Here is a 115343-nt window from a genome sequence, read left to right on the forward strand (position 1 = left end):
TGGCTTTAGATGAAAATGTCACAGCTCGTCTCATCAAACAAAAAGACCGTGACCCAAATCAGTGGTCGGTAAAGTCTTCACCGCTGTTAAAAGCTGACTTCCAAAAGATGCCAAAACTCTGGACTTTATTGGTTCAAGCCGTAGATCACTACTCTTTTGACTTAGCAGCACTGTGGAAAAAATTTCCTTTTATTCCGCAGTGGCGCCGTGATGACATCATGGTGTCTTATGCGCCTAAAGGTGGCTCTGTCGGAAAGCATTTTGACTTTTACGATGTCTTTTTAGTTCAAGGTTATGGTCATCGTCGTTGGCAGTTGGGTCAAATGTGCGATGCTGACTCTGAGATTGTTGCAGGCCAACCTTTAAAATTACTGCCTGAAATTGACGTACATTTTGACGAAGTATTAGCGCCAGGTGATCTACTTTATGTACCACCAGGTTTATCACATTTTGGTGTAGCCGAAGATGACTGCCTGACTTTCTCTTTTGGCTTCCGTATGCCAAACGTCACCGACATGGTAGACCGTGTAGGCGACAAACTGTCTGATAACGCTCTGCTACGTAATCCTTTACTCGATATTGTTCGTGACCAACAAAGTCCGATCGGCCAATTAACACAAAACGAATTGGATTATTTAAAAGCAGAAATTTTGGCTCAGCTACAAAACTCAACTTTGCTTGAAGATGCTATTATGACCTTGATGTCAGAGCCGAAATACCCTGAAAATATTCCTGAAGCTGAAGAAATTGGCACAGGAGATTTAGAAGGTATTTTAGACCAAGGCTATCAGCTGATCTTAGAACCCGCTTCTCGCCTACTTTATACTCACGATGAAGATGAATTCTTATTTTGGGCCAATGGTGAAGGGCTATGCATTTCGGAGCAATTTGCACCATTACTCAAGAATTTAGCAGATGGTGAAGCACTGTTACTTGATGAAAGCTTATATGATGCCGATATTCTAGAAGACATTGCAATGCTGATGAACGAATCCGTCTTAATGCTACTCCCACCTGACGAAGCTTAAGCAAACCAAGTGCTGAGGAATCTAATCTACTCAGCACTTTCTCCCTCACCAAACCTTAAACTCGCAATAATTTTGGTACAGCCTTTTTCAGATTCGATATTGAGCTCAGCACCAATTTTTTCTAAACGCATTTTCATACTGCGCATACCAATGCCCATCCCGTGGTTAAGCACACACTCCACATTAAAACCTACGCCATCATCCTGAATAATCATGACCAAGTGAGTTGTACTTGGATAATACATTTTTACATCAATATGCCGTGCTTGGCTGTGCTTCATAATATTGGTCAAACTTTCTTCAAGCACACGAATTAAAGTCAAACATTGTAGTGCTGTCGGTTGTATTTCCCATGCCTCTGGAATGCTCCAAGTCGCCTCAATGTCCAACTCATCCATGATCTGACTAAACCGATGCCGAACAGGAGCAATCCATAACACAGGATTATCTGGCGTTTTGTTATTGGTTAAAGACCCACTATCAATAATTTGTCTTAAATCATCTCGAAGCAATTTGAGGATGGATAAAAATTGTTGATTCGACATGGTGCTGGAGCTCTGATCCACCAAAATCATGGAACGAACCAAAGATGCCCCCAAACCATCGTGCAAATCATGTGCTAAATGAATACGCTCTTGTAAGCGGACATTTTCAAGCTCTAATTGGTGTCGAGCATATAAACTAGAGGACAGATTACTGGTCACAAAGCTCACTCGCTGCTCAAGCTCACTATTAAATCTTTGTATTTTCTTGATATTTTTATCTAACCGCGTTGCAAGAATAATCACAATGAAAAAAGTGATCACTGGTGAGGTATACGGCGACAAAGGCTGATGGTCATTAATATGCCCATCAAAAAGTATTAAAATATCGTAAAGCATGACGATAAGAATCACACTTAAACAAACCGCCAACAAAATAAAATCACGGCGCTTGGTCTTATAAGCACGATAAATCACAAAGCAGAATGATGCGATAAATAATGCAATACACAACAGGAAAATCACAGCAAATACGATATTGACCATCAAACTTGGGATAAACAAGATGGTGACAATACACACTGCAGCAACTAAAAATAAGGTTTTCTCTAATTCAGCAAACTTTGTTTTCACAAAACGTAGCAAGTAAATGCAAAAACAGACATTGTATAAAACAAAATAGGTCAGGTTAGTTTTCATGACCCATAAAGAGTTTGGATATGGAAACACTTCTCGGTTGATGACATTCCAAATAAACAATACCCAAAACAGGCAGCTGATAGAAAACCACAGAAAAGTGGTTTCATTGCGTCTAAAAAACCAAATGACAAAGCATACCAAACCTAATGTGGTGGAAATGACTAAGTTGACTTGAAAGAGTGCCCTTTTACTCCAAAGTCGTTTTTGTTGTTTATCATATGCTGTTGTGATATCAGAAAATTCTAGATTACCTAAACCCGGACTTTCATAACTATTACCAACCACATACACCCAAATGTCATTGTTTTTTTGTTTTAAGCTTTCGACAGGAAGGATCCAAAAACGCGGGGTATTCCAACTTTTGGATAGAGGCTCAACTAAATGCTTATCTTTCCAAAGTAAATTTCGATTAAAAAAAACAGCGCCTGCGCTACTCATGCCTTCCACAGAAAATGCTAAAGGCTGTTTTAACTCATCGCTATCCTTACAACTCCAATGCCAATTAAAATGGTACCAAACGCCACCATCGTAATGTGGCCAGCGTTCTGTCCACACATCAGGGTTTTTGACCTCTATCCATCCCGTCTTCGGAACAACATCGATAGAACTTGTTTTCACCGCAGAAATTCTATCCACATTCACTTTACAGGTTGGACTAACAGCAAAGTTCGTTTGTGCGGAACTGGCAAAACTAAGCACACACAAACACAGTGTGACAAAAATGCTCAGCCAGCCATTTCTCATAAAATACCTAAAGAACGCGCAGTGCTGACAGCTTTGGTTCTTTTTGAAACAGAAAGCTTTCGGTAAATATGCTTAATATGGCTTTCAACGGTATAGCGCGAAACAAATAATTGCTCAGCAATTTCGCGGTTACTCAAGCCTTGTGCCACCAAGTTGAGAATCTCAGTTTCTCGATTAGTGAGTTGGTCATAGTCCTGACCATCCAACTGCTCTACACGCTCAGTTTGGGGGGTATTTGAGGTTGAGATTTGATTTAAAATTTCGCGAGCAATAAAGGGGTCAATCGGTGCACCACCGCGCAAAATACTCCGTATGGACATCAGCACTTCGGCATCATCACGTTCTTTCAATACATAGCCATTCGCTCCCGCTTTAATCGAGGCAAATAAGCTTTGCTGTGTACTCCATGCCGAAATTACTAAAATTAATGCGCTTTCATCTATGTCTCTGAGTTTTTCAATTAAAGTGATGCCATTTCCATCAGGCAACCCTAAATCGACTAAGGCTAAAGAAATCGGTTGTGAGGCAATGATTTGCATGGCTTCAGCTAAATTTTTAGCAAAAATCAGCATATCTTGACTATAGCCCAGTTCCGACAGAATCAGATCTAGACGTGAGCGAATCATGGCTTCATCTTCCACGATTAAAACAGGTGCAGGCAAAACAGTTTCCTTATTTTTCACTGAAGCTTCCCCTTTTTCTTATCATTCTTGAACCACACTATACCGATGCAAGCTTGGCCTAACCTATCCCTAGAAGTAAGTAATTTATAATTTTTTCTTTTGAACAATAAGTGCTTATTCACATTCATTTTATATACTTTAAATTCTGAAAGATATCAATCTGTACAAAATTTATCCATAATTTTAATATTGGATTCCCACAGCAAATAATAACGGGCGTAACAACAATTTATTACTTGTAGATGAAACAGAGACTTGGCACATTAGGTTTAAACAATCTGGAAGGATGCCCAGCCATATGTCTAGCCCTGCTCAATCCATACGTCATAAATTACTCAATACTTTCTTTTCACGGCACTCCATTTGGCTATTGTGTATTTTTATTTTTTTGAGCATTTCATTTTTTCATTATAGCCATACTCCCATCTATATTAATTATTTTATTTCGGACACTTTACTGAACAGTATTTGGCTGATTACAGGTTTACTGAGTCTTGTTGGCTTGCATGATGTTGTACAAAATAAACATTCAATCTTAAAGAACTACCCGATCATGGGGCATTTTCGTTTTATTTTTGAAGATTTCCGCCCTGAAATTCGCCAGTATTTTATTGAGGCCGATCAAGACGCACTGCCTTTTTCACGTATGCAACGCAGTCTGGTCTATCAACGTGCAAAAAACCAAAATGCAGATAAACCATTCGGCTCTATTATCGATGTCTATGCAGATAATTACCGTTTCATGACTCATTCACTGAGCCCATGCACACCTGCTGACCCTAAAACCTTCCGTATTTTGGTGGGCAATTCGCAATGCTCACAACCTTATAGTGCTTCTATTTTCAATATTTCAGCCATGAGTTTTGGCAGCCTGAGTGCCAATGCCATTCGCGCTTTAAACAAAGGAGCGCAAATGGGTGGTTTTTACCATGATACTGGCGAAGGCAGTTTAAGTCCGTACCATCTTGAGTATGGAGGCGATATTGTTTGGGAGTTAGGCAGTGGTTATTTTGGCTGCCGTACCCTCGATGGTCAATTTGACCCTGAAAAATTTGCCGTTCAAGCCAAACGACCTCAAGTCAAAATGATCGAAATCAAGCTCTCTCAGGGAGCAAAACCCGGTCATGGCGGGATTCTACCGAAAGATAAAATATCAGAAGAGATTGCTGAAATACGAGGCGTCAGTCGTGATCATGACTGTGTTTCTCCCTCAAGTCACTCTGCCTTCAAAACCCCGATCCAGATGATGCATTTTATTCAAAAACTGCGTGAGTTATCTGAAGGCAAACCTGTCGGTTTCAAGCTGTGTATTGGTCAGCCTTGGCAATTTATGAGCATTGTCAAAGCCATGCTGCATACTCAAATTATTCCCGATTTTATTGTGGTAGATGGCTCCGAAGGCGGGACTGGTGCAGCACCTATCGAACTGATAGACAATATGGGCGTACCACTACGTGAAGGCTTACTTTTCGTACACAACACACTGGTCGGTGCGGGTTTACGTGATCAGATCAAAATTGGTGCCAGTGGCAAATTGGTTAGTGCCTTTGATATTGCTAGTACCATGGCAATTGGTGCAGATTGGGTGAACTCTGCACGAGGGTTTATGTTCGCGGTGGGCTGCATTCAAGCGCAAAGTTGTCATACCAACCAATGCCCTGTCGGTGTTGCGACACAAGACAAAGAGCGTCAAAAAGCAATACATGTGCCCACCAAAGCCGAACGTGTACTTCATTTTCATGACAACACATTAAAAGCACTTTCAGAAATGATTGCTTCAGCGGGCTTAAAACATCCAGCAGAAATTAAAGCACGCCATTTAGCGCAGCGCATTAATGACCGAGAAATTCGAAACTATGCGCAGCTACATTTTTGGTTAAAAGATGGTGAACTGCTGTCTTGTGAAAATAAAGATGAAGAGAACTTTTATTTCCGTATGTGGAATATGTCCAAATTAGAACATTTCTAAATAAAAAGGAGGCTCTATCAGCCTCCTTTTTATTTTCGATAAAAGAATCACAGAATGTTAGTAATATCCACTCGATGAACCCTGTGCATGTAAAAAAGCTGGAATTAGACCCGTTAAGGCCGCACGAATATCCGAACGCTCATTGATCAATTGATGCGAACCCTCTTCCAACATCAATAAGGTTTGTAAGCGGAACTTTTCACGAATAAACTCAATATTATAACGCCAGTCTACCGTCTGATCCAGTGCACCTTGAGCTAACCAAACTGGAATGCGACAGGCTGGGCGCTGCTCCATTTCCAACATCCATTTGGACATAGCCAAAATCCAATCCATACCCATCATACGAGGTTGTAGCGGATCTTTTAAACGGACAAAACGTAAGAACTCAGGGTTATGGTTATTCCGCCTAAAATGACGCGGCACTTGACGTTTAATTCGACGAATAATGCCTAATCCAACCGAGTTATGCCACCAAGCGGATTTAGCAGGTCGAATAAGTGGCGACAACAACAAGACACGTTGTACATAAGGGTTTTCACGGCGTTCGGCAAACTCAAGCAAATGATGCATCAAAATTGCACCACCCGTGCTCTGCCCTATGCCTAGCCATGGTTGTGGCAACTGCTCAGCATGTTTGACATAGCGCACCACAGCATGTAACACATCTTGATAATGATCAAAATTTTGGATATTCGCAGGTGATCCATCACTGAGTCCATGCCCCGGAAGATCATAGGTCAGTACACTAAAGCCTTGTTCAAGCAACTCTTTAATAATGGGTTGATAAATTCCGCTATGCTCTAAATAACCATGCAACAGACAGACTGAACCTTTGATTTTTTCAATTTTTGGTGCAAAAACTTGGACATGCAACTTAAATAATGGCATTTGAACATAACCTTGCCAGTGATCACAGTCCAACGCATCTAAACCATATAAACGACGATAAGACACCATCTCCACCGATGCTTCATACGGCTGGTTTATATTCAAAGGCATTAAAAGCTGTGGTGTTGTCTCACGGCTAGGGACAGGAAGTTCAAGCTGTTTGAGTACCGACGGATTTAAAAAAGGAAGTTCAGGCATTATGGAATCTCCCGACAGTCACTCGAACCCAACAGTACATCGCGTATCGTTGCGAGCATTTCATAATTGGCACGGCGACTATGATCATAATTTTGTTCACTTGGACGCCATTGGGTTAATTGAGTCGGCATAGGCGCCTCAATCGGCTGTGTTTCGATACCATTTAAAGCAAATAAACGGCGTGTACGTGGCATATGATATTGATCTGTAATTAAAATCACTCTAGGCGCACCACCTTTTTTCTGCAACAGCAAAGAGCTAAAGCGCGAGTTTTCGCAGGTATTCATACTACGATCTTCCAATAGTTTCGCATCGACTCCACGTGCCTTTAACCATTTTTGCATATACGGGGCTTCGACACCGCTAAGCACAATGGGCAGCTTGAACTGTTTTTCGACCTGCAATGTGGTTTCAAGACGTAGTCGCGTATATTCATTCACCACAATATCTTTACGGTTTTTATCTAAAGTTAATCCACCACCCAAAACGACTATGGCATTCGGCATGTTTAATGCCGCTTTTCTCTCTTCATTTTGTGCATGTATTTGTGCGATGTCCTGATAGATTTGTTCATCTATCGGCTCTTCCTCTACAGTCTCTACTTTATGCGTTTTTAAAAAGTCGAGATAATTTTCCATCAAGGCTTTATTTTCTTTGCTATTCAGCTCTAGCAGTTCTTTGACATTTTCAGTCGGGTCAACCTCAGAACTTGCTGTCTCAATCACCAAAGGAATTTGAGGCTTTTGCTCTTTTTCTTGCTCTTCACGCTGTTCAGAAATAATTAACTGTTGTAGTGCTTTATAACGTGCCTGAATCGTGGTTAGGTTTTGCGAATTATGTTCTTTGATTTGCTCTTCCATCAACTGTAAGTACGCTTGACGGGCAATCCACAAATCAGAACCCGGTTCTAAGCTTTCTTGCTCACTGAGTGCTGCCATTTTTTGACTTTGTGCTGCGACTTCATTGACGTCTACAGGAACAAAGGCATTCAATGTCGCCACAATCAGCTTAGAATAAAAAGGCGTATAAATAAAAATCATTAAACAGCCGAAAAATGCAAACAGCACCGAAGTGATTTGCATTAAACGTACCATTTTATGGGTTTTACTCATACTTTTAACGATCCTGATGAGATTGGATGAGACCCGCTGAATTAAATAGCACAGGCTCAGGTTCCAACAGAACTTTAAATTTATTATACACATCCTGCTGTACTGCACGATATGTGCTCTGTACATCGTTCAAATCTGCATTGGCATAATTCACTAAAACCAAGGCTTGTTTGGCAAACATCCCGACCACACCAAGCTGCTTACCTTTCCAGCCTGATTGATCAATCAACCAACCTGCTGCAATTTTAACATCACCATTCGGCTGCGGATAATGTGGCAATTTTTCAAATTGTTCGGCTAAAAGGTCATAAGTTTGCTGACTAATAATTGGATTTTTAAAAAAACTGCCTACGTTTGGAAATTCTTTCGGATCAGGCAGTTTACTTTGACGAATCTGAATCACTTGTTGTTGTAAATTAAAAGCTGTTAGCTCATCACCTACGGCTTGTTTTAAGTCACCATAGCTAATTTTCAAATCTTCTTTTTTCAACAACTTGAAGGTCACATGCGTAATCACATAGCGATTTGGATCATCTTTAAAAATACTATGACGATAACTAAATGCACAGTCTTCAGCTTGAATATCGCTAAATGTTTTCAACTGTCGGTCATAGACTTGCACGCTTTCGATAAACTCGCCGGCCTCTACACCATAAGCGCCAATATTTTGTACAGGAGATGCGCCCACGAGGCCTGGAATCAATGCCAAATTCTGTAAGCCAAATAAATGGTGTTCTGTCGTCCAAAGCACAAAGTCATGCCAAACTTGACCAGCACCGACCCGTATAGTTTTGGTATTCGCATCTTCAGACAGGTTTTCTACGCCTAAAATGTTCATATGCACAACCAGAGCATTAATTTGTGCAGGAAGCAGCATATTACTTCCACCAGATAAAATCATGACATTCAAAGCGTGTTGCTGTGCATAATCCAATGCTTCTACAAGCTCATCTGGACTGTGAATTTGAACATAATGAGAGGCTATCGCATTTAAGCTTAACGTATTAAAAGGTTTAAGCTGTTTTTGTGTTTCAATTTGCATGCACGAACCTTAATTACTGTTCAAATTGTTGTTTAAAAATACTGACCCACGCTTGGCTACTTGACTCACATTGGTCAAGAACACGTTCAAAACCATCAGAGCCACCATAGTAAGGATCAGGTAATGCTTGCTGCGGATACTGCGCGTCATGTTCAGACATCAGTGCAATTTTAGCGCGGAGAGGCTGAATACCAAATTCAGTTTGCGCTGTTTGATACAAGGCTTGAATATCGTCAAAATTACGATGGTCCATCGCCAGAATTAAATCGAAATGGACAAAATCACGGGTCTGTAACTGTCGTGCGCGTAAGCTGGATAAGTCATAGCCCCGCTTTAAAGCATGTTCTTGACTACGCAAGTCAGGTGCTTTGTTGGGATGGTAATTACTAGTTCCCGCCGAATCGACTTCGATATTGAGCTGATGTGCATCACAAAAATGTCTGAGAACCACTTCTGCCGTGGGAGAACGACAAATATTTCCTAAACAGACACATAACACCTTATAGGGCGCTGTGAATGACATAACCACCTCGAAACAGCTTTATTTTCAAGTGTCTTATGTTAAGTTATTTAGAGGATGAATCCTATAGAAGTACAAAACAATATTGTTGGATAAGATATAAAAAAGGATGCTGATATGAACCAATTTCAATTTCAAACTGTGCCGAATATTATTTCAGGCTTAGGCAGCATTCAACAGCTCAGAGACATTTTAACAGTACGTCCTTATCAGCATCTGTTATTGGTTACAGATGCAGGCATGTTAAAGCATCAGCTTCACCTTCCCATCTTAGAAATACTAGAAGATCTCTCGCTCACTTATAGTATTTACAGTGAGGTTGAAGCAGATCCGAGTGAGCAAATTGTTTTAAATGCGGCTAATTATGCCAAACAGCAAAAGGTAGATATCGTTTTAGGTTTTGGTGGCGGCAGCTCTATGGATGTTGCAAAAATTATTGCCATCCTCAGCCATCCTGCACAGCAGCAAAAGTTATCAGATCTTTATGGGGTGAATAATGCCCAAGCACCTCGTCTACCCTTAATTTTAGTCCCTACCACTGCAGGGACAGGCTCTGAGGTCACACCAATTTCGATCGTCACCACAGGTGAAACGACAAAGACTGGCATCGTAGCACCCGTTCTTTTTGCCGATGTCGCGATTTTGGATGCAACTTTTACTGAAAATCTGCCGCGTCATATTAGTGCTGCTACAGGCATTGATGCGATGGTACATGCGATTGAAGCCTATACTTCTAAAATCAAGAAAAACCCCTATGCTGACATGTTGGCGAAACAGGCTTTAAAACTGCTGAATCAAAACCTCAGTCTGGTGCTAGAAGATGGTCGAAATTTAGAAGCTCGACAAAATATGTTGGTCGGTTCAATGTTGGCAGGACAAGCCTTTGCCAATGCCCCTGTCGGTGCTGTTCATGCGCTTGCTTATCCATTGGGTGGGCATTTTCACATTTCTCATGGACACAGTAATGCCTTAGTGCTGACAGAGGTTTTAAAGTTTAATCTTCCGCTAGCTAAGCAACATTATGCGGAACTGATCTGCTGGCTCGACCCAAAAAGTACAGGCTGTACCGATGGTCTTTCTGATCTTTTTGTCGACCATATGCAAAACCATTTAGACCGTAGTGGTTTAACCTTAAAACTCAAAGAATTGAATATTTCTGAACATAGTCTAGACCAGCTTGCAACCGATGCCATGTTGCAAACACGCCTACTACAAAACAACCCAAGAGAACTAGAGTGGCAGCAGGCACGCGAAATTTATCAAGCCATTTACAGCTAAGCCATATAATTAACTTAGGCTATTTATAAGACGATTTTAAGGATAATAACGATGAGACAAGCTGCAAAGACACGTGACCAATTTCATTATTTTCTACCGATTCAAACACGTTGGTCGGACAATGACCTCTATGGCCATGTCAACAACGTAACCTACTATAGTTATTTTGATACTGCCGCAAATGCCTTACTGATTGAAAAAGCAAATTTTGATATCCACCAATCACCTATTATTGGTTTAGTGGTCGACTCAGCATGTAGTTTCTTGCATGAGTTGTCTTATCCTGAGATTATTGACGTTGGTGTGACTATTTCTAGAATAGGAAACTCTTCACTCACTTACGAACTTGCCATTTTCAAATTTGGTCAAGAAACTGCTTCAGCTCAAGGACATTTTGTTCATGTTTTTGTAGACCGTGAAACACGAAAAAGCACCCCGATTCCATCTGAAATGCGGAGTGCTTTGCGCCACTACTTAAGCCATGGCATTACTTAAGTTGGATATTCTGCAATTCACCATCAAAAGTTTGTACAAGACCTTTGACCGTGTCTTCATTTTGCAGTAACTCATGCGCACGTTGAAATGCTTTTTGCTTGCGCTGCGCCTGCATAGTGTACGGCGTAATCGTTTCAACTTCTGCATATTTCACATCAAAACGCGTCTGAGGCCATTCAGCTTTAAGCGCATCTTCTAAGACATGACGTAATTGGGTGAGGAGCTGCTCATAACGCTGCGGAATCATAAACACAGACTCGGCATTAATTTGCCCAGCCATTAAACCTTGCTGAGCCAACTCTTGTACCGCGGGTGATAAGCCACTGCTTCTGAACCAGTACTCCCACTTCTCCACCGTCCACTCACCGACTAACTGCTGCGGTTGTAGTTGTAAAATATCTTGCGGCATTAAATCGGCTGGTGCAGATGAAATCTGTTCAAGTTGAGCAGACTCTACAATAGTAGCAACAGTTTGTTGGCTTTCATTTTCTACAACTTGGGTGTCCTGTACGCTATCAGCAGAGAGCACTCCACTTGATAAATCAAACGACTCCGCTTGCACAGTAGGTTCAGCTATTACTGCGGCAGGTTCAACGGATGCGTCATTTTGAGTTTCTGTTTCTAGCGGAACAATTTCATCAAATAAGAAATCATCACTATTTGGCTCATCGTCATTGCTTTGCGCATTAAATTCGTCTGCTTCATCTAAATCAAACAACACTTCATCACTGGAAGGATCGAAAACGATTTGATCAGATTGCTGAGATGAGTCCACTGGTGGTTTATTATCTTCAACGCTTTCTGAAAGATCGACATCATCAAGTTCAGGCTTAAACTCAGGCTCTGCATCCTGAGTTATTGCAGCGTCTTCAAATGCCACATCAACAACTGTACCTTCAGCATCTTGCTGTAAAGCCGTTTCTGGATCAGAACTCAGTATTGCCGCTTGTTGTACAGATTCAACTACAGCGCTATTCGTCTGAGCCACCAGCACTTCATTTGGTTGTAATGGACGGAACGCCAACATGCGCAGCACCGACATTTCAAAGCCTTGCTCTTGCGTGACTGCCAGCTGTAATTCAGCACGCCCTTTACATGCAATTTGGTAATAAAGTTGTAAGTCTTGCGCAGCAATTTGCTGAGATAATTGCATGATCTTTTTATTAATTTCAGCACTATATTTGAGACTAAGTTCTGGCAAATATTGTAGTAATGCCAATTCATGTAAAGTCGAAATCAGCTGATCCAAAACTAAAGATACATCTAATGCTTGCTGGCGAAATTGCATCAGCAACTCACTTACCCGGTGTTTTTGGTTTTGATGTATCGCAAGGATCAGATCATAAATAATGGTACGGTCGATTAAACCCAACATCTCTTTGACATCTTGGTGCTGGATGGCGCCCTGACCGTAAGCAATCGCTTGGTCTGTCAAAGAAAGTGCATCACGTAATGAGCCTTGGGCAGACTCTGCAATTTGCCAAATCGCATCTTGTTCGGCTTGGATGCTTTCTTTATTTAAAATATTCCCTAGATGCTCGGTAATTTCATCTACAGCCAACGGGCGTAGTGTAAATTGCAAACAACGCGAAATCACTGTAACTGGGAGCTTTTGCGGATCTGTCGTTGCAAAAAGAAATTTCACATGTTCAGGTGGTTCTTCCAATGTTTTGAGTAAAGCATTAAAAGAATGCGTAGACAGCATATGCACTTCATCGATCAAATAGACCTTAAAACGACCTTGCGTCGGCGCATAAGGAACATTGTCTAAAAGCTCTCGCGTATCTTCAACTTTAGTCCGTGATGCCGCATCAATTTCAATCAAGTCAATAAAACGGCCTTCATTCACGGCGGTACAGGTTGGGCAAACTTCACATGGCGTCGAAGTCACACCTGTTTCACAGTTCAAGCACTTCGCCAAAATACGGGCAATGGTGGTTTTTCCGACCCCACGCGTTCCTGTAAATAAATAAGCATGGTGCAAACGCCCGCGCTCTAAAGCACTGGTTAGCGCTCGAGAAACATGGTTTTGACCCACTAGCTCATTAAAATTGCGAGGACGATATTTCCGTGCAAGTACTTGATACATGTATGCTCCTTTTTATAGGCCTAAGCATACTGTTTTTTTGCCAAAGAGTGAATGAGTTACTTCACTCCGTTCTCGCATTTCTAAGCTATAAAGCTGATTTAGATCAATAATTCAAAAACCATTAGCTCCATTTTTATCCCACTCTCTATCTCAAGCTATTTATGCATTTAGATTATAGATTTGAAATAAAGTGAGAGCTTTGGAAAAGCAAAAGATGTAAATATTAAAATGAATTTCTAAAATACAGCTATTTAGAAAATCAAGCTGGTTTCACCAAAACAAAATCACTCTGCATTTGGTATTTTTTTCCAGTCACATCTTCACGTATTTCTAAAACACCATCTTCTAAATCGATATAAAGTAAGTTTCGCGTTGTCACGTTCATCAACTCTACCTTGTGCTGATCTTGAGCATTAAAACGAAGTGCTCCAGTCAAATTTTCGATTTCGTTATGCCCACTCAAACTTTCTCGTTTTAGGGTATAGGTCTTGTTTTCATGCAACTCTAGTGCAACTGCCATACCCGGACAGTCTTCACAACGGGACAAACACCCCATACACGGCGTTGTCCCCTGATAACTCCCAACCCACGCAGGAATAATCTGCTTTTGTTCTGCCACTTGAAGTTTAGACTGATCATGTTGCGTTTGATTCGCCTCGGAACAACCTAACAATAATCCTGTAGCAACCAGCGGGATAAGAATGGGAGTCTTCATGTCACAAATATTCAAAACCTAAACCGCGACGAACATAACATATTTTAGACGATGACTAAATCTCAGACCTATCAAAACCAGCCTTTTTTGCCTTTTAAAACCGCATCTGCGCAACGTAAACTTTCTTGGCTCAAAGCCCAAAGTCGATAATCCCCAGTTAAAGAACCTGTAGCAAAGTTATGTGTATAAGCAAAACTTAAGCCTCGCTCACTATCGCCCCAAGCCCCTGAACCATTAAAGCCCATATGACCAAAACCTTGCTCTGCGGTTTTTCCTAAGGTTAATATACGGTGATACCCCAAGCGCCAATGCATAGGTATCGGCATCACCCGATCTCGATAGGTATATTGCACTCGACTCAACTCAGAAAACACATCTGGACGAATCAACTGCTGACCTTTCCAAATCCCTTTTTGAGATATCATCGCATACACTTTGGCTAAACTATTGGCTGTAAATACACCATTTGCTGCGGGAATGATCGCCTGAATCGCATCATCATGGTAAAAGCTGACCTTTTTCATGCCTTTGGGAATCATGCCATCCTGAAAATCTTGTGGATCTTGCCCTGACCACTGCATCGCTTTATCAAACAATGAAACTTTACGTACCTTCGTTGGACTTTTTTGATTTGGTTGGACAGATACAGGACGGACAATGGGTCGTGCGATACGTTTTAATTCAGCACTGGGTGCACCAAAGTAAGCCCCATCTAGCTCAAGTGGCTCAACGAAATAGGTTTGGAAGAGTTCAGTTAAAGGTTTGCCCGTTGCTTTTTCCAAAGCACCACCGACAATCCAACCAAATGACAAAGGTTGATAGGCAGCATCTTGACCAATTGCAAAACGTGGTTGCGCTTTTTCAAATACGTCTAACATATGCGTCCAGTCCAACATTTCTGTCGCATCAGCAATGTTATTACGGATATCAAATAATCCGCTTTGATGACTTAGCACATGTCTTAGCGTCATCTTTCCTTTACCATTTTGGGCAAATTCAGGCCAATAATCCGCAATCGGTTGGTCGTAGCTCAGCACACCTTGACTGACTAAAATATGCGCCAAGGTTGCAAGCACGCCTTTGCCCGTCGAATAACACACCGACATGGTATTGGCCTGCCAAGGAGAATCTACCGCTGCTAAACCAGTATAGATATCAACAACTTTTTCACCTTGAAAATATAAAACACAAGCTGCACCGCCATATGCTAAACGAGCATCCTGTAAGCGGCTAAAGAGATGGGCAACACTTTGAAAACGTGGGTCAACATAGCCTTGGTAATGGTTCGGATTCGCTTGTAAATATTGTTTTAAAATTTTCATTTACACGTCCTTGTATTTTTAAGCGGACATAAAAAAGCCCAGTGTAATCTAAACTGGGCTTTTTAAAATTATAGTGCTTTGACCTGTCCCGTCACATGCGGTTTTTGATTCTTACTATTTCGAATGAAGAAAGCGGTATTTACACCTTCTGTCGTGGTCATAAAATCGACCGTTGAAGGCAAATACATCGGCAGTTTAAACCAAACATCCGCTTCATAAGCATCAGGCAATGTGATCGAAGCCAACGCTCGCGCCTTACTCCACATGCCGTGCGCAATGGCTTGTTTGAAACCAAAGGCTTTTGCTGTCACCGCATGAATGTGGATGAGGTTGAAGTCGCCCGAGGTCATTGCATAACGACGACCTGTGTTTTCAGAGACTTCCCAGACTGCATTCGGCTGATAATCTGGAGTCGTTGCTTCAACTAATTTTGGTGCTGTTTTACCATCGGTCTTTTGACGTGCTAAATACGTGGTTAAGGCTTCAACCACCACTTCATTGCCAACTTTCACCGTGGTAATAAAATCGAACTGAACACCTTTATCATGTGGCTCAAGCGCGCCATATTTACATGATAAAGTGAGGGTTTCATTGACGCCAACTTTACGCATTTGTTTGACTTGATTGCGAATATGTACCAAACCTAGCACAGGAAATGGAAACGGCTCTTGCCCCATCATGTGCATTTGTAGGCTTTGCGATAATACGGCCAAATAAATCGCAGGAATATAACCATTATTTTTAAAGCCACATACTTGGTTATAGGCTTTCAAATGCTTTTGATCGACGTTAAAAGAATCCACCACATACTCAACCTGCGGTAAGACTTTTTCACCTTTTGGCTTTTTAAAGATCAAACCTTGAATGACTTTCGGATAAGCCATATATGGTTTTGGAAGTTGACTAAAATGGCGAGTCTTCATACTGAACCTTTGAGAAGTTTTTATTTCAATATTTTTGAAAGCTCCTTCTCCCGCAGGGAGAAGGTTGGGATGAGGGAAAACTCCCTCCCTTTTATAATATAAAGAATTTATCCCTCCCTAAAGGAGAGATAAATTCAAGCTTTTAAATTAAGCACCCAACAAACTTTGACCACAAACACGTACCACGTTGCCGTTTAAACCAGTCGATGCTGTCGCTGCAAATAAAGCAATGGTTTCAGCAACATCTACAGGTAAACCACCTTGGCTCATCGAGTTCATACGACGACCCGCTTCACGGATTGCAAATGGAATCGCAGCAGTCATTTGCGTTTCAATGAAACCTGGTGCAACCGCATTGATCGTAATGCCATTCGTCAAAGTTGGAGCAGTAAATTTAACCACACCAATGACACCTGCTTTCGACACAGCATAGTTGGTTTGACCTAGGTTACCCGCAATACCTGAAATCGATGATACACATACAATACGACCATTGGTATTTAAACCCTCTTTGGCAAGTAAATAATCATTTACACGTTCAATTGCAGACAAGTTAATGTTAATCACCAAGTCCCAAAGCTCAGGCTTCATATTTGCCAAAGTTTTGTCACGAGTAATACCTGCGTTATGCACGATGATGTCTAAACCACCTTGAGCAGCTGCCGCAGCTTTAATTTTCTCACCAGCATCATTTGCAGTGATATCAATTGCCAGTGTTGAACCACCGATCTCACCTGCAACACGGTCAAGATCTGCTTGCTGCTGTGGTACGTCTAAACAAATCACATGCGCGCCATCACGTGCCAAGACATGCGCAATCGCTTCACCAATACCACGGCTCGCACCTGTCACTACAGCAGTTTTACCTGCCAGTGGTTTAGCCCAGTCTACATCTACAACAGCAGCTTTAGAAACACGAATCACTTGACCAGAAACATAAGCAGAACGTGGAGATGCTGCAAAACGTAAAGTTGACTCAAGATTTGCTTCTGCACCTGCATCCACATAAATCAAATGTGCTGCAATCCCCTTTTTAAATTCTTTACCGACAGACTTCACGAAGCCTTCAAGCGCGCGTTGTGCAATCGCTTTTTTCACGCTACCCGCAGTTTCAGGTGTCGTACCTACTACAATTACACGACCAGAAGCAGCCACTTGACGTGCGATAGGATTAAAGAAGTTATATAACTCATTGAGTTGCTCTGATGACTCAATGCCAGATGCATCAAAAATAACAACTTTGAATTTAGACTCTTTGTCGCCTGCATTAAATGCACTTAAATTTAAGCCCACTTGAGCCGCAGCTTGCTGTAACTGTGCATTGTTACCTGCATAGCTATTGGCGTGAACATTGGCCAACACTTGCGCAATTGCACCAGATAATGAACTGTTTGCTGCTGCACCCAGTAAAACAGCACCTTTAATCACAGGTGTTGCTGACTCAAAACGGTCTAAAAAAGTTGGTGCAGGTAAACCCAAATTTTTAATGACAAATTTACCAATCGGAGATTTTGCAAAAGTTTGGTATTGATCAGTCATGTTTTTATCTCTCATACAAATGAATTGTTGATGGATTCAAAGATATCCTTTTAACTTCAAAGTGATGTCTAGAGTCTTATATTTCAATAGTTCCATCGGTTTCTATAGAATCATACTTGAGTTATAGATGATATGTCTTGACCTGAAAGCCTGTTGCAATGTCATTCTAGTCAATTCAGCCCTTTTTATAATATGCTAATGTACACCCTAAGAATAGATTAACATGCTTGGAAAAGCCTTATGAGCAAAACAACTCAAGAAAATCCAGCAGTGGAAAATTCTGCTACGGAAACTGTGTCAAATACATCAAAAAGTACACCGCGTAGAACTAAAAGTACTGGCACAACAACCCAATCAGTAAATAACACGACTAAGCCGACTCGCACCCGTGCTGCGTCAACTCGTAGTAAAAGCCCCGCTTCTTCTACAAATGCTTCAAAATCAAAAACTCAAACTGCTGTTCAACAGGATCAAACCATGAGTCAAAACACTGTTCGCCGCGTGGCTATTATCGGTGGTAACCGTATTCCTTTCGCTCGCTCAAATGGCGCATATTTCACCGCTTCGAATACAGATATGTTCACAGCAGCGCTAAACGGTCTTGTTGAACGTTTTAACCTTCAAGGTCAACGCCTTGGTGAAGTGGTTGCTGGTGCGGTACTTAAACACAGCCGTGACTTTAACATGACCCGTGAATGTGTACTAAACACTGCACTTGCACCAGAAACACCTGCTTACGATATTCAGCAAGCATGTGGCACTGGCTTACAAGCAGCTTTCTTAGTTGCCAACAAAATCGCACTGGGCCAAATTGAAGTGGGTGTTGCTGGTGGTGTAGATACGACTTCTGATGCACCAATTGCGTTTGGTGATGGTTTACGTAAAGCATTGCTTGAGCTCAACATTGCAAAAACAGGTAAAGACCGTTTAAAAGCTTTGACTAAAATCAATCTAAAAGACTTGATGGATGCGCCAAAAAATGGTGAGCCACGCACGGGTCTTTCTATGGGTGATCACCAAGCTATTACTGCACTTGAATGGGGTATTGCACGTGAAGCACAAGACGAACTTGCTGCATCTTCACACCAAAAAATGGCTGCGGCTTACGAAGAAGGTTTCTTCGATGACCTAATCACACCATTCTTAGGTTTAGAGCGTGACAACAACTTACGTGCTGACTCTACTGTTGAAAAACTTGCTAAGCTCAAACCAGCTTTTGGTAAAGGCGATGCGCGTACCATGACTGCGGGTAACTCAACCCCACTTACGGATGGTGCATCTTGTGTGCTTTTAGCGTCAGAAGAATGGGCCAAAGCAAACGGTCACGAAGTACTTGCTTACTTAACCTTCCAAGAAACAGCTGCTGTTGATTTCGTTGAGAAAAAAGAAGGCTTATTGATGGCGCCTGCTTATGCAGTTCCACGTATGCTTGAGCGTGCTGGCATTACACTTCAAGACTTCGACTACTACGAAATTCATGAAGCATTTGCATCGCAAGTTCTTTCAACGTTGAAAGCTTGGGAAGATCCAAAATTCTGTAAAGACCGTTTAGGTTTAGATGCTCCACTAGGTTCAATTGACCGCACTAAACTTAACGTAAAAGGTTCTTCACTTGCAGCAGGTCACCCATTTGCTGCAACGGGTGGTCGTATCATTGCTACTGCTGCGAAGTTGATTAACCAAAAAGGTTCAGGTCGCGTACTGGTTTCAATTTGTGCTGCTGGCGGCCAAGGTGTAACGGCAATTATTGAAAAATAATCTCGCCTTCGCCATGATAAAGCACCTCTTTTGAGGTGCTTTTTAACTGGTCAAAACAATCAATTTGCCCTATAGATAAAAATATAAAATAACCAAATACAAAACTATGCGAAATTCATTCCCATTATTGGCTTACCTCAATACACCCATTCGCTATTATTATTTTTACCTCGTTCCCTTAGGACTAGCCCTCCTTGTGGTCAGTTTTGATGTTCACTTTCAAGGCATGTTTCCAAGCACCATCGCATCCAACTTATCCAGTCCACATAAATTTCTCAATGACTTTTTTGGTATATGTACTTTCATATGTATTGTCATTATTTTTATCAATTATTTTCGCGTACAGCTCAACAGACAACAAATCCAGCACATTAAACAACACTACGCAAAACTGAATACACAGCAACGTTCAATGTTTAACCCCTTAGGCTTATTGTTTTTTATTTTTATGTTGCTCTTTTTCTGCTTAAGCTGGTTTTTGATCAGTGATGAAATCCCATACACAGATTCCAGTACAAAGAAAGGCGCAACCATGGTCTATCTAAAAGGCTTTGCTCATCCGTATATTAGCGCTGTAGTGAATAGCTTACACTATGCCCTCACGGTTCTTTTTGCCTTGATGATCCCTTATATTTTCAATGTTAGAAAATTCACATAAGAATCGCTGCACATTAAAAAAGCCACGACATTGCGTGGCTTTTTTTTAATTTGAATATTGCGCTTCAGGTTGAATACCCAATTTCGCCTCCAGCATGTCATAACACCACTGGAAAATAAAGGTATAAACCAAAATACACATGGTTAAACTGAAGTCGAGCACGATGGCTTGCCAAATACTCATTTGCATTGCATATGCGACCATTGGGATGGTTGCAAGCATCAAACCACCTTCAAAACCAATCGCGTGAAGAACACGCACGCCGATGGTTCTTTTTAGCTTTCTTTTCGCTTCAAACTTTTCAAAAAAATGGTTAAACACCATATTCCATATGACCGAAGTGACAGCCATGACAATACCAAGTACACCTGTGACTTCTAAAGGCATATGGAATATGAAACTTAAAGCTACAGCAATGATCACCAATAGGATGATTTCATAGCTGAGCGCATGAATAATCCTTCTTTTGGAAATCAACATTTTTAATTACTCTTTCATAATTGGATGTTGGCTAGTTTATTTTTATAATATTGATTAATCGAGTTAGGTTCTTTCAATAAAATTGAAAGATAGAAAATTATGAATATCAATCAAGAGCAACTGATCATTTTTAAAACCGTGATTGAGTCAGGCTCATTTTCAGCTGCCTCACGAAAATTGGGCAAAGTGCCATCGGCCGTGAGTATGTCAATTGCCAACTTGGAAATAGACTTAAACCTACAACTTTTCTTACGTGAAGGACGTGAGCCCACAGCAACAGCGCAAGCCCTAACCTTGTATGAAAAGACCGAGCAACTACTGACCGAAATGAACCAATGGAAACAGCATGCCCATGCCCTAAGCCACGGTTTGGAGTCCTCGCTCAACATTGTAGTGGTATCTGAACTGCTACATATGCAATGGATCGACTACATCGCAATATTAGAAGCCGAATTTCCCAGTCTACAAATTAATATTTTTTCTGCACCTCAAGAAGATGCGCAGAAAATGTTACTCAGCGGCACAGCACAACTGGCACTGATGTTTGAACGTGAACAACTTGAAAGTAGCGAACAGTTTGTAGAATTAAAACTCGAGACTTTAGTTCCCGTCGCCAATAAAGATTTTATTCTGGCGCAATTTCCACAAGTCAGCTTTGAACAAATCCAACACAGTCGTCAAATTGTGGTTGCTAGTCGCGATAAAAGCATTAAGCCAGAATTGCTCTATTCCAAACAGTATTGGCGGACAGACAACCATCACTCGGCTTGCGCCTTAATCATGCAAAATTTTGGCTGGGGTGTTTTACCCTTAGAAATGTTGAATGAAAATCCTCAGCTCAAAAAGCAGCTCAAAATATTAGATCTGCTGGATTTCACACCGAAGTTTGAATATTTTGTAGACTTGGTCTGGAGTCGTGAAAGTGAATTGGGTGCAGCTGCACGTTTTTTAATCCAATACATTAGAAATCAGCGTAAAAAAGTATAATAACTGCTGTTAAAACGTCCGAATCCACTTGGGTTAAAAGCAGTTTGTGTTATAAATAATTTACGGGTAATAACTTTAAGAACGAACGATCAATGACACAAACCGCATTAAACCAATTAAAAAGCTTAACCACCATTGTTGCCGACAGTAGCGATTTAGCGGCGATTAACCAATTTCGTCCGCTCGATGCAACCACTAATCCATCTCTAATTACAGCAGCTGCAAGTCAACCTGAAAATAAAGAGTTGATTGAAGACGCTTTCGCTCAAGCCAAAGCGGAAGGCTTCGAAGATGACTTACTTATTGAACGTACGATTGACATTCTTACCGTCAAATTTGGTGTTGAAATTCTCAAGTTGATTGAAGGTCGTGTTTCCACAGAAGTGGATGCCGCGCTGTCTTATGATACCAATGCCACCATCGAAAAAGCCAAAGAGCTGCTGGCGCTATATAAAAACTACGGCGTAGATCAAGATCGTATTTTAATTAAAATTGCTTCGACATGGGCAGGCATTCAAGCAGCGAAAGTGCTGGAAGCTGAAGGAATCCATACCAACTTAACGCTTTTGTTTGGTGTACATCAAGCACATGCTTGTGCGGAGGCGAATGTCACTTTAATTTCACCTTTTGTTGGACGTATTTTAGATTGGTACAAAAAGGCCGAAGGCGTGGACAGCTATCCCGTTGAAAAAGACCCTGGCGTACTGTCTGTGAAGCAAATTTACCAGTTCTATAAAGCACATGGGGTTAAAACAGAAATTATGGGCGCAAGCTTCCGGAGTATTGACCAAGTGTTGGGACTAGCCGGCTGTGACCTGCTGACTGTTGCACCTAATTTATTGGCTGCACTTGAACAAGACACGCGTGAAGTCAAAGCACAACTGTCAGCAAGTGATATTGCACCAGCGACAACTGCACTTAACGCACTCGGTGAAACTGAGTTTAGAGATCAAATTGAACATGACCTCATGGCAACGCAACTGCTACAAGGGGGGATTGATGGATTTATTAAAGCTCGTCAACAACTGAACACACTGTTACGTCAGTCTTTTGGTTTAGATGAAGAAATTTCGGCTTAACTTGATTTTTCTTCTTTTAAAAGCCGATTTTGTTATCATGCAACATCGGCTTTTTTATTGAGAATACGTTGTGTTTGGTATTATCGACATCGGTACTTATATCATCGGTACAATTCTAATTGTGATTTTGCCAGGCCCAAATTCTCTTTATGTGATGTCCATTGCCTCACGATTTGGTATTAAGACAGGTTACTGGGGTGCATTAGGTGTTTTCACTGGCGATTTGATCCTCATTCTATGTACCGTGCTGGGTGCAGCATCTCTTTTACATGCTTTTCCTTGGCTGTTTATTTTATTAAAAATTGTAGGTGCACTGTATCTATCATATTTAGGTATAAAACTCTTGATTGCAGGAGTCAAAACCTGGAAGTCCAGCCCACAACAGCTTGCTGCAAGTACAGGCCAGAGTACTTTACAAAGCTTGCATCCTTTTCGCTCAGCGCTGACCATTAGCCTTTTAAACCCAAAAGCCATTTTGTTTTATCTGTCTTTTTTTGTGCAGTTTGTCGACCCAAATTATGCTTATCCAGCACTAAGCTTTGCCTTACTTTCCATTATTCTGCAAATCATCAGTATGGCCTATCTTAGTATCCTGATTTTTTCAGGTATTAAGCTGGCGAGCTATTTCAACCGACAGTTTAAAGTTGCCGCCGTTGCGGTGGCGACCGTCGGTCTGCTGTTTTGTGGCTTCGGCTTAAAACTGGCACTTTCCACACTGTAATTCTCGTGAATAATCTCATTATTTTCGATAAAAAATCCATAGTGTGCTGTTTTCTTTTTCAAGAACCAGCGTATGATCCTTGAACAATAGTAATTTTCACTCATTCAAATTATGTTTTGATCTTCATGCAAAAATTATTTCAAGATTTCTCAGTTCCAGCAGTATTCGCAGGTTTTATTACCTTTCTCATTGGCATTAGTGTGTCTTCAGTCTTGGTCATTCAGTCCGCCCAAGTCTTAGGTGCAAATACCGCGCAAATCAACTCATGGTTCTGGGCTTTAGGTCTGGGTATTGGTTTGAGTGGCCTGCTTTTATCTTGGAAACTTAAATATCCTGTATCGACCTCATGGTCTACGGCAGCACTGGCCTTAATTATTGCGACAGGCAGTGGTTATAGTTTGCATGAAGCAATTGGTGCATTTTTGGTCTGTGGTTTAGTTACTGCCATTTTGGGCTTTTTCGGTATCTTTGAAAAAGTTCTGACGTATATCCCGCAAAGCCTAACCAGTGCCATGCTAGCTGGTGTGTTATTGAAGTTTGGTATTTCATTGTTCGCCAGTATGCAAGACCATTGGGGTTTTATTTTATCCATGCTGGCGGCTTATATTGTTTCTAAGCGACTTACTCCACGTTACTGCATTGTCATTACAGTGATTGCAGGCTTGTTACTCTGCCCGTTGTTCTTAGACTTCCATACGCCTCAAATCACATGGAGCCTAGCGCAACCTGTTTGGATGATGCCTGAATTTAGTATGTCTGCTATTTTAGGTTTAGCGCTACCTTTGTTTGTGATCAATATGGCATCGCAATACTTACCGGGTATTGCCATGATTAAAAGCTATGGCTATAACCCCCACGTCAATCAACTGATTGGATGGACGGGTACCGCTCAAGCCTTACTCGCACCCTTTGGCTGTTATAGTGTCAATACCGCAGCAATTAGTGCAGCTGTCAGTTTAGATGAACAAGTTCACCCTGATCCATCAAAACGTTATATTGCGGGCATGAGCTGCGGTTTCTTCTATATCTTAATGGGACTATTCGCAGCCACCCTGACCAGCCTTTTACTGTCTTTCCCTGCAATCTTTATTACCGCTTTGGCTGGTATTGCTTTGTTTGGCACGATTAGTCATAACATCGCGATTGCATTTGAAACGGTATCAGACCGCGAGGCAGCGCTTATGACGTTTTTATTTAGCGCATCTGGGGTACAGTTCTTTGGTATTGGCTCTGCCTTTTGGGGACTACTCTTTGGTTTTGCTGTTATGCTTATATTTAAGTTTAAAGCCAAAAAAGTTTAATCCCTCATATAAAAAAGCACCCTCGACGGGTGTTTTTTTATTTTTAAATATTGCCAACTTGAAAAATTAATGCTGATAACTTCGTTGAATCAATTCTTGCTTAAGCTGCATGGTCTCAGACAGATTTTCCACCTCAGTAAATGCTGTAAGCCAAATGCCATCTGCAGCATAGCGCAAAATTTTAAGCTCCAAATCATTATCTGTATCCTGATGTCGCGCTAAACGTTTTTCCAGCCACTCAATCCAATACTCATTAAAGGTACGATCCGTCAGCATAATCATCGAAATAGCTGACCAAGAATGCTCTAAACCTAGCACCTGCTTTTCTAGAGTAATTTCAATATAGGCTCGGGTAAAGCAACCAAAACGATCACGGTCTTGGCTAATCAACTCATCAACAACACGATCTAATTGTTCAAGCTGTTCCACAACCATCGCTTCAAGTAGCTTTTGTTTGTTTGGAAAATGATGGAAAACCCCGCCCTTACTCACACCAACCAAATCAGCCACAGCTTGTATGGAAACCCCAGTCACGCCTTTTTCAGCAGCCAAACAGATCGCATGTTGTAGAATACTTTGGCGAACCTGTTCCGGCGCCTTTTTACGTGGACTTGCTTGTTGCATCGAAGTTAATGCCCTGTTGAGTTTGAAAATAAGTTAATTACGACCACACCAGAAACAATCAGTGCAATACCGATCATTGCTGCGAAATCTAGACTTTGTCGGAAAACAAAGTAACCAATCAGAGCGGTTAAAACAATACCAACACCCGCCCAAATCGCATAAGCAATACCCAATGGAATCACTTTAATCACTTGAGACAGTAAATAAAATGCCAACGAAAATAAAACTACCACCGCCAGTGAAGGCAATAGCTTGGTAAAACCTTCCGACTTTACCAAAAAAGTTGAACCAATCACTTCAGAAATAATTGCCATCGCCAGCAAAGCATAAGCCATTAATATAGGATTCATCAGAAACTCAATAATAAACATACCAATCGGTCGGTATGTTAATAAAGTAGCAAAAATTAAACAAGGCTTTCTGCATACTTTTTTATTTTGTTTCAGTCGGCTTTAAGGTCTGTTTTATAAAATCAATGGTTCGATCAAAGGTGATCTGACTCGCTTGTTTACTCATCATAAACTGATATTCATGCACCAAAAACTCCTTAGAGTCTGGATAAAAAGCCTCCGTGACTGCAATCTGATGCTGCTTCAACACCGCAACAAAAGGTAATGACTGGCTCTTGGTTAAAAAGTCTTTATTTCCCCCACTGATAAAGACAGGTGGATACTGTGATGTAATATGTTCACTGGTTGAAATCGACTTTAAAAATGCTGCATCCTCTTTACGCTCCCCTGTATAAGCTTGTACCAAGTTATAAACGCCCCATTCAATGAGCCTGAGTTCCTCAGGAGCGGTGTTTACAAAGCGATATAAGTCATAAATACCACAATGCAAAATTAGTCCTTTAAGCTGTTTCGGCTGAATGCTCGGCTTAAAATTGGATGCTTGAGCAAATGCGGGATTCGTCAAAAGCGCAGCATAATGACTGGCAATATTGGCTCCAGCAGAGTCTCCTGCTAAATACAGTTGGTTCGGGTTAATATGATACTGAGCAGCATTCAATTGTAAGAAATTCAGTGCATGATCGACTTGCTGTAACTGAGTGGGATAAATAGCCTCAGGCGCAAACTGATACTCTACCGAGACCACGTTAAAGCCTTGATTAGCCAAAAGTTTGAAATAACCTCGCGCATGCTCTTTTGACCCCGAAACCCATCCGCCGCCATGAATCCAAACCACCGTGGGCACTGCGTTTAATTGTTCAATATTTTGGGGTTGATAGATGTCAACATTCAGCTCAGGACTAGCTTGATATGGAATATTATTATGTACGATGACATCGGGAGGAGCAAAGCGATCCAGCATTTTCATTTGAATATTAGTTGCTGTATTAAATGTACCCGCAATCAGTTTGGTGTTCTTTTCTACACTTTGACACGCGCTCAATAGCACAATCATGAAAACAGTACTAAGTACTTTTATTATTGATTGAAAAATCATACTGTTCGGCTCCACCCTTTTTTCAAATGATTCTAATACAATCTCTATCACACCGCATGATTAAACAGGTCTCATTTCAGCCCCATTTAAACACTAGAAGCAACTTTTAAAGAATATCGCTTTAAATTTAAAACTTGAGTTTTTCACTCAAGATTTTGGACAAGTAAATCGGCTTTTTTTTGAATTATTTTCTTTAAATTTCATGAATTTTCAATTTTTAGCCCGATCAAAATTGAACATTTAATGGCAGTGTGTTATCAATAAATCAAGAACTAAATCTTATACAAAAAGGAGTCCCTCTGATGGCTTACCAACATATTTTAGTCCCTGTTGACGGTTCACAAATTTCTTTTTCTGCGGTTAAGCAAGCGGCTGAAATTGCCAAAGTTTTTGGCAGTCAACTCACATTGATTAGCTTAGTTGCTGAAGACCCTCTCAAAGATGCTGATTTTTACTATACTTCTCCAATCATGAAAGACTATTTCATACAAGCCTACAACAATGCTGAGAAAGCCCTTCAGGATGCGGTTCAAATTGCACAAGAACAAGGTGTAACGGCACAGTCTAAAATCATCAAAGGTGAAGTCTCTGAAGATGCTGTGGTCGAAACGGCCGCTTCACTAAAAAATGACTTGATTGTGATGGGTTCACATGGCCGTAAAGGCTTTCAAAAATTCCTATTAGGCAGCTTTGCTCAAGATGTTCTCAAGTCTACTGAGCTCCCAGTTCTCATTGTTAAAGCTTAATCAACTATAACGCGTCTTTATATGAATTGATTTCGCATGTACTGCAAAATAATCCGCATAAAGATGCACCATTAAGGAGAAGATAATGAGCTACAAACACATTTTGGTTGCCGTCGATGAATCCCCGATGTCTTATGCTGCTGTTGAACAAGCACTTGAGTTAGCCAAAGATTTAAATAGTCGTGTGACACTCATGAGCGTGATTGCAGTCGATCCATTTGTCGGTGTCGACTTCTATAAAGTTGCACCAGCCATCACCGACTATTTCCTACATGCTGAAAAAGTCGCTCAAGACCGTTTAGCCGAAGTAAAGCTCTCATTTGACCGTGATGAAATTGAGGTAGATACCAAAGTGATCCGCGGCATCTCTCCTTCTGAAGGTATTATTCATGTGGCCGATGAAGTCGGTGCAGACCTGATTTTGATGGGCTCACATGGCCGTACAGGTTTTAAAAAGATGATGTTAGGTAGTGTGGCGCAGAATGTTCTGACACAATCTCCGATACCTGTGCTGATCGTAAAAGTTTAATGTCTATAAAAATCCCTCGAAACCGAGGGATTTTTATGTATCTATTCGGCAAAATGCAGAACTTACGTCATTAGTTTTTAATTTGAATCGCGCGTGCCATTACATCTTCAGGCACTTGATCTGTAAATACCACCGCTAAGGCTTTGTCATTTTTAGGCATTTTCTCTGTATTATTAGCTTCTAATACAGCGTTAATATCCTCTGGTGTGAAGCTGTACATTGCACCTGTCGCTGGATCTACCGCCAGTAAGCCAATCAGTCCGCCAAAAATAATATTACCAAAATACCAACCACTGATTGTCCCTTTGACTGTCACAGTTTTCGACATAAACCCATCTTTACTAAAAGTAATTTGGTATTCTTCTGGTTTGAAATAACCAGCACCTTTTTTCAAGCTTACTGTTGTAGGTGTTTGCCCAACATGTACACTTTGCCCTGCACGGTTTTTAATTTCAATTTTGGCTGAATCTGGAACACTGGTAAACGTTAGCGTTTGAGTCGACCCCTTAATAATACTCGCACAACCTGTCATCAGCATTGTTGCAGAAATCATAGAAGCTACTAATAATTTATTCATTTTTATTACTCTTTTAAAGAAATCTGGCGAAATGTAACAGAAAGTTAATAGATTATGAAGAAAATATGTAGAAGAAACAGTTAATTGATCATTTTTTGTGGCTAAGTTAGCCAAATTCCTCCTTAAATTGTTTTCCATCAGAAAAAATTCAAGTAAATAAATACTTTATCTCGCTACATTTATTCAGTGACTGTATTTTTAATTTTAATGAAATCAATAAAAAGGCTATTTCCCATTACTGAAAAATAGCCTGAAAATGCTTAAAATTTAGAAAGTTTTTTATCAAATACTCAGCATACTACTTAAAGTCTCACTGACATTTTTAGATTTCACTTGTGGTTTTAAAGCCTCAAGCTTCGCTTTCACTTCGCTACGCTGTGGCTCTGCCAATGTGTACCAACGTGACAAAACCTGAAGTAAACGAGAACCAACTATTGGGTTTTTCTCATCTAAATATTTTGCTAGTCCAATAAAATGATCCACACCAAAACTCCATGTATTCACTGGGTTTGCATTTAAGCCGCCACTCACTGAACGAATGCGGTTCGGTACGCCCAAATCATAATCGGCATGTGAAGTGAGGTATTGAATGGTGTCTTCTGTAGCACAAGGATGTGCCGCTTGAAGTGTGAACCACTGATCTAGTGACAAAGCCTCATCTTTAAAACGTTGATAAAAATCATATAAAGCAGCTTCTGCTTGCGGTGCATCATTCCACACCAAGACACGTAATGCGCCTAAACGTTCAGACATATTGCCTGTGGCTTCATATTGCTGATATGCCAGCTCAAAAGCACTTTCATCGCCTTGACGTGCCATCATACTGAGCATAATGTTTTTCAGCGCACGGACACCCATGGCTTGTGAGAACTCTTTTTGCAAATCTGGGTCTAAAGCTAAATAAGTGTCTTTACAGAACTCACCTAACTCACGTGCTAATTTTTCAATCAAAGCATTACGTTGTTCTTGAATTTTCGCTGGTTCGTAGTCAGTGTCGATGCGACTACCCAAATAACCTTCGCTTGGTACATCAAATAAACGTGATGCCAAGAGTGGATCTTGTTCAACGAGATCTGGTAGCGTGTTTTTAATGGCTTGAATATAAATATGCGCATCATGACCATTGAGTAAAATACGCTCAAGTAAGGTTTGCGTCGCTTGCCATTGGTTAAAACCATTGGTTTCGTATTGAATCAGGAACGCCAAATCTTCATCGGTATAGTTAAATTCTAAATTGACGGGCGCAGAAAAATTACGCAGTAATGACACGACAGGTTTCGCACTTAAACCGCTAAACACAATGCTGGCTTGGTCTTGATCAAAAAGATACACGCCGTCTTTGACTGCATTTTCAAATAAGCTATCAGATTTTAAAACCAATTGCTCACCTGTTGCAGCATCGAACAGTGCTAAAGCGACAGGAATTGGAACAGCTTTTAGATTCGGATACTTAGGATGTGCTTTTAAACTTTGCTTAAAGTTTAAGCTATAAGTTTGTGCAGCAGCATCATAATGACCTTCCGCTTCTAACTTGGGTGTACCCGGTTGGTTATACCATGTTAAGAAATTGGATAAATCTACGCCTGAACCTGCGGTTAAAGCGGCTACCCAGTCTTCAACTGTCACGGCCTGGCCATCATGGCGTTCAAAGTATTCATCAGTTCCTTTACGGAATTTTTCTTTGCCTAATAAGGTTGCCATCATGCGGTTAATTTCCGCACCTTTTTCGTAGACCGTTGCAGTATAAAAGTTATTGATTTCCACAAAATGGTCTGGACGCGGTGGATGAGACAATGGGCCTGAATCTTCTGGGAACTGATGCGCTTTGAGTACCGCAACGTCGTCAATACGTTGAACCGCAGCCGACTGTAAATCTTCTGAGAAAGATTGATCACGGAAAACCGTTAAGCCTTCTTTTAAACATAATTGGAACCAATCACGGCAAGTAATGCGGTTACCTGTCCAGTTATGGAAGTATTCATGTGCGATCACCGACTGTACACGCATGATCGCGGCATCTGTCGTGTATTCTTCATCCGCCAAAACACATGACGTATTAAAAATGTTGAGACCTTTATTTTCCATCGCCCCCATGTTGAAAGCACTGGTAGCCACAATCATATAGTTGTCTAAATCATAGGGACGACCATAGTGTTCTTCATCCCAACGCATTGAATGCTTTAAGGCTTCCATTGCAATATGACATTTCGGAATATCCTTTTCTTCGGCATAAATTTCTAAAGCCACATCACGGCCTTCCGAGGTCACATAACGGTCTTTTAAAACAGCCAAATCACCAATCACACAGGCAAACAAATACGCTGGTTTTTTGGTTGGATCTTGCCAAATGGTATAGTGACGACCTTCGCCTGCCTCGCCCGCTTCAATCAAGTTACCATTGGCAAGGAGCACTGGATATTTTTTATCGGCTTCTACACGTGTGGTGAAAACTGAAAGGACATCAGGACGGTCTGGGTAAAAGGTAATTTTACGGAATCCTTCAGGCTCATTTTGGGTAACAAACAAATCTGATGCGGCTTGGTATAAGCCTTCAAGTTGTGTATTTGACTCAGGATGAATGATCACCGATGTCTCAAGCTTGATCTGATTTGGTGCATTACGAATCACCAACTGCTCAGTATCAAGCACATATTGCTCTTGGCTGAGTTGCTGACCATTCAGCACCAAACTTTTCAGCTCTAAATCACGCCCAAGTAAAACCAAATCACCCTCAGTTTGGCGCATCAGCTCCAGTACAGCATCAACTTGGCTATGCTCATCATAGACTTGAATATCGAGGTGAATGCTGTCTACTAAAAAAGATGGTTTTTGATAGTCTTTTAAATAGACGGTTTGATCTGCTTCAATAATTGGATTTGCCGCAATATTCATGTCATGTCCTAATGCTATTGGTCTACAGCTTTATATTGTGTATGTTTTGATCATACGACAAGTTTGCCATGCTGTCTGTGTATGTTGAATGATATTTATATGGGCACGTTGAATAGGCTTTTCAATTCTATTTGTCTTATCCCTCTCATATGATTGCACCAAGTGAATAAGAAACAGTCAACGCCCTTATCGTGCCGTGCTTGTTTAGCAATATTTGCACCAGCCTTTACACTTACACAGTGCCATTAGCTCTCTACCATTCTAGCGCTGAGAAACTTAAAAACATCGATAAGATATAAAGCCAGCTCTTTTCAAATATCTAACTTAATTTTCAAATCGGCTACATTTTGTGCACAGTTTTTGCTTGTATCTAAATATGCATAGCGCATGATAAAACTTAAGCAAAACAAATAGAGGTGTGAGATGTACTTAAAAGACCATATCGTCCGCGTCGAAAATATAAAAATGCTGCAAGCAATGAATGCTGCAAAAATTGATCATAAAGTCATTGCCCTGTTCATGAGCTGTGAAGGGATGCCATTACAAGCACACGATGTCAGCAGCATTCTAAATCACTACGACACACTGGGGAGTAAAAAGTTGCCAAGCAAAAAAGTTCAAGCCATGATTGAAGCTAAAAAATTAGGTATGGAAGATGACTCTCTACCTTGCCCCGTTTAAATTCTACTTCTACAAAAAATACGGTGCATGCCGTATTTTTTTCGCCCTATATTCACCAATGCATTGCTTCACCCGTCTAGCGTTTACAAAGCACCTCTGCTTGTTCAATTACACTGCAATTTACAACGCCTTTATAAAATTTTAGCGTGTATAATTTGAGAAAATCCTGAGTTTCAAATTCATCTTATGTCGCTTCAAATTTTGCACAAACAACTTGATGAAAGCACGCCTTGTCCACTTTGTCAGGCGGCCATGTTTTGGGTGGATGCTGAACAATACGACAAAGAAATTAACTTTCATGAATGTAGCCACTGCCAACATCGTGTTTTTAGCAATTCAAATTTAAATTGCCACTGCGACAGTTGCTTAGCGCAGCGCAAAAAAATATTGAAAGAAACTCGTCAGCAAGAACAGCGTAAAACCAAAACCAAGGACATTTATGAGTTTGAACTGGGTCAACTCAGTTTTATGCATAAATTATTTTTATTGGCCCTGTTAGATGACTACGCACAAGAACATACACAGCATCAAGAGTTTATTGATTGGGAACAGATCAAATATTTTAGCATCACTCCCAATTATCTCTTTCAAAATAGCCTCGTCAAACAACTGGTAAAAGAACAGATACTCGTTGCCAAAGATTTTGCCAGTGAAGCCCACCAGTATTATATTAATGTGCGTTTGGACGGCTATTCTGAACCCAGCCTATTTAGTGTTACGCAGCAGTTACGTTATTGGTTTTATGAAAATCTTAGCCTTGGTGTGCCTTTTAAGACCGCGGATGAAGTCAAAAATGCCTTGTACCAATTGCTCTATCAAGAAATTATCCAATTTATGCAATTTTACTGCCGTACTTGGGGCATTCAAATTGCAGGAAATAACAGTTTCCAAGTGTTTTGTTATCGTTTACTCGATGTACTCGCAGTCGGACAAATTTATTATTTAATCCAAACTGCATTGGAGTATTTATATGAACGGAAAGCCTTACAACCCAGAAATGAAAACTTCATCAACACCAACTTGTTGAAAAAAACTTTACAACAATACCGTGAACGCAGTGTCGCTGAAAAATGGGAAACCTCAACGCTGCCGCGACCGCATAACTTACCATTCAGCAAAATGAGCGAAGTGTTATTTTTCCGATTTTTAGGCTATGACGAAGCCATTTTCTTCCAGCCTGTCTCTCGTTCATGGCAAAAAATTGAGCCGCGTTTAAGCTTCTATTCACAAAAACGCTGTATGTACTGTGGGTCAAATGAGCTCACAGTAGATTATGATGCTGACCAATATGTGACTTTATTTTGTCGTAAATGTAAGCATCAAGACCACTATTTCACCAAATAAGGGCACCCACTATGACCCAGCTTTTAGACCTGTCCTTGCTTAACACAAAACAATCGATTCAAGACCAAACCGATGTCTTGGTGGCCTATGTTGCTGAAGCTTGGACTGCCCTGCAAACGCAACAACCTTTGGTGCAATGTATCACCAACAGTGTTGCTGCCAACTATGCAGCCAATGTTTTATTGGCTGCGGGCGCCTCACCGGCCATGATTGATAATCCCTTTGAGGCGGAAAGTTTCACCCGTATTAGTGCAGCGCTCAGTATTAACCTAGGTACGCCAACCTCTGAACAGATGCAAGCCATGCAAATCTCGGCACAAACCGCACAGCAGCAAAACATTCCGTGGGTATTAGACCCTGTGGGATATGGTCCATTTTTAAAATGGCGCTCTGAAATGGTAGATCAGCTTTTAGCTTTTCAACCCACGGTTATTCGTGGCAATGCATCTGAAATCAGCACACTTGCGGGAAACCAGATCGAAACCAAAGGCGTTGACAGCACAGTAAGTAGTGCCGATGTCTACCATCAAGCAAAAACACTTTTAGCGCAGGCTGAAGTCATTGCGATTTCTGGCGAGTCTGACTATATTCTCTCAAAACAACTTGATGCTGTAATTCAAGTCAATGGTGGTTCGCATTTACAACCCAAAGTTACTGCTACGGGTTGTGCCCTTGGTGCATTAATTGCTGCCTATAGCGCAGTCACCAATCCTGTCATTGCAGCGCTTTCTGCGCATGTCCACTTTGCCATTGCTGGGCAACTTGCTTATACCCAAAGCCAAAACACAGGAAGTTTTAATGTAGCGTTTATGGATCACATTCATCAAATGAAAGCTGAAACCATTTATGAATATACGGATATACAACTTATCCGTACCTCAGCCTAAATAAAGTATGGCGAGAGTTTCTGCTTAGGCAACTTCTCGCCCTAAAAACACGTTCATCGCCGCTTCTAGCAGAGTCAGCACATCTAATTTACAGATACACATCAAGCCCATGCCAATAAAATAATCAGGCGTATGTTGCATATAAAAGTTGATATGACGACTGGCTCGATTTCGAAGCCGAATCAACTGTTCAGGCGTGGTCTGCGGCAGTACACATGGATGCACAAACACATCATCACTGCGCTGTTGCACATTCACATGACGGTTTTGCATTAGATCAAGAACCTGTAAATAATCCTCAGGCATTGGCACTTCTGCACGCGGATAAAAGCGTTTTGAACGTGACGCGAACAGCCGATATACTTTTGGCTGCATCAAACTCGAAACAAACCATAACTGACGCGTGGGATATTTTAAACGATAACCTAAAGTTACTCGAATTGCGGATAAGAGTGTTCTGTTTTGATTTCGGTAGTCAGGTAAAAAAGCTGCACGCGAGCTAAGAATATATAAAGGTTGATGCGCTGTCTTAAGCTTCAAGATGGCAATAATATTTTGCCCAACTATTTTTCCGCGATGATAAAAACGAATAATAGGTAATGCCACTACATCAGGGTTATACAACAATTGATGCAGTTCTGCTGGGATTGCATTTGGGAAAATTTGTCGATCAAAATTTTCAAGCTCTTCAAATAGAACTTGTTTTTTCTCTACTGAAAGCTTTTTAAAATCAACGACCTTTTCCATAAGTTGCATGAAGTGTTTCCGTTCTTATTTTGATCACTTGTTTTACTGCTATAGTCTAAATACAATGCTTTGATGAGCATCTGTATAGAAAAAACTGTCTTCACAAAACCGATAACGTCAAGGGCCAAATACGACAGCCAAATTGTGGGCATAGAATAACTGCTTTTTATTTAAGTGCATAGCGCTTATTTTATAAGCAGAAAAAATGCCAGCACGAAGCTGACATTTTTCTCACAATCTAGTTTTGCAATGATTAAGCAGTACGATAGCTAATATTCACGGTCTTAATTCGGTTTGAATCTAATTCAAGCACTTCAAAGTGAACACCACGGTAGTCCAGTTGAGTTCCAACGTGTACATCACCGTGGGTTTTATCTAGGATTAAACCGGCAACACTGATATAGCCTGCATCTTCTTCAACCAAATCGATCATCCCAAGTTCCAGTTCAAGCTGATATAAATCCAGCATGCCTGTCGCCTTCCACGTCTGCTCATCTATCTTCATCAAATCAAGTTGCTCATCGGCATCAGGAAATTCACCAGCAATCGCTTCAAATACGTCAAGCGGTGAAACAAGGCCCTGCACATTACCAAACTCATCGCTCACCAAAACCAATGAACCTTTAGACGTTCTTAACGTATTAATCGCATCAATGACTTTCATTTTTTCAAAAATGTAAATTGGACGATGACGTTTGATCAAGTCTTTCAATTGCTCTTCATCATCTAAGACATCAAGCAACTCTTTGGCGCGCGCAATACTGATCACTTTATCCAAGCTACCGCGGCACACTGGAAATAAACTGTGCGGTACAGACAATACCTGTTCACGAATTTTCTCAGGTGAATCATCAAGATTGACCCACGAAATTTGACTACGCGGTGTCATGATCGAAGCGACTGAACGTTCAGCCAACGTCAATACACCACCAATCATATAACGCTCCTCATCCGCAAAAGTTTCTTGCGCTTGAAGCTGATCAGGGTCTTCAGCTTGGAGCTTACCACCCATGAGTTTTAAAATAGAATCCGCAGTACGATGACGCAGAGGAATTTTCGCTTCATGTTTTGCCACATTTCGCTCACCAAATTGGTTAAAGGCTTCAATCGCAATGGCAACACCAATACCCGAATAGATATAACCTTTAGGAATGTGGAAGCCGAAACCTTCCGCAATCAGGCTGATACCAATCAACAGTAAGAAGCTTAAACACAAGATGACCACAGTCGGATGACGGTTTACAAAAGTCATTAATGGTTTCGACGCCAACAGCATGACCACCATGGCAACGACCATAGCCACCATCATCACATTGATGTTGTCGACCATACCAATCGCTGTAATCACCGAATCCAGTGAGAACACCGCGTCAAGGATCACAATCTGTGCCACAACTGCGGTGAAACCTGCATAGACTACATTGGTGGTCAGCTTAACTTCGGGCTTACCTTCAATTTTTTCATGCAATTCGGTAACGGCTTTATAGACTAGGAACAAGCCACCAAATAAAAGAATGAGATCTCGCCCAGAGAATGTCCAATCTAAGACAGTAATCAGCGGTCGAGTCAACGTGACTAACCAAGTGATGATAAACAACAAGCCCAAGCGCATTAAAAGTGCAAGCGACAGACCAATGACACGCGCTTTATCGCGTTGCTCAGGAGGAAGTTTTTCAGCCAAAATGGCAATAAAGACTAGGTTATCAATACCTAAAACAATTTCTAATATAATCAGCGTAAGTAAACTTACCCATATTCCCGGATCTAATAAAAATTCCATTATTTTATTACCCCAGAATTATGTTTCTGTTTTAAAAGCATAGACCTGCACGGCGACGGATCCATATTTGTGACCTGTTCAACTAAAGATGAAATAATTATGCCTGAGATGTTTGGCTTGTAATAATTTTTTTATGGTTTTTAACAAAATTTTAATATTCGACCACTTATTATGCAAAAAATACATAAAAATATCGAAATCTCTGTTCGAAATTTTGTCACTTAATGCCAATTGTCACATTCAATAAAGATTAGACGCGGCGGTCACTTTTTAGTTTTTCTAATTAAACGCACCTTAAAATAAACAACAAACAATTGTTTTTATTAAATTATTTATTTTAATAATAATTAAAAAACATCAATTTACTACATTTATGGCTCCTATGAATGACACTTTTTGTTAAAAACGCTAGTTCACAAATCCATTTTTTTCACTAAAATGAAACACGACCAGCATTATTGTAAAATTGGTCAGTTGCTCGAACCAAGGATGCACGGATTGATAGTCCGATCAAAATAATTGAAGACAGGATTCATCGCTATGAACAATGAAAAAGCATTGACCTTCAGTAAGACGTCAAAAATGCTTGCCAATACTAGCTATGAAGGCGCATATCTGCATTTAGACTCCTCATTTGATCAGCATCAAATTAAAGTTGTGGTTTCGCATAATAACCAAAAGTTTGAAATGCACTTGCCTATCGTTCTACAGGACGGTGTTCCCATGGCTAAACTCTCTTTAGATTCTCACCAGAATGCTGAAGTCGAAGATGAAGTTGTACAATTTGCACAAAGCATTGTGAGCTTCCATCAAGATAAAGACGGCTATACCCAGTCTCATCTAAACAGCCACGCTTAACTTTTCTTGATTACAGGCCAAGGTTATCTATTAACAAATTTCGTTTATGGTGATAAATCCAGTAATTTTTTATTGATAAGTGTATGAGCGTTCACATAAAATGTGTTCAAATGATCTATAAAATAAAAATACGATTCACGGGGAATCCCTCACATGACCAAAAAGTACAGTAAGTTCCTACCAGGTTCTGAAGATTTTTCTTTAGAAAGTTTTCCATTTTACTGGGTAACGCAAGTACATGCACAGTATGTACTCAATGTCGATCACGCTTTAAAAAAGTATGGTTTAGATAACTCACGTCGTCGTATTTTACTGGCTCTAGACTCAAAGCCACATGCCAGTGTTTCTGATTTATCTGACATGGTGGTCTCTAAAATGTCGACAACCACCAAAATTGTCTATCGTTTAAAAGATGAAGGATTGGTTGAAACTTATTCTTGTGAAGACGATGCACGCATCACCCGCGTCCTTCTCACTGAAAAAGGTGTTGAAATGACCAATAAGATTAATGATCTCACCAGTGTTGTACTTGAGCAATCATTTGAAGGCTTAACACCTTTGCAAATTGAAAAAATGATGGAAAGCTTAAAACACGTGTTTAAAAATTTAGCTCGCTAAACCGTTTAAAAGTCGAAAAAGTTGAGTTGGGGACTCACTTTTTCGACTTTTATTTTCGGCACATGTGAACATTCAAACTCTTCAACAGGAAAGCCTTGTACAAAAGATTGAATATTTGGTGATTTCCAACTGAGCCACTCCTCTAAGCGTTCATGTGGAATCACAATCACTGAGCGTTTCACATTCCCCGGCTCATGAAACTCCCGCATCATTGGGTGGTCTATAGCATCCATTGTAAGCATGGTGGCTGAACGGACTACCTCGCCTGCTATACGACAGATTTCATAAAGTGCAGCAACAAAAATAACCTGTCCATCCTGTCGTCTAACACCCCATTTCTGCGGCTTTTGTTCTATATATTTTGACTCATAAAATTCAAAAACTGGGATCACCCCAAACTGATATTTGGAAGTGGCCTCAATAAAACTGGCCTTTTGCAGAAGTGTCTCACTTCGAGCATTATAGGTTTTGCTTGCAATACTCTTATCTTCTGCCCATTTTGGTATTAAGCCAAAATGTACCTTTCGCCACTCAAAACCTATATTTGATTTGAACAATAAAGGCAGCTCATAACCAGGATAGACTTCTTCGACATAATCAAACGGAATTTCAGGTAGACCAAACTGTTGTACTTGAGCAAGGGTTAGAGGTTTAAAATTAGCGCACATGGATTTTCATCCAACTTGATGGTTAACAATAGTATGACGAGCTTTATATAATGAATTGTATAAGGCTTTTATCCGCAGCGTCTAGCTGAAATACTTGTTTAGCCCTATGCTTAAACCCATTCATAGCTCTAAGCAAGCGCCAATCTATAGATCACTATTACCCAAAATTAAATCAGTCTTATTGTTTTCCTCCATAGACATAGTGCGACTTATTTCAGCCAATAAAAAAGCCTCCGAAGAGGCTTTTTTAGCTTTACAGATTAGTCACCTGTATAACCTTTTAACTTCAAACGTGCAGCATGCAGAAGTGGCTCTGTATAACCTGATGGCTGCTCACCGCCTTTAAACACTAGGTCATACGCTGCTTTGTATGCATAACCATCGAAGCTTGGCGCCATAGGTGTGTAAAGCGGATCGTTTGCATTTTGCTCATCTACGATTTTCGCCATACGCTGCATCACTTCGTCAACTTGCGCTGCAGATACGATGCCATGACGCAACCAGTTTGCAACGTGTTGAGATGAAATCCGTAAAGTTGCACGGTCTTCCATTAAACCAACGTTGTTGATGTCTGGAACTTTCGAACAACCTACACCCAAGTCAACCCAACGCACAACATAACCCAAGATCCCTTGAAGGTTATTTTCAAGCTCTTTGGTTTTCTCTTCATCAGTCCAGTTGGTATCTGTCGCTAAAGGTGGTGTTAACAAATCATCTAATGATAAAGGCTGAGTATTCAATAATTCTTTTTGACGCTCAGACACGTTGCATTGGTGATAGTGAATCGCGTGAATAACAGCACCAGATGGAGATGGAACCCATGCACAGCTTGCGCCCGCTTCTGGATGTTCAATCTTAGTGTTGTACATGTCTAAAAGCATGTCTGGTTTTGGCCACATGCCTTTACCAATTTGCGCTTTACCACGTAATCCCGCTTGAAGACCGATCATTACATTACGGTTTTCATATGCAGGGAACCAAATTTGTGATTTCACTTCACCCTTACGAACAAATGGACCTGCTTCCATAAAGGTATGGATTTCATCACCTGTACGGTCCATGAAACCTGTGTTAATAAAGATCGTACGGTCTTTTGCTTGCGCAATACAGTTTTTCAAGTTTACAGATGTACGACGTTCTTCATCCATAATACCGATTTTTAAAGTTTTTGCAGGCAAGCCAAGCGCTTGTTCTGAACGCTCAAACAACTCAACAGCAAAAGCAACTTCTTCAGGACCATGCATTTTTGGTTTTACGATGTACATTGAACCTTTACGAGAGTTCTTGTTTTCGTTTTCACCTTTAATGTCTGCGAAAGACAATAGTGGAGTGATTAATGCATCCATAATCCCTTCGTAGATTTCAGCGCCATCTACAAGGATCGCAGGGTTGGTCATGAGGTGACCCACGTTACGAAGAAGCATCAATGAACGGCCATGAAGTTTCGTTTCACCACCAATCAAATTTTTGTGCGTACGGTCTTTATTCAAAGTACGCGTAACGGTTTTACCATTTTTCTCGATAGACTCTGAAAGTGTACCTTTCATCAAACCTAACCAGTTACGGTAGCCTTCAACTTTCTCTTCTGCATCTACAGCAGCGATCGAATCTTCTAAGTCTTGAATTGTGGTTAAAGCAGACTCAAGTACTAAATCTTTTACGCCAGCCGCATCTGTTTTACCAATTGGGCTGTTTGCATCAACTTCAATCACAACGTGTAAGCCATTGTTTAAAAGTACGATTTCTGTTGGTGCAGATTCTTCGCCATTGAAACCCACAAATTGTGCTTCTTTAGCCAAAGTCGATGTTGAACCGTCTTTTAACGTCACAACTAACTTTTTGCTTTCAACTGCATATTTTGTCGCATCAGCATGCGAACCATTTGCTAATGGGAAGGTTTCATTTAAGAAGTTTTTAGCAAATGCAATAACTTTGTCACCACGTACAGGGTTATAGCCTTTACCTTTTTCCGCGCCACCGTCTTCAGGGATCACGTCAAAACCGTAAAGTGCGTCATATAAAGAGCCCCAACGTGCGTTTGCAGCATTTAAGCAGTAACGTGCATTACGCACAGGTACCACCAATTGCGCACCAGCCAATAATGCAATTTCTTCATCTACATTTTCTGTGCTGATTTGGAAATCTTCTACTTCTGGTACTAAGTAGCCAATTTCAGTAAGGAAAGCTTTGTAAGCTCCAAGTTCAAATTTGTTGTTGCGGTGCCATTCATCGATCTTCGCTTGAATGTCGTCACGCTTAGCCAATAGTGCTTTGTTCTTTGGGCTAAGATCGACAACGACTTGTTCAAAGTTTTTCCAGTAAGTTTCACTGTCCAAACCTGAACCTGGAAGTGCTTCATTTTCGATGAAATCGTAAAGTTCTTTAGCAATCGCTAACTTGCCTTTTTGAATACGTGCAGTCATTGTCTTTCCTGATATTGCTACTTTTTATACAAGAGATTCTAGTATACCGATTTAAACTTGGCTGAATAGTAATATCACCGTGCGAAATAGTGATCATTTTTTATTTAATAAAGTATACAAACTACCAAATAAAATACTGCTCAAGGCACAAGCATTATCAATTTACAAAATGCTCTTTAGTAGTTTATTAAGTTTTTGAAATGCCGAAATTAGACTTAAGTGCAGTTTTGTATATTTTTTACACTTAAAACCAATATTCTCCCTATTTTCAATCCTGATTAAGCCATGATTATTCAAAAAAGTCGATAAATTAATCGATGAAAATGCACATAAAAAAAGCACCCTTTTGGGTGCTTATATTTTTAAATTTCTTCTTGTTGTTTACTTGCTTCAGCTTGTATTTGTCGATGCGCTTCATTCAAGTAATCATCTGATTGCATTTCCAATAAACGTGAACGCGTGCGTTCAATTTCAAAGGCTAATTTATCACCAGAGTACAAATCAATAATTGTATCTTCTGAGGTTAAAATCAGTTTTACCCCACGGTCATAAAACTCATCGACCAGATAAATAAAACGACGCGTCCCTTCAGAAAGATAATCGGTCAAATGCGGAACATTACTCACCAACACCGTATTATAAATATTTGCAATTTCGATAAAGTCAGCAGGACTACGTGGTTTTAAACACAGCTCTGAATACTCACACCATAAAACATCTTCAGTATGCCCGACCGTTTCTACAATACGATTATTAATAATAATCGGCTCATCTGAAATGGTTTGAGTTTGGGTCAATGCGCTAAAACGCTGTGCGATCCAACGTTGGTGCTCATGTGTTAAAGGAGATTTAAAGAGTTGCGCTTGCTTTAAAACACGCAAACGATAGTCCACGCCTGCATCTACATTTAAAATCACACACTGCTGCTTCACCATTTCAATGGTTGGAATGAAACGATCACGGTGAATACCGTTTTTATACAAACCATCTGGCGCAATGTTTGAGGTTGCCACCAAGGTAATGCCACGTGCAAAAAGCTTTTGGAACAAATCACTAAGAATCATGGCATCCGTCACATTCGAGACGAAGAACTCATCGAAACAAATGACCACTGCTTCTTTATAAATTTGATCCGCAACCGCATCTAAAGGGTTACGCTGACCTGAAAGCTTGTTGAGCTCACGATGTACATGTTGCATAAAATGGTGAAAGTGCATCCGTGTTTTACGACGAAATGGAATTGAGTCATAAAACTGATCCATCAACCATGTTTTACCACGGCCTACACCACCCCACATATATACACCACGGGGAGAAGTTTGACGACGGAAACGACGGAATGCTTTTTTAGATGCCTTAAAACGTTGAATTAATTCATGCCAAACGCGATCCAACTCATGAACGGCCTGAGCTTGTGCCTCATCAGACATGAACTGTCCGGATGCTAAGGCTTGCGCATAGCGCTCTGCAGGAGATAAAGGACTGAATGCGGTAGGTGAATTAAAATCTGACATATCATTTAATACTGTTTTTAGGCTATATCAATTATAGCGGAGTGGAAAAGTTAATATATAACACTTTGGCATAATTATGCTTAGGCTATTTCCCATATTGTCGTGGACTGTAACCAAACCACCGTTTAAATGCATGATTAAAGGCTGCAGGCTCCGAGTAACCCAATAACTCTGCAATCATTTCAATGGAGTATTCCTGATATTCCATCAAATGTAGTGCACGGTCTTTCATTAATTGCTCACGAATTTGTTTATAACTGCTATTTAACTGTTGCAACTGATGTCTTAAGGTTCGCTCTGGCAAATTCAACGCTTGCGCGGTTTCAGCCATGGTCGGCAGTAAACCTCGTTGCAACTCCAAATAATCCTGCACCCGCTGAATCAAGCTCGGTTGCTCTGCCGTTTCTTCCAAACGTTGTAATTCCGCCTGACATTTGCCTGCATAAACGTTAAATGTCATCAAATCTGCTGAAGGAATTGGTACATTTAAAACCCATTCGTCAAACCAAAATTCAGCTTGCTGCGTACCAAAACTCACTTGTTGACCATAAACCTGCTGATAGAGCGCCAGTTTTTTCGCATCTTCAGGTCGTGCAACAGGTAAAGTAATTCGAATCCCAGGCATTTCCAGCCCAATCATCTTATAAATATCTTGTAAAAACTTATAGGTTCCCGCTATCTCAGAATGTGCACGCAACTGTCCCACAGACGTTTGTAGGTCTCGCGGTAGATAACATAGTGCGACTTGATCATTTTGTTTTTTCAAACCCAATAAGCCACTCAAATGCGTCAAACTTTGATAGCGAATACCCTGTTCTAACGCGGTATGTGTCGTTGGACTGGTCATCAACAACATCAATAAAGGGCCATATCCTGCCAAAACATAATGCTGACCAATGAACAAGCCTTGCTCAGGCTCAATATCCTCTGCAATGATTTTCAAAATATCCCACTCTAGAGCAGGATGAATGATCGCATTCGGATCAAGCGACTCCACACGTAAGCCAATGCTTTGTAACTTTTGATCGACTGCGACTCCTGCTTTACGCATTCCTTGAATCAAATACATCAAGCCAAGTACAGAACGTTTCATAATCAATTAAAAGCAAAATATTGGCCTATGTTTTACTACAGCCACCTAGCGTACAACAATTGCCGAATCTATCAATTTTCTTGTCAGGGCTATCATAGACCTTCTGGATAGTTGCTCTACAATAAAGTAAAACAAAAAGGAAAAACAAATGCAGGCAGCAAATTCAACACCCCCGCAGGTAAAAATCGCCATTATTGGTGCAGGCTTTGGTGGTTTAGCGATGGCTATTCGCCTTTTGCAAAATAATATTCGTGATTTTGTCATTTTGGAAAAAGCCAGTGAAATAGGTGGCACATGGCGTGAAAACCAATATCCGGGCGCTGCTTGTGATGTACAGTCACATCTCTACTCCTTGTCTTTTTCACCCAAGACCGACTGGTCTAAACGTTATGCTGAAGCACCTGAAATTTATCAATACATGCAAACACTTACCGCTGAGCATCAATTGCAGCCTTATATCCGCTTTCACACCGAAGTCAGTGCTGCACATTACTTAGATAATCAGTGTTTATGGCAACTCACCCTCAATCAAAATGAAACTCTGACCGCTCAATTTGTCATTTTCGCATCTGGTCCGTTGCATGTACCGCAAATTCCGCATATTGCGGGTATCGAGAAGTTTAAAGGCAAAGTTTTCCATTCATCACAGTGGGATCATAACTATGACCTCAGCAATAAAAATGTTGCCTCTATTGGCACTGGGGGTAGCGCGATTCAATATATTCCTGAAATTGCAGAAAAAGTGAAGCAACTCTACGTACTACAAAGGACAGCTGCATGGGTTATTCCTCGGGATGAACGTCGTTATTTACCCATTGAGAAAAGACTGTTTCATCGATTTGATTGGTTTCGAAAAATTCATCGAGCTCGTCTGTATTGGACAAATGAATCTCGTGTAGTTCCCATTATGAAACCACAGGTCATGAAATATGCACAAAAACTAGCAGAAGCGTATATTCACCATCAAGTCAAAGACCCTGAAACTGCAGATAAGCTGATTCCCAACTATATTATGGGTTGTAAACGCATCTTGGTCTCCAACAAATATTATCCAAGCTTTAACCGTAAAAATGTGGAGTTGGTTACCAATGATATTTTGGAATTAACTGAGGACAGTATCATCACCAAAGATGGAAAAAAGCGTCCGATTGATTGCCTCATCTATGGCACAGGTTTTGTGACTGACCCACGTATTTATCTTAAATCCTTTAGCTGTACAGGGCTGAATCATGTTGAGCTTACAGACGCGTGGAAAGATGGAGCCGAAAGCTTCTATGGAATTAGCACCAAAGGCTTCCCAAACTTATTTCAGCTTTTAGGGCCCAATACAGTCTTAGGTCATAACTCGGTTATTTTTATGATTGAGTCACAAGTCAATTACATTTTACAGCTCATCGAGATGGCAGAAAAAACCCAATCTCAAGCAATCGTTGTGAAAGCAGATATTCAAGATCAATTTAATCAGCATTTACAAAGTCAATTTACAGATACCATTTGGCAATCTGGCTGCGTCAGTTGGTATCAACAAGCGGACGGGAAAAATTTCTCTTTATGGCCTAGCTATACATGGAAGTATTGGCTAAAAACACGAAAAGCCAATCCTGCGGACTATCGTTTTTTAAATTCTAAGCAAGATAGTCAAGCAATAAATTAAGATCGCGGTCATAATAAGTTAGTATTTTTTCACACTTTATTTGACATGCAATCGTTTTGGTTGATTTTTCAGCTTCTTATTTGTTTAGCACTTGGATTTGTTTTGGCGCGTCGTTTACCCAAATGGCTTGAACGACTTGCCTTTCAAATCCTGCCCTATTTTACTTATATTCTCTTAATCGCAATTGCGATTGAGTTTTCAACGACGTTGCATAGCATTGCCGAACCTTGGCAGATACTCAATCATGCAGCGCTTTTAGCAGTTATGACCAGTATCGGTGCTTTTGTCTGTTGTTACATATTATTTAAACTTTTGGGCTACCAACCCAGTCATGGCAAAGTGTCCATGAGCATTGTGAGCAAATCATTAATCAATATCAGTTATGCATTTATCGCACTGGCCTTGGGTTATGGTTTGGCAGAGCTATCTTCAATTTTCGGCTATACGCTTCATATCAGTACATGGAACTTGTTACTGGTTTTCATGTTCCTGATTGGGCTTGATTTAGCCTATTCGCCACTAGATCGCTCATGGTTGAACTGGCAAATCCTGCTCGTTCCACTTGGTTGTATTCTGGGTTCAATTATCGGGGCGTTTGTAACGGCCTATTTTGTGCCGAGCATTCAACTAAAAGACTTGATTATGTTATCTCAAGGTTATGGTTTCTACTCTATGACTGGCATTGTGGTCACAGAGTTAAAGAATGCACATTTAGGCAGTATTGCACTGATGAATGATTTGTTCAGAGAAATCTTTGCGATTGTGTTTATGTACATCATTGGCTGGCGTTACCCTCGCTCTGCGATTTCATCTGCAGGCGCTACAGCAATGGATGTCACACTGCCAATGGTCAAACAAGCCTGTGGGAATGACTTTATTCCACATGCCATGGTGAGCGGTTTCATTCTGTCAGTTTTGGCACCAATTGTCGTCAGCGTATTGGCTGCACTATAAAGCGTAGCGCTCTATTCGATGCCGTCTTTTTATTTTGCTATTTCCACGTAAATTACAAACAATTTTTAAAAAAATTTAATCCATAAAAAAAGCCTTTCGAAAGAAAGGCTTTTTAAATTTCTAGTCGCTTAAAGCGTCGCTAAAATATCTTTGAGCATCTGACACGGGTTTGCAGACTGCGTAATTGGTCGACCAATCACTAGATGTGTTGCACCGTCTAACATTGCTTGTTTTGGCGTTACAATACGCTTTTGGTCATCCGCACTTGAACCCTCAGGGCGAATGCCCGGCGTCACCAAAGCAAACTCTGAACCCAAAGCCTCACGCAACATTTTTGCTTCTTGCGCTGAACATACCACACCATCTAAACCACTGTCTTTAGTCAATTTTGCTAAACGTTTGACTTGTTCAAATGGTTCAATATCCAGACCAATATCGGCTAAATCTTCACGGCCCATCGAGGTTAATACCGTTACTGCAATCAGTTGAGTGTTATAATTACCCGCCTTTAAGCGCTCAACGCAAGTTTCCATCATTTTACGGCCACCTGAAGCATGGACGTTTACCATCCAAACCCCCATATCTGCAGCAGCACATACCGCTTGCGCAGTCGTATTTGGAATATCGTGAAATTTTAGATCTAAAAAGACTTCAAAGCCTTCACCATGTAAAGCTTTAACAATAGATGAGCCTTCATGGGTAAATAATTCTTTACCGACTTTTACACGGCATAATTGAGGGTCTAATTGCCCAGCAATCGTCATTGCGTCATAATGACTTTTTGCATCTAAGGCAACAATAATACTCATGGGGAGACCCTTCAAACTCACAAAATTATGGCATTATACGGATTAAGCCTAAAACGACCAAGACTATTTTTCTAAAAACTATTTAAAATTCAAACTAAGTTCTTTATTCATATACTTTTTATATAGTTATCAATATTTTAAATCACAATAAAAAACGCCTTTGGCTATATATCCAAAGGCGTTTAAATCAAACTTGCTTCAATACTTGGTAAGATAAAAACCTTAATTCATATTGTGGCTTAAAGCGGTGTAGATGGACGATCATTAGGATTGATATCTAACACCGTTTTCTCATGTCTTGTATGTGCTGCAGCTTCAGCAGCAGCCAGCTGAGCGGATTGAATCTGCTCTTTACGAAGGTGATCAATGTCTTTACGTAGTCGCTTAATTTCCCAACCTTTCTGGAATACACGAAATACCTGAACACCAATTAACAAACCCAACACAATTCCTAAAGCCATTGTTAATAATAACAATAGACCTAAACGCATTGCTGGAACCTGTATAAACAACAGATCAACGGTTAGCTCAGTTCCGTTTTGTAGTACCAAAGCTAGGCAGTAGCCAAACAGTACAATTAATAATGCGAATAATACGTAACGCATAAGCACCCCAATAAATTTTATTCGCCTGCAGTCTCGTTTACTGCATCACGTAATGCTTTACCTGGTTTGAAATGTGGAACAGCTTTAGCAGCCACTTCTACCGACTTACCCGTTTTAGGATTACGCCCAACACGAGGCTCACGGTGATGGAGTGCAAAACTACCAAAACCACGAATTTCAATACGATTATCTGAAGACAAAGATGCAATCATTTGATCAATCATAATCTTAACAGCTTCTTCCACTAATGGCTCTGCTAAGTGCGGGTTTTTAAGAGAAATACGCTCTATTAAGTCAGACTTATTAAGTGCTTCAGTAGTCATCTGCGACCTCTTTAATTATCAAGCTACCTTGTAGATAGATTGATAATAACCTGTTTAAATACAAAACGGTAGCGTAATAAGTGAATACTACGCTACCGTTTATTGTATTTGTGTAAAAAGTATTAGTTAACTTACATTAACAATACAATTCAAACATCTACTTAGTTGCCCATTTGAGCTTTGATCAAATCACCAATAGTCTTAGGACCATTGTCTTGACCAGTAGTTGCTGTCTTCAAGTTAGCAACTGCTTCTTTCTCTTCAGCTTCGTCTTTCGCTTTGATAGACAAGTTGATAGAGCGAGATTTACGATCTACGTTGATGATTTTCGCTTCAACTTCTTGACCAACTTCAAGGAACTTAGTTGCATCTTCAACGCGGTCGCGGTTGATTTCAGATGCTTTAAGAGTCGCTTCAACTTCGTCAGCTAACTTAAGTGTTGCGCCACGAGCGTCAACAGCAGTTACAGTACCTTTTACAAGTGCACCGCGTTCGTTAGCAGCTAAGAAATCGTTGAACGGATCGCTGTTCATTTGCTTAATGCCAAGGCTGATACGGTTGCCTTCAGCGTCTACAGACAAGATAACCGCTTCAACTGTGTCACCCTTCTTGTAACGACGGATAGCTTCTTCGCCTTGTTCGTTCCAAGAAATGTCAGACAAGTGAACTAGACCATCGATACCGCCTGGTAAACCGATGAAGATACCGAAGTCAGTGATTGACTTGATAGTACCTGAAACTTTTTCACCTTTGTCGTGGTTCTTAGCAAACTCTTCCCATGGGTTAGCACGAGTTTGTTTGATACCAAGAGAAATACGACGACGCTCTTCGTCAACTTCAAGAACCATAACATCAACTTCATCACCAATCTGAACAACTTTAGATGGGTGGATGTTTTTGTTCGTGTGGTCCATTTCAGAAACGTGTACTAAACCTTCAACGCCTTCAGCGATTTCTGCGAAACAGCCGTAGTCAGTTAAGTTAGTTACGCGAGCTTTAACGATTGAACCTTTAGGGTAACGGTTCATGATCGCTAACCATGGATCTTCGCCTAATTGCTTAAGACCTAAAGATACGCGGTTACGTTCTTTGTCAAACTTAAGTACTTTAACAGTAACTTCTTGACCAACTTCAACAACTTCTGATGGGTGCTTGATACGCTTCCAAGCCATGTCAGTGATGTGAAGAAGACCATCAATACCGCCAAGGTCAACGAATGCGCCGTAGTCAGTAAGATTTTTGATAGTACCAGTAACTGTTTGACCTTCTTCAAGCTGAGCAAGAAGAGCTTCACGGTCAGCTGAAGATTCAGCTTCCATAACAGCACGACGAGATACAACAACGTTGTTACGTTTAGCATCAAGTTTGATTACTTTAAATTCTAACTCTTTACCTTCTAAGTGAGTAGTATCACGAATAGGACGAGTATCAACTAAAGAACCTGGAAGGAACGCACGAACTGGACCGATGTCAACAGTGAAACCGCCTTTAACTTTACCAGAGATAACACCAGTAACGATTTCGCCGTCTTCAAAGATTTTTTCAAGTTTAGTCCAAGTTTCAGCACGTTTCGCTTTTTCACGTGATAAAACTGTTTGACCCATGCCGTTGTCAAGCGCTTCAACAACAACATCAACAGTGTCGCCAACTTGAACTTCAAGTTCGCGTTGTTCATTTAAGAATTCAGCGCGGTCAACAATACCTTCTGATTTAAGGCCAGTGTCAACTGTTACCCAATCAGAATCGATGTTTACTACAACGCCTTGGATGACAGCACCCTTTTCAACGTTGAGGTTTAATTCGCTTTCTTCAAAGAGGGCTGCAAAAGATTCGGTCATGATATACCTGATAAAGTCAGCGGTCTTGGATCAGACAAGGCCGGTTTAGTTAAGCGTCTACATAGTCCATATTGAACTGATCAAGCTATGCTTCTGCTGAATATAAAAATTCGTTAGATTGCTAATTGCTTATCGATATAAGCCGTCATGAGCTGAAACACCTCATCAACGTTCAGTTCTGAACTATCAATGATGTAAGCATCAGCCGCTGGTCTGAGCGGAGCAACTTCTCGCTCCATGTCACGTTTATCACGCGCCTCAATATTAGCTAAAATATCGTTTATTTTAGCATCCAGCCCCATACCCTGCAACTGCTTTACTCTGCGTTCAGCACGAGATTGGGCTGAAGCGGTTAAATAAATCTTGGCTTGGGCCTCTGGAAAGATGGATGTTGCCATGTCTCGGCCATCTGCAACCAAGCCCGGTGCTTGTGCAAAAGCATGTTGGCGATCGACCAGCGCAGCTCTAAGCTCAGGAATTGTTGCAACTTTTGATGCAAACTCACCAACTCGTTCAGTTCGAATGGTTTGACTAACATCTTCACCATTGAGCAAGACTTGTGTGCCTTGTGCAGAACTTAAAAATTGTATGTCTAAATGTTTAGCAATTTCGACACACTGACTCAGTTCGCCTGACAAAGCATCCAACAAATCCTGTTGATGCAATGACAGGCCCAACAAGCGATATAACGCTCCCGAATCAAGTAAATGAAATTGATAATGAGCTGCTATTTTCGCAGCCAGTGTGCCCTTACCCGAACCACTTGGACCATCAATTGTGATTATTTGAACTGTCATTGCTTACCCAAAGTTTGTTATACAGATTTAGCGAGTTTTGAAAAACCTAGTTTAATCGCAGATTTAAGCTGTGCAAGGATTAATTTACTTACAAAAGGTGCACGTGCCTGTAATTCAATCGTATAGGTCACTAAAGTTTTATTCGAGTCAATCGGCTCAAATTCAATGATACCCAAATGATGTTTGATGAGTGGATTTTTAATAATCTTGTATTCAATGCGCTCATTCACATTCATTAATGTGATTTGCTCTTGCAGTGGCTTAATTGGACCAAAACCCATACGACGTACAGAACCAAGTCCATCTGGACGTTCTGGATCTGCTGAATCTTTCACTCGCACCACTTGAACTGGTGCAAAAGCAACGTTATAGGTCGAGTGCTTAGAAAGTAAATCAAACACCTGCTCTACGGGTGCATTAAATTCTTTTTTAATCTGAATATTATTCATGGTGGTTCCAACGCCTTATTTGACAATAATTATTGTCATTTCATTTTACATGAAATTATTATTTTACGAATGGATTCATCCCTTTTCTTGTAGACGGGATAGTCGCTTTTGTTCGCGGCGCATTTTAAAAAAGTGACTGAGCTGCTGTGAGCATTGCTCATGTAAACAACCTGACTCAACCAAGAACTGATGATTGTAATAGCCCGTTTCAAATAATTTACGTGCACTTATAAGAGAGCCCGCTTTCGGCTCTGTCGCACCAAATACCACTTTTGAAACGCGTGCATGTACTAAAGCGCCCACGCACATGGTACAAGGCTCAAGCGTTACATACATGACCGCATCATCAGGTAAACGATAGTTTTGTATATTTTGACAGGCATCGCGCAGCGCTTGAACCTCAGCATGTGCGGTAGGGTCATTTAGCGTAATAGGCGCATTAAAGCCCGAACCAATAATTTTATTTTGACTCACAATGACCGCCCCAACTGGGACTTCACCTTTTGACGCTGCAATAGCAGCCTGCTCTAAAGCAAGCTGCATCCATTCACTATCTGTTTTTAAAACATCAGTCATAAAGATTAGATTACATCGTAATGTTTAAGGAGTTCATTCCAGCTTTCAATACTCGTTGTTGGTGGATTACCAGCGAAAATACCCTTTAAGCTATTACTAGCCCCTTGTTTCCATGCTGGTGACAAGTCTTTATCTACTAAACGCGCACGCACACCCTCAACAAAGTCTGCATGACGAATTTTCCAGTCCGAAATTTGCGTTTCAAGCTCAAACACTTCATTCCAAGAATGAACCTGCTTACCCCACTGCCATAACAACCATGTTAATGCAGCAGTTGTTGGTGAGCCTTTTTGCAAGTTTTCACTGGCTTGACGAAGCCAATCACTACGTGCATCACTTAAACCAACAATAGCATCATAATCATGCTCGAAGTTCACACCACGACACACACTATGAATGACATCCAAAGAGTTCTGCAATGGACCTGGACCTACCGGACGATGCATACTGTTTAATGTGTCATCAATGGCTCTAAAATCACCCGCAGGATAATGGTTCCAGTCAATATTGATGACTTTCTCAAGTACCGTATTACGCTGCGCATCACAGATGTGTGTTGCCCAACCAATACCATATGCACCCGCAGCCGTCATGATTGAACCCGTTAAGCCTGTGAACAAACCAATCGCCCCACGATCCGCCAAGAAACGCGTTGCACCCACATCTGGGTACAAACCAATATTAATTTCAGGCATCGCTAAACGTGAATGCGGTGTCACCAAACGGAATGGCGCTGCCATAAACAGACCTAAACCACCGCCCATGACATAACCTTCACCCCAGACCAAGACAGGCTTAGCATAGTTGTGTAGTAATAAATCTAAAGCATATTCTTGCTCAAAGAACTGATTGGCTGTTTCAACTTCATCGTTAATAACCAGTTGACGAAGTTTACGTACATCACCACCCGCACAGAATGCTTTTGGTGTGGTTGAATCCAACCAAATGGCTTTTACTGCGTCATCACTATGAAAATCTTGAAACACTTCAAATAAAGCTGAAACAATCGTTTCATCTAAAGCGTGAAGTGATTTTGGTCTATTTAGACGAACAATGCGCCAACCATTTTTTGCTTCTTCTACAATCAAATCTGGATGGTAGTTTTTAGAAACGGGAGAATATGTCATGCGTCCAGCTGCCAATCTATAGGCTCAATGCCATGTTGTTTAAGATAATTATTGGATTTTGAAAAAACTTTACAACCGAAGAATCCACCACGGTTTGCTGCCAAAGGTGACGGATGCGCCGCCTTTAACACCAAATGCTTTTCTTGATCAATCCGTTGTCCTTTCCGCTGCGCATATGCTCCCCAAAGAATAAAAACAATATGCTCGCGCTGTTCATTTAAAACATCAATCACGTGATCGGTAAAGTCTTCCCAACCTTGTTTTTGATGTGATGTGGGTTGACCAGCTTCAACGGTTAATACACTGTTTAACAGCAAAACTCCTTGCTGCGCCCACCGAGTTAAATCCCCATGTTTAGGAATATCAATTCCTAAATCTTTATTTAACTCATGGAAAATATTACGTAAAGATGGTGGTAAAGCAAGCCCCTTTTGCACAGAGAAACTGAGCCCATGTGCTTGATTCGGTCCATGATATGGGTCTTGTCCGAGTATTACCACTTTTACATTCGCCAAAGGCGTCGTATTAAATGCATTAAAAATCAGCGCATTTGGCGGATAAATCACTTTATTCGCTTTTATTTCCGTAACAAGAAACTGCTTTAACGCATCCATCTTAGTACTAAGCAAAAAGTCACTTAATCCATGTTTCCAACTGGCATCCAGCTGAATTTTATCAAGCTTGGTTTGCTGTTGTTCTGTTAAAGACATACTTGCGCCTTATTCCCTTACTGTATATTCCGTGACAAATTTCACAGTTTGACTTGCAATTCTACATTCGGATTGTGAAATTGGATACCTTCTTTTAATTTGGTATACATTTCAGTGTCCGTCCATTCCGCTTGGATTTGTTCTGAAAACTCGATCTGGCTTAAATCTAAAAGCCCCATCTGTACATTTTCAATATCTTCAATAAAACTCTGCGCATAGCCCGTATCGGTCTCATGCACAATCACCGAGTACACCTCTACATCGCCTTCACCGTTTTGAGTCACGGTCGATGCGAGTACTTGTTGTGCAAGATAAAAGAAAATACGTGAAAATTGTTCAGCCGATGGCGAAACAGGTAGCGACACCCAACGTGCACTAAATGTTTTACATGCTTGGATATATTCTGGATCATCGTTTTGCCAAAAACAAATCGCATGATCAAAAGCGTCATAAAGGTCTTTAATCACCCCTTTCAGCAAGCCAAAGTCATAAACCATTTGACCATGATCTAATTTCGATGCTTTGAGGAATAATTCAACTTTATAACTATGACCATGAATAGAGCGTTTACAACGATCCGATGTACAGTTGCGTACAATATGGGCATTTTCAAACTTAAATAACTTACGAATTAACATATGCCGTAATGCAATCAAACTTTCTGAGAATTGACTTTAATTATAAAGCAAAAGTAAACCTATGCTCATTTATTTTATTGTTCAATCCAATTGGTAAATCATATCAGCCTTACATTTAGCCTTTAAAAAGGTGACATACTCCGATAAGCCACATATGCCGCTTGATCTTTTCGCACCAAATCACTACTAAACTGACGCTTACGCTCACTCAGCAACACTTCAATTCTCGCTTTAAAATAGTTCGATTGTACCCCGAGAAAATCATTAACAGCAGCCCGCTGAGCCTCGTCCACTTGCTTAAACAGATCAACCTCCCACAGTTCATTAACATTGGAAAAATGCTCCAAATTGGCCCGTCTTTGCTTTTGTAAATTTTGAATAGCAGATACATCCAACTTAGGATCAATGCTGGCCAGCACCAGCGCAGGTGCAGTATTTACATTCACCTTTAATTCATTACTCGGTAAAGCACTCACATAAGGTGCAATCAGTTGATAATTACGCCCCTCAAACCCACGCACCAACTTCAACTGTTCAACATTATAAAAAGCACGATTTGGCGCCAAATACCCCTGAGCTAAACTTTGATAATAAGCAGATTCAGCACCCATCGGCCCACTGACTTCATCATCTTCATCTTGCCAATCAATCACTGCTTCTGAAAGTTGCGCAGGCAACCCAACACGTACTAATAGCTTTTCAAACCAAAGTTTTGCAGCCTCATTCGGCTTTTTATCCGACTTAACTAAAGCATTTAAATTAAATTTTCCTGACTCATCTTCTAAACGCCCAGAAACAAAACCATCTTCCACTGGGAAAGCAGGCATGGGCTTCGCCCACGTTTCTTGTAGATGATCGACCTCTGCTGCATTTTGAGCATCATCCACCAACAGCTCAGAAAAAAAAGCTTCAGCACTTTTTGCGTATAACAGAGCTTGGTTTTGTCGCATTAAATAAGCCGTACTCTCTGCGGTATTGCGCTGATGTTTCGCAATCGTAGCCGCAAGGATGGTTGCTAAAGCCACCATCACCAAAATGGTGATCAATGCAATGCCATGCTGAGAGCGCTTCAAAACATCCACCTATTTACAACGAAGACATTTAAGGAAAAATGGTTTTGCATAGAGTCCGTGAGTTTCATATCCTGCAACTTAATTTTTTTGTTTTAAAAAGTCGGTATTTAACAAACTAAACACCCATTCATAACTCACTTCATTGACAGTGAGGTTTATTTTTAAACCGCGCGGTAGTATCTTTGCCTGAGTTACATCATTTTCACTCAATGCCACCTCAGGCCATTGTGCCATTTCATTGGGATTGAGTAACATAATTTGAAATTGATCAACTGAATCAAGTAAAACACTGGTTTCAGGTTGATCATTACCGGTTTGATTTAAATTTTTATATTTATAACGGTACAGTTTTTTTTCATCTGCTTTATAAATATATTCAACTCGCTCTTCAGGCGGTATGCCTTGCATCAAAGGATCAGTCACGCCAGTTTTACTAAAGGTTAACTGACCATTTTGCAACATGACTGCGGGTTGAACCTGCCCTGCAACATTGGCAGTAATTGGAACAATTTGCACCGTGTCACGTAACACTTGCTGATATGCTTCTTGTAGCTGACCTAAGCGTTGTTCATGTTGGGTATTTCGCTCTTTAATCTTGATCAGATAATCAAAAACCTTCCAACCCAGAGCTGAAAGCACAGCAAAAATCGCGATTGCCACCAATAACTCAACCAAAGTAAAGCCTGAGCGTTTTGTCATGGTTGGGTTCCATCACGATGGTTGAAAAAAACTAAACTCGTAACACCCGAATCTACTTTTCCAGTTTCTGTATTCACCAAGCTCACTTGTACATTGACGCGTTGCACATTAGTACTAATCGTTGCCTGCGCTGATTTATCAATTTGCCAAGTTTCACCTTGTTGGGTGATTTGTTTAGAGGCCGTGCCTTGTAGCCAATCACGATTGATTTCCATCATCGAAATTTCATTCAAGGCAACAAATTGTGCCTTGGTACGCAAGATGGCGTGGGCTGTAGACTGAGTATATTGCATACCCACTTTGGTTAAAGCGACCGCTGCTGTAGCAAAAATAGCCAGTGCCACCATCACTTCCAGCAATGTAAATCCTGAGTGAGGATTAATGAAATAATGTTTCATCCGAGCGCAAGCTGGCAGACTATTCTTTAAATCTTTAGCTCGCATTTATTTTACCCAAATGATCAATTTCAATTTCTGCACCCACAGGCTCATTGGCATAATAAAATTGAATACGAACAGGTTTGGCTTCACCATTCCCCAACCAAATCAGTTTAGGCGCATTCTCTTGGGTTAAATCCTCGTTTCGGGCTTGGGAAACATCATAGTCTAAGGATTGCACAGCAAAAGAAACATTTTTAGCTAACACTTGCTGCGGGAACTCATTATATTTTTGCCATTTTTGATGATTCAGCATTGCATTATTTTGCTGTTCTGTGGGTATGGTAAATTGAGGATTTTTATATTCAACAACAGCATAAGAAAAATCAGCCACATCGGTCGCAGGATGAACTTCTAGTGCCAAAACACGTGCTTGATCATTTGCCTCACGTGCAATTTTCTGTACATCCATGATAAAAAAATCACGGGCTTGCGCTGCTTTACGTTGATCGACCCCATTGATATTCAACATCACCAATGACGCCATAATGGCCATAATAACAATAACCACCATCAATTCAACCAGTGTAAATCCTTGAATCCTTGAAGGTGGTTTCTGTTTCATACATCCTATCCGCTAAGCAAGATATCCTGCTGCGCCCGTTTGTTTAGGCATCGCCAGAGCTTGGTCAATGTAGGCCACGCGCAAAGTATCACGCGAACCCAAATACCGTTGATAAAAACTAGAGTTCAAAATCGCAGCGGCACCATGCGTCAAAGACCAAATCGATGCCAAATAATCACGTACTGTCATTTGACTCTCGATCGACTCCAAATACCGCTCGGTCATACGGATAATTAAACGTAGACGTTGCTTTCGAATTTGATAAAGTTCAGTAAATAAATGATAGATCCCAACACCCGTGGTCGATAGTCGCTCTTCTATTTGATGAAACAACACCGTGCGTTCAGGATGATGCAAATGATGTAACATAAAAAAAGCTAGATGTTCAGGGAACTGTTTATCTGTATCTTTAATCATTTCAAGCAACATTTGCTCATTACGAATAATGAGCAACATATAGAGTTCATCTTTACTTTGAAAATGCTTATAAAGCGTACCTTTTGCTAGATCTAATTCTGCAGCCAATGCATCAAGGGTCATCCCTGCTTCGCCATTTTCTAAAAGCAACTGTTCAGCCACTTGGAAAATTAACGCTTCTCTTGCTCGAAACTGAGCCTGACGATCCATTTTCACCCTAGTACTCTCTTATACGCTTTTATCGTTTCAATTTATTTACTTCATGTTGAGAAGGTTTTCAAAGTTCTGTGTTGTGATGAAAGCCATCTCTTCCAAGGACTTATCATATACATCTGCCAAGGCTTTGGCTACATAAGGAACGTACTTTGGCTCATTAGACTTTCCTCTATATGGCATCGGTGCCAAATAAGGACTATCCGTCTCAATTAATAAGCGATCTAAAGGAACTTGCTTCGCTACATCACGCAGGTCTTGCGCATTTTTAAAAGATACAATCCCTGAAAATGACACATAATAACCGCAGTCTAAGACAGCTTTGGCGGTTTCCCAGTCTTCTGTAAAGCAATGCAAAATTCCATGGGTCGATTTTTCAGCACGAATAATATCGACAGTATCGTGCTTGGCAGAACGGGTATGCACAACAACTGGTTTTTTTACGGCTTGTGAAGCATGAATATGTCGTGCAAAACAGTCTTTTTGCTCAGCAATGAAATCTGCACTATGAAAATAATCAAGCCCAGTCTCACCAATTGCCCAAACTTTTTCAGGCTGCGCCAACTCAATTAAATAGTCTGTGGTCGCACGAGCCATGGTTTCAGGATCTTCACAAGGATGCACCCCGACGCTATAGCCCACATCGTCATGCCGTGCCGCAATTTTTGCTAGCTCAATATAATCATCAAGATCAACCGAGATACTCATAAAGCGATGAACGCCCGCTGCACGTGCTTGCGCTAATGCTAAATCCAAATCCCCATCATAAGGGGTTAAATCTAGCATGGTTAAATGGCAATGCGTATCTACAAACACAGGCGTTTCCTACTTCATATACTTAATTACATAGTGTAACTAGTTCGCCCTTCAGACTTAAGACCTGCAAGCAACTTTTCCGCTTCTGATTTGTAATAAACCCCTTTCTCCCCAGAAAGTTGAATACCAAATCCTTGGAGTTTGATTCCATTTTGCTTTTGTGAAATCCAAATCACTTTACCTGTTAGAGGAATTTTCTGTGCTTGCTCTGGCAATGTTGCCAAAACAAAGACTTCTTCTCCCATTTTTACAGGTTGCTTGGATGGAATAAATAAACCGCCACCAACCACAAAGGGCATGTAGCTTGCATATAACGTTGCTTTATCTGGAATATTGGCTTGAATGATTCCGCCCATACGTGGTTGCATAAAATTCCCCTGTTTTAAACATCCATCAACCGAATACACAATTGGTCGAGCACTAAATTAGTTTGTACGTTTTGTTCAATATATTGTTTTGACTGTTGCAGCTCGGCATAAATTGAAAATAAAGTTTCAAGTGAATACCGTTCTGCCAGCACACTGAAATCCAAATCAGTGTTTTTTAATTGCTGATTTAGCTTGACACAAATCAAATCTGACAACAAGTACTCAAACATTTGACTAAAATCACTAAATGTCAGCACTTTATTCCACTTGGTCGCAATTGCCATCGGCATATTTTTATCCATCACCAACTTTTGCCAATCTTTTAAAAATTCAGCACGTTGAGGAATCCATTCACTCTCGGACAATGTAATTGCCTGCAACGGCATATGATTGGACAAATTCATCAACAAATGTTGTTGTGCCAAATCGCTATGGGACAAATGCTGATTTAAAAATTGCTCTGCTTGCTGTTCATTTATGCGATCCAAAGCAAAATGTTGCAAACGACTGCGAATGGTTGCAGGCAGTTTTAAATAATGATCTGCCAATAAAATGATAACAACACGATCACCTGGTTCTTCAAGCGTTTTCAATAAAGCATTGGCTGAAGCTGTATTTAAAGCTTCGGCTGGTTCAATAATGATGACGCGCCAACCGTCTACCGTTTGCTGCACAAAAGGCAGCAGATCACGAATTTTCTCAATTTTGATCTTGGCATTTTGTTTCTTATTGTCTTCATCGGTAGTGATGTGCACATAATTCGGGTGTGTATCCGCCTTTAACCACTGACAACTCCCACACTCCCCACAGGCCAAATGATTTGGCTGCCTCTTCGCACATAAGACCCAAGCAAGGAACTGCTCAGCAAAAGTCTCTTTACCACAACCTTTTTTTCCATAAAACAATAAGCCATGACCAATATTCGGAAATCGCGTGGTTAAAGTTTCCCAAACATTTTGATGCCACGGATAAATCTGCTCAGGCAGCGTTTGTTTCATGTAGACGACCTAAGTTCTATTATGCAAAATGAGCCACATCCATGGCATTTAAACGATCTAAATCTTCTTGTGTATCCACACCCGGTGGTAAGTTTGCTTCTGCGATATCAATGGCAATACGGTGCCCATTCTCCAAAACACGCAGTTGCTCTAGGCTTTCGAGCTTTTCGAGTGTACCCATATCCCATGTCACATACTCTTGGAGCAATTTCACGCGGTAAGCATACAAGCCCAAATGACGGAAGGCTTGTTTATGCAACACTAGTTCCACTTGTTTTGCAGCATCTCGGTCATATGGAATAGTGGCACGACTAAAGTAAAGTGCTTGTTTGTACTTCGACATCACCACTTTAACAATGCTGTCACGTTTAAATTCATCTAAATGCTGAATTGGTTCACACAAGGTCGACATTGAACAATCTGCTTGTGACTCTAAAAGTTGCGCAACTTGCTTAACCAAAGCCGCCGGCAATAAAGGCTCATCACCTTGAACATTCACAATGATATCTTCGCTGGCCCAGCCCTTAATTTTCGCCACTTCACTAAGGCGGTCTGTTCCCGAAGGATGATCTGCTGAGGTCAACACTACATCCACGCCTTCAGCCATGCAAAGATCATAAATTCGCTGATCATCCGTTGCGACGCAGAGATCATCAAAACCTTCCACTTTCTTCGCCTGATCAACGACCCGTAAAATCATTTCACGGCCATGAATTTTAAGGAGTGGTTTTCCAGATAAACGTGTGCTTGCGAAACGCGCAGGAATAACAATATGCTTCATAAAAGACCTTAAGAAATTTCAATACCTACAGCGGCGAGCTGTTGATGTAAGGTGTCATAACACGCCGTCGATAACACCGCATCGACAGGAACAACCCAAATATCGCGGGCAAAACTAGGGTTTTGTTTGAGCAGCGCTAAAATTTTCACTGCATCTTTTTCAGTGGTAATGATGGGATTGGCATCATCAAAGACCAAATCCTCTAACTCATATTCATAATGATCGGCAAACTCATGACACTGGAACTGCTGCACTCCCATGCGCTCTAAAGTACGATAAAAACGTTGCGGAAACCCTATCCCCACGACAGCATAATAATCATCTTGCGGATTGAAAGCTTTTGCCTCAGTACTATTCAACAAGTAAGGCTCTGCAACTTCTAAGTGCATGTGCATAGTACGAGTAGGCTGATCTGCATGTTCGATGACTGTACCTTGATCCAGTCTAGACTTCGGCTCTCGTAAATAACCTTCGGGCAATAACTTTTCATTACCTAGTCCACGATTATTATCTAGGACGATCCATTCAATTTGGCGATTCAATGCCCAATGTTGCAGCCCATCATCACTAATGATCAAATCAATGGGATAGTGAGATAAAAGCAATTCAATACTTTCTTGGCGATTTGGACCCACTGCCATCGGTACATCAGTGGATTGCACAATGAGTGTTGGTTCATCACCTACATTTTCAGGCAATGAGTTGAGATCCACCATCGTTGGAAATGGGCCTTTAGCACCATAACCACGACTAATCACTCCCACTCGAATATTTTTACTTTGCAGATAACTCACCAAGTGAATGAGCAGAGGAGTTTTACCACTCCCCCCCACGGTAATATTACCAATCACCATGACAGGTACAGGAGCCGTATACGCTTTTTTAATATTACACCGATATAACTTACGATTTAAAAGAAAACCGCCTCGATATAACCAAGACAGCGGACGAAGCACAATTAACCACTTTGCCTGCGAGTTCCAAGCATCCTGAATAAACTGTGCACCTGACATGACTTAGTTTTCCTCAAAATTACGCTTATGGAGTTGATAGTAAGCACCCTGCTTCGCAATAAGTTCAGCGTGTGTACCTTGCTCTACTATACGCCCTTTATCCATCACCACAATACGGTCTGCATTCTCAATGGTGGATAAACGATGCGCAATTACGATCGTGGTACGATCGCGCATTGCAGCATCGAAGGCACGCTGAATAAAGTACTCAGATTCATTATCAAGCGCACTGGTAGCTTCATCTAAGATCAGTACAGGCGCATTTTTCAAAATCGCACGAGCAATGGCTATACGTTGGCGTTGACCGCCTGATAAATTGAGACCTTGTGCCCCCAACTTGGTGTTGTAGCCTTGTGGTAAAGCCATAATAAAGTCATGTGCATAAGCTGCTTTTGCTGCTGCAATCACCTCTTCATCAGAGGCATTTTCAAGCTGCCCATAGGCAATATTGTCACGTACAGTGCGGTTAAACAAAACCACTTGCTGATTGACCATTGCCACTTGGGTACGCAGGCTATTGATTTCAATATCTTGAATATCAATACCATCAAAGAGAATTTGACCCGAAGTCACATCTTGGAAACGCACCAGCAAATTCACCAAAGAGGTTTTACCAGCACCAGAACGCCCGACTAAAGCAATGGTCTCACCTTCTTTGACGCTTAAATTAAAATCATGCAGTGCTTGATGTCCATCGACATAAACCAGATTCACATGTTTGAGGTCAATATTACCCTTAAGCACGGGAGTTAAAGTCCCAGTATTTTTTTCTTCAGGTAAATCTAAAAGCTCAAAGACAGAATGTGCGGCCGCCATACCCCGTTGAATTTTCTCATTCACATCAGTCAGCGCCTTAATGGGCTTACTCAACATGCCGGCTGCGGTAATGTAGGCCACAAATTGTCCTGCATTGGTATCCTGCATAATCTCTGGGCGCAGTGCAATCCACATCACAATACTCAGTGAAATCGACATGATGAGCTGCACAATCGGACTATTGAGTTGTTGCACAATCACCATTTTCAAGCCACGACGCAAATTTTCTAAAGAAGTATTCCTAAAACGTTGCTGTTCATAAACTTGTCCACCGAAGCCTTTCACTACCAAGTGGCCATTGACCGTCTCTTGTACTACATGGTTAACATCACCCATGGTGTTTTGAACTTGAATAGAAAGCTTACGCATGCGTTTTGCAGCTTTGCGGATAAGCAGCCCAATCAGCGGTGCAAAAATCAAAATACATAAGGTCAAACGCCAGTTGCTATAAATCAGGTAACCCAGTAACGCAATGGCAATTAAACCTTGTTGAACAATAGTTTTGAGTGAGTCTGACGATGCGGCAGTAAGCTGCTCCACGTTGAACATAATTTTCGCAGTGATATGACCGCTGTTATTATCGAGATAGTACTGTGAAGGAAGGCGCAATAATTTTGCAAAGACTTCTTGGCGGATATTAAAGACCAAGTTTCTGGAAATGACCGCAGTAAAGTAGCCTCCCATGAACAAACCTATTCCACGGAAGAACATCACCAAGACGACTAAAAGCGGGAACAAAGTCGTGAAACCTCGATCACGATGTTGAATCGCTTCAATAATTTTTTCAAGTAATTTAGCGACAGAAACCTCTGTCGCCGCATTAATAGCAAAACCAACCACCACAAGAATCGCTACGCCCCAATACGGTTTTAAATAGCTCAGTAGACGTAGATAAACTTTTAAATCGTGTTTCACTAATAACCTCGAGAAGGCACTTTGGTACTAATATTGATATTTACAAACCCCAACTGACCGGCCACATCCATCACACGGATCACATCCTGATGGGTTGCTTTTGCATCCGCAGCAATCACAAACATTAGATCACGACGGTCATTGGAAATCTGTTTAATTGCGGTATTTAATTCTGAAACATCTTTCGATGCAATAGACTGACCATTAATTGAATAATGCCCAGTGGAATCTACCACCACTTCGATTTTATGATCAAATGTTTTCGGTGGAACCCCTTGCGCATCAGGCAAGGTTAAATTCATACGACTAAATTGATTGAATGTGGTGGTCAGCAATAAAAACACCAAAATAAATAATAAGCAATCAATCATTGGTGTAAGGTTAATATGAACATCTTCAACTTGTGAACGTTTGAATTTCATACTTCACCTTAGCTCGCTTGCTTCACAACAACATCATCATCATGGTTTTCAAGCACAGTTTCTGTTTTTTTATAAAATAAAGCCGCATGAAATAAAGTCGATTGCTGTTCTAGTTCAGCAACATACTCTTGAACCAAACGCTGAAAATAACGATAAGCAAATAATGCGGGAATCGCAATGAACATTCCTGCCGCAGTTGTAATCAGCGCTTTAGAAATCCCTGGAATCATCAGTGTTGGATTACTGCTATTACCAATATCAATCACTAAGAATGACTCAATAATCCCCAGTACCGTTCCCAACAATCCCAAAAGAGGCGCGACAGCGCTCAATGTTCCCAAAAAATTGATGTTTTTTTCAAGATAACCAATTTCCTGAGAAGCCGTTGCTTCCATCTGCGCACGTGCAAACTGTTCACCTTGTGCCTTACTTTGGTAACCAGCTTCCAAAATACGACCTAATGTCGTTGCCTGTAAATCCTGATTTTGTTTAAGTTTAGGCAAAACCATTTGTACGCTTTGCGCTGGGTTTAATAGCAAATCTTTCGGTAAAATAGTAGTTTTCTTCAAGCGAATAAAACGCTCTAAGCTAATCGCAACAGTAAAGATCGAACAGAGCACAAGGGGCAGCTTAAGCCACCCACCTGCTTTGACCAATTCCCACATAACACTTCCCCAAGTATTTAGAAATAGAAAATAAAATTATTCAGCTAAGCAAATATTCAAAATACCATCCAACTCGTCGAGTGAATGATAATGAATCGTGAGCTTGCCTTTCCCTTGTTTATTATGATCAATTTTGACATTTGCACTAAAACGATCTGTTAAGCGCTGTGTCAATTGTTGAAGATCTGGTGCAATTTCCGTTTTGGATTTTTCTTGTTTCGGCACATTGAGATCACGAACATATTGTTCAGTTTGGCGAACAGATAAGCTCTTCTCTATCACCAATTCTGCGACTTTCAGTTGATCTTTCCCTTTCAACGTCAAAATGGCACGAGCATGTCCCATGTCCAGTAAACCTTGTTGCATAAAGTCTTTAACTTGCTCAGCTAGACTTAATAAACGTAATAAATTACTCACCGTGGTACGCGCTTTGCCTACCGTGTCTGCAATTTCTTGATGACTTAAACCAAACTCTTCATGGAAGCGCTGTAAAGCCATCGCCTGATCTATCGGATTGAGATCTTGACGTTGAATGTTCTCAATCAACGCCAGTGCAATTGCAACTTGATCTGTTAAATCACGAACAATAGCTGGAACTTGCGTTAACCCAGCAAGTTGAGCCGCACGCCAACGACGCTCACCTGCAATAATTTCATAGGGGTGCTTTTCATTATCAATTGGACGAATCACAATCGGCTGCATCACACCGTGTTTTTCAATCGATGCCGCTAACTCTTGTAAGTCTTGCTCATTAATAAAACGACGTGGCTGATATTCACCACGTTGTAATAGATGCACATCAATTTGTTTTAGCTGACCGTGATCAAGAGCTTGTGCTTCAAGTTGTAATTTCTCTTTTTGAATGGAACCGAGTAAGGCATCTAAACCACGACCTTTTGCCAGTCCACGTTTTTTAACGGTCATGCGTTACTTCCTTTTTTCACTTTACTTTTCTTAATCATTTCAGCTGCTAAATGTAAATAAGCAACTGCACCCTTCGAGCTTTTTTCAAAATAAATCACTGGCAAACCATGCGCAGGTGCTTCAGCTAGACGCACATTACGAGGAATGACCGTGTCATAGAGTTTTTTGCCAAAGTATTGTTCTAATTCTTCAGACACATCTCGTGTCAGTGCGTTACGTGCATCATACATGGTGCGTAGAACACCAATAATTTTTAACTCAGGATTCAATGCTTGTTGAATGCGATCAATGGTCTGTGTTAAATCTGCCAAGCCTTCCAAAGCATAGTATTCACACTGCATTGGAATCATCACACCATCCACCGCTGCCAATGCATTAACCGTGATCAAGCTTAAGCTGGGCGCACAGTCCACAATGATGTAATCATATGCTTGTTCAATTTCTTGCAACGCATCACGCAGAATAAATTCACGCCCTTCTTGCTCAGCAATCGCAAGTTCAACTCCTGCCAAATCACGGTTTGCACCCAAGACCTTATAACCCACTTCCGCTTTGGTAATTGCAGTTTCTATAGGTACTTCACCCAGTAAAACATCGGTCACTGAATACAGTAGGTCATTTTTTTGAATGCCTGAACCCATGGTCGCATTGCCTTGCGAGTCCATATCGACCAATAAAACACGCTTTTTAAGTACTGCTAAAGATGCAGCCAAATTTACTGCGGTTGTGGTTTTACCTACACCACCTTTTTGGTTCGCAATCGCAATAATTTGTGCCATGACCCGCCCAATCCTTTGAATTTTTTTAGATACGTTTTAATAAAAGTAAGTGTCGTTGTTCGTCCAAACGTGGAACTTTTAACGCAATAATGTCACAACTAAATTCGTTTTTGAACGCTTCAACTTCGTCATGCGGAACTAAACCTTTCATCGATGCAATAATGCTGTCTTGGTGCATATAAGGCTTCGATGCATTGATAAAATCGGTTAACGAAGCAAATGCACGACTGGTAATCACATCAAACTGACCCAAATCATGGATGCTATCTTCATTCTCAACACGCGTTTGAACTGCAATTACATTGGTTAATTTTAAGTCTGCAATAAACTGTTTTAAAAAACGAATTTTTTTGCCATTGGAATCAAGCAAAACACATTGGCGCTCAGGTTGGCATAGAGCAATAATCATGCCCGGCATACCACCGCCTGTACCAATATCCAGCAAACGACCTTTCGGCAAATCTTTTAAAATACTTAAACTATCTAATAAATGCTTCACCAGCATTTCTTTAGGATCGCGAATCGCTGTTAAATTGTAAGCTTTGTTCCACAGCACAAGTGCGTCTTGATACTTCAGCAATAAATTTAATGCTTCTTCACTCAAATCTAAGCCAAGCTTTTGACTACCTTGCTTTAAGTCTTGAAAAAATGGATGCATAAAGAAGACATCTCAATAAAATTAAACTGAAGTATACCGATTTCTCAGCCGTGGAACAGTAGCTAACGCTTAGTGATTATGCACTTAAACGTACATACCTTGACGAATCTGTAGATCTAGATCACTTAATCGCTCAGGTGTGCCAACATCCACCCATGCGGCTTGCATTTTCTCGGCAGAAATTTTTCCAGCAGACATCGCTTCTTTTAGCAATGGAGCCAACGGACGCTTACCTGCTTCCAATCCCTTAAACATCTGTGGATGTATAACTGCAACACCACTATAAGTCAGTGCTTCGCCTGACTGCTCTTGTTCAAAGGTATAAGCACGCCCTTGATTTAAGATAAAGTCGCCTTTGGGATGTTGTGTCGGGTTGGGTACAAATACGAGATGCGCAAAATCGGCGTCCAATTGCACATCAAGTAAAGATGCAAAATCAAAAGTGGTCCACACATCGCCATTCACTAAAATAAACGGTTCTGTCCCCAACAGTGGTAGAGCATTGATAATACCACCCGCTGTTTCAAGCCCCTCTTCTTCACGCGTCCAACGAATAGTCACTCCAAACTGCGAACCATCGCCAAGTGCACCAATCAAGACATCGGCCAACCATGCAGAATTGATCACAATTTCTGTGACCCCAATTTGCTTGAGTTTTTCAATATGCCAAACGATCAGTGGTTTACCACCCACTTCAAGCAGAGGTTTCGGTTTATAGAGTGTTAAAGGACGCATGCGGTTGCCAAGTCCCGCTGCCAAAATCATTGCTTTCATGCTGCAACAACCTCATATTTGCCATATTTTGCTTCAAATTTTGGCATCACTTTATCGCAAATAAATTGCATGAAAGGTTGTAGTTCTGCATAAGGTTTGCTTTCTTCGAGTAAATACCACATCACACGTGGTAAATCTTTCAGATAACCTGATTTTCCATCACGTTCAAATAAACGCACAAAAATGCCTAGAATTTTAATATGACGTTGAATGGCCATCAGGTCAGCGTCTTGCTTAAACTGTTCAAAGTCACGCCCTTCTTTGGCAGAAGCTGGCAATAAGTCATAAAACACTTTAAACCAACGATAAACGCGCTCAGGATTCCACTGTACATACGCATCACGTGTAATTGAGATCAGATCATAAGTATCTGCACCAATCACAGCATCCTGAAAGTCAATTACGCCTTGCTCTTGCTCATCTACCAAAAGCATGAGATTACGACTATGGAAATCACGATGTACAATCACTTGAGGCTGAGCTAAAGCAGCATTGGCTAAAATTGCAAATGTACGTTTAATCAGCGCAGACTCGTCATCAGAAGGTTGAATCTGTAAACTTGGCAATAACCAATCTGTCAATAGCGACATTTCAGTGATTAACTTTTCATAAGAATAAGCGGGGAAACGACCTTCACCATCAATAGATTGCAATTGAATCAACTGCTTAAAACTTTGCTCATAATGTCCATCGACAGTCTTGTCATCGAGCTGGGTTGACAGTAGCACATCACCAAAATCTTCAAGCAATAAGAAGCCTTGCTCCAAATCTTTCGCCACAATATGTGGTACACGAACACCGTTCGTATCAAAAAATTCATCAATCGTCACAAAAGGCACACAATCTTCTTTTTCTGGTGGTGCATCCATCAGCATAAATGTTTTATTATTCAACTTGATTCGTGCATAACGACGGAAACTTGCATCGCCTGCTAAAAAGTTAATTTCAAATTGATCTGAACCAAGTACAGATGAAATCCATGTTTGTATCAATTGTTCACGTTGTGTATTCATTTGCGATAAATTCTAATACAGGCTGAGTTTTTAAAGTGCTAAGTGTAGCCACTTATCAACTTTTTCTCTATGATGCGACAATAATTAATTGCGTTTTAAGCATACTTGGTAAATGAGACACATGAAGCATCAGTTTAAATTTAATCCTTTAGCGACTGCGATATTTACCCTTCTTTGTGGTAGCTCAATCACAAGCTATGCTGCAATACCAACCACGTCTATTTCAGACGAACAACAATCGCTAAAACAAGCACTACAAGAGAGTTATCCTGGGCAAAAGTTTTTCGAACAATACTATGTCGATAAGTCATCTCCTGAAGCTCAACAGCGCCAAGGTCGTTACTTAAGCTCCGCGTATTGCCAAGGCACATGGCTAACCCCTGTAAGCCCTGAAACCAAAGCTGCTGACGCAGCCAATGCGACATCTACCATTACAGCGGACTATGGTCACTACAACCCACAAGGTGACTCTGTTCTTGAAGGTAATGTCCTGATTGATCAAGAGGGTCGTCAAATTCGTGCCGATAAAATCACCATTGACCAGACTCAGACCTTTGCCAATGCTGAAGGTCGTGTGCAAATGGCGCAAAGTGGTTTATTAGCGCAAAGCGACCAAATCAATTACAACCTAAAAACCCAGCAAGGCGATCTGAAAAACAGCTTCTATATTTCAGAAGAACAACATGCGCATGGGCGGGCTGACCAAATCCTACGTGAGTCACAAACGACCACCACGCTAAAAAATGCAACTTATAGCACCTGCCCACCAGAGCAATCGCCAACGTGGAAAATCCAAGCAGACGAAATTAAGTTAAATCAAGAAACTGGACGTGGTGAAACACGTGGTACAAAACTTTATGTTAAAGATGTACCCGTTCTCGCTGTTCCTTATTTCAACTTCCCAATTGATGACCGCCGTACTACCGGTATTTTGACACCAAGTTTTGGCTTCACCAATGATGGTGGTGTCGAGCTTGCAGTACCTGTTTATCTCAACTTAGCACCAAACTACGATGCGACCGTTACGCCACGCTATATCAGCGACCGCGGCCCAATGTTTGAGGGTGAATTTCGCTATCTGACTGAAAACTTTGGTTCGGGGCAAATTTGGGGTGGATTCTTATCATCTGATCGAATGTATGATGATGAAGACCGTAAAGATTTGCACTTTTTACATAACTGGAAAATCAATGAACAGTTCTCAACCAACCTTGAATACAACTATGCTTCAGACAAAGACTATTTTTCAGACCTTAGCAACAACCCAAACACCAAAACAGACCTAAACCTGCGTCGTGCATGGGAGTTAAACTATAAAAATGGGATCCCAGGCCTAAAAGCCCAACTGAAAGTTGAAGACTTCCAAACACTAGATGAAACCACACCCTACGTTGACCGTCCGTATGCACGTTTACCACAGTTCTTACTCAACTATAAAGCAGGTAATGCGCTAGGTTTAGAATACGAGTTCAACAACGATACAGCTTACTTTAAAAAGGATTTTGGGACTATCGACGGTGATACCAACGATAGCTTTGAACCAAGCGGTACCCGTGTCTACAGTGACTTCTCTGTACGCTATAACTACCGTACACCGTGGGCTTTCGCCATTCCTGAAGTATCTATTCGTAATGTAAACACATTCTACGATCAAGATACCATCAATGAGTTTGACAACACCAACCGCTCATCGAATGACAAATCTTATGTCGTGCCACAGGTGACTTTTGATGCAGGTTTAACTTTTGAAAAAGAAGGCACTTTCTTACAGACGTTAAGCCCACGCATGTTCTATGCCTATGCACCCTATAAAAATCAAGATGGCGCACCAAACTTTGACTCTGCAACAGCATCGATCAACTATGATCAGTTATTTAGTGCAAATCGCTTCTATGGCCATGACCGTCTAGAAGACAATAACTTCTTGTCACTGGGCTTAAGCTATAGCTTATTTGATACTGTGGGGCTAGAACGCTTAAAAGCCAGTGTGGGACAAAGCTATTACTTCGAAGATCGCCGCGTAACACTTGACCAAACAGCAGATGTCTTTGACACAGAAAATCACTCTGGTCCGATTGTCAGCGTATCTAGCCAGCTCTCGCAAAACTTTACCCTCGGTGCAAACTCAGCATGGATGGCAAATGGCGATAATGCGCAACGCGACTTACAACTTTACTTTACGGGTGATAAGGGCAACCTCTATAACGTTGGCTATTTCTATCGTAAAGAAATTGCAGATCGTCAAGAACATTACGACCAAGTGGTTGCATCTTTTGTACAACCGATCCATAACAACTGGCGTATTATGGGCCATGCTCAATATGACTTAGACAACAATGTCGCTCGTGAATACCTCCTTGGTGTTAATTACGAGTCTTGCTGTTGGGGGATCTCCGTTTATGGTCGTGAGTACTATAACGACTTGGATGACGTCAATGCTGCAGGTGTAGAGCCTAAACGTGCAATTATGGCCGAAATTACACTTAAAGGCCTAGGCGGACTCAACAGTAAACTTTCATCATTACTAGAAAATCGTATTCTAGGCTTTAACAATATTAATCAGACTTGGACAGACCGTTAATGAAGACAAAACAGTTCAAACAATTTTTTAAAGCGAGTGCTTTGGCTTTAGCTCTCGCAACCGCTATTCCAACTTTTGTACATGCGTCGGATGAAGTTGTTGCTGTTGTCGATAACAGTGTCATTTTGAAGAGTGACTTAGAAGCAAGTATGGCTGAGCTCAAACATCAACTTGAGAGCCAAAAGAAACAAGTCCCACCAGAGCAATATTTGGCACAACAAGCATTAGAGCAACTGATTATTCGTCAGACTCAGCTTGAACAAGTGAAGCGTTACAACATTCAACCTGATGAAAAAAGCTTGAATGAAGCGGTTTTAAATGTTGCAAAACAATCTGGTAGCACAAGCCTAGAAGCATTCCAACAAAAGCTCGATAAAATGGCACCCGGAACCTATGCTTCTTTGCGTAGTCGCGTTGCTGAAGATTTAGCAATCAATCGTTTACGCCAGCAAATCGTTACCTCTCGTATCCAGATTTCAGATCAAGACGTTAAAAACTTCTTAAATACACCACAAGGCCAAGCAGCACTCGGTAACCAAGTGCATGTGCTACATGTGCGTATTTCAGGTGACAATGCTGACGCTGTGGCTAAGCAAGTTAAAACGGTACTAGCAAACGACAACGATGTCGCTGCAATCGCTAAAAAGTTCAGTACTGCTGGCACCAAAGTTGAAGGTGCAGATATGGGCTTTAGAGCACTTTCTGACATCCCTAGCGAGCTTGCAGCACGTGTGAGTCCACTCCAAGTGGGACAAACCACAGATTTAATTACAGTACGAGATGGTGTACACCTTTTAAAACTAGTTGAACGCAAAGGGGCTGAGCAAAAAGCGATTGTGCCTCAATACAAAGCACGCCATATTTTGATCCAACCGTCTGAAGTGGTTAGCCCTGAAAATGCTAAACAAATGATCGAAAGTTTGTATAACCGCGTCCAAAAAGGTGAAGACTTTGCCGTTTTGGCTTCCACCTACTCTAATGACACAGGTTCAGCACGTGATGGCGGGAGTTTGGGTTGGGTCAGCCCAGGTGTGATGGTTCCTCAGTTTGAAGAAACCATGAAAAATACGCCTGTAGGTCAAACCAGTAAACCTTTCCAAACCCAATTTGGCTGGCATATTCTTCAAGTGACTGAAACACGTCAACAAGACATGACTGCTGAATACCAAGAACGTATGGCCCGTCAAATTTTAGGTGAGCGTCAATTTGATGCAGAGCTTGATAGCTGGTTACGCGAAACACGCAACAGAGCTTATGTTGAAATCAAAGATCCGAACTTAGACCGTAAGAACAACAAGTCATAAGTTTGGATAAATAAAAAGACCAGCATTCATGCTGGTCTTTTTATTTTCCGCTTAGACTAAAACTAAAAATTTGGCATAAAAAAAGCCTCTCATGTGAGAGGCTTTTTTAACAATCAATTAACGATTATTTTCGTCATCTTGAGTGTCTTCAAATTTTGATTCACCATCAAAACCAGTTGATTGACCACCGAAGCCACCTTGACCACCGAAGCCACCTTGACTACCAAAGCCACCTTGACCACCAAAGCCACCTTGACTACCAAAGCCACCTTGACCACCGAAGCCACCTTGTTGACCACCAAAGCCGCCTTGTTGACCGCCAAAGCCGCCTTGTTGACCGCCAAAGCCGCCTTGTTGACCGCCAAAGCCGCCTTGTTGACCGCCAAAGCTACCTTGTTGACCAGCGCCAGCAGGTGCACCAGCTGGACGTGGGTTACGTGCAGGAACAACTGTAGAAATTGCATGCTTGTAAACCATTTGGCTTACTGTATTTTTTAATAAAACAACATATTGGTCGAAAGATTCAATATGACCTTGTAACTTAATACCGTTTACAAGGAAGATAGAGACAGGAATACGTTCTTTACGGAGAGAATTTAAGAACGGATCTTGCAAAGTTTGACCTTTAGACATGTTATAACTCCAAAAAAATTTAAAAATCAGCGCAAAAAACTATCTTTATTTTTCAATTAAAAATTATAAAAAAGATAGTAGCTAAATTTTGCTTTATCCGTAGCAGTTTCGCAAGTCTTCTTGTGCCTGCGTGATAGTAGAATACGTTGTAAATTTATGTGCCTCTTGCAAAGATCTTAACCAAGTGTATTGACGTTTGGCAAGTTGTCGTGTCGCAAAAAGTGCTTTATCCTCCATTTCACGTTGTTTTTCGACAGTTTTATCTCCTTTCTGTAAAAATTCGAGTGCTTGTCGATACCCAACTGAGCGCATAGAGGGTAAATTTTCATCTAAATCGTATTTTTTCATAAGTGCTTCCACTTCATTCAAAAATCCGATGTCCCACATAATTTTCAAGCGTTGTGCAATTCTTTGGTGCAATTCGGCACGGTCTGGCATCAAAGCATAATTATGAAAATTATAGCGATAAGGCACGTTTTTAGGTTGTTCAGCTTGAAGTTTAGTAATGGGCTGCCCTGTCAATTTGTAAACTTCTAAAGCCCGAATAATCCGTTGTTTATCACTCACTTTAAATTTTTCGCCCGCCAGTGGATCCACACTACATAATTCAGCATAGACCGCAGACCAACCCTCACTTTCACCTTTGGCTTCTATTTGAGCACGAACAGCATAATCTGCGCTCGGTAAATTGCTTGAAAGGCCTTCTAAAAGTGCCTTGAAATAGAGCATGGTTCCACCCACCAAAATCGGGGTTTTACCTCGTGCATGCATGTCATCAATTAAGCTACATGCATCTTCAACAAAGTTTGCAGCCGAATACACTTCTAATGGGCTAATAATATCGATAAGGTGGTGTGGATATTGCAGCAGCTCTTCCTTGGTCGGCTTTGCAGTACCAATATCCATATCTTTAAAGACCAATGCTGAATCTACAGATATCAGTTCAAAATTTCCTTGCTCATAGAGCTGACATGCCAAAGCAGTTTTACCACTTGCAGTTGGCCCCATTAAATTGATGACCGGCAATTGAGTTGACATGTACAACTACTCTCCTCGAGCAAAAAGCTTATCTAGTTGAGCCAATGGAAACGCACGCCAAGTTGGGCGACCATGGTTACATTGGCTGGCAAATTCAGTTTGTTCCATTTGACGAAGCAAAGCATTCATTTCAGAAAGACCCAAAATGCGATGCGCGCGAACAGCACCATGACAGGCCATACCCGCTAGAATTTGATCACGCTTTTGCAGTAAGCCCTGCGCTTCATCATTTGGATCCAAATCGTTCAGTAATTCAGGTACCAGCGCCTCAAAATTGGCTTTATGTAAAATCGCAGGCACACCACGAACAATCACTTGTTCATCGCCATACTGATCAATTTCAAGACCTAAACGCACCAATTGATCTTTGAGCTCTTCCACTCGCGTAGCTTGCATTCGCGTGATATTAATCACTTTGGGAATAAGTAACTGCTGAGAAGTCCAAAACTCTGGTTTATCCCATGCGGACTTCATTTGCTGTAGCAGAATACGCTCATGCGCTGCATGCATATCAACAATAATTAGCCCTTCTGTATTTTGAGCCAGCACATAAATACCATGCAATTGTGCAATTGCAATTCCCAACGGATATTCATCGACTTTAGGGCTTTGCACTGTAACATCAGCCAAAGGCTGAGCTTGATCAACAGCAGATGAAGTATCACGCAGAGGTGATAAATAGCTTTGCAAGGCATTATTGAGCTGTTGTGAGCCCTGATAGCGTGAAGGTTGCGCCGAATAATGGACGCCTTGCGGTTGATTTGAACTAAAGTCAGTAAGCACATCCGATGGAGCTTGCTCACCAGTTTGTGCAGACTCAACATGACGATGCAACTGCAAAGGCTCTTGATAGCGAGGCTGCACAGGCATCGAAGCTTGATTCTCTGCAACCTTCATTGCATCAGATAAATCTGCGGTTGCCGTTTGAAACTGCGATAAAGTCTCTTTGGCATAATGACGTACAAATTCATGTACTTCACGTTGATTCAAAAAGCGAATTTCATGTTTGGTCGGATGTACATTGACATCAATATTTTCAGGGTCGACTTCCAGAAAAAGCAAATACCCCGCATGCTGATGTCCATGCAAAATACCATCATAAGCCATACGCAGCGCATGAGAGATGGTTTTATCTTTAACAATTCGACCATTCACATAAACATACTGCAAGTCAGCCTGGGCCCGCGCATCGGAGGGATGTCCCAACCAACCTGTTAAACGCATGTTGATGCTATGTGCATCCATCCAATAAGCATTTTCAGTAAATGCGCGCCCTAGCAACTGCTGTACACGCTGAAAACGTAGCTCACCACTGTCTGCAATCGGCAAGTTCAATTTAATGTTTTGATTATGTTCAAGCATAAAACGAATATCGAAATGCGTCAGCGCTAAACGTCGGACGATTTCCTCAATATGACCAAACTCTGTGCCAGGTTTTTTGAGAAATTTTCGACGCGCAGGCACATTAAAAAATAAATCTTGTACCCGAATATGCGTACCTTTCGGTGCAGCTACAGCCTGAATCTCTTGACGGTCAAATGCAGTTCCATTGACTTCAACTTGATAGCCAATTCCATCATCCGCTTGACTACTGGTCAAGGTTAAACGCGACACCGCTGCAATAGAAGCCAAAGCCTCTCCACGAAAGCCTAAACTGACAATTGCATGTAAATCTTCAGCGGTTTGGATTTTACTGGTCGCATGTCGCATCACCGCCAAAGGGAGATCTTCAGCGTGAATCCCTCGACCATTGTCCATGATTTCAATTAAAGTACTGCCGCCTTGCTCTACCCGAATAATCAGCTCTGTCGCACCTGCGTCAATCGAGTTTTCAAGTAACTCTTTGACCACAGACGCTGGACGCTCAATGACTTCACCTGCTGCAATTTGGTTGGCTAGAGCAGGATTCAAAGTATGAATACGACGTATCTTTAAATCATCACGCATTGTTTAATTGGCTCTCTAATGCTTGTAATAATGCTACTGAATGGAAACTTAAGGTAGCAGACCGTGTCAGTTCATCTTCCGATTTTTGAATATCAATAATTAAGTCCGCCTCAGGGATCTCATCGCCCCCTTTAGACGGCCATTCAAACAAAAACAATGCATTGGGCGTTTCCAAATAGTCACGGATACCCATTAACTCCAGTTCATACGGATCGTTTAAACGATACAAGTCAAAATGGAAAATATCACGCCCTTGAACTTGATACGGCTCAACTAAGGTATAAGTTGGGCTTTTCACGGAACCTTGATGGCCTAAATGCTGTAAATAATGGCGTGTTAGCGTAGTTTTACCCGCACCCAAATCCCCAATTAAATACACTACACCCGTCGTAAAATGCTGTGCCAAAATTTGCGCTAAATTTTGGGTATCTTGTTCATTATTGAGCGTTAAATTAAATGAATACTGCATAATACTCACGACAAGTGACAAAAGAACAATTATGATAGCACTGGACTCACAAAATGCCCAAGCCACAAGCTTGAAATCTCGTATTTAACTGCACCAACCGATTAGATATTGCCTGCACATCATGCTCAACATAAAACCTGCTGAATTTTGCCCTCCTTTGCTCAATGGCGTGAGCGCAAGTAAAGTGTTTCTGCCTAAATTAAAGCCAGCACCACACACCGTATTGGCTTATTTATCTGACCAATTTCCGCATATTGAAGCAACTGAGTGGCAGCAACGTTTTCATGATGGTTTGGTCTATGACGCTGTAGGTAATATCCTCCATACAGATTCGGCATATCTTGAAAATCAGCATGTGTTTTATTACCGTTTTTTAGCGCACGAAATTGAAGTGCCATTTCAGCATGACATTTTATTTGAAAACGATCATTTCTTAGTCGTGGATAAGCCGCACTTTTTGACCATCAGTCCAACGGGGCAATATGTTCAACAAACCCTATTGGTGCGCCTGAAAAAACAAACAGGTATTGAGCATTTAACGCCCATCCACCGCCTTGACCGTGAAACCGCTGGCTTAGTGATGTTTTCCAAATGTATTCACAGTCGAGGGCTGTATCAGCAAATGTTTGCAGATCGACAGGTTCAAAAAACCTACCATGCGATTGCACCGTTTAACCGTGAACTCAACTTTCCACATACTGTAAAGTTGCATATGCAAAAAGGTGAGCCGTTCTACACCATGCAGGTTTTGGACAAAGCACCGAACAGTGAAACCGAGATCATGCTTTTAGAACATGATGCAACATGGGCAAAATATGAGCTTAAACCCGAGACAGGGAAGCAACATCAACTCCGTGTACACCTCAACTTCTTAGGTCTTCCGATTAAAAATGATCCGTTCTATCCTAAAGTTGTACATAAAGCCGACGATGATTTTAGTCAGCCTTTACAGCTCTTAGCTAAGCATCTTTCATTTAAAGATCCAGTAACTCAACAGCTTATGCAGTTTAGCTCCAATCTTGAATTGACATTGTAATCTGCTTGTCATTACAAAATAATTTAAAATTCCATTGTATGAATATTGAAATTACAATGGAATTGATTAAAATAACTTCTACCCTTAAGTCGTTCAAATTATTTAAAAAATCATGAGAAAAACAGAAGTCTATCAAATTCGACTCGATTCCCAAGAAAAGAAACAAGCTTTTGCGGTGTTTAAACAACTGGGAATTACGCCTGCGCAAGCCGTTCGTTTGTTCTTCAAACAAGTGGTTTTAACCAAATCCATCCCTTTCTCAATTGAAAACCAGAACATCAATATTGAACAACTGATTAAGCTACGTAAGCTCAAGCAAGAACAAAAAGCAGTTGAACACATCACCAGTGCAGACTCAACGGCTACTAATGATTTATTTGCAGACGATGAACATATTGATCTATTTGAGGAATTAGCTGCAATCTTGGGAGAAAGTGACAAAACTTAACAGTGTTGCATTTCTAAACAAATTTTAGAAATATCTCTTTCAAAACTTAGGTATGCTTCATGTAAACACTATAAATACAGCATGGAGTAATACATGATCGTTAGACGTGCCACTTTAAAAGACTTAGAAAAACTTGCTGTATTATTTGATGAATATCGCCAATTTTATGGTGCATCTTCCAACTTAACACTTTCCCAAAAGTTCCTTAAACTTCGCCTTGAAAACGAACAAAGCGTCATCTTCATTCATGTCAAAGACGATGTGATTACAGGTTTTGTGCTGCTGTATTTAGGTTTCTCTTCTGTGGCCTGTGCAACTTATTATATTTTAGATGATGTTTATGTTTCTCCACCGCATCGTCGCCATGGCTCAGCAAAACAATTGATCGATACCGCGATTTTGTTTGCGCGACACGAAAAAGCCATTCGTATTACGCTTGAAACGCAAAAGAATAATTATCAATCCCACAGCTTATATGAAGCCATGGGCTTTGTAGCGGATAATGAGTTTAAGACCTATCATTGCTTTCTATAGTATTCAGCGTCTAAAGACTACCTTTACTCTCAAGATCATTACGTGTCTTGGCTAAAGCCACTTGTTCAGCATTTAAATAGATCCAATGCCCTTCGACTAAATCTGGCATACCCGTTAAGTCGAGCGCCCCAATTTGCTGACGATGCAAGCTCTCAACTTTATTTCCAACTGCCGCAAGCATACGTTTCACTTGATGATATACCCCCTGATGCACGGTCATTTGCAGTTCGCATTCGGCTAAGCGTTTTACATCTGTTGCAGCAAAACTCCCTTTTTCATTTCGCAGCTCCACCCCTTGCTCCAGCTGTTGGACTTGTTCATCTGTAACAGGGTCGGCCGTTTGCATCCGATACACTTTTGCCACATGCTTTTTAGGGTGTGTCAGCGCTTGTAAAAACTGACCATCATCGGTGAGTAACAATAAACCTGTGGTGTCTTGATCTAGACGACCTACACATTGAATACCACGATTCAAGAGCACATCGTCAAACAAATCAAAAACACTAAAATGATGCGTCGCCTGATGTGAACATTCATAGCCTTGAGGTTTATTTAAGGCGATATAGACTTTTTCGCGGTATTCAAAGCTCTTCCCATGTACCTTGTAGTGCAGAGCATCCAATTTGAGTTTATGTTTAGGGTCAGTAATGATCTGCCCATCAATTTCAATGGCTGCATTTTTAATCAACTGTTGGCAATGCTTTCGCGAACCAAATCCTTGCGACTGCAACATTTTTTCCAACAGCATCAGCACACCACATTTTTAAATAAAGGCTCATTTTATACTGAAATACAGGAACATCAATCAAAGGACTCGGATCATACGGCAGAGTGGCTAAAAAAACGTTACAATGCACATGTTTTTTTGACCAGCCCCCCACCTATGCCGAACTTAGATTTAAACCTGATCGTCCTCCTGATCCTACTGGCTTGCGGTATTTTCAGTCACAACTCTGCGGTAACGATTGCTGCGGCAGTCCTCATTATTTTGCGGATGACACCGCTAAGCGAATACTTCCCACTCATCCAACAACATGGATTGAATATCGGGATCATCATTTTAACCATTGCAGTTTTAGTGCCTATTGCAAGTGGTAGAATTAGCGGTGAAAGTATTTTTAAATCTTTTTTAAGTATCAAATCGTTACTTGCTATCGCGATTGGCGTTTTGGTTGCATGGCTAGGTGGGCGCGGCGTAAAACTGATGTCAAATCAACCCGATGTTATGGCAGGCTTGCTGGTTGGAACCGTTGCAGGAGTGGCTTTACTACGTGGCGTCCCAGTCGGCCCACTCATTGCGGCTGGTTTACTTACCCTAATCATTGGTACAGGACAGCCCTAGCCTAACAAATCCAAATTCTCAAGCTAGGTCGAATTAATCTGTATTTGCTGCGTTTAAATTTGACTTCTTTTATAGAATAATCACTCATCGTAGCGCTATGAATAGATATTCATCGTGCAGAATCTTCAGAGTTCATATGAATATTATGCTTGCTTAGTTCACTTATAACTTTTTTGAACAACCAAATTTTCATGTGATAAAGAACGTATAATACTTTTCATTTTCTCCTCTATTTATGTCCTCTCAAGAAAATAGCATCTCTCCAATAAGCCACTTATCTGTCATTATTTTAGCATTGGCACTCGGTGGTTTTTGTATTGGGACTACTGAGTTCGTTGCGATGGGACTCATCCAAGAGATCTCACAAAGTTTCAAGCTCAGTATTCCTGTCACAGGGCATTTCATTAGTGCCTACGCTTTAGGTGTGACTATAGGCGCGCCTGTAATTGCCATTTTGGCCGCAAAGGTTCCGCGTAAAACGCTCTTAATTGGCCTCATGCTATTTTATGGTATCGCCAATGCCAGTACAGCACTCGCAAACAGCTATGAGTCTATGTTGGTCTCACGTTTTATTGCAGGTTTCCCTCACGGCGCTTACTTTGGTATTGCCGCTTTGGTGGTTGCAGAGTTTGCAGGAAAACAAAAGCGCACTTCCGCTGTCGCAATGCTCATGATGGGGCTGAATGTAGCCACCGTGATTGGTGTGCCTTTTGCGACATGGCTGGGTCAGCTGTATGGTTGGCGTGCAGGTTTTGAGTTTTCTGCATCTATCGCATTTTTGACCGTGGTCGCAATTTGTTTTGGCTTACCTAAAATGCAGCTGGATCACACAGCCAGTATTCAAAATGAACTGCGTGGACTTAAAAATACACAAATGTGGATCACGCTTGCTGTCGGTGCAATTGGATTTGGTGGACTATTCTCTGTATATAGTTATGTATCGCCTATTTTGACTGAATATACTCATGCTAGCATTCAAGTCATTCCGTTTGCGCTGGCGTGTATTGGGCTTGGGTTGGTCATTGGTGGTGTTGTCGCAGGACACTTTGCCGATAAAAACTTAAACAAGGCGATTATTTGGGTCTTAGTTTCCAACGCCTGCTCTTATGTGCTTTGTGCCCTATCTATGGATCACCTTGCCACTGCTTTTATTGCACTCTTCTTGGTCAGCTTCAGTATTGCAGGCTTGGGGCCTTTACTACAAACCCGCTTAATGGATGTCGCTGGTAATGCACAAGGCTTAGCCGCTTCGCTGAATCATTCTGCATTTAATATTGCCAATGCTTTTGGTGCCTTCCTAGGCGGCTGGTTAATTAACCAAGGTTTAGGTTGGTTAGCCCCGATCTGGGTCGGGGTTTTACTGAGTTTGGGCGGACTGATTATTTTGCTACTGGCTTTTCAGCATGAGAAAAAGTCGATATCCGCATGTAAAAATGATGCAAATCAGACTTGTTAGACCAATCTAGATTTCTATTCAGATAAAGTAAGGCATGTGTATAAACGTACAATTTTAACGTTGATCACATGCCTTTTTACACCAATTTATTCAGGTAGTTTCTTGCCACAGTGTGGACAATAGGCATATTGCTCACGCTCTTGCCTTAAAGATTCTTCTTTTTGTTCACGAATGAGCTGTAAAATAATATCGTGTGTTTGCTCTTTGGTCAGCCCAACTTCTTTACGAACTTCTTCAATTTTTTCTGTTTCTAAAACAAAATCAATATCGCTATTTTGGATTAGTTCTCGAAATCTGAGTTCAAGTTTTTCTTTACGCTGCTCAAGTTCATTGGCTAAACCATTGGCTAAAATACCCGCAGGCAATGCCGCTAAACCTACCCCTAAGATGGTAATAATCGCACCCAAAAAGCGTCCTAGCGGCGTAATAGGTGTCACATCGCCATAACCCACGGTGGTCAGTGTAACTACGGCCCACCACATTGAAGCTGGAATAGAGCTAAAAACTTCAGGTTGTGCCTGACTTTCAATCAAATACACCCCTGCAGCCGCCATAATGATCATAATCATTAAGATGAAAATAACCGCTTGAAATGAGCCTTTTTCGCGCTCAATGACACGTAATAAAATTTGTAGAGACACAAAGTAGCGGGTGAGCTTGAGAAGTCGAAGCAAACGAACAATTCTTAAGAATCGTAAGTCGAACTGAACAAAGAAGTTTAAATACGCAGGTAAAATAGCCAAGAGGTCGATAATCGCTCCACCACTTTTGACCCAATTTAGGCGGTTTTTCCAATCCGACTCAAAACTATTAGCTTCAGCAACTGACCAAAAACGTAAGAGATATTCAATCGTAAAAACGATGATCGAGAAGATTTCAAAATAATAAAAAAAGTCTTGATACAACACATAGTACTTCTGTACCGACTCCAACAGCACAGCAGCAGCATTACTCATAATCAGTACAATGAGGAAATAGTTCAGCCCTCGGCTTAAGCGTGTCTCATAGTCTTCATTATGTAAATTGTTATAAACAAATTTGCGTAACATGTACCAAGCTGTCAATTTCATTACGATTTTACGTTATTCTTATCCCTTAAAATTCAGTTTAACCGAACTTAATAGCAAAGTAAGTAAGAAATTTCGGTACGAATCGTACAACTGCGGTAGCATTATTCAATATAGAGTAAGGCCAAGCGCACTTGGTCATAGCCCATACGCGGATTGGTTAACTCTACAATCGGACGTAGTTTAATTGCGCCATCTTCACTAAAGTGTTCAGCTTGCTGACGTTTCATGAGACGTTTATAAATTTTCCGCACTTGCTCTACCACTTCTTCTCCAGGATGCGCCACGGAAATATCCAAGCCCTGCTCTTTATGCAACTTTGCCAAATGGTTGATAATGGTTGCAGCTGTCAACCCGCGCTCTTGTGCGATATCTGCAATTTCATAACCACCTTCAAAAAGTTCACGTGTTTCATCGAGTGTTGCAGAAGCATAGTTGGCTTTACCTGCATTACGGGCAATTTTCTTTTCATTACGTTCAATCTCAACTTCATTGAGCGTTCCGCCACAGTGACGAATAAAGGCCTTGTGTTGTGGCTCTAGATCAATGGCTTCAAAGTGAGTCTCAGCTTCATCGGACAGTTCTTGGAAGCGGCGGTCTGCCTTAATGGCAAGACTATCTAACTCCAACGCTTGTTCATTAAAACCTAACAATCTTAAACCTTCCAAAGTCTTTAAGCGCGACAAAGCCACATAGCCCTGCCCTTTTTCAAAAGTATGACTCAGGTTAATTTCTGCTGCAGCTAAAGTCATCCCTTGTGACTTGTGAATAGTAATGGCCCATGCCAAACGCAATGGAATTTGCTGAAAACTGGCAATGGTTTTCCCCGCATCATTGTCCACTGACCAGGTTTCAGGCTCAACCACCAGTACCGTACCATCAGTCAGTTTGACCTTCGGCAAGATCCCAAAGTCATCATCTTCTTCAAAGCCCACCACTTCGCCTAAGCTACCGTTAATATAGCCCACATCGAAGTTGTTCTTTACAAACATCACTTTGGCATTTTTTTTGAGGGTTAGGTTTTCAGGTGCTCGCACAGAAGACTTTAAGGTTTCAATAAGCTTTTCATTGCCATCACACACCGCCTCAAACTGGCGACCTTCATTTTCAATTTCATTCAAATGTTTGAAGTTGATAGTGTCCACGTCCATATTATGCGTATATAAACGTGTAAAGATTTCCCCAATATCTTGCTGACGTGTGGCTTGTAAAGCCTGTAAGTGCTCAGATTTAATACTCTGACTGCGAATAGCATTTAGAATATCATTGAGATAATCATTGCCCTGACGGTGCTGCTCGGTCAAATAGCACACACGAAACTTGGCTTCGACCCAAGCATCAGACATAAAACAGAATTTATCGCGATTGCGCTCTTCATTTTTACCGACTGGCGGTAACTGGAAGAAATCACCTGCAACAATCACTTGAATTCCGCCAAATGGCTCTTCACTTTCCTTAAAAAACTTAAGGACTTTATTGACCAAATTGAGTTGCTTGGCATGTAGCATCGAAATTTCATCGATGATTAAAACTTGAGCATTTTCTAAATGCTCTTTTAAGTATTTACGTTCTTTCATGCGTTTGAGTTCATCTTCCCCCAACGCATCTTTAATTCCAATGCCAGCCCAAGTATGAATGGTCATGCCATTCATATGCGTTGCAGCAATACCTGTAGAAGCTGTAATCGCCACAGGCACTTTGCGGGCTTTTAAATAGTTAATATATTGGTTCAGCGTATAGGTTTTTCCTGCACCAGCGGAACCGGTTAAAAAGACATTTTCGCCCGCTTTTAAGAGTTTGAGTGCAGTTTCTTGCTTCATAAGACCTATACCATTAATGAACGGCTATAGCCTACCGAGTTTTTGCTAAAAAGTTAAGCAGATCTCGTCACACAGTAAATGATGTGCGACAAATTAGGTCCATTGTTGTTTAATTTTTAAGGGTTTGGTTATTCGGTTTGATTCAGCATGGCAATGAATTGTTCAGCGACGACAACATCATCGGGTAGTGCTTTTTGGTTATTTGGATATTCAAGCTGATCAAATAACAGCTGTCCTGCTATATAGTGACAACCGAGCGTCAAGTGCCGCTGTGCGTCGGTATGACTCATATGAAATGCAGCATATTCACGTACAATGATTCGCTCAGCAAAACTGGCTGCTAAACAATGTTGAAAGCGACGTGATTCAGCAATGATGCGATCAATATCTTTGAGCTCCTCAAGCACCCAACTCTCAATAAAATAATAAGCTTCATGGCTGATCGGTTGCCATGAGACACAACCAAGCTTTCGTTTCAGTTCAGCGAATAGCTCTTGGCTATGCAATTGATCATGCCACTGCACGGCCTGATGAAACAGGCTCTTCCATGTAACATTTTTTAAAACCTCCTTTTGCGTCTCAAAATGTTCTGGCAAATAATCTCGCACATAAGCATCAAACACCGAAACTCGTAAAGGAGGCCGATTTAAATAAAACAACTGTCGAAAGCTTTCAATATGCAATTTATGTTGCTTTAACTGAAGATAAAAATCACGGTGTTGTTGCTTGTCTTCGCTAAAATAAACCACTAAGTCTTCAGGAAGTTTCTGCGCAATTTTATCTAGATGCTGAATATAGGCCTGCATTACACGACTCAATTTTGTGTAGACCCGTTTCCCCCATTCAGGTTGTTGTTCGACCACACGGTGCAGCAGTTCGAGCCATTCATCTAAATATAAAATAGATGGGCTGATCGCTATACGCTGATCATCCATATCTTGGCGTCTATTTTTTAAGACCACATGCTGGTTGGCCTCCAGCTCAAACCAATGCTGTTGTAAGGCATGTTCATAGCAACTTTGTATAAATAAGCGAGCCGCTACATGTTGGAAGTACTTTAAAGTCGTGACAATAATTTCAGGATGATAAGACTGTGTATCGAGATAACTCAAAGCTGTTACAGCAACGCGTATACTACTGTGTTGAATATTTTGACTAACCCAGTCTGTCACCACCGCTTTTTGCTTGAATAACCAATTTATGGTACGGCTTTCATCAAAAATAGGGAGTTTGGCGACCTTCTTTTGCCATGTCTTAGTTTCAGCTTTTAAAAAATGCCGCTTTGCCAACAAATCACGCGATGTCCAAAGATCCCGATGCATAAGCCGCACAAAGCCAAGCAGATGGGACTGCTCTTTAGCATGCGGATATAACAAGTGAATGTCGTGCGTATGATCCATCAACTCTTGTAAAGAAAACCGTTCAGGAAATGCCGTTTGTACAATCCGATAAACATATGGATCTAATAATTGATTGGCACTGTAACACAGCTCATCATAACTATTCATCAACGACTGTAAGGGTAAAATATCTTCCACCTGATCTGCATCTAAGCAGCATAAGCACTGCAACTCGGACAGCAGATTTCGCTCAGAGGTTGGATCATCTGCATTTAATTCAACTTGCTGGCACAGCTGTTGAAAGAGTTCTGATTGCGTTTCTCGTATTTCAGTCAAAATCGTGTGCACGCGACTCGGCCCATCGAGTAAAACAAACACCTGTTGTAGAATCAGCTGACGCAGCTGTTTAACTTTATTGCGCAAATACAAAGAATGTTGTGGGGATTGATCGCCCACTAAAAACACAATGTCGTGTAAACAAAACTCTTCGAGTGCTTCTGCATAGTGTCCTTGATAGATAAACTGCGGGAGACACAACTCCGCCTGTTCAGCTGGCGCATAAAACTGAATATGAAAACAATGATTTAAAATTTGAATCCGTTGTTGTTTTACGTCAACACTTAAAACGTTTTGTACATTGAGTGTGGAAAGAAAAGCGGACTGCTCGTGATAAAGCTGCTGAATACTTGAAACAACTTGTCTTAACTGTATAGCAAGACTTTGATATTGCTTAAGCTTATCGTTTTGCTCCACGGCTGGCCCTCTTTGAATTTGGCTATTTTCACCACAACCTCAAAACCAATATAAACAAATCCTGAACCACAGGCTATGCCTTTTATCGATAGCTATTCTGTTCGGTGAAGCCATTTCTCCTCATTCCCTTACTCATGGTAGGTATTTGGTAGGTACACAAGTTTTTTGAATCATTCAATACTCTAAAAACGGTAATGAGCACCGATAACAACATAAATAATGGTAGAAGGAATCGCACCATGGCTTTTAAAAATATTGCAGATCAAACCAACGGTTTTTATATCCCTTGTGTTTCACTTTTTGGCCCAGGCTGTGCCAAAGAAATTGGTGGTAAAGCACAAAACCTCGGTGCAAAGAAAGCACTGATTGTAACCGATGCAGGTTTATTTAAATTTGGCGTAGCCGACACCATTGCAGGATATCTCAAAGATGCAGGTGTTGATAGCCACATCTTCCCAGGTGCAGAACCGAACCCAACTGACATCAATGTCCACAACGGCGTGACTGCGTATAACGAACAAGGTTGTGACTTTATTGTCTCCTTAGGTGGTGGTTCTTCGCATGACTGCGCTAAAGGTATTGGGCTCGTTACTGCAGGTGGTGGCCATATTCGTGACTACGAGGGAATCGATAAAAGTACCGTTCCAATGACCCCTCTTATTGCAATCAACACCACGGCAGGTACAGCATCAGAAATGACACGTTTCTGTATTATTACCAATACAGATACGCACGTAAAAATGGCGATTGTAGACTGGCGCTGCACTCCACTGATTGCAATTGATGACCCTAAACTAATGATTGCAAAACCTGCAAGTTTAACGGCAGCAACGGGTATGGATGCATTAACCCATGCAATAGAAGCTTATGTTTCAACAGCAGCAAACCCAATCACTGATGCCTGTGCTGAAAAAGCCATTTCAATGATTAGCGAATGGTTAAGTCCAGCAGTTGCGAACGGTGAAAATTTAGAAGCGCGTGATGCCATGAGTTATGCACAATATTTAGCAGGTATGGCATTTAACAATGCATCTCTAGGTTATGTCCATGCTATGGCTCACCAACTCGGTGGCTTCTATAACCTACCTCACGGCGTATGTAATGCAGTCCTACTTCCACACGTCTGTGAATTCAACTTAATTGCTTGCCCTGACCGTTATGCACGAATTGCTGAACTGATGGGAGTTAACATCACAGGTTTAACTGTGACAGAAGCTGGATATGCTGCCATTGACGCGATTCGTGAACTATCTGCATCGATTGGTATTCCATCGAGCTTATCTGAACTGGGTGTGAAAGAGCAAGATTTGGGTGTTATGTCTGAAAATGCGCAAAAGGATGCCTGCATGCTGACTAACCCACGTAAAGCAAACCATGCTCAAGTGGTCGACATCTTCAAAGCTGCACTCAAATCAGGTGCTTCAGTGGTCGATTTTAAAGCAGCGGTCTAAGTTCTCTCCTTAACTTTTAGTTTGCTTTGACAATTTAAGTGGAATGAAACAGACGTCCATACTGTTTCATTCAGGTAAGCCTAATCCTTGCTTACCTGTGCACTTAAATTGTCTTTTTTATTTGTGGTTGACAAAGTTTTGCACTTCATCAAGGATAAGAAAACTCATGACAATAACAACCAGAGCAAATTATGTCAGCAAATCAAACTCATCTTGCGTATACACCCGATGTCCTCGGCGAAGGCTATGAACAATTAAAACTCAGTTTTCCAGACGATTATGAAGGTGCAGTCTGCGCAACCCTCGTGCGCAAAAAAGCCTCACAAAATACTCAAAAAGCTGTGTTGTATATCCACGGCTTTATTGACTACTTTTTCCAAACCGAAATGGCTGAACAATTTAATCAGCATGGTTATGATTTTTATGCGCTGGATTTACGTAAATACGGGCGCTCTTATTTAAGTCATCAAAAATACTACAACGTCCATGATTTAAGCGAATACGATGCTGAAATTACCCAAGCCTTAGAGATCATTGGCAATGAAGGCCATACTGCGGTGCTACTTGCAGGACACTCTACTGGAGGCTTAATCACGACTTTATACGCTGCAAACAATCCTAAGCATCCACTGATCAAAGCACTGTGGGCCAATAGCCCTTTTTATGATTTTAATATGCATCCCATTAAGCGCAAACTTGGCGTGCCGCAGCTCAGCCGACTCGCAAAGCGTTTTCCTGACCTCAAATTTCCAAGCGAACTGAATAAATGGTATGTATCGAGCCTACATCAAAACGAGCATGGTGAATGGAACTTTGATTTGGAGTGGAAACAACCAAGCTATTCTATGGTTCGAATCAGCTTTGTACGTGCAATTCATGAAGCACAGAAAGAAATTCATCGTGGTGGTTTGAAGCTCTCTATCCCTGCACTCATCATGCATTCACATCAAACGCTCAACCCAAAGAAATGGGGCGCAGCCGCGCAAACCAGTGATGTGATTTTAGATGTTAAAGACATTGAAAAGCAGGCCAAAAATTTACAAGGTGACGTCAGTGTCGTGACCATTCAAAATGGTTTACACGACTTAGTCCTCTCAGCACCTGAAGTTCGTGCCGAAGTCTATGCTGAGCTGTTCCAGTGGCTCGAGCAAAAATTAACGTAATACACCCGTCCAACACAATTCGTAATTTTTAAATTTTATACTTTTCAAGTAGCTGATGCGCAGGATGTCCATTCGGTGTCAGCTCAATGAGTCGCTCAACCGCATCAATTGCCTCTGGGTAACGTGCAACATGTTTAAACAACATATCAGTTTCATTGGCTTTAAAAATTGCACTGCTTAAACGTGACTCCAAGCAGTCGCGCCATGCACATAGAAATGGACTTTCTGTTTTAGGCAGTAAAACCCCTGAACAAAGTTTTAATGCGGTCTCGATATAGGCAGCATCTAAGGCCTGCTCGGCTTGTAAAAAATCGGCCTCAATATGCGCCAAAATCCGATAGGGACGAGATCCCAACATGCCACCGAGCAAGTCACGCAATTGTGACATTTCGGCCTTAAGTGTTCCCACACTCACCTTGCGCTCACCATATAAGGCCTGATGCAAAGTATCTAAAGTCATACCTTGTGGGCACAGCGCCAAGATGGTCAAAATTTCAATTTGTCGCGGTGTGAGGACCATCACTTTGCCATTGAAATGTACTTGTGGCACACCAAAAGCACGGATATACAACTGTTGACGCTGATATTCTAACAGTGCCGTTTGGATGATAGATGCACAGCGCTCTGCTGCGAGTAGACCAAGGCTATTATGATTTTTCCATGTGGTGGATAAATCAATTACCCCAAGGACGTGTTTTGAGTAAGGGTCGATGATTGGTGCAGCATAACAGACCCAATCATGGATGGAGCTCATGTAGTGCTCATTTGAAAAGACACAACTCGACTGTTGTGTTTTTAAGGATAAGGCCAATGCATTGGTCCCCACCAATTCCTCTCGCCACTGCCCACCTTCAACAAAATGTACACTTTCTGCCGCATTACGCATTTGTCTGCTGGACGCACTCCAAATAATCGTACTACCAATATCGCCTACAGCGACCACCATCGAAGACTGCTGTGCAATATGTCTCAGTTCATCTGCGCAATAACTCAAAGCATGTTGTAGCGCTGAACCTTGCGACATAGAACCTTCAGAAATGGGTGCAGCAAAGCGATCTTTTGGAATTTCTGCGGAGTTAGAGCGCTGCCATGAACTTGCAATACTTTTTCCCAATTGTTCAGCTTGTACCGTCGAAATACTGCTACTGGTTCTAAGCTTTTCTATTTCTTGTCTTTTCTGTATTAAATGTTGCATTGCCATCATTCCTTATTCTCAAAACAATTCCTGATATACGTCCACTGTATTACTTGGTTGTAAACATTTGTCAAAGGCTTGTAAACCTCCTTCCTTCCAACCTTTTTCCAACCTTATATTAGGTATGCTACTTAAATATTGTACAGATGTACCTTATACCAAAGCTGTAGATGCTTTTAAAAAATCAATAAGCAAAGGAACTTCAATATGCGCTATGTAGACCCTAACCAATCTGGTTCTAAAGTAGAATTTAAAGCACAGTATGACAACTTTATTGGTGGCGAGTGGGTTGCTCCAGTAAAAGGTGAATACTTTGAAAATATATCTCCTGTCGACGGTAAAGTTTTTACAAAAGTCCCTCGCTCATCTGTCGAAGACATCGAACTTGCACTTGATGCTGCGCATAAAGCCAAAGAACAATGGAACAAATCTTCTCCTACTACACGTTCAAATTTACTCCTTAAAATTGCAGATCGTCTAGAACAAAATCTAGAAAAATTGGCTGTGGCTGAAACATGGGACAACGGTAAACCGATTCGTGAAACGCTCGCAGCGGACATTCCTTTAGCCATTGACCATTTCCGCTATTTCGCAGGTTGTATCCGTGCACAAGAAGGTGGCATTTCTGAAATTGATGAAGATACCATTGCCTATCACTTCCACGAACCATTGGGTGTGGTAGGGCAAATCATTCCATGGAACTTCCCAATTTTGATGGCGACATGGAAAATTGCTCCTGCACTTGCTGCGGGTAACTGTATTGTTTTAAAACCTGCTGAACAGACGCCTGCGAGCATTTTGGTTTTAATTGAACTCATTCAAGACTTGCTACCACCTGGTATTTTAAACATCGTCAACGGTTATGGTGTTGAAGTGGGTCGTCCACTCGCAACCAATCCACGTATTGCTAAAATTGCATTCACTGGCTCAACAGCTGTGGGTCAAATGATCATGCAATATGCCACTGAAAACGTGATTCCTGTAACTTTGGAATTAGGTGGTAAGTCTCCAAACATCTTCTTTGAAGACATTATGGATCAAGACGATGAGTTCTTAGACAAAGCCCTTGAAGGTTTTGCCATGTTTGCCCTTAACCAAGGTGAAATTTGTACGTGTCCATCACGCGCTTTAGTTCAAGAAAGTATCGCAGATAAATTCCTTGAAATGGCAGTTGAACGTGTGAAACGCATTAAAACGGGTCACCCGCTCGATACAGAAACGATGATTGGTGCACAAGCTTCACTGGAACAACAAGAGAAAATCTTGGGCTGTATCGCAACAGGTCGCGGTGAAGGTGCACAAGTACTGACAGGCGGTAGTGAGCGTAATGAAGTAGGTTCTGGTTTCTATATTGAACCAACCATCTTCAAAGGCACCAATGACATGAAAATTTTCCAAGAAGAAATTTTTGGGCCTGTACTTTCAGTGGCAACATTCAAAGACTTTGACGATGCCATTAAAATTGCCAACGACACTATTTATGGTTTAGGCGCTGGTGTATGGTCACGTTCAGCACATACGTCTTACCGTGCAGGTCGTGCAATTCAAGCGGGTCGAGTTTGGACCAACTGTTACCATATCTACCCTGCGCATGCCGCTTTCGGTGGTTATAAAAAGTCAGGGATTGGCCGTGAAAACCACAAAATGATGCTCGATCATTACCAACAAACTAAAAACTTACTTGTGAGCTATGCAACCAAGCCTATGGGCTTCTTCTAAGCACTTAGCTTATTCGTATTCTGTTCTCTATGTGTTTAGGGTAATTCGTTACCCTGAACACCATCAACCATCAACCATCAACCATCAAAACAATAATTCAAAACTGTGTCATATAAACATTAGACAGGACGTCTAGTCGCTTGGTACTGAAATTGCATAAATATTGCATTCATCAAGCCATCTATAAAAACTCAAGATATGGAGCTTCACATGACCGACTCTCCCATTAGCAGCTCAACGACTCCGCTCTCTACTTCAACTGTAAGCACATCTGACGACTATTTTGAAAAAAGACAACTGAAACAAGGTGCTGTAGGCTGGCTACTATTAGTCGGTTTAGGCGTGGCTTATGTCATTTCAGGCGACTTTGCTGGCTGGAACTTCGGTCTTGCTCAAGGTGGCTGGGGCGGTATGTTTATCGCAACGGTTGTCGTAGCCATCATGTACTTATGCATGTGCCTGTCGATGTCTGAAATGGCCACCATGCTGCCCACTGCGGGAGGTGGCTATAGCTTTGCGCGTACCGCATTTGGTCCATTTGGCGGCTATCTCACAGGCACGGCGATTTTAATTGAATATGCCATCGCCCCTGCGGCTATCGCATGCTTTATTGGTGCCTACTGCGAGTCCTTATTTGGTGTCGGTGGATGGATCATTTATCTCATCTGCTATCTGGTTTTTATGGGTATTCATCTCAAAGGTGCAGGTGAAGCCCTCAAGATCATGTTTGTCATTACCGCCATTGCAGCCGTAGCTCTTTTTGTCTTTATCATCGCAATGGCACCACATTTTAATAGCGCCAACTTATTTAACATTGCACCAACTGAAAATATCGGAGCAAGTAGCTTCCTACCGATGGGTTATATCGGCATTTGGGCTGCGGTGCCCTATGCGATTTGGTTCTTTTTAGCGGTGGAAGGTGTACCACTGGCAGCAGAAGAAGCCAAAGATCCATCCAAATCCTTACCACGTGGTTTGATCGGTTCAATGCTGATTTTGGCCGCTTTTGCCCTGCTTATTCTGTTCTTAGGAGCTGGTGCTGCTGGCGCAGAACAGCTTAAAGAATCAGGCGCCCCCTTAGTTGATGCACTGGTAGCCGTCTATGGTCAAAACAGCTGGTTAGGCAGTTTTGTTAACTTTGTCGGTCTGGCAGGTTTAATTGCGAGTTTCTTCTCCATCATCTATGCCTATTCACGTCAAATTTTCGCCTTATCCCGTGCGGGGTATTTACCGACCTCGTTATCACTGACCAATAAAAACAAAGCGCCCTATTTAGCAATTATTATTCCCGGCATCATTGGTTTTTTATTGTCCCTGACAGGTGAAGGTGATCTGCTTATCCTGATGGCGGTATTTGGTGCGACCATTTCTTATGTCTTGATGATGCTTTCTCACATTAAACTGCGTATCAGCCGTCCAGAATTACATCGTCCCTATAAAACCCCAGGTGGGATTCTCACCTCATCGATTGCTTTGGTTTTAGCCAGTATTGCGGTGATAGCTGGTTTTGTGGTGGATCCTAAAGTTTGGTTTATGGCTGCCACTATTTATGCGGTCTTTATTGCCTACTTTATTTTCCATAGTCGCCATCGACTCGTTCAAGGTACACCTGAAGAAGAGTTTGAAAGTATTCGTAAGGCCGAACAAGACTTATAGAAGGACCTATGACATGGCTTATAAAACGTTGATTGGACATCAGCACTATGTGTTTAATGATTTAAAAACTTTAATGGCAAAAGCAACCCCGCTGCGCTCAGGTGATCAACTTGCAGGTGTTGCGGCGGAAAATGCCACTGAACGTGTTGCCGCACAAATGGCATTGGCCGATGTTCCATTGAAGCAGTTTTTAACTGAAGCGCTGATCAGCTATGAACAGGATGAAATAACCCGCCTGATTATCGATGAGCACCGTAGTGATTTATTTGCACCAATTTCACATTTTACCGTAGGAGACTTTCGTAACTGGCTACTCAGTGAAGATGCGACTACGCAGAAATTACAACAACTTGCGCTCGGTTTAACCCCTGAAATGGTGGCTGCGGTGAGTAAGATTATGCGCAACCAAGACCTCATCTTGGTTGCAAGTAAATGTGAAGTCATCACCCAATTTCGCAACACCATCGGATTGAAAGGTCATCTCTCAACCCGTTTACAACCGAATCATCCGACTGATGATCTCTTGGGGATATCGGCCAGTATTTTAGATGGCTTGATGTATGGCAATGGTGATGCCGTCATTGGGATTAATCCTGCAACCGATAACCTACAAAATTTATCGGAGCTGCTCAAACTACTCGATCATGTGATCCAAGAGCATCACATTCCAACCCAGTCTTGTGTACTGACGCATATCAGTTCGGGGATTCAACTGGCTGAGAAAAATGTGCCGATTGATTTAATGTTTCAATCGATTGCAGGCACACAGCGCGCCAATGAAGGTTTCGGCATTAACCTTGAATTATTACGTGAAGGCTATGAAGCAACACTGGCTCTCAAGCGTGGGACTGTGGGACAAAATGTGATGTATTTTGAAACAGGTCAAGGCAGTGCTTTATCTAGTAATGCACATCACGGTGTAGATCAACAAACCTTAGAAGTCCGTGCCTATGCTGTGGCTCGTAAATTTAACCCACTACTGGTAAATACTGTGGTTGGGTTTATTGGCCCAGAGTATTTATACAATGGTAAACAAATTATCCGTGCAGGCTTGGAAGACCATTTTTGTGGCAAGCTCCTAGGCTTACCTATGGGCTGCGACATTTGCTATACCAACCATGCCGATGCCGACCAAAACGACATGGATGTACTACTCACCCTATTCGGTGCAGCAGGTTTGAACTTTATTATGGGCATTCCGGGTTCGGATGACGTCATGCTGAACTATCAAACTACATCGTTTCATGACGCGCTGTATTTAAGGCAACTTTTGGGCTTAAAAGCCGCACCTGAGTTTGATCTGTGGTTGGCGGAACAAGGCATCTTTAAACAACAGCAGCAGCACATTCTCTGGCCGGAACATATCCCGCCACAATTTGAAAAACTTTTGCATATATAAGGAGCAACTTATGTCACTTGTTCCTCTAGAAAACTATCAATCTGAACAGCATCAGGATGTTTGGGAAAATTTAAAGAAATTTACCGATGCTCGTATCGCCATTGGTCGTGCTGGTTGTAGCATCCCAACCCATGAACTGCTGAAATTTCAACTGGCGCATGCGGAAGCACAAGATGCGGTACATCAAGCTTTAGATGTCGAACACTTAGTTGCGAGTTTTAATACACTAGGTTTGGATAGTCTGACGGTACACAGTCAAACTGAAAACAAACAAGAATACTTAAAACGTCCTGACTTAGGTCGCCTGTTAAGTCCAGCTTCACAACATGGCTTAGAGGTTTTTAAAGCCAGCAACCCGCAAAACTATGATGTCTGCATTGTGATTGGTGATGGACTATCTGCACGGGCGATTGAAGAAAATGCAGTGCCTTTTATTCAGCACCTTATCCCGCAGCTGCAAGCGGAACACTGGAGCATTGCACCGATGGTGATTGCTACTGGAAGCCGAGTCGCTTTGGGTGATCCAGTTGCAGAGTGCCTACAGGCGACTATGCTCGTGATGCTGATTGGCGAAAGGCCCGGTCTGAGTTCACCTGATAGTATGGGCATTTACTATACATGGAAAGCAGCCTCAGGCACTTTGGATGCTAAACGCAACTGTATTTCAAATGTTCGACCTGCAGGCTTAAGCATTCCTGTTGCAGTACAACGACTAATGTCTTTGATGCGTGGCTCTAAGAAACTCGGCTACTCAGGTGTAGACTTAAAAGATGAACATGAAATGGTCAGTCTAGACACGGAACATACGCCTAAACGATTATTTTAATTTGAAGCAGATCAGCCGTGATTTTACGGCTGATCTTAAATAGCATGTTATGTTGATTTAGTTTTTTTAGCTTGCTTTATTCAGCGCTTGTTCTACAAAATGTAGGCGATCTTGGCCCCAATACATTTCATCACCCACAAAGAATGTCGGTGCGCCGAAAATGCCACGTTGAATGGCCTGTTCTGTTTCAGTGATCAGTTTTTGTTTCACCACATCCGACTGAACCATACTCATAATATCTTCTACAGAAAAGCCACTTGGTTCTAGCACTTCTGCCAAGACAGTAGGTTCATTCAGATTTTGTGGTGTACCAAACATCGCATCGAATAAAAGTTTTAAAACTTGCTCAAACTTTTCTAGATGCAACAATTGAACGCCTGTCAAAATGCGCATTAGGGTTAAAGTGTTCATTGGAAAATGCGGATTCATTTGCATTGGGATATGGTAATACTCCGCCCAGCGCTGCATATCTAAGATTGAATAAACCCCTTTGACAGGAATCTCTATCGGACTACGATTACCTGTTGCTTTAAACACCCCGCCTAATAAAATAGGCTTATACACAATCTGAATCTCTTGCTGCTCTGCTATTTGCAGTAAACGATAGTAGGCCAAATAGCTATATGGGCTGCCCAAATCAAAATAAAATTCTACGCTTTTCATGCTTTGTCCTTTTACCACGTTTCCATCCAAGGTCTTAAATCTAACTCATGCGTCCATGCATCGCGCGGTTGCTGCGACAAATGCCAATAATTTTCTGCAATATGCACGGGATTTAATATGCCATCCTGTTCTTTGCGCGCGTACATCTCAGGAAAAGTGTCTTTAATAAAATCGGTATCAATTGCCCCATCCACCACCACGTGTGCCACATGAATATTTTTCGGGCCAAGCTCACGTGCCATACTTTGCGCTAAAGCACGCAGTGCATGTTTCGCCCCTGCAAAAGCGGCAAAGTTTGCTGCACCTCTTATGCCTGCGGTTGCACCCGTGAAAATAATGCTCCCATGTTCACGCACGAGCATACGCTTCGCCACTTCACGCCCTGTCAAGAACGCGCCGAAACATGCCATCTCCCAAATTTTAAAATACTTACGTGCAGTTTCTTCTAAAATACTACATGGCACATTCGCCCCAATGTTAAACACTAAAACATCGATTTCACCAATATTGGCTTCAATTTCTTCTACCAAAGCGATGACTTGATCTTCTTTACGTGCATCCGACGCAAAGCCATATGCAAGGCCACCTTCAGCTTCTATCTCTGCAATTAAGGGCTGGAGTTTTTCGGCATTTCTTCGCGTCATGCAGGTGATGTATCCACCACGTGCAAACCGTTTCGCAATTTCACCCCCTGTAGCATCTCCTGCGCCAATCACTAACGCGACTTTCTTTTTAGCATCAGTCTTTTGCAACTGCTGTTCTGGCTGTAATTCATCCATAAATACACTCCCTTCATAAAATAACGATCGTTATCATAACGATCACTATGTTATAGTTTTTAGCGTCAGTCAATTTTATTTTGATGAAACTCCTATGCGCTATAAAACAGGCTATAAAGAAGAAAAACGTCAAGAACTGCTTAAAATCAGTGCTCAACTGGCCAAGAAGCAAGGCTTTGCCAATACTGGTGTCGACGGTTTTATGAAAGCGGCTCAAATGACCAGCGGTGCTTTTTATTCGCATTTTTCATCAAAACATGAATTATTTGAAGCACTGATCCAGTCCGAGTTGCAACACAGCTTTCAAGCATGGCAAGCCAATCCGCATGACAACCTCGAAGAGTGGATTGACTTCGAAATTGAACGTTATTTAGCGCTGTCTCATGTGCAACGCCCAGATCAAGGCTGTGTTATTCCCTCTCTTGCAGCCGAGGTAGCACGTAGTAGTGAAACAACAAAACTGTGTTTTCAACAGGAAATGCTTCGTGGTCACGCACTCTTTACACAACATCTAGGCAGTGAAACACAAGCTTGGGCGGTACTGTGTCAACTGGTCGGTGCAATCGTCATGGCGCGCAGCATGGCGGATGAACATGTACAACGAGAAATTTTAAGCTCAAGCAAATGGATGATTAAAAATATGCTACAGCTCAAGTAAAATCTTGGATTGAATTTATAGTTTTTTTCTAAATATTTTCTGATTTTTTGCCTTCAACTTCTGCGCATTTCCCTGTACATTTTTACACTCCTTTACCCCCCCCTGTGAACGAGCCTGCTATGACGACACTACCCGATACCATTTACGCGATTCAGCATCTTGCTTTTGAAGATTTGGGTGCATGGGAAGATGTGTTATATCAATTGGGTTATCGGGTACGATATTTCGAAGCAGGCAAAGATGACTTAGCTAAAGCGTTAAACTACACAGGTTTAACCGTCATTTTAGGTGGACCGATTGGAGTATATGAAACTGAAGACTACCCTTTCTTACAAAAAGAAATAGACTTACTCAAAGTTCGTTTAGAAAAGAATTTACCCACTTTAGGCATTTGCTTAGGTGCACAATTAATTGCACATGCACTCGGTGCAAAAGTATATGCAGGTCATAGCAAAGAAATTGGCTGGAGTCAGTTACAGCTCAATACTGTTGAACACAACCCACTACAAGCACTGGTAGGAACTGAAGTGCTACATTGGCATGGCGACACCTTTGAACTTCCTGCTCAAGCTGAACTGTTGGCCAGCTCAGAAGATTATCCCAACCAAGCTTTTCGTGTAGGCAAAAATATTCTAGGCTTACAGTTCCATCCCGAAGTCGCAGCGGATGGTTTAGAAAAATGGCTAATTGGGCATACTGCTGAACTTCGTCAAGCGAACATCAACATTCCAGCACTGCGTGCAGACAACCAACGCTTTGCAGCTCACCTAGAACATGTCTCTGGACAAGTTTTGGCAGCGTATTTAAAAGCACTGGTTTAATAATTCAGCCATAATCCGCTCAATGCGTATTTTGCTCTAAATTTTAAGTTCACAGCAGCCACAAAAAAGCACCTCTATGAGGTGCTTTTTTGGTAGATATCGCTTATTTTGCAGCAGCTTTAGGCTGTGGAACTGATGCTTCAGTGGTGATATTCACAGTGATTTTATCACCCACGTTTGGCACGTATGCGCCTACACCAAAAGCAGAACGGTCAAATGAAGTGGTTGCATTGAAACCAATTGACTGTGCTTTGGTCATTGGGTGCTCACCTTGCTTATTCAACACGGCATCTAAAACGACAGGCTTTGTCACATTTTTAATGGTTAAATCACCTGTGATTTTGTATTTGTTTGCACCAACCGCTTGTACTTTTGTACTCTTGAAAGTGATCTTTGGATATTTTGCTGCATCAAAGAAATCCCCGCCTTGCAAGTGCTCATCTAAAGCTTTTACGTTGGTGTTTAAGCTAGATAAAGGAATCGTTACATTCACCGATGAATTTGCAGGTTTTGCATTATCAACATTAATTACACCCTGAATGTCGCTGAAGTTAGCAGATGGAGTTGAAAAACCAAAGTGGCTCCATGTGAAAACTGTTGCTGTATGTGTAGGGTCAATTTGATATGCCACAGGTTTCGCCATAGCAAATGTAGTCGCAGTTGCAACAGCCAAACCGATTGTTAAAGCTTTAAAGTTCATGTTTTTATCTCACATTGGAATACTGCTTAGTCTATAGAGTTCTACAACGAATACATCTATAAAGATAAAACGATATGTTGCAACTTTAGAACGATATAATTGTTTTTAAATGTAGCAACTTAGCTACGCCCGATATTGAATGAAACCAGTCTTCTTCACGACTTTATTATAGATTTGCTGTGAGACTAAATTATCCTGATGGGTGAGCCAATAGACCCGATCACATGCTCGCTTTTCGGTATACATTTTGACGTGTTCGATTAAAGCTCTTGCAACACCTAGCCCACGATAGTCCTCATGTGTAAATAGATCTTGTAAGTATACGTAAGGCTTTAACGTCCAACAGCTATCATGCTCTATCACATGCACAATGCCTACAACCCGACCGGCCATAAGTGCGGCAAAACCATATATATGCTCATGCTTAGAATCAGTCAACTTATGCCACGTGTTTTTAGATATCATCTGCAATAAATCAACCTGATAAAATGCCTGATAAGCTTGCCATAATGTAGTCCAGATCGACTGATCGATTTCTGTCAGTGGCACAATATGAATATTTAGTACTTCCATTTTGTTCCCAAAGTACTATTTATTTTTTAAGGCTTATATTTAAGCTAAAATCACCACAAAGAAAAAGCCTTATTGAATCGCTTCAATAAGGCTTCTTTTAGACGTGACAACCATCATAGTTTTTCAATCAGAATCCGATCAATCAACTTCATACCTGTCTGCTTTTCATGGTTTTTACGACGGATCTTAATTTGCTTATCTTCTGCTAAATCTTGCAATAACAGTTCAACAGCAACCATCGCCTCCAAAGGTAGATCTGGTCCAATCCACTTCTGTTCGCCCGCATCCATCAATACAACTTCATCATGAATTTGATCGTACAAGCTCATATCATCACCTAAAATTTATGCAGCTACTTCAGCAGCAGCTTGCATATTATATACGCCATTCAAAATAAAAGACGCCCCTAAACTGGAGCGTCCTTCAAACAGTTAATTTTAAAAATTAAGCCGTCAATTCTTTTACCGCAGCAACAACTGCTTCAGTGGTAATACCGAAGTATTGGTATAAGTCTTTCGCAGGGGCAGATTCACCATAAGTCGTCATACCAATTACACGACCGTCTAAACCTACAAACTTCCACCAGTAGTCTACATGTGCTGCTTCAACAGCAACACGTGCACGAATGTTTGATGGAAGAACCGCTTCACGGTATGCTGCATCTTGCTTCACAAATTCTTCAGCACATGGCATAGACACGACACGCACACCTTCAAGTTGTGCATGTGCTTCCATTGCTAAAGATACTTCAGAACCCGTCGCAATAATAATCGCTTTTAATTCGCCTTTTTCTTCAGCCAATACATAACCACCTTTCGCTACATTTGCAATTTGTGCATCTGTACGTGTTTGGAATGGTAGGTTTTGACGCGAGAAGATCAACGCAGTTGGGCCTTCTGAACGTACAAGTGCAGATTTCCAAGACACAGCAGCTTCAACTGTGTCACATGGACGCCAAGTATTTAAGTTTGGTGTACCACGTAAAGACGCAATTTGCTCTACAGGTTGGTGCGTTGGACCATCTTCACCCAAACCAATTGAGTCATGTGTATATACATGGATTACACGTTGTTTCATCAATGCAGACATACGTACTGCATTACGCGCATATTCCATAAACATAAGGAATGTTGCAACGTAAGGAATGAAACCGCCGTGAAGCGCAACACCGTTTGCAATTGCAGTCATACCAAACTCACGTACGCCATAGTGTACGTAGTTACCTGCTGGATTGTCTTGAACGCCTTGGCAACCTTTCCAAAGTGTTAAGTTAGAACCCGCTAAGTCCGCAGAACCGCCTAATAATTCAGGCAATAATGGACCGAAAGCTTGCAGTGTATTTTGGCTTGCTTTACGTGTAGCAATGGTTTCAGCTTTTGCATTGGTATCAGCAATAAACGCATCTGCTTGAGCAAGGAATTCAGCTGGCAATTCACCTGAAAGGCGACGTTTCAATTCAGCTGCTTCAGTTGGATATTTTGCTGCATATTGAGCAAATAATTCATTCCAAGCAGCTTCAGAAGCTGTCCCTTTTGCTTTTGCATCCCATGCTGCATAAACGTCAGCAGGAATTTCAAATGGACCTTCAGTCCAGCCCAATGCTTCACGTGTTAATGCGATTTCGTCATTACCTAGCGGCGCACCGTGGCAGTCTTCTTTACCTTGCTTATTTGGTGAACCTAGACCAATAATCGTTTTACAGATGATGATCGTTGGTTTTTTCGTTTCAGCTTTTGCTTGCAAAGTTGCAGCACGTAATGCATCTGCATCATGACCATCAGTTTTAAGTACTTGCCAACCGTAAGCCAAGAAACGTTGCTCTGTATCGTCAGAGAACCAACCTTCTACTTCACCATCAATCGAAATACCGTTGTCGTCATAGTAAGCAATCAGTTTACCTAGACCTAAAGTACCTGCAAGTGAACATGCTTCGTGAGAAACACCTTCCATTAAACAGCCATCACCTAAGAAACAGTAAGTGAAATGGTCAACAACGCTCATCTCATCTTTGTTGAACTGCGCTGCTAAAGTTTTTTCAGCTAGAGCAAAACCAACTGCGTTTGCAATCCCCTGACCAAGTGGGCCAGTCGTAGTTTCAATACCTGGTGCATAACCTAATTCTGGGTGACCCGGCGTTTTAGAGTGCAGTTGGCGGAATGCTTTTAAATCTTCAATTGATAAATCATAGCCCGTAAGGTGCAATAACGCATATTGCAGCATAGAGCCATGACCATTTGATAGTACAAAACGGTCACGGTTCGCCCATTGAGGGTTAGTCGGGTTATGGTTGAAAAACTCACGCCATACCACATCAGCGATATCAGCCATCCCCATTGGCGCACCTGGATGTCCAGAGTTTGCTTTTTGCACAGCATCCATTGCCAATACACGAATTGCGTTTGCAATACGACGTTCGTTAAGCGGGGTTGTCATAGGTCAGAGTCCAAACAAATGATTTAAAGAGTAAGATGAATAGAATTCAAAGATAGGTGTATTGTCTTAAAAAAAGAGGAATGGGTAAAGCCTAATGGACAATATTTCGCTATTTATTCATCATCAATGTCTAATAAATGCGGGCATTGCCTAAAATCACAACAATTTCACTCAGAAATGTCTCTCTCGCTTTTCTCCGGGTCAAATTCTACACGATAGAATCATCAACTTTTAAAAACAAAGCTCGGCCACCCTATTCACTAATCAGAACAAACCGTTATCCTTGAGTATCAAACACATCATAAGATACATTTGTATTTTTTACATACAATTAAACATTCATGGTGAATTTTATTCACTTTTTTAAATTACTCATGAATTACTACAGATTATCGATTATTTTCTGATACTTATTTTGAGCATTTTTATTTACCGACTTAACACCCAAGCCAAAAAAAACTCACACAAGCTATTGTTTTGTATTCAGATATAACCAAAGTAAAACTTCTCATAATAGGTACCTGTATACTTTGAACCAAAACCCGTTATTTTGTCATTTCGAACCAAAAATAAACGCTATATCAATTTTTTAGATGCTTATATCAGATAAAAAGTCGTTGAATTGAAATAAATTCAGTCATTTTGGTCGTGTAGAACTGGCTCAAACGGCTAAGTCGATGTACCATATTGCGTCTTTTAAATTAACTGTGATAGGACTTATGCGCGAGTACGCTGTATTTACCTCGGAATCTGTAAGCGAAGGCCATCCAGATAAAATGGCTGACCAAATCAGTGATGCTATCTTGGATGCGATCTTAAAAGAAGACCCATATGCGCGGGTTGCTTGTGAAACGCTTGTAAAAACGGGTGCGGTAGTACTTGCAGGTGAAATCACAACAACTGCAAATGTTGACTTCGAAGCGATTGTTCGTCAAACCGTAAATGGCATTGGTTACCACCATTCTGACCTTGGTTTTGATGGTTCAACATGTGCCGTGATCAATATGATTGGTAAACAGTCACCAGAGATTGCTCAAGGTGTTGACCGTCAAAAGCCTGAAGATCAAGGTGCGGGTGACCAAGGTTTAATGTTTGGTTATGCAAGCCGTGAAACTGACGTGCTTATGCCTGCTCCAATTTCATATGCACACCGTTTAATGGAAAAGCAAGCTGAGCTACGTCGCAGTGGCGCTTTACCATGGTTACGCCCAGATGCAAAAAGCCAAGTGACTTTTGCTTATGAAAATGGCATGCCTGTTCGTTTAGACGCAGTCGTATTATCTACTCAGCACGATCCTGAAATTTCTCAAAGCAACTTAAAAGAAGCTGTGATTGAAGAAATCGTGAAAAAAGTGATCCCTGCTGAAATGTTCCATGCAGACACCAAATTCCACATCAACCCAACAGGGATGTTTGTGATTGGTGGTCCAGTGGGCGACTGTGGTTTAACAGGTCGTAAAATCATCGTAGACACCTACGGTGGTATGGCACGTCACGGTGGTGGTGCGTTCTCTGGTAAAGATCCATCTAAAGTTGACCGTTCTGCTGCTTACGCAGGTCGTTATGTTGCGAAAAACATCGTAGCGGCGGGTCTTGCAGACAAATGTGAAATTCAAGTGTCTTATGCCATTGGTGTGGCTGAGCCAACGTCTATTTCAATCAATACCTTCAATACAGCAAAAGTATCTGAAGAGCTGATCATTGCATTAGTCCGTGAACACTTCGACTTACGTCCATACGGGATCACTCGTATGCTTGACCTCATTCAACCGATGTATAAGCAAACTGCTGCTTATGGTCACTTCGGTCGTGAAGGTTCAGATACAGCATTTACGTGGGAAAAAACAGACAAAGTGGAAGCGCTTAAAGCTTCAGCTGGTCTATAAGTTTGATCCTAAAAGAAACCCGCTTAATGCGGGTTTTTTTATTTGAACTGATGGAAAATAGCCCATCAGTTCAGTCGTGAAGTCATTGAACCTCACTACTTGGGTTTGTTTTCATGATTCAACACATCAAACAATGATGTTACCGCAGCGGGTTCACTGTTTCGGTCGGCCAAATAGACTTGTACAGATTTAACGATAATCGCTGCTGCGAGACATGCAACAATACAGAAAATCCAAAATCCAAAAGGACTTCGAATATTATGTGATCCACAGTTTGGACAATCTTTATCTGTTGATGCGACAACTGTTTCACAACATGCGCAGTGGTATTGATAGAGCATCGCTTTACCCCCTTGTTTTTGTCCTTTCTTGTTTTTATTGTCCATCACCCTGCCTCACAGAATGTTAGATTCATTTATTTTATGTGAGTATTTGTTGAGACTCAAGCGCCATTCACCTGAAGTGATGTCAGCAACGGCTTACACTGAAAGATTAATCAATTGATTTAACGCATATTCCTCTTTATAACACCGAATCATGACAATTTCATTTTGTAACATAATAGTTTTTGACGTATTCCGTCATATTTGCTTAAAACCCTTTAGTTTTCTAACGATTGTTTATTAAAATAAGATGCAATGATGAGGAAGAAAGAATGGTTCAGTTGATTAAAAAAGGCGGTTTACGTGAACGTGCCAACCGCAGCCGTAGCTATAAAGGTTCAGAAAATACCGAAGCGACATTACAGCCCAACCGCTATGCGCAAAGTAAAAAAGATGAGGCGTCCACCTTGGAACAGACTTCATCATCTAAAGAGCTTAAAAATGACTTAGATGTAGATTGCGAGAGCATCGTACCAAAGCCATAAAGCAAAAATCAGGAACAGCCCGCCAGAAAAAATGTCGATATAACTTCCTGAACGCTGATATGCCGCCTTAATTTTAGGTAATGACAAAAGCATCATCAGCAGTGCAAAAGTCATAAAAGTTTGGATTGGAATAATCACCGCAAGTTGCATTTTTAAATAAGGGCTTGCACTAGAGCTCAAGGCTAGTGAAAACACACTACTGAAATAAATCAGTGTTTTCGGGTTAGACAAGTTAGTCAGCAAACCTGATATGAAATAATGGTTGGCCTTGGGTGTAGGCAGTTTTTGACCATCATCTAGCAAGGCTTCTTGCTGCATTGTGTTGAGGCCTGCTTTTAACATCAGCCAACCCATACGTGCAAGGAACACCCCACCAATCACCATCAATACTTGTTGAATCCACGGCATTTTGTCGATGAGTACGGTAAAACCTAACAAGGTTAAAACCACCCAAACTACGATACCAACGGAAATACCTAAGATAGTTTTTAAAGTGTTTTTTTGTGTAGTCGAAGCTGAACTTTTAGCAATCAGCAAAACATCAGGACCAGGACTTAGCTGCGCAACAAAATGCAAAGCGCAAATCGTGAAAAGCAATGACATAAAAAAGCGGCATAAATTTAAAAAAATAATTATATCGTTTGTTATATTTATTTTAAATCATAAGCACTTAAAACATTTTCATAAAGATAAAAAAAGCCGAGTTAGAACTCGGCTTTAAAATTAGGCATGAAATTATTTATTCACATCTTTCATTTCAATTTTTTTCGCATCTGGCGTAACTTCTCGTGCTTCGCCATCAATAATACTCGAGTCACGATAAGCTGAACCGCCCTGCTGTTGCTGCATTTCTTGCATTTGGCGCATGATATCTGCAAATGGGTTTTGACCTTGAGCACCACCGCCCATGCCATTCATATCTCCCATCATGCCACCCATCATTTTTTCCATCATCGCTTGCTGACGTTTCATCATCACGTTCATCAGTGCACCTGTCATGGCTTTTTGCACCGCAGGAATAAGCAATAACACAGCAACCACGTCTGTCACCAAGCCAGGAATCAATAAAAGAAAACCCGCAATGATTTTTGGCAGATTGTTTGTTAATGCAGGATCTGCACCCATCTGGCCCGCTTGCATTTGCTGCATTTGTGGCATTAAACCTGCTGAATACTTACGAATCAGGCTCATACCAATAAAGAAAGCGGCAATAAACCAGAAGAACACGTACCACATGCTACCAACGAGGTCACCCACGCCAATCCATACGAAGACTTCGAGAATGACACCAGCTAATATAAAAAGAAATAATTTCATGAAAATTAATCTAATCTCAACAAAATGAATAAGGTGCAAGAATCAAGTGCTCAATCTACATCAAGCTTTTTTGATACGCTTATGTAACAATATGGGCATATTATTTTTTTTAAAGGGCAAGCATGTCATTAATTATTGGTATTGACCCCGGTTCTCGCCTCACAGGCTACGGTATTATTCAAAAAGAAGGTCAAAAACTAATTTTTGTCGATGCTGGCACCATTCGTACCGAAGCTGCTGATATGCCTGAACGGCTAAAACGTATTTTTGCAGGGATTGATCGTATTGTAAAATTTCATGGCCCAACCGAAGCCGCAGTTGAGCAAGTATTTATGGCACAAAACCCTGACTCCGCACTGAAGCTGGGGCAAGCACGCGGGGCTGCTATTACTGCACTGGTAAACCTTGATCTACAAGTTGCAGAATACACGGCACGCCAGATTAAACAGTCTGTGGTCGGTTATGGGGCTGCGGACAAAGAACAAGTACAAATGATGGTGATGAGACTCTTGAATTTAAGCATCAAACCACAGCAAGATGCTGCCGATGCTCTCGCTGCTGCCATCTGTCATGCGCATGCTTCAGGCAGTATGACCAAGCTTGCTGTACTCAATGCTTTAGGCGGTATGGCGCGCGGACGCAGCCGTAGTAGCTCTCGTCGACGCTAAGCGTTAAGTGACATAGTTTTTAAAGTCTTTACGCATTTCACGTACCGATGGTGCTTTGGGATAGGTCGCTATCAGCATTCTTCCCGAAATGCGTAAATTTTTCTTTTGAGCAGGATCGATACGTATAAAGACCAATTCTTCTGGCTCATTGCGATGGTTGATCTCACAAATCATAATAGTGTAGTTTTTTTCGATCACTTTATAGCGACTAAATGCCTGCTGTACGATTTGTTTAAAATTTTTCTGTCCACCTGCTGGTGCAAGTTGGGTGTAAATCACCAACAGTATGCATGCACCAACCACCAAGGCCACCAGTAAGTATTTATCCATTCTTCCTCCTCTTTTAATTAATAATTATCATCAATATATAACGATTTGATTTTTCCATTCATTAAGATAAATAAATTAATTCGGATGAATAAACTCATTCTTATTTATTCTTTCAGGTGTATAACCATTTGGAGCATTTAGAACAATTCCAGTTCCATGAATTGTATAACCATTTTCATGGTCATTACGGTAGACCCGATGTTGAGTATTACTTCTATAAAATTGAGTTGAGTATCCCCATAACCGCTCTAAGCCTTGCCATTCGCCATCTCCTGTTGCATATTCAATTATATACTCGCCTAGAGGCGCCTTCATTTCTGCATTGCTAAATTTTGGAAGTTGAATGACTGCTTGTAGAATATTCGTAAACTTATCTCTTACCAAAAATACAGCATCTTTGTCACTTGTTTGAAATTGTAAAGTGCCTTTTTGAGCACCATCACTAGGAAACTTGATCATAATATTTTTTTCAAACGGTTGTGCATATTGAGTCTCAGACTCCTTTCTTTTTTGATCAAATATTTGAACCTCTTTCAATCCATTAATTGTCTCTTTTCCAGAATCTTGATTTATATAATTTTGTTTCGAAAAATTTATAAGATTCTTCTCATCATTTTTATAGAAAAATATAGCCAAGATAATAATCGCAATAAACAATCCGCCAAACTGATTTAGTAAATTGTTTTTATTATTCTTTTTCACTTCAGCCCCTTCAACAATCAAACAAACAAAATTTAGTTAAGTGTATATTTTATAAAATAATATTAAAAGTCATAGATCTTATTTCTTGTCAAAATAATTAAATTAACAGCTCCATCATTTCGCATTTAATCAAGCTTTACCAAACACCCATAAATGATAGGTGAAGATAATTCAGTAGCTGAAAAAATTTCATAACTAAAATACCAAGAGTACCAATCTATAGCTTTGATAGGCTTTGTTGCACAAAGATTTAAAAATTAAGATTTCCCATATCTACTCAAATTTAAGTGGCAACTTGGGTGTGAGGTCGGCCTAACTCTGTGAATTTATTTAATACTGCTACACGTGCATGCATCTCATTGACTTGGCTTTGAAAGTTTCTCGAACTGAGTTTATCCCCCAATAATTTGATGCAATGCATCTTAGTTTCGACCAAACTTCGCCGATGATAGCCTGACCATTTTTTCCATAGTGTCCTGCCTAAACGTTTAACTGTTCGAAGTAATTCATTTCGCTCTAGCGAGCTGATCTTTGTATCTTTCCAAGGTTTCGCATTTTTTCTTGGCGGAATCACCGCATGCGCTTGCCGATCTGCAATGACCTGACGGCATTGCTTGGTGTCATAAGCTCCATCGGTATAAACAGAGTCAATCTGATCATCTTGTGGAATCTGATCGAGTAAATCACCAAGCACTTGTGAATCACTCACATTATTTGTAGTGAGTTGAATAGCGCGTATTTGAAGGGTTTCAGCATCTATACCAATATGAAGTTTACGCCATTGGCGACGATATTCAGGTTGGTGTTTCTTACGCTTCCATTCACCTTCGCCTAGAAACTTTAAGCCAGTAGAATCGACGAGTAGCTGGAGACCATTACTGCTTTTTTGATAGTTAATTGCAATATCAATATGCTTTTGTCTTCTGCAGATGGTGGAATAGTCTGGTGCTGTCCAATCTAATCTACAAAGATGAATGAGACTTTGCACAAAGCCAGTGACCATGCGTAAAGACAATCGAAATAGGGATTTGATCATCAGACAGCATTGGATGGCTGTATCTGAATAAGTTTGATTTCGACCATGTTTACCTTTGGGTTGAGCGTACCATTGAGTCTTGGGATCGAACCAAATTGAGAGATTTCCTCGATTTATTAATGCACTGTTATAAGAAGACCAATTGGTTGTACGATAGATTTTAGGTGTGGGCTTATTCATTTGCGAATTATATTGCCGAATAAGACTTTATCGGTAGGTTTGTGCAACAAAGCCTATCAAAATTAAAAAATATATAAAGCAGATAAATTAATATACACAAAAAAAACATATTTTTCATAAAGTTGTTTTTACTTTCAAATGTTTTTCAATATAGACTATTGATACTTAAATTAAATAAAAAATTACTTTTATTTCGCATAAAATGTATTGGAGCCAAGGAGGGTCTGAAAAGTGAAGAGTGATTTTAGAAAGCTAAATATTGAGTATGTTTTAAATTCTATTGATAAAAGTACAGATCTTCAACTTATACTTAACTCGATATGTTCTTGGCTTGAATCAAATATTACAGATGCTTTAGTCACAATTATGCTTTATTCAGAAGTGGAGCAAACATTAACACTTGTAAATGGGGAACATCACTTTTCTTCTAAATATTGTCGTTCAATCAGTCCTTTAAAAGTTAAGGATAAGAATGGATCTTGTGGTACAGCTGCTTTTTCTAGAAAAACTATTATTAGTCGTAATTTGATACTTGATCCTAATTGGAAAAATTATTTAGAGTTTGTTAGAGAAGAAAATATTATTAGTTGTTGGTCTGTGCCTATTATAAGTGCTAAAGGTATCTTATATGGAACTTTTGGCACCTACTATCGTGAAGAGAAGACGCCCAGATCAGAGCACTTTGAATTTATAAATCAAGCGGTATCATTAATTGCGTTAGCTATTGAAAGAGAAAATGAATACAAACAGAGACTAGCTATTAATGAAAAATATAGCTCTTTTTATACGCATCATCCTGATTTAATTATTGAAATTGACCTTAATGGTTATATTTTAAATTCAAATATTACTTGTAATAAAATTCTTGGATTCTCAGAAAAAAATATATTAGGAAAACATTTTTGGACTTTTATCCCAACTAAATATCATAAACTTATTAGCTTAGCATTTAAAGATGCATTAAAAGGTATTGCTAAACATTATAAAATTCCTGCATATCATTCTTCTGGCAAACTCATTTGGCTTGATCTTACAAATTTACCCATTATTCAAAATCAAAAAGTCACTGGTGTATTTGCCATCGCACGTGATATTTCTACACGTTTAAAAAATGAAGAAAGCCTGCGCTTATTAAAGCGCGGGGTAGATGCGAGTCCAAATGGGATCTTCATAACTGACATCTCTGACAATTTAGAAATAGTTTTTGTTAACCCCTCATTTACATCTATAACTGGATATAGCCCAGAAGAAATTTTAGGAAAAAGTTATAACTTCTTGTCAGGACCTGAAACTGATTTAATTCAGGTAGAAAAAATCAAAACAGGAATAAAGGAACTAAAAGAAACAACAGTTAAATTAAAAAAGTACCGTAGAAATGGAACTTGGTTTTGGTGTCGTTTAATGTTTGGACCTGTATTCGATCAAAATAATATTTGTACTCACTTCTTAGGTAATATTGAAGATATAACTGAGGATGAAAAGAACAGAAGTTATATTAAGTATCAACATACCCGTGACTCAATCACTGGTTTGCCAAATCAGAGAACATTTAATAAATTTTTAGAAAAAGAATTTGAACAAAAAAATCAATCCCCAGCTAGTCTGGCATTATATTACATTGATCTTGATGATTTTAGATCTATGAATGAAAGTCTAGGCTATTTGATCGGTGATAAAATAATTAGAGATATCGGCTCACGTTTACAGGACTTATTAAAAAAAGATGGTTTACTGAGTCGATATATTGAAGATAAGTTTATTTTATTAGTAAAAAATTCTAAAAATCATAACCAGTTATTTACTTTGGCAGAAAGTATACTTGACCTTATTTCTCAAAACTTTCAGATTGAAAATAAAACTCTACATTTAACAGCTAGTATTGGAATTGCCGTAAGAAACTCTAATACTCGATATGCTTCAGAGCTGTTATATGAATCCATGAATGCCCTGAAAGAAGCAAAAAAACAAGGAAGAAACACGTGGTATTTATATAAAAGAGATCCAAACAAATTTTTCCCAGAGAAAGATTATGCTCTTTTGCGATTAGAACTTATGACTGCACTAAAGGAAAAACAATTTAGATTATTTTATCAACCTTTGGTGGATCCACGAACAGGAAAAGTTCACAGTGTAGAAGCACTGATTCGCTGGCATCATCCTCAAAAAGGCTTTATTTTTCCTGATACTTTCATTCCATTAGCCGAAAGAACTGGTCAAATTGTCGCAATTGGTCAGTGGGTTCTTGAACAAGCGTGTTTTGATATTTCCCATATAAATGGAAAAAATAACGCTACAATTGCGGTCTCTGTCAATATTTCTCCCCTACAATTCGGTCGCAGTAATTTCCTTAGTTGCTTGGAAAGTGTACTGATTAAAAGTAAACTACCAGCTAATCTTCTTAAAATCGAAATTACAGAAGGCGTGATTATTAATGGTGCAGATAGAGCAATTGAGATATTAAAGTCAGTTCGTGAGCTAGGAGTAAAAGTTTCAATTGATGATTTTGGAACAGGTTATTCAAGTCTTAGCTATTTACGTCGATTACCAATTAATCAAATTAAATTAGATCGTGAGTTTATAGATAATTTAACAAATAATTCTCAAGATGCATCTATAGTTCAATCTATAATTCATTTAGCTCATCAGCTTAATCTTGAGGTTGTTGCGGAAGGAGTAGAAACACTAGAACAAGCAAAAATACTTCATTGTCAAAATTGTGATCTCTTGCAAGGATATTTTTACACGAAGCCAGTTGAACTGAATAACCTAATTTTTAAATACTACTCACTAGAAGAATGTTAAATTGTAGATTTTAGCTAAAAGTTAAAATCTACAAATAATGTTACTTCAAAACGGCTTTGTTGCACAAACCTACCGATAAAGTCTTATTCGGCAATATAATTCGCAAATGAATAAGCCCACACCTAAAATCTATCGTACAACCAATTGGTCTTCTTATAACAGTGCATTAATAAATCGAGGAAATCTCTCAATTTGGTTCGATCCCAAGACTCAATGGTACGCTCAACCCAAAGGTAAACATGGTCGAAATCAAACTTATTCAGATACAGCCATCCAATGCTGTCTGATGATCAAATCCCTATTTCGATTGTCTTTACGCATGGTCACTGGCTTTGTGCAAAGTCTCATTCATCTTTGTAGATTAGATTGGACAGCACCAGACTATTCCACCATCTGCAGAAGACAAAAGCATATTGATATTGCAATTAACTATCAAAAAAGCAGTAATGGTCTCCAGCTACTCGTCGATTCTACTGGCTTAAAGTTTCTAGGCGAAGGTGAATGGAAGCGTAAGAAACACCAACCTGAATATCGTCGCCAATGGCGTAAACTTCATATTGGTATAGATGCTGAAACCCTTCAAATACGCGCTATTCAACTCACTACAAATAATGTGAGTGATTCACAAGTGCTTGGTGATTTACTCGATCAGATTCCACAAGATGATCAGATTGACTCTGTTTATACCGATGGAGCTTATGACACCAAGCAATGCCGTCAGGTCATTGCAGATCGGCAAGCGCATGCGGTGATTCCGCCAAGAAAAAATGCGAAACCTTGGAAAGATACAAAGATCAGCTCGCTAGAGCGAAATGAATTACTTCGAACAGTTAAACGTTTAGGCAGGACACTATGGAAAAAATGGTCAGGCTATCATCGGCGAAGTTTGGTCGAAACTAAGATGCATTGCATCAAATTATTGGGGGATAAACTCAGTTCGAGAAACTTTCAAAGCCAAGTCAATGAGATGCATGCACGTGTAGCAGTATTAAATAAATTCACAGAGTTAGGCCGACCTCACACCCAAGTTGCCACTTAAATTTGAGTAGATATGGGAAATCTTAATTTTTAAATCTTTGTGCAACAAAGCCTTTGTGAAGTCCCTTCTACTACCAAATTCCCCTTTTTTATTCAACTACCAATAATCATCACTGAACCCTAAATAATTAAATAGTTTTACAATATCAGAGCCCGATCTCCTCTCTGAAGAAAATTCACGCAAAATTACTGTTGTTAATTCATTTAATGATAAATCAGAAATTTGCATAATAAAAAGCCCCATTCAATGGGGCATATCTTAAGCAGCATTTAGCATTTTTGCTATCTCAGAAGCCGTTGGGTTGTAGTATGTGTTCACAAGAACCCCAATGGTTTTATGCCCAGTAAATTTAGCTAATATCTCAACAGGCAATTTTTGTTTATTCACAAAGCGTGTAATGGCCTCATGACGTGAATCATGGAACGTAAATGCTCCAGCAAGTCCGACACGCTTTAAATTACGCTGCCAAAGCAATCTAAACGAATTGGAGTTGTGTTTGACCAGTAACCCTTCGCGCTTAGGCAGTAGATCTAATAGCGCTCTTGCCTTTGTCGTTAGTGGGACATCTCGTGAGGTACCATTCTTAGTATCAGGCAAATGAACATAATCAGGAAAGACATGTTGGTTCTCAATTCCTAATATCTCGCCTTTACGCATGGCAGTTTCCAATGCAAATAAGAAACTCCAAGCTACATAGTGCGCTGGTGTTTTCGGCACCATACCTTCTTCATAATTATCTAAACCCACCAAAACCATTTTGATTTGATCTTGGCTTATACGGTTCTTTCGTGCAGGTGGTTTAATTGGCTTCTTAACCAAATTGAATGGATTTGAAGGCAGTAAAAATAGTTCACGTACTGCAAATGTGAAAACAGAAGATCCAAGGCTCATTTCCTTATGAATAGTCCCTGCTTTCACATACTGCAATCGTCTTTCTCTATTTTCAGTGATTAGCTTTGGAGTGAGATCATAAATTGAGTATTCGGTGAGTTTGCCGTAATACCGTTCTAAATATTTGATGTGATTTTTGATGTAGACTTTACTTTTGGTAAACTGCCCAATTTTTTCGTAATAGATATTAAATAGCTGCTTTACAGTGTATTGGGGTTTATCTAAATTTTTGAGCTGCTTTTCATACTCAAGCTGTAACTCCATGAGTCGCTTGTGCGCCCATTGAATACATTCTTGTGAGGTATCTCTTGTTGCTGCATCACGAAGATGCTTGTATTTAACTTGGATGCGCCATGCATTGCCGCGTTTGACAGGTTTTTGCATATTAATAAACTCTCAATATTTGGTGCCGAAAACGGGCGCCATCCATCTTGAGATACATACGACCATCTCAAAATGGCGCCCGAAAGCGAAATATAAAGCAGTTTTTAATGCAAATTTTGGGTATTTTGATTACCCAAAGCTGACCTATTTGACAATAAAAACAGGGAAATATCGTTACAATATCCCCCTTAAGATATTGATTTTACTCAATATATATCTTGGTAGGTATATCCAGACTCGAACTGGAGACCTCTACGATGTCAACGTAGCGCTCTAACCAACTGAGCTATACACCTGAAGTAAAAGCATAATATTCACTTTTAAAAAGTATGACAAGCGCTATTTCTTATTTCTTAAAGCAGATGCACAAGTTTTAAGCATTTGTTTAAATTGTTGAATATTTTTTGAATTCAACGTATTGGAATAACGCATTTGTTGATAATAATCACCCGCCTGCTTAAATAAAACTT

113 protein-coding genes and 1 tRNA gene (2 of these 114 only partly in view) are annotated in these 115343 nt (G+C 40.8%); 39 read left to right on the forward strand and 75 right to left on the reverse strand.

Annotated features, from left to right (window positions below; translation table 11 throughout):
- Nucleotides 1–1028 carry the 3' portion of a ribosomal protein uL16 3-hydroxylase gene (locus tag AC0KVP_RS09535; protein WP_004984732.1) on the forward strand. 139 nt of this gene lie to the left of the window's left edge, so only the last 1028 of its 1167 coding nucleotides appear in the window; the start codon falls outside the window, past its left edge; the stop codon is at nt 1026–1028.
- Nucleotides 1029–1054: 26 nt separating this feature from the next.
- Here AC0KVP_RS09535 and AC0KVP_RS09540 read toward each other — a convergent pair whose 3' ends face one another.
- Both AC0KVP_RS09540 and AC0KVP_RS09545 read right to left on the reverse strand, forming a co-directional pair.
- Nucleotides 1055–2953, reverse strand: coding sequence for a sensor histidine kinase (locus AC0KVP_RS09540; protein ID WP_473336290.1), 1899 nt, complete (start codon nt 2951–2953; stop codon nt 1055–1057).
- Nucleotides 2950–3636 carry a LuxR C-terminal-related transcriptional regulator gene (locus AC0KVP_RS09545; protein WP_081313247.1) on the reverse strand — a complete coding sequence of 229 codons (687 nt, stop codon included), beginning with the start codon at nt 3634–3636 and terminating at the stop codon, nt 2950–2952. The genes AC0KVP_RS09540 and AC0KVP_RS09545 overlap by 4 nt, the downstream gene beginning before the upstream one ends.
- Nucleotides 3637–3934: 298 nt before the next feature.
- Here AC0KVP_RS09545 and AC0KVP_RS09550 point away from each other — a divergent pair, with 298 nt between their 5' ends.
- Nucleotides 3935–5605 carry an FMN-binding glutamate synthase family protein gene (locus tag AC0KVP_RS09550; RefSeq protein ID WP_473336294.1) on the forward strand — a complete coding sequence of 557 codons (1671 nt, stop codon included), beginning with the start codon at nt 3935–3937 and terminating at the stop codon, nt 5603–5605.
- Nucleotides 5606–5662: 57 nt separating this feature from the next.
- On the opposite strand, the gene AC0KVP_RS09555 is transcribed toward AC0KVP_RS09550, so the two are convergent.
- From AC0KVP_RS09555 to AC0KVP_RS09570, 4 genes are read right to left on the reverse strand one after another with little or no spacing between them, the layout of a single operon-like run.
- Complete coding sequence (locus AC0KVP_RS09555) at nt 5663–6694, reverse strand: alpha/beta hydrolase (RefSeq protein ID WP_473336296.1); 1032 nt, start codon at nt 6692–6694, stop codon at nt 5663–5665.
- Nucleotides 6694–7806, reverse strand: a complete 1113-nt coding sequence (locus AC0KVP_RS09560; protein WP_058869703.1) for a YdcF family protein — start codon at nt 7804–7806, stop codon at nt 6694–6696. Before AC0KVP_RS09560 ends, AC0KVP_RS09555 begins: the two co-directional genes overlap by 1 nt.
- A gap of 4 nt (nt 7807–7810) precedes the next feature.
- Nucleotides 7811–8848, reverse strand: coding sequence for a UDP-N-acetylmuramate dehydrogenase (gene murB / locus AC0KVP_RS09565; protein WP_473336298.1), 1038 nt, complete (start codon nt 8846–8848; stop codon nt 7811–7813).
- Nucleotides 8849–8861: 13 nt separating this feature from the next.
- On the reverse strand, nt 8862–9371 hold the full coding sequence (locus AC0KVP_RS09570) for a low molecular weight protein-tyrosine-phosphatase (protein WP_473336300.1): 510 nt from the start codon (nt 9369–9371) through the stop codon (nt 8862–8864).
- A gap of 114 nt (nt 9372–9485) precedes the next feature.
- Between AC0KVP_RS09570 and AC0KVP_RS09575 the strand changes: the two genes are divergently transcribed.
- Nucleotides 9486–10646 (forward strand): iron-containing alcohol dehydrogenase, encoded by a 1161-nt coding sequence (locus AC0KVP_RS09575; RefSeq protein ID WP_473336302.1) that lies wholly within the window; start codon nt 9486–9488, stop codon nt 10644–10646.
- Between the two features lie 51 nt (nt 10647–10697).
- Nucleotides 10698–11141 (forward strand): acyl-CoA thioesterase, encoded by a 444-nt coding sequence (locus tag AC0KVP_RS09580; RefSeq protein WP_332477346.1) that lies wholly within the window; start codon nt 10698–10700, stop codon nt 11139–11141.
- Here the strand turns inward: AC0KVP_RS09580 and dnaX are convergent.
- The 5 genes from dnaX to AC0KVP_RS09605 form a co-directional block, all read right to left on the reverse strand.
- Nucleotides 11134–13230 (reverse strand): DNA polymerase III subunit gamma/tau, encoded by a 2097-nt coding sequence (gene dnaX / locus AC0KVP_RS09585; protein ID WP_473336305.1) that lies wholly within the window; start codon nt 13228–13230, stop codon nt 11134–11136. The genes AC0KVP_RS09580 and dnaX overlap by 8 nt on opposite strands.
- A gap of 259 nt (nt 13231–13489) precedes the next feature.
- Nucleotides 13490–13945, reverse strand: a complete 456-nt coding sequence (locus tag AC0KVP_RS09590; protein ID WP_473336308.1) for a copper resistance protein NlpE N-terminal domain-containing protein — start codon at nt 13943–13945, stop codon at nt 13490–13492.
- A gap of 71 nt (nt 13946–14016) precedes the next feature.
- A complete protein-coding gene (locus tag AC0KVP_RS09595; RefSeq protein WP_473336310.1) occupies nt 14017–15267 on the reverse strand; it encodes a serine hydrolase domain-containing protein in 1251 nt (416 codons plus the stop codon).
- 68 nt (nt 15268–15335) lie between these two features.
- Nucleotides 15336–16190 carry a MaoC family dehydratase gene (locus tag AC0KVP_RS09600; protein ID WP_473336313.1) on the reverse strand — a complete coding sequence of 285 codons (855 nt, stop codon included), beginning with the start codon at nt 16188–16190 and terminating at the stop codon, nt 15336–15338.
- Nucleotides 16191–16337: 147 nt separating this feature from the next.
- Nucleotides 16338–17729, reverse strand: a complete 1392-nt coding sequence (locus AC0KVP_RS09605) for a 3-oxoacyl-ACP reductase (RefSeq protein ID WP_473336314.1) — start codon at nt 17727–17729, stop codon at nt 16338–16340.
- 240 nt (nt 17730–17969) lie between these two features.
- Between AC0KVP_RS09605 and AC0KVP_RS09610 the strand changes: the two genes are divergently transcribed.
- Nucleotides 17970–19487, forward strand: a complete 1518-nt coding sequence (locus tag AC0KVP_RS09610) for an acetyl-CoA C-acetyltransferase (protein ID WP_058951897.1) — start codon at nt 17970–17972, stop codon at nt 19485–19487.
- A gap of 106 nt (nt 19488–19593) precedes the next feature.
- Nucleotides 19594–20145 carry a hypothetical protein gene (locus AC0KVP_RS09615; RefSeq protein WP_183175048.1) on the forward strand — a complete coding sequence of 184 codons (552 nt, stop codon included), beginning with the start codon at nt 19594–19596 and terminating at the stop codon, nt 20143–20145.
- Nucleotides 20146–20190: 45 nt separating this feature from the next.
- Here AC0KVP_RS09615 and aceI read toward each other — a convergent pair whose 3' ends face one another.
- Nucleotides 20191–20625 carry a chlorhexidine efflux PACE transporter AceI gene (aceI, locus tag AC0KVP_RS09620; RefSeq protein ID WP_473336319.1) on the reverse strand — a complete coding sequence of 145 codons (435 nt, stop codon included), beginning with the start codon at nt 20623–20625 and terminating at the stop codon, nt 20191–20193.
- A gap of 99 nt (nt 20626–20724) precedes the next feature.
- Between aceI and aceR the strand changes: the two genes are divergently transcribed.
- From aceR to AC0KVP_RS09640, 4 genes are all read left to right on the forward strand, one after another.
- Nucleotides 20725–21612 (forward strand): HTH-type transcriptional regulator AceR, encoded by an 888-nt coding sequence (gene aceR / locus AC0KVP_RS09625; protein WP_473336321.1) that lies wholly within the window; start codon nt 20725–20727, stop codon nt 21610–21612.
- A gap of 92 nt (nt 21613–21704) precedes the next feature.
- Nucleotides 21705–22691, forward strand: coding sequence for a transaldolase (tal, locus tag AC0KVP_RS09630; protein WP_004984782.1), 987 nt, complete (start codon nt 21705–21707; stop codon nt 22689–22691).
- A gap of 70 nt (nt 22692–22761) precedes the next feature.
- The gene (leuE, locus tag AC0KVP_RS09635) at nt 22762–23412 is read left to right on the forward strand and encodes a leucine efflux protein LeuE (RefSeq protein WP_178927975.1); all 651 of its coding nucleotides are present in this window, start codon (nt 22762–22764) and stop codon (nt 23410–23412) included.
- A 125-nt stretch (nt 23413–23537) separates the two neighbouring features.
- Nucleotides 23538–24713, forward strand: a complete 1176-nt coding sequence (locus tag AC0KVP_RS09640) for a benzoate/H(+) symporter BenE family transporter (protein ID WP_473336324.1) — start codon at nt 23538–23540, stop codon at nt 24711–24713.
- Between the two features lie 66 nt (nt 24714–24779).
- Here AC0KVP_RS09640 and AC0KVP_RS09645 read toward each other — a convergent pair whose 3' ends face one another.
- The 3 genes from AC0KVP_RS09645 to AC0KVP_RS09655 all read right to left on the reverse strand — a co-directional run bounded on the left by AC0KVP_RS09645 (nt 24780) and on the right by AC0KVP_RS09655 (nt 26783).
- The gene (locus AC0KVP_RS09645) at nt 24780–25337 is read right to left on the reverse strand and encodes a TetR/AcrR family transcriptional regulator (RefSeq protein WP_004696906.1); all 558 of its coding nucleotides are present in this window, start codon (nt 25335–25337) and stop codon (nt 24780–24782) included.
- 5 nt (nt 25338–25342) lie between these two features.
- Nucleotides 25343–25687 carry a DMT family transporter gene (locus tag AC0KVP_RS09650; RefSeq protein WP_005401176.1) on the reverse strand — a complete coding sequence of 115 codons (345 nt, stop codon included), beginning with the start codon at nt 25685–25687 and terminating at the stop codon, nt 25343–25345.
- 82 nt (nt 25688–25769) lie between these two features.
- On the reverse strand, nt 25770–26783 hold the full coding sequence (locus tag AC0KVP_RS09655) for an alpha/beta hydrolase (RefSeq protein ID WP_473336327.1): 1014 nt from the start codon (nt 26781–26783) through the stop codon (nt 25770–25772).
- 302 nt (nt 26784–27085) lie between these two features.
- Between AC0KVP_RS09655 and AC0KVP_RS09660 the strand changes: the two genes are divergently transcribed.
- Together AC0KVP_RS09660 and AC0KVP_RS09665 are read left to right on the forward strand one after the other, a co-directional pair.
- Entirely contained in the window at nt 27086–27529 is a 444-nt protein-coding gene (locus tag AC0KVP_RS09660; RefSeq protein ID WP_183173114.1) for a universal stress protein, read from the forward strand.
- A gap of 85 nt (nt 27530–27614) precedes the next feature.
- Nucleotides 27615–28058, forward strand: coding sequence for a universal stress protein (locus tag AC0KVP_RS09665; protein WP_004696899.1), 444 nt, complete (start codon nt 27615–27617; stop codon nt 28056–28058).
- A gap of 70 nt (nt 28059–28128) precedes the next feature.
- On the opposite strand, the gene AC0KVP_RS09670 is transcribed toward AC0KVP_RS09665, so the two are convergent.
- A complete protein-coding gene (locus AC0KVP_RS09670) occupies nt 28129–28635 on the reverse strand; it encodes a peptidase associated/transthyretin-like domain-containing protein (RefSeq protein WP_473336330.1) in 507 nt (168 codons plus the stop codon).
- Between the two features lie 282 nt (nt 28636–28917).
- The gene (gene pepN / locus AC0KVP_RS09675; protein ID WP_473336332.1) at nt 28918–31527 is read right to left on the reverse strand and encodes an aminopeptidase N; all 2610 of its coding nucleotides are present in this window, start codon (nt 31525–31527) and stop codon (nt 28918–28920) included.
- A gap of 423 nt (nt 31528–31950) precedes the next feature.
- Here pepN and AC0KVP_RS09680 point away from each other — a divergent pair, with 423 nt between their 5' ends.
- The 3 genes from AC0KVP_RS09680 (at nt 31951) to thiM (ending at nt 34439) form a co-directional block, all read left to right on the forward strand.
- Nucleotides 31951–32208 carry a hypothetical protein gene (locus AC0KVP_RS09680; RefSeq protein WP_473336334.1) on the forward strand — a complete coding sequence of 86 codons (258 nt, stop codon included), beginning with the start codon at nt 31951–31953 and terminating at the stop codon, nt 32206–32208.
- Nucleotides 32209–32394: 186 nt separating this feature from the next.
- Nucleotides 32395–33552 carry a hypothetical protein gene (locus AC0KVP_RS09685; RefSeq protein ID WP_017397110.1) on the forward strand — a complete coding sequence of 386 codons (1158 nt, stop codon included), beginning with the start codon at nt 32395–32397 and terminating at the stop codon, nt 33550–33552.
- 11 nt (nt 33553–33563) lie between these two features.
- Entirely contained in the window at nt 33564–34439 is an 876-nt protein-coding gene (thiM, locus tag AC0KVP_RS09690; RefSeq protein WP_473336336.1) for a hydroxyethylthiazole kinase, read from the forward strand.
- Between the two features lie 24 nt (nt 34440–34463).
- Here thiM and AC0KVP_RS09695 read toward each other — a convergent pair whose 3' ends face one another.
- Together AC0KVP_RS09695 and AC0KVP_RS09700 are read right to left on the reverse strand one after the other, a co-directional pair.
- A complete protein-coding gene (locus AC0KVP_RS09695) occupies nt 34464–35195 on the reverse strand; it encodes a hypothetical protein (RefSeq protein ID WP_473336338.1) in 732 nt (243 codons plus the stop codon).
- 244 nt (nt 35196–35439) lie between these two features.
- A complete protein-coding gene (locus AC0KVP_RS09700) occupies nt 35440–36966 on the reverse strand; it encodes a TerC family protein (RefSeq protein ID WP_473336340.1) in 1527 nt (508 codons plus the stop codon).
- 540 nt (nt 36967–37506) lie between these two features.
- On the opposite strand from AC0KVP_RS09700, the gene AC0KVP_RS09705 reads away from it, so the two are divergent.
- Complete coding sequence (locus AC0KVP_RS09705) at nt 37507–37824, forward strand: hypothetical protein (RefSeq protein WP_183175037.1); 318 nt, start codon at nt 37507–37509, stop codon at nt 37822–37824.
- A 153-nt stretch (nt 37825–37977) separates the two neighbouring features.
- Nucleotides 37978–38442, forward strand: a complete 465-nt coding sequence (locus tag AC0KVP_RS09710) for a MarR family winged helix-turn-helix transcriptional regulator (RefSeq protein WP_004696885.1) — start codon at nt 37978–37980, stop codon at nt 38440–38442.
- Between the two features lie 5 nt (nt 38443–38447).
- On the opposite strand, the gene AC0KVP_RS09715 is transcribed toward AC0KVP_RS09710, so the two are convergent.
- The 4 genes from AC0KVP_RS09715 to AC0KVP_RS09730 form a co-directional block, all read right to left on the reverse strand.
- Nucleotides 38448–39110 carry an SOS response-associated peptidase family protein gene (locus AC0KVP_RS09715; protein WP_473336343.1) on the reverse strand — a complete coding sequence of 221 codons (663 nt, stop codon included), beginning with the start codon at nt 39108–39110 and terminating at the stop codon, nt 38448–38450.
- Nucleotides 39111–39370: 260 nt separating this feature from the next.
- Entirely contained in the window at nt 39371–41533 is a 2163-nt protein-coding gene (locus AC0KVP_RS09720) for a malate synthase G (protein ID WP_473336345.1), read from the reverse strand.
- A 362-nt stretch (nt 41534–41895) separates the two neighbouring features.
- Nucleotides 41896–43047 (reverse strand): cell division protein ZapE, encoded by a 1152-nt coding sequence (gene zapE, locus AC0KVP_RS09725; protein ID WP_004696878.1) that lies wholly within the window; start codon nt 43045–43047, stop codon nt 41896–41898.
- A gap of 85 nt (nt 43048–43132) precedes the next feature.
- On the reverse strand, nt 43133–44140 hold the full coding sequence (locus tag AC0KVP_RS09730) for an AraC family transcriptional regulator (RefSeq protein ID WP_473336347.1): 1008 nt from the start codon (nt 44138–44140) through the stop codon (nt 43133–43135).
- A gap of 148 nt (nt 44141–44288) precedes the next feature.
- Between AC0KVP_RS09730 and AC0KVP_RS09735 the strand changes: the two genes are divergently transcribed.
- Both AC0KVP_RS09735 and AC0KVP_RS09740 read left to right on the forward strand, forming a co-directional pair.
- Complete coding sequence (locus AC0KVP_RS09735) at nt 44289–45794, forward strand: flavin-containing monooxygenase (RefSeq protein WP_473336349.1); 1506 nt, start codon at nt 44289–44291, stop codon at nt 45792–45794.
- A gap of 45 nt (nt 45795–45839) precedes the next feature.
- Nucleotides 45840–46748: a LysO family transporter gene (locus AC0KVP_RS09740; RefSeq protein WP_473336352.1), complete on the forward strand. Its 909-nt coding sequence runs from the start codon at nt 45840–45842 to the stop codon at nt 46746–46748.
- A gap of 128 nt (nt 46749–46876) precedes the next feature.
- Here the strand turns inward: AC0KVP_RS09740 and pyrF are convergent, their stop codons facing one another.
- The 28 genes from pyrF to AC0KVP_RS09880 all read right to left on the reverse strand — a co-directional run bounded on the left by pyrF (nt 46877) and on the right by AC0KVP_RS09880 (nt 68966).
- Nucleotides 46877–47557: an orotidine-5'-phosphate decarboxylase gene (gene pyrF / locus AC0KVP_RS09745; RefSeq protein WP_004984814.1), complete on the reverse strand. Its 681-nt coding sequence runs from the start codon at nt 47555–47557 to the stop codon at nt 46877–46879.
- Between the two features lie 239 nt (nt 47558–47796).
- Complete coding sequence (locus AC0KVP_RS09750) at nt 47797–48162, reverse strand: lipopolysaccharide assembly protein LapA domain-containing protein (protein ID WP_004696867.1); 366 nt, start codon at nt 48160–48162, stop codon at nt 47797–47799.
- A gap of 17 nt (nt 48163–48179) precedes the next feature.
- Complete coding sequence (locus AC0KVP_RS09755) at nt 48180–48485, reverse strand: integration host factor subunit beta (protein ID WP_004696865.1); 306 nt, start codon at nt 48483–48485, stop codon at nt 48180–48182.
- 161 nt (nt 48486–48646) lie between these two features.
- Nucleotides 48647–50323: a 30S ribosomal protein S1 gene (gene rpsA, locus AC0KVP_RS09760; RefSeq protein WP_004696863.1), complete on the reverse strand. Its 1677-nt coding sequence runs from the start codon at nt 50321–50323 to the stop codon at nt 48647–48649.
- A 113-nt stretch (nt 50324–50436) separates the two neighbouring features.
- Nucleotides 50437–51120 carry a (d)CMP kinase gene (cmk, locus tag AC0KVP_RS09765; RefSeq protein WP_473336356.1) on the reverse strand — a complete coding sequence of 228 codons (684 nt, stop codon included), beginning with the start codon at nt 51118–51120 and terminating at the stop codon, nt 50437–50439.
- Between the two features lie 17 nt (nt 51121–51137).
- Nucleotides 51138–51569, reverse strand: a complete 432-nt coding sequence (locus AC0KVP_RS09770) for an SRPBCC family protein (protein ID WP_004696860.1) — start codon at nt 51567–51569, stop codon at nt 51138–51140.
- Nucleotides 51570–51644: 75 nt separating this feature from the next.
- On the reverse strand, nt 51645–52145 hold the full coding sequence (tadA, locus tag AC0KVP_RS09775; protein WP_332477366.1) for a tRNA adenosine(34) deaminase TadA: 501 nt from the start codon (nt 52143–52145) through the stop codon (nt 51645–51647).
- Between the two features lie 5 nt (nt 52146–52150).
- Entirely contained in the window at nt 52151–53272 is a 1122-nt protein-coding gene (locus AC0KVP_RS09780) for an enoyl-CoA hydratase/isomerase family protein (protein WP_259233845.1), read from the reverse strand.
- Nucleotides 53269–53982 (reverse strand): uracil-DNA glycosylase, encoded by a 714-nt coding sequence (gene ung / locus AC0KVP_RS09785; protein ID WP_004696856.1) that lies wholly within the window; start codon nt 53980–53982, stop codon nt 53269–53271. The genes AC0KVP_RS09780 and ung overlap by 4 nt, the downstream gene beginning before the upstream one ends.
- A gap of 41 nt (nt 53983–54023) precedes the next feature.
- Nucleotides 54024–54620, reverse strand: a complete 597-nt coding sequence (locus AC0KVP_RS09790) for a 6-pyruvoyl trahydropterin synthase family protein (protein WP_473336359.1) — start codon at nt 54618–54620, stop codon at nt 54024–54026.
- Between the two features lie 122 nt (nt 54621–54742).
- Nucleotides 54743–55693, reverse strand: a complete 951-nt coding sequence (gene gspK / locus AC0KVP_RS09795; RefSeq protein WP_473336360.1) for a type II secretion system minor pseudopilin GspK — start codon at nt 55691–55693, stop codon at nt 54743–54745.
- 78 nt (nt 55694–55771) lie between these two features.
- Nucleotides 55772–56392 carry a type II secretion system minor pseudopilin GspJ gene (gene gspJ / locus AC0KVP_RS09800; protein WP_004984837.1) on the reverse strand — a complete coding sequence of 207 codons (621 nt, stop codon included), beginning with the start codon at nt 56390–56392 and terminating at the stop codon, nt 55772–55774.
- The gene (gene gspI / locus AC0KVP_RS09805; protein WP_473336361.1) at nt 56389–56790 is read right to left on the reverse strand and encodes a type II secretion system minor pseudopilin GspI; all 402 of its coding nucleotides are present in this window, start codon (nt 56788–56790) and stop codon (nt 56389–56391) included. The genes gspJ and gspI overlap by 4 nt, the downstream gene beginning before the upstream one ends.
- A 34-nt stretch (nt 56791–56824) precedes the next feature.
- Nucleotides 56825–57394, reverse strand: coding sequence for a prepilin-type N-terminal cleavage/methylation domain-containing protein (locus AC0KVP_RS09810; protein WP_473336363.1), 570 nt, complete (start codon nt 57392–57394; stop codon nt 56825–56827).
- A 12-nt stretch (nt 57395–57406) separates the two neighbouring features.
- Nucleotides 57407–58021 (reverse strand): TetR/AcrR family transcriptional regulator, encoded by a 615-nt coding sequence (locus AC0KVP_RS09815; RefSeq protein ID WP_004696845.1) that lies wholly within the window; start codon nt 58019–58021, stop codon nt 57407–57409.
- 45 nt (nt 58022–58066) lie between these two features.
- The gene (locus AC0KVP_RS09820) at nt 58067–58840 is read right to left on the reverse strand and encodes a TatD family hydrolase (protein ID WP_473336365.1); all 774 of its coding nucleotides are present in this window, start codon (nt 58838–58840) and stop codon (nt 58067–58069) included.
- 26 nt (nt 58841–58866) lie between these two features.
- Complete coding sequence (locus tag AC0KVP_RS09825) at nt 58867–59208, reverse strand: PilZ domain-containing protein (protein ID WP_058869739.1); 342 nt, start codon at nt 59206–59208, stop codon at nt 58867–58869.
- A 14-nt stretch (nt 59209–59222) separates the two neighbouring features.
- Nucleotides 59223–60206 (reverse strand): DNA polymerase III subunit delta', encoded by a 984-nt coding sequence (locus AC0KVP_RS09830; protein ID WP_473336367.1) that lies wholly within the window; start codon nt 60204–60206, stop codon nt 59223–59225.
- Nucleotides 60207–60225: 19 nt separating this feature from the next.
- Nucleotides 60226–60987, reverse strand: coding sequence for a 3-deoxy-manno-octulosonate cytidylyltransferase (kdsB, locus tag AC0KVP_RS09835; protein WP_473336369.1), 762 nt, complete (start codon nt 60985–60987; stop codon nt 60226–60228).
- 8 nt (nt 60988–60995) lie between these two features.
- Nucleotides 60996–62000: a tetraacyldisaccharide 4'-kinase gene (gene lpxK / locus AC0KVP_RS09840; RefSeq protein ID WP_473336370.1), complete on the reverse strand. Its 1005-nt coding sequence runs from the start codon at nt 61998–62000 to the stop codon at nt 60996–60998.
- A 3-nt stretch (nt 62001–62003) separates the two neighbouring features.
- The gene (gene msbA, locus AC0KVP_RS09845) at nt 62004–63731 is read right to left on the reverse strand and encodes a lipid A export permease/ATP-binding protein MsbA (RefSeq protein ID WP_473336372.1); all 1728 of its coding nucleotides are present in this window, start codon (nt 63729–63731) and stop codon (nt 62004–62006) included.
- Complete coding sequence (locus AC0KVP_RS09850; RefSeq protein ID WP_004696832.1) at nt 63731–64153, reverse strand: ExbD/TolR family protein; 423 nt, start codon at nt 64151–64153, stop codon at nt 63731–63733. The genes msbA and AC0KVP_RS09850 overlap by 1 nt, the downstream gene beginning before the upstream one ends.
- An 8-nt stretch (nt 64154–64161) precedes the next feature.
- The gene (locus AC0KVP_RS09855; protein WP_473336374.1) at nt 64162–64818 is read right to left on the reverse strand and encodes a MotA/TolQ/ExbB proton channel family protein; all 657 of its coding nucleotides are present in this window, start codon (nt 64816–64818) and stop codon (nt 64162–64164) included.
- A gap of 36 nt (nt 64819–64854) precedes the next feature.
- On the reverse strand, nt 64855–65742 hold the full coding sequence (locus tag AC0KVP_RS09860; protein WP_178895809.1) for a ParB/RepB/Spo0J family partition protein: 888 nt from the start codon (nt 65740–65742) through the stop codon (nt 64855–64857).
- Nucleotides 65739–66521, reverse strand: coding sequence for a ParA family protein (locus tag AC0KVP_RS09865; protein WP_004696827.1), 783 nt, complete (start codon nt 66519–66521; stop codon nt 65739–65741). Before AC0KVP_RS09865 ends, AC0KVP_RS09860 begins: the two co-directional genes overlap by 4 nt.
- A gap of 25 nt (nt 66522–66546) precedes the next feature.
- Nucleotides 66547–67179: a 16S rRNA (guanine(527)-N(7))-methyltransferase RsmG gene (gene rsmG, locus AC0KVP_RS09870; protein ID WP_004984861.1), complete on the reverse strand. Its 633-nt coding sequence runs from the start codon at nt 67177–67179 to the stop codon at nt 66547–66549.
- Nucleotides 67180–67263: 84 nt separating this feature from the next.
- Nucleotides 67264–67953: an N-acetylmuramate alpha-1-phosphate uridylyltransferase MurU gene (gene murU / locus AC0KVP_RS09875; protein WP_010326860.1), complete on the reverse strand. Its 690-nt coding sequence runs from the start codon at nt 67951–67953 to the stop codon at nt 67264–67266.
- Complete coding sequence (locus AC0KVP_RS09880) at nt 67950–68966, reverse strand: aminoglycoside phosphotransferase family protein (protein ID WP_473336378.1); 1017 nt, start codon at nt 68964–68966, stop codon at nt 67950–67952. Before AC0KVP_RS09880 ends, murU begins: the two co-directional genes overlap by 4 nt.
- Nucleotides 68967–69087: 121 nt before the next feature.
- Here AC0KVP_RS09880 and AC0KVP_RS09885 point away from each other — a divergent pair, with 121 nt between their 5' ends.
- Nucleotides 69088–71547 (forward strand): LPS-assembly protein LptD, encoded by a 2460-nt coding sequence (locus AC0KVP_RS09885; protein ID WP_473336379.1) that lies wholly within the window; start codon nt 69088–69090, stop codon nt 71545–71547.
- Nucleotides 71547–72851: a peptidylprolyl isomerase gene (locus AC0KVP_RS09890; RefSeq protein WP_473336381.1), complete on the forward strand. Its 1305-nt coding sequence runs from the start codon at nt 71547–71549 to the stop codon at nt 72849–72851. The genes AC0KVP_RS09885 and AC0KVP_RS09890 overlap by 1 nt, the downstream gene beginning before the upstream one ends.
- Before the next feature lie 117 nt (nt 72852–72968).
- Here AC0KVP_RS09890 and hfq read toward each other — a convergent pair whose 3' ends face one another.
- The 4 genes from hfq to tsaE form a co-directional block, all read right to left on the reverse strand.
- Nucleotides 72969–73484: an RNA chaperone Hfq gene (gene hfq / locus AC0KVP_RS09895; RefSeq protein ID WP_473336383.1), complete on the reverse strand. Its 516-nt coding sequence runs from the start codon at nt 73482–73484 to the stop codon at nt 72969–72971.
- 93 nt (nt 73485–73577) lie between these two features.
- A complete protein-coding gene (miaA, locus tag AC0KVP_RS09900; RefSeq protein ID WP_473336385.1) occupies nt 73578–74522 on the reverse strand; it encodes a tRNA (adenosine(37)-N6)-dimethylallyltransferase MiaA in 945 nt (314 codons plus the stop codon).
- A 6-nt stretch (nt 74523–74528) separates the two neighbouring features.
- Nucleotides 74529–76469, reverse strand: a complete 1941-nt coding sequence (mutL, locus tag AC0KVP_RS09905; RefSeq protein WP_473336387.1) for a DNA mismatch repair endonuclease MutL — start codon at nt 76467–76469, stop codon at nt 74529–74531.
- Nucleotides 76462–76938 (reverse strand): tRNA (adenosine(37)-N6)-threonylcarbamoyltransferase complex ATPase subunit type 1 TsaE, encoded by a 477-nt coding sequence (tsaE, locus tag AC0KVP_RS09910; RefSeq protein ID WP_026056383.1) that lies wholly within the window; start codon nt 76936–76938, stop codon nt 76462–76464. The genes mutL and tsaE overlap by 8 nt, the downstream gene beginning before the upstream one ends.
- 121 nt (nt 76939–77059) lie before the next feature.
- Between tsaE and AC0KVP_RS09915 the strand changes: the two genes are divergently transcribed.
- The 3 genes from AC0KVP_RS09915 (at nt 77060) to AC0KVP_RS09925 (ending at nt 78956) form a co-directional block, all read left to right on the forward strand.
- Complete coding sequence (locus AC0KVP_RS09915) at nt 77060–77974, forward strand: pseudouridine synthase (protein WP_473336389.1); 915 nt, start codon at nt 77060–77062, stop codon at nt 77972–77974.
- A 112-nt stretch (nt 77975–78086) separates the two neighbouring features.
- Nucleotides 78087–78422 (forward strand): type II toxin-antitoxin system RelB/DinJ family antitoxin, encoded by a 336-nt coding sequence (locus AC0KVP_RS09920; protein WP_004984882.1) that lies wholly within the window; start codon nt 78087–78089, stop codon nt 78420–78422.
- 93 nt (nt 78423–78515) lie between these two features.
- Nucleotides 78516–78956, forward strand: a complete 441-nt coding sequence (locus tag AC0KVP_RS09925) for a GNAT family N-acetyltransferase (RefSeq protein WP_473336392.1) — start codon at nt 78516–78518, stop codon at nt 78954–78956.
- A 10-nt stretch (nt 78957–78966) separates the two neighbouring features.
- Here AC0KVP_RS09925 and AC0KVP_RS09930 read toward each other — a convergent pair whose 3' ends face one another.
- Nucleotides 78967–79704: a pseudouridine synthase gene (locus AC0KVP_RS09930; RefSeq protein WP_473336394.1), complete on the reverse strand. Its 738-nt coding sequence runs from the start codon at nt 79702–79704 to the stop codon at nt 78967–78969.
- Nucleotides 79705–79839: 135 nt separating this feature from the next.
- Here AC0KVP_RS09930 and AC0KVP_RS09935 point away from each other — a divergent pair, with 135 nt between their 5' ends.
- Complete coding sequence (locus tag AC0KVP_RS09935) at nt 79840–80298, forward strand: DUF441 domain-containing protein (protein WP_473340486.1); 459 nt, start codon at nt 79840–79842, stop codon at nt 80296–80298.
- 235 nt (nt 80299–80533) lie between these two features.
- Nucleotides 80534–81754, forward strand: coding sequence for an MFS transporter (locus tag AC0KVP_RS09940; protein ID WP_473336396.1), 1221 nt, complete (start codon nt 80534–80536; stop codon nt 81752–81754).
- 86 nt (nt 81755–81840) lie between these two features.
- Here AC0KVP_RS09940 and AC0KVP_RS09945 read toward each other — a convergent pair whose 3' ends face one another.
- The 3 genes from AC0KVP_RS09945 to AC0KVP_RS09955 all read right to left on the reverse strand — a co-directional run bounded on the left by AC0KVP_RS09945 (nt 81841) and on the right by AC0KVP_RS09955 (nt 86734).
- On the reverse strand, nt 81841–82824 hold the full coding sequence (locus AC0KVP_RS09945; RefSeq protein ID WP_473336398.1) for an ion transporter: 984 nt from the start codon (nt 82822–82824) through the stop codon (nt 81841–81843).
- Nucleotides 82825–82925: 101 nt separating this feature from the next.
- Nucleotides 82926–84641, reverse strand: coding sequence for an AAA family ATPase (locus AC0KVP_RS09950; RefSeq protein ID WP_473336400.1), 1716 nt, complete (start codon nt 84639–84641; stop codon nt 82926–82928).
- A 128-nt stretch (nt 84642–84769) separates the two neighbouring features.
- Nucleotides 84770–86734, reverse strand: coding sequence for a hypothetical protein (locus AC0KVP_RS09955; RefSeq protein ID WP_473336402.1), 1965 nt, complete (start codon nt 86732–86734; stop codon nt 84770–84772).
- A 239-nt stretch (nt 86735–86973) separates the two neighbouring features.
- Between AC0KVP_RS09955 and mdh the strand changes: the two genes are divergently transcribed.
- On the forward strand, nt 86974–88185 hold the full coding sequence (gene mdh, locus AC0KVP_RS09960; protein WP_473336404.1) for an iron-dependent methanol dehydrogenase: 1212 nt from the start codon (nt 86974–86976) through the stop codon (nt 88183–88185).
- Nucleotides 88186–88376: 191 nt separating this feature from the next.
- Nucleotides 88377–89348 (forward strand): alpha/beta hydrolase, encoded by a 972-nt coding sequence (locus AC0KVP_RS09965; RefSeq protein WP_473336406.1) that lies wholly within the window; start codon nt 88377–88379, stop codon nt 89346–89348.
- A 28-nt stretch (nt 89349–89376) separates the two neighbouring features.
- Here AC0KVP_RS09965 and AC0KVP_RS09970 read toward each other — a convergent pair whose 3' ends face one another.
- The gene (locus AC0KVP_RS09970) at nt 89377–90552 is read right to left on the reverse strand and encodes a helix-turn-helix domain-containing protein (protein ID WP_005401132.1); all 1176 of its coding nucleotides are present in this window, start codon (nt 90550–90552) and stop codon (nt 89377–89379) included.
- 198 nt (nt 90553–90750) lie between these two features.
- Between AC0KVP_RS09970 and exaC the strand changes: the two genes are divergently transcribed.
- The 4 genes from exaC to eutC all read left to right on the forward strand — a co-directional run bounded on the left by exaC (nt 90751) and on the right by eutC (nt 96143).
- The gene (gene exaC / locus AC0KVP_RS09975; protein ID WP_005401131.1) at nt 90751–92262 is read left to right on the forward strand and encodes an acetaldehyde dehydrogenase ExaC; all 1512 of its coding nucleotides are present in this window, start codon (nt 90751–90753) and stop codon (nt 92260–92262) included.
- 210 nt (nt 92263–92472) lie between these two features.
- Nucleotides 92473–93918: an ethanolamine permease gene (gene eat, locus AC0KVP_RS09980; protein ID WP_473336408.1), complete on the forward strand. Its 1446-nt coding sequence runs from the start codon at nt 92473–92475 to the stop codon at nt 93916–93918.
- Between the two features lie 13 nt (nt 93919–93931).
- Entirely contained in the window at nt 93932–95317 is a 1386-nt protein-coding gene (locus AC0KVP_RS09985; RefSeq protein ID WP_010326876.1) for an ethanolamine ammonia-lyase subunit EutB, read from the forward strand.
- 10 nt (nt 95318–95327) lie between these two features.
- Nucleotides 95328–96143, forward strand: a complete 816-nt coding sequence (gene eutC / locus AC0KVP_RS09990; protein ID WP_473336410.1) for an ethanolamine ammonia-lyase subunit EutC — start codon at nt 95328–95330, stop codon at nt 96141–96143.
- A gap of 66 nt (nt 96144–96209) precedes the next feature.
- Here the strand turns inward: eutC and AC0KVP_RS09995 are convergent, their stop codons facing one another.
- Nucleotides 96210–96806 carry a 2-hydroxychromene-2-carboxylate isomerase gene (locus AC0KVP_RS09995; protein ID WP_279043781.1) on the reverse strand — a complete coding sequence of 199 codons (597 nt, stop codon included), beginning with the start codon at nt 96804–96806 and terminating at the stop codon, nt 96210–96212.
- A gap of 11 nt (nt 96807–96817) precedes the next feature.
- Nucleotides 96818–97585, reverse strand: coding sequence for an SDR family oxidoreductase (locus AC0KVP_RS10000; RefSeq protein WP_279043780.1), 768 nt, complete (start codon nt 97583–97585; stop codon nt 96818–96820).
- Nucleotides 97586–97679: 94 nt separating this feature from the next.
- On the opposite strand from AC0KVP_RS10000, the gene AC0KVP_RS10005 reads away from it, so the two are divergent.
- Both AC0KVP_RS10005 and AC0KVP_RS10010 read left to right on the forward strand, forming a co-directional pair.
- A complete protein-coding gene (locus AC0KVP_RS10005; RefSeq protein WP_279690011.1) occupies nt 97680–98243 on the forward strand; it encodes a TetR/AcrR family transcriptional regulator in 564 nt (187 codons plus the stop codon).
- Nucleotides 98244–98362: 119 nt separating this feature from the next.
- A complete protein-coding gene (locus tag AC0KVP_RS10010; RefSeq protein WP_473336413.1) occupies nt 98363–99064 on the forward strand; it encodes a glutamine amidotransferase in 702 nt (233 codons plus the stop codon).
- Nucleotides 99065–99167: 103 nt separating this feature from the next.
- Here AC0KVP_RS10010 and AC0KVP_RS10015 read toward each other — a convergent pair whose 3' ends face one another.
- The 4 genes from AC0KVP_RS10015 to tkt all read right to left on the reverse strand — a co-directional run bounded on the left by AC0KVP_RS10015 (nt 99168) and on the right by tkt (nt 102770).
- Nucleotides 99168–99764, reverse strand: coding sequence for a YceI family protein (locus AC0KVP_RS10015; RefSeq protein WP_114837831.1), 597 nt, complete (start codon nt 99762–99764; stop codon nt 99168–99170).
- Between the two features lie 123 nt (nt 99765–99887).
- Entirely contained in the window at nt 99888–100337 is a 450-nt protein-coding gene (locus AC0KVP_RS10020) for a GNAT family N-acetyltransferase (protein WP_473336415.1), read from the reverse strand.
- A gap of 113 nt (nt 100338–100450) precedes the next feature.
- Entirely contained in the window at nt 100451–100666 is a 216-nt protein-coding gene (locus AC0KVP_RS10025; protein ID WP_004696769.1) for a hypothetical protein, read from the reverse strand.
- A gap of 115 nt (nt 100667–100781) precedes the next feature.
- On the reverse strand, nt 100782–102770 hold the full coding sequence (gene tkt, locus AC0KVP_RS10030) for a transketolase (RefSeq protein WP_473336417.1): 1989 nt from the start codon (nt 102768–102770) through the stop codon (nt 100782–100784).
- A 719-nt stretch (nt 102771–103489) separates the two neighbouring features.
- Here tkt and metK point away from each other — a divergent pair.
- On the forward strand, nt 103490–104656 hold the full coding sequence (metK, locus tag AC0KVP_RS10035; protein WP_004984924.1) for a methionine adenosyltransferase: 1167 nt from the start codon (nt 103490–103492) through the stop codon (nt 104654–104656).
- A gap of 95 nt (nt 104657–104751) precedes the next feature.
- Here metK and AC0KVP_RS10040 read toward each other — a convergent pair whose 3' ends face one another.
- Nucleotides 104752–104997: a hypothetical protein gene (locus tag AC0KVP_RS10040; RefSeq protein WP_026056381.1), complete on the reverse strand. Its 246-nt coding sequence runs from the start codon at nt 104995–104997 to the stop codon at nt 104752–104754.
- 314 nt (nt 104998–105311) lie between these two features.
- Here AC0KVP_RS10040 and AC0KVP_RS10045 point away from each other — a divergent pair, with 314 nt between their 5' ends.
- The gene (locus tag AC0KVP_RS10045; RefSeq protein WP_473336419.1) at nt 105312–105524 is read left to right on the forward strand and encodes a hypothetical protein; all 213 of its coding nucleotides are present in this window, start codon (nt 105312–105314) and stop codon (nt 105522–105524) included.
- Here AC0KVP_RS10045 and AC0KVP_RS10050 read toward each other — a convergent pair.
- Together AC0KVP_RS10050 and AC0KVP_RS10055 are read right to left on the reverse strand one after the other, a co-directional pair.
- Nucleotides 105486–106127 carry a LysE family transporter gene (locus AC0KVP_RS10050; RefSeq protein WP_473336421.1) on the reverse strand — a complete coding sequence of 214 codons (642 nt, stop codon included), beginning with the start codon at nt 106125–106127 and terminating at the stop codon, nt 105486–105488. The genes AC0KVP_RS10045 and AC0KVP_RS10050 overlap by 39 nt on opposite strands.
- A 132-nt stretch (nt 106128–106259) precedes the next feature.
- Nucleotides 106260–106841, reverse strand: coding sequence for an FxsA family protein (locus AC0KVP_RS10055; protein ID WP_035327338.1), 582 nt, complete (start codon nt 106839–106841; stop codon nt 106260–106262).
- 122 nt (nt 106842–106963) lie between these two features.
- Here AC0KVP_RS10055 and ruvC point away from each other — a divergent pair, with 122 nt between their 5' ends.
- Complete coding sequence (gene ruvC, locus AC0KVP_RS10060; protein WP_473336423.1) at nt 106964–107509, forward strand: crossover junction endodeoxyribonuclease RuvC; 546 nt, start codon at nt 106964–106966, stop codon at nt 107507–107509.
- A gap of 3 nt (nt 107510–107512) precedes the next feature.
- Here the strand turns inward: ruvC and AC0KVP_RS10065 are convergent, their stop codons facing one another.
- The 3 genes from AC0KVP_RS10065 to AC0KVP_RS10075 form a co-directional block, all read right to left on the reverse strand.
- Nucleotides 107513–107839, reverse strand: a complete 327-nt coding sequence (locus AC0KVP_RS10065) for a hypothetical protein (RefSeq protein ID WP_205666770.1) — start codon at nt 107837–107839, stop codon at nt 107513–107515.
- Nucleotides 107840–107914: 75 nt separating this feature from the next.
- On the reverse strand, nt 107915–108541 hold the full coding sequence (locus AC0KVP_RS10070) for a hypothetical protein (RefSeq protein ID WP_473336425.1): 627 nt from the start codon (nt 108539–108541) through the stop codon (nt 107915–107917).
- A 283-nt stretch (nt 108542–108824) separates the two neighbouring features.
- Nucleotides 108825–109757 carry an IS5 family transposase gene (locus AC0KVP_RS10075; protein WP_473336427.1) on the reverse strand — a complete coding sequence of 311 codons (933 nt, stop codon included), beginning with the start codon at nt 109755–109757 and terminating at the stop codon, nt 108825–108827.
- A gap of 231 nt (nt 109758–109988) precedes the next feature.
- On the opposite strand from AC0KVP_RS10075, the gene AC0KVP_RS10080 reads away from it, so the two are divergent.
- Together AC0KVP_RS10080 and AC0KVP_RS10085 are read left to right on the forward strand one after the other, a co-directional pair.
- Nucleotides 109989–112559, forward strand: a complete 2571-nt coding sequence (locus tag AC0KVP_RS10080) for a bifunctional diguanylate cyclase/phosphodiesterase (RefSeq protein WP_473336429.1) — start codon at nt 109989–109991, stop codon at nt 112557–112559.
- A gap of 106 nt (nt 112560–112665) precedes the next feature.
- Complete coding sequence (locus tag AC0KVP_RS10085) at nt 112666–113598, forward strand: IS5 family transposase (protein ID WP_473336427.1); 933 nt, start codon at nt 112666–112668, stop codon at nt 113596–113598.
- 258 nt (nt 113599–113856) lie between these two features.
- On the opposite strand, the gene AC0KVP_RS10090 is transcribed toward AC0KVP_RS10085, so the two are convergent.
- The 3 genes from AC0KVP_RS10090 to AC0KVP_RS10100 all read right to left on the reverse strand — a co-directional run.
- Nucleotides 113857–114873 carry a tyrosine-type recombinase/integrase gene (locus tag AC0KVP_RS10090; protein ID WP_473336431.1) on the reverse strand — a complete coding sequence of 339 codons (1017 nt, stop codon included), beginning with the start codon at nt 114871–114873 and terminating at the stop codon, nt 113857–113859.
- A 219-nt stretch (nt 114874–115092) separates the two neighbouring features.
- Nucleotides 115093–115169 (reverse strand) — tRNA-Val (locus tag AC0KVP_RS10095).
- A 43-nt stretch (nt 115170–115212) separates the two neighbouring features.
- A protein-coding gene (locus AC0KVP_RS10100) for a transglutaminase TgpA family protein (protein WP_473336434.1) crosses the window boundary here: on the reverse strand, nt 115213–115343 show its 3' portion. The gene runs 1861 nt beyond the window's last position; the window shows 131 of its 1992 coding nt (coding positions 1862–1992); the start codon falls outside the window, past its right edge — the gene reads right to left on this strand; the stop codon is at nt 115213–115215.

It is taken from the genome of Acinetobacter sp. DL27 (genome assembly GCF_055810995.1).

Coding starts and splice junctions, on each gene's coding strand:
- AC0KVP_RS09540 (WP_473336290.1), bottom strand. CDS start 2,953: ATGAGAAATGGCTGGCTGAGCATTTTTGTCACACTGTGTTTGTGTGTG.
- AC0KVP_RS09550 (WP_473336294.1), top strand. CDS start 3,935: ATGTCTAGCCCTGCTCAATCCATACGTCATAAATTACTCAATACTTTC.
- AC0KVP_RS09555 (WP_473336296.1), bottom strand. CDS start 6,694: ATGCCTGAACTTCCTTTTTTAAATCCGTCGGTACTCAAACAGCTTGAA.
- AC0KVP_RS09560 (WP_058869703.1), bottom strand. CDS start 7,806: ATGAGTAAAACCCATAAAATGGTACGTTTAATGCAAATCACTTCGGTG.
- murB (WP_473336298.1), bottom strand. CDS start 8,848: ATGCAAATTGAAACACAAAAACAGCTTAAACCTTTTAATACGTTAAGC.
- AC0KVP_RS09570 (WP_473336300.1), bottom strand. CDS start 9,371: ATGTCATTCACAGCGCCCTATAAGGTGTTATGTGTCTGTTTAGGAAAT.
- AC0KVP_RS09575 (WP_473336302.1), top strand. CDS start 9,486: ATGAACCAATTTCAATTTCAAACTGTGCCGAATATTATTTCAGGCTTA.
- AC0KVP_RS09580 (WP_332477346.1), top strand. CDS start 10,698: ATGAGACAAGCTGCAAAGACACGTGACCAATTTCATTATTTTCTACCG.
- dnaX (WP_473336305.1), bottom strand. CDS start 13,230: ATGTATCAAGTACTTGCACGGAAATATCGTCCTCGCAATTTTAATGAG.
- AC0KVP_RS09590 (WP_473336308.1), bottom strand. CDS start 13,945: ATGAAGACTCCCATTCTTATCCCGCTGGTTGCTACAGGATTATTGTTA.
- AC0KVP_RS09595 (WP_473336310.1), bottom strand. CDS start 15,267: ATGAAAATTTTAAAACAATATTTACAAGCGAATCCGAACCATTACCAA.
- AC0KVP_RS09600 (WP_473336313.1), bottom strand. CDS start 16,190: ATGAAGACTCGCCATTTTAGTCAACTTCCAAAACCATATATGGCTTAT.
- AC0KVP_RS09605 (WP_473336314.1), bottom strand. CDS start 17,729: ATGACTGATCAATACCAAACTTTTGCAAAATCTCCGATTGGTAAATTT.
- AC0KVP_RS09610 (WP_058951897.1), top strand. CDS start 17,970: ATGAGCAAAACAACTCAAGAAAATCCAGCAGTGGAAAATTCTGCTACG.
- AC0KVP_RS09615 (WP_183175048.1), top strand. CDS start 19,594: ATGCGAAATTCATTCCCATTATTGGCTTACCTCAATACACCCATTCGC.
- aceI (WP_473336319.1), bottom strand. CDS start 20,625: ATGTTGATTTCCAAAAGAAGGATTATTCATGCGCTCAGCTATGAAATC.
- aceR (WP_473336321.1), top strand. CDS start 20,725: ATGAATATCAATCAAGAGCAACTGATCATTTTTAAAACCGTGATTGAG.
- tal (WP_004984782.1), top strand. CDS start 21,705: ATGACACAAACCGCATTAAACCAATTAAAAAGCTTAACCACCATTGTT.
- AC0KVP_RS09640 (WP_473336324.1), top strand. CDS start 23,538: ATGCAAAAATTATTTCAAGATTTCTCAGTTCCAGCAGTATTCGCAGGT.
- AC0KVP_RS09645 (WP_004696906.1), bottom strand. CDS start 25,337: ATGCAACAAGCAAGTCCACGTAAAAAGGCGCCGGAACAGGTTCGCCAA.
- AC0KVP_RS09650 (WP_005401176.1), bottom strand. CDS start 25,687: ATGAATCCTATATTAATGGCTTATGCTTTGCTGGCGATGGCAATTATT.
- AC0KVP_RS09655 (WP_473336327.1), bottom strand. CDS start 26,783: ATGATTTTTCAATCAATAATAAAAGTACTTAGTACTGTTTTCATGATT.
- AC0KVP_RS09660 (WP_183173114.1), top strand. CDS start 27,086: ATGGCTTACCAACATATTTTAGTCCCTGTTGACGGTTCACAAATTTCT.
- AC0KVP_RS09665 (WP_004696899.1), top strand. CDS start 27,615: ATGAGCTACAAACACATTTTGGTTGCCGTCGATGAATCCCCGATGTCT.
- AC0KVP_RS09670 (WP_473336330.1), bottom strand. CDS start 28,635: ATGAATAAATTATTAGTAGCTTCTATGATTTCTGCAACAATGCTGATG.
- pepN (WP_473336332.1), bottom strand. CDS start 31,527: ATGAATATTGCGGCAAATCCAATTATTGAAGCAGATCAAACCGTCTAT.
- AC0KVP_RS09680 (WP_473336334.1), top strand. CDS start 31,951: ATGTACTTAAAAGACCATATCGTCCGCGTCGAAAATATAAAAATGCTG.
- AC0KVP_RS09685 (WP_017397110.1), top strand. CDS start 32,395: ATGTCGCTTCAAATTTTGCACAAACAACTTGATGAAAGCACGCCTTGT.
- thiM (WP_473336336.1), top strand. CDS start 33,564: ATGACCCAGCTTTTAGACCTGTCCTTGCTTAACACAAAACAATCGATT.
- AC0KVP_RS09695 (WP_473336338.1), bottom strand. CDS start 35,195: ATGCAACTTATGGAAAAGGTCGTTGATTTTAAAAAGCTTTCAGTAGAG.
- AC0KVP_RS09700 (WP_473336340.1), bottom strand. CDS start 36,966: ATGGAATTTTTATTAGATCCGGGAATATGGGTAAGTTTACTTACGCTG.
- AC0KVP_RS09705 (WP_183175037.1), top strand. CDS start 37,507: ATGAACAATGAAAAAGCATTGACCTTCAGTAAGACGTCAAAAATGCTT.
- AC0KVP_RS09710 (WP_004696885.1), top strand. CDS start 37,978: ATGACCAAAAAGTACAGTAAGTTCCTACCAGGTTCTGAAGATTTTTCT.
- AC0KVP_RS09715 (WP_473336343.1), bottom strand. CDS start 39,110: ATGTGCGCTAATTTTAAACCTCTAACCCTTGCTCAAGTACAACAGTTT.
- AC0KVP_RS09720 (WP_473336345.1), bottom strand. CDS start 41,533: ATGACTGCACGTATTCAAAAAGGCAAGTTAGCGATTGCTAAAGAACTT.
- zapE (WP_004696878.1), bottom strand. CDS start 43,047: ATGTCAGATTTTAATTCACCTACCGCATTCAGTCCTTTATCTCCTGCA.
- AC0KVP_RS09730 (WP_473336347.1), bottom strand. CDS start 44,140: ATGAAACGTTCTGTACTTGGCTTGATGTATTTGATTCAAGGAATGCGT.
- AC0KVP_RS09735 (WP_473336349.1), top strand. CDS start 44,289: ATGCAGGCAGCAAATTCAACACCCCCGCAGGTAAAAATCGCCATTATT.
- AC0KVP_RS09740 (WP_473336352.1), top strand. CDS start 45,840: ATGCAATCGTTTTGGTTGATTTTTCAGCTTCTTATTTGTTTAGCACTT.
- pyrF (WP_004984814.1), bottom strand. CDS start 47,557: ATGAGTATTATTGTTGCCTTAGATGCAAAAAGTCATTATGACGCAATG.
- AC0KVP_RS09750 (WP_004696867.1), bottom strand. CDS start 48,162: ATGCGTTACGTATTATTCGCATTATTAATTGTACTGTTTGGCTACTGC.
- AC0KVP_RS09755 (WP_004696865.1), bottom strand. CDS start 48,485: ATGACTACTGAAGCACTTAATAAGTCTGACTTAATAGAGCGTATTTCT.
- rpsA (WP_004696863.1), bottom strand. CDS start 50,323: ATGACCGAATCTTTTGCAGCCCTCTTTGAAGAAAGCGAATTAAACCTC.
- cmk (WP_473336356.1), bottom strand. CDS start 51,120: ATGACAGTTCAAATAATCACAATTGATGGTCCAAGTGGTTCGGGTAAG.
- AC0KVP_RS09770 (WP_004696860.1), bottom strand. CDS start 51,569: ATGAATAATATTCAGATTAAAAAAGAATTTAATGCACCCGTAGAGCAG.
- tadA (WP_332477366.1), bottom strand. CDS start 52,145: ATGACTGATGTTTTAAAAACAGATAGTGAATGGATGCAGCTTGCTTTA.
- AC0KVP_RS09780 (WP_259233845.1), bottom strand. CDS start 53,272: ATGACATATTCTCCCGTTTCTAAAAACTACCATCCAGATTTGATTGTA.
- ung (WP_004696856.1), bottom strand. CDS start 53,982: ATGTCTTTAACAGAACAACAGCAAACCAAGCTTGATAAAATTCAGCTG.
- AC0KVP_RS09790 (WP_473336359.1), bottom strand. CDS start 54,620: ATGTTAATTCGTAAGTTATTTAAGTTTGAAAATGCCCATATTGTACGC.
- gspJ (WP_004984837.1), bottom strand. CDS start 56,392: ATGACAAAACGCTCAGGCTTTACTTTGGTTGAGTTATTGGTGGCAATC.
- gspI (WP_473336361.1), bottom strand. CDS start 56,790: ATGAAACATTATTTCATTAATCCTCACTCAGGATTTACATTGCTGGAA.
- AC0KVP_RS09810 (WP_473336363.1), bottom strand. CDS start 57,394: ATGAAACAGAAACCACCTTCAAGGATTCAAGGATTTACACTGGTTGAA.
- AC0KVP_RS09815 (WP_004696845.1), bottom strand. CDS start 58,021: ATGGATCGTCAGGCTCAGTTTCGAGCAAGAGAAGCGTTAATTTTCCAA.
- AC0KVP_RS09825 (WP_058869739.1), bottom strand. CDS start 59,208: ATGCAACCACGTATGGGCGGAATCATTCAAGCCAATATTCCAGATAAA.
- AC0KVP_RS09830 (WP_473336367.1), bottom strand. CDS start 60,206: ATGAAACAAACGCTGCCTGAGCAGATTTATCCGTGGCATCAAAATGTT.
- kdsB (WP_473336369.1), bottom strand. CDS start 60,987: ATGAAGCATATTGTTATTCCTGCGCGTTTCGCAAGCACACGTTTATCT.
- lpxK (WP_473336370.1), bottom strand. CDS start 62,000: ATGTCAGGTGCACAGTTTATTCAGGATGCTTGGAACTCGCAGGCAAAG.
- AC0KVP_RS09850 (WP_004696832.1), bottom strand. CDS start 64,153: ATGAAATTCAAACGTTCACAAGTTGAAGATGTTCATATTAACCTTACA.
- AC0KVP_RS09855 (WP_473336374.1), bottom strand. CDS start 64,818: ATGTGGGAATTGGTCAAAGCAGGTGGGTGGCTTAAGCTGCCCCTTGTG.
- AC0KVP_RS09860 (WP_178895809.1), bottom strand. CDS start 65,742: ATGACCGTTAAAAAACGTGGACTGGCAAAAGGTCGTGGTTTAGATGCC.
- AC0KVP_RS09865 (WP_004696827.1), bottom strand. CDS start 66,521: ATGGCACAAATTATTGCGATTGCGAACCAAAAAGGTGGTGTAGGTAAA.
- rsmG (WP_004984861.1), bottom strand. CDS start 67,179: ATGCATCCATTTTTTCAAGACTTAAAGCAAGGTAGTCAAAAGCTTGGC.
- murU (WP_010326860.1), bottom strand. CDS start 67,953: ATGAAAGCAATGATTTTGGCAGCGGGACTTGGCAACCGCATGCGTCCT.
- AC0KVP_RS09880 (WP_473336378.1), bottom strand. CDS start 68,966: ATGAATACACAACGTGAACAATTGATACAAACATGGATTTCATCTGTA.
- AC0KVP_RS09885 (WP_473336379.1), top strand. CDS start 69,088: ATGAAGCATCAGTTTAAATTTAATCCTTTAGCGACTGCGATATTTACC.
- AC0KVP_RS09890 (WP_473336381.1), top strand. CDS start 71,547: ATGAAGACAAAACAGTTCAAACAATTTTTTAAAGCGAGTGCTTTGGCT.
- hfq (WP_473336383.1), bottom strand. CDS start 73,484: ATGTCTAAAGGTCAAACTTTGCAAGATCCGTTCTTAAATTCTCTCCGT.
- miaA (WP_473336385.1), bottom strand. CDS start 74,522: ATGTCAACTCAATTGCCGGTCATCAATTTAATGGGGCCAACTGCAAGT.
- mutL (WP_473336387.1), bottom strand. CDS start 76,469: ATGCGTGATGATTTAAAGATACGTCGTATTCATACTTTGAATCCTGCT.
- tsaE (WP_026056383.1), bottom strand. CDS start 76,938: ATGCAGTATTCATTTAATTTAACGCTCAATAATGAACAAGATACCCAA.
- AC0KVP_RS09915 (WP_473336389.1), top strand. CDS start 77,060: ATGCTCAACATAAAACCTGCTGAATTTTGCCCTCCTTTGCTCAATGGC.
- AC0KVP_RS09920 (WP_004984882.1), top strand. CDS start 78,087: ATGAGAAAAACAGAAGTCTATCAAATTCGACTCGATTCCCAAGAAAAG.
- AC0KVP_RS09925 (WP_473336392.1), top strand. CDS start 78,516: ATGATCGTTAGACGTGCCACTTTAAAAGACTTAGAAAAACTTGCTGTA.
- AC0KVP_RS09930 (WP_473336394.1), bottom strand. CDS start 79,704: ATGCTGTTGGAAAAAATGTTGCAGTCGCAAGGATTTGGTTCGCGAAAG.
- AC0KVP_RS09935 (WP_473340486.1), top strand. CDS start 79,840: ATGCCGAACTTAGATTTAAACCTGATCGTCCTCCTGATCCTACTGGCT.
- AC0KVP_RS09940 (WP_473336396.1), top strand. CDS start 80,534: ATGTCCTCTCAAGAAAATAGCATCTCTCCAATAAGCCACTTATCTGTC.
- AC0KVP_RS09945 (WP_473336398.1), bottom strand. CDS start 82,824: ATGAAATTGACAGCTTGGTACATGTTACGCAAATTTGTTTATAACAAT.
- AC0KVP_RS09950 (WP_473336400.1), bottom strand. CDS start 84,641: ATGAAGCAAGAAACTGCACTCAAACTCTTAAAAGCGGGCGAAAATGTC.
- mdh (WP_473336404.1), top strand. CDS start 86,974: ATGGCTTTTAAAAATATTGCAGATCAAACCAACGGTTTTTATATCCCT.
- AC0KVP_RS09965 (WP_473336406.1), top strand. CDS start 88,377: ATGTCAGCAAATCAAACTCATCTTGCGTATACACCCGATGTCCTCGGC.
- AC0KVP_RS09970 (WP_005401132.1), bottom strand. CDS start 90,552: ATGATGGCAATGCAACATTTAATACAGAAAAGACAAGAAATAGAAAAG.
- exaC (WP_005401131.1), top strand. CDS start 90,751: ATGCGCTATGTAGACCCTAACCAATCTGGTTCTAAAGTAGAATTTAAA.
- eat (WP_473336408.1), top strand. CDS start 92,473: ATGACCGACTCTCCCATTAGCAGCTCAACGACTCCGCTCTCTACTTCA.
- AC0KVP_RS09985 (WP_010326876.1), top strand. CDS start 93,932: ATGGCTTATAAAACGTTGATTGGACATCAGCACTATGTGTTTAATGAT.
- eutC (WP_473336410.1), top strand. CDS start 95,328: ATGTCACTTGTTCCTCTAGAAAACTATCAATCTGAACAGCATCAGGAT.
- AC0KVP_RS09995 (WP_279043781.1), bottom strand. CDS start 96,806: ATGAAAAGCGTAGAATTTTATTTTGATTTGGGCAGCCCATATAGCTAT.
- AC0KVP_RS10000 (WP_279043780.1), bottom strand. CDS start 97,585: ATGGATGAATTACAGCCAGAACAGCAGTTGCAAAAGACTGATGCTAAA.
- AC0KVP_RS10005 (WP_279690011.1), top strand. CDS start 97,680: ATGCGCTATAAAACAGGCTATAAAGAAGAAAAACGTCAAGAACTGCTT.
- AC0KVP_RS10010 (WP_473336413.1), top strand. CDS start 98,363: ATGACGACACTACCCGATACCATTTACGCGATTCAGCATCTTGCTTTT.
- AC0KVP_RS10015 (WP_114837831.1), bottom strand. CDS start 99,764: ATGAACTTTAAAGCTTTAACAATCGGTTTGGCTGTTGCAACTGCGACT.
- AC0KVP_RS10020 (WP_473336415.1), bottom strand. CDS start 100,337: ATGGAAGTACTAAATATTCATATTGTGCCACTGACAGAAATCGATCAG.
- AC0KVP_RS10025 (WP_004696769.1), bottom strand. CDS start 100,666: ATGAGCTTGTACGATCAAATTCATGATGAAGTTGTATTGATGGATGCG.
- tkt (WP_473336417.1), bottom strand. CDS start 102,770: ATGACAACCCCGCTTAACGAACGTCGTATTGCAAACGCAATTCGTGTA.
- metK (WP_004984924.1), top strand. CDS start 103,490: ATGCGCGAGTACGCTGTATTTACCTCGGAATCTGTAAGCGAAGGCCAT.
- AC0KVP_RS10040 (WP_026056381.1), bottom strand. CDS start 104,997: ATGCTCTATCAATACCACTGCGCATGTTGTGAAACAGTTGTCGCATCA.
- AC0KVP_RS10045 (WP_473336419.1), top strand. CDS start 105,312: ATGGTTCAGTTGATTAAAAAAGGCGGTTTACGTGAACGTGCCAACCGC.
- AC0KVP_RS10050 (WP_473336421.1), bottom strand. CDS start 106,127: ATGTCATTGCTTTTCACGATTTGCGCTTTGCATTTTGTTGCGCAGCTA.
- AC0KVP_RS10055 (WP_035327338.1), bottom strand. CDS start 106,841: ATGAAATTATTTCTTTTTATATTAGCTGGTGTCATTCTCGAAGTCTTC.
- ruvC (WP_473336423.1), top strand. CDS start 106,964: ATGTCATTAATTATTGGTATTGACCCCGGTTCTCGCCTCACAGGCTAC.
- AC0KVP_RS10065 (WP_205666770.1), bottom strand. CDS start 107,839: ATGGATAAATACTTACTGGTGGCCTTGGTGGTTGGTGCATGCATACTG.
- AC0KVP_RS10075 (WP_473336427.1), bottom strand. CDS start 109,757: ATGAATAAGCCCACACCTAAAATCTATCGTACAACCAATTGGTCTTCT.
- AC0KVP_RS10085 (WP_473336427.1), top strand. CDS start 112,666: ATGAATAAGCCCACACCTAAAATCTATCGTACAACCAATTGGTCTTCT.
- AC0KVP_RS10090 (WP_473336431.1), bottom strand. CDS start 114,873: ATGCAAAAACCTGTCAAACGCGGCAATGCATGGCGCATCCAAGTTAAA.